This window comes from Sorangium sp. So ce406 (assembly GCF_051474675.1).
GTDB classification, from domain to species: Bacteria; Myxococcota_A; Polyangia; order Polyangiales; family Polyangiaceae; genus Sorangium; species Sorangium cellulosum_G.
Genome location: NZ_CP150340.1, coordinates 3532844 through 3648186, shown reverse-complemented (window position 1 = coordinate 3648186; position 115343 = coordinate 3532844). Strand labels below are relative to the sequence as shown.

Below are 115343 nucleotides of genomic sequence, written 5' to 3'. Positions count from 1 at the left end.
TCGTGAAGAGGACGAACTGGTGCCAGGCCTCGTCGACGCGCAGCGAGAACATCGGATAGGCGCGGGTCCGGTCGGACTCGACGAGCCATAGATAGCGCGCGAGCTCCCGGAACAGCGTCTCTGCCTCGCGCTCGGTGGCCACGGTCTTGTTCATGAGCAGCTTGCTGATGACGAAGGGCGCTCGGTAGGCGAAGAGATCGGGCCGTCGGCGAGTGCTCGACGCGCTCGGCGCGCTCGACGTGGACGATTCCGTCTGCGTGGGTTCCATGGTCAGTTCTCCTGGGCTTCGAGGGGCTGAAACGTCCCCCAGTCGACGAGCGCGCGGGCGAGCGCGAGCTGCTCCGCCTCGGCGAGACCGGGGATGTCGCGGGGGCGGAGCTCGACGGCGGACGCGAGGGCGCGGAGCGCGGGCGCGGCCCACGCCTCGACGCGGAGCAGGGGCTGCGCGCGCTGGCCGCAGCGCGCGACGAGCTCGGCGCGGCCCGCGCTCGACGCCGCGTCGAGGTCGACGCCCGGCCACCGCCGCGCGAGGACGGTGCGCGCGTCGAGGTCCTCGGCCCGGCCGAGCGCGCGGGCGGCGCGCCGCCGGGTCCCGGCGTCGCCGCGGGCGTGGAGGCGCGCGAGGAGCGCGGCGGCCGGCGCGCCCCGCCGCGCGAGGGCGTCGATCTGCGCCCGGCGCACGCACTCCCGCTCGTGCGAGGCGAGCGCCGCCGACAGCGCGTCTTCATCCGCCTGCGGCGCTGGCTCGGCGGCCCGCGGCGCCGGCGGGCTCAGCCCCTCGACGGGGCCCACCTGCTCCTCGATCACGGGGCCGTCGTGCGGCCCGAACAGGTGCAGCGAGATGGACCAGCGCGGGGTCGGATTCCGCGGGTCGTGGATGCACGGCCCGTGGATGTGGCCGACCCGCCCGGCCTCCGCGGAGAACAGGCGCTTTGGCACGAGGCGCCGCGCGCGCGCGGTCGCGTCCCAGTCGAAGGTCGCGACGTCGAGCGCGTTGTGGAACACCGCGGTGACCGTCCAGTCGGAGTGCTCGTGCGCGCCGGCCGCGCGCCCGGGGCGCCAGTACGCGAACGCGACGCGGACGCCGAGATCGGGAATCACGTGGAACGGCGCGAGGTCCGGCGCGCCGTCGCGCCGCTCGATCTCGAGCGCGAGGAGCTCGAGCGGGAGCTCGTCGTCCGAGAGCCCGGCCCGGACCGCGCCCTCGACCGCGCGGACGTGATCGCGCGGCGGCCGCTCGCGGTCCTCGGCCCGCGGGAAGCCGAGCTGCCCGAACAGGGCGGTGAGCTCGTCGAGCCTCACGGCGCGATCCGGAGCACGTCGCCCTTCACGAGCGGACGGCAGAGCGCCACGCGATCGCGGTCCTCGAGGCCGGGGAGCTCGCGGACATAGAAGTGATCGCAGTCGACGATGAACTGCATCGCGTCCTTCGCCCACGCGTCGATCCGCAGCAGGATGCGCGGCGGCTCCAGCGACCACACGAGCTCTGCCCTACCCTCCTCGACGCGCACGAAGATCGGGCGGCCGAACTTGACGCGGATGAGGCGCGTGTCGGGCGTCACGGCGAGCTCGTCGCGCCACGCGTCCGAGATGGGCCCGAAGAGCGCCTCGTACTCGGCGCGGTACCGGTCGAAGGACATCTCGGGGCGCGCCCCGAGCTCGCCGCGAGGCGCGGTGTTGGCGGTGTGGTGAACGAACTCGCCGAAGAAGCGGTGGCCGAAGGCCGCGTACTCCTCGGTGAAGAGGACGAACTGGTGCCAGACCTCGTCGACCCTCCTGGAGAACATGGGCACCTGTCGCGTCCTGTCCGCCCGGCAGACGAAGATGTACTTCTTCACCTCGTCAAAGAGCCGCGCCGCCTCCTCGCGGGATGAGGCCATCCGGTCCTTGACGAGCTTCTCTTCGAGCCACGGGGCACGAAAGGCGAGCAGCTCGGGGATCATCGACGTTTCCATCGCCGCATCATGTTGCGAAGTCCGTGCCGCCAGCGTGAACGCCGCCCGCGACCCCGGCGCGCGAACACGGGCGGTCCGGGCGGGAAGGCCGATTCCCGAGCCGCTTCTCCAACTGGGAAAGGAGTTGCCCAACGGAGGCCGCCGCAGCGCAGCGGAGTCGCCCAACGGAGGCCGTATCCACGCAAAAACCGCGGTGGCACGACGGCTGCAATACCCATCATCGCGCGACGTCGAGTGCGCAACTGGAAATAACCAACCGATCCACGGAGCAATCACCATGAGCGAGCAGATCAAGATCGAGGGCGAGGGCGAGATCGAGCAGAAGCAGGAGACGGTCGAGGAGCGCCCTGCGCGCCTGACGGTGGAGGTCCCCACCGACCTGCAGGCCGGCGCGAACGTCGTCTGTACCTGTCCGCCCGGCTGCTGCTGCTGACAAGCCCGCGAGGGGCCGAGTGCCGTAGCCTGCGGCGCTCGGCTCCTCGAAGCTGACGACACGACCGCGAAGGCCCGCGCTGCCAAGAGCAGCGACGGGCCTTTCGCGTTTTGTACCGCGAGCACCGCCCCAGCTCGCCCCGGCTTCGGCAGAGGATACCCTGGTCTCTGCGCCGAGTTCGGCGGGGCCCCCACCTCGCGCGACGAACACCCTCTCCGGGGGCCGGGCAGCTCGGCAACACCCCCGCTCAGGGATGCGCGATCACGACGAGCGCAGGCGCCCGCTCGAGCACGGCGCCCACGCACTCGCGGGCCGTGAGCGGATCCAGCGCCCCGAAGCTCTCATCCAGGAGGACAACGTCCGACCGCTGGAGCAGCGCGCGCGCCAGGAACAGCCGGCTCCGCTCGCCATGCGAGAGCTGCCACCCCGTCTCCCCCACGACCTGATCGAGCCCCGAGGGCATCCGATCGAGCAGCGGCCCGAGGCCGAGCTTGCGGCAGACGAGCTCCGCCTCCCGCCGGTCCTCGGGCGACGCGGGCCACGCGCGCCCCATGAGCAGGTTGAACGCCAGCGTCCCCGACAGCACGTGGTTGTCGTGGAACTGCGGCGCGCTCGCGACGCGGCTGCGCCACGCCGCGCCGCCCAGCGTCCGCCGATCGAGGCCGCGGAGGAGCACGAGGCCCGACGCCGGCGCGTGGAGGCCGCTGAGCACGGCCGCGAGCGTCGACTTGCCGCCGCCCGAGCGCCCCTCGAGCAGCAGACAGTCGCCCTTCGACAGGACCAGGCCGCAGTCGCGCAGGACCGGCTCGCCGCGCTCCCCGGAATACCGGAACGTGACGCCCCGCGCCTCCAGGATCACGTCCGACGTCGCCGGGCGCCCGAGCACCGCCTGCGGGATCCCCGGGGGCTCGCGGTCCGCGGCCGCCGCGAAGAGCCGCGCGATCGACCGCCACGAGACGGCGGCGGAGAGGAGCGCGCCGAGGCTCGTCGCCAGCGCCGCGAACGCCGCCTGCGCCTGGAGGATGCCGCCCGTCGCGACCACCAGCGGGCCGACGCTCACCCCGCCGAGGACCGCGGGGACGAGGCCGAGCAGCCCGAGCGCGAGCCACCCGCGCGCCGGCAGCGACGAGAGGAGATCGCCCACCCGGTCCATCGCGCGCGAGGCGGCGTGATAGCGCTCGAGCACCGCGTCCTCCTCCACGTGGTGCAGGTGCGGGGCCTCCTGCGCGACGCGCGTCCGGTGCCCGACGACGTTCTCCACGAAGCCGCTCGTGATCGCGAACCGCTCGCCCGTCCACGCCGCCCGCCGCCGCGCGAAGCGGCGGGCGAGCAGCGCCACCGCAAGCGCCCACCCGACGAGCAGCGCGACGTGGAGGCCGCCGCCGGCGCCGGCGTACAGCACCGCCGCCGCGCTCGCGAGCTGCACGAGCCCGACGACCGCCCCGAGCGCGCCGCCGAGCCCCGCCGTCTCGACGGCCTCGGACTCGGAGACCATCGCGAGGAGCTCGCCCGAGCCGCGCGTCCGGATCGCGGCCGGATCCAGGCGGAGCGCGCCGCAGAGCAGGCGCTGCTTGAGGAGCGCGGCCACGTCGATCGTCAGCAGCCCCCCCGCCCAGGAGGCGAACAGCTGCACGAAGATCGCCGACAGCGACAGCAGCACCCACGCGAAGAGCCACCCCGGCTCCACCGCGCCGTCGAGCGCGCCCGCGCCGATCAGCCACCAGGCGAGCACGCCGAGCGCGATCTGCGCCGTGGCCGCGGCGAGGAAGACCGCGCCCCGGCGCAGCACGCCGCGGAGCGCGAGGAGGCGCCGGAAGCTCGACCCGGGGTCGGGGCGGAGCAGCCACATGCCGCTGATCGGGCGATCCGCGACGAGCTGCGCGAGGAGCTCGGCGCGCGCCCGCGCCGCGCGCCGCGGGGCGATGCGCGCGGCCGCGAGCCACTTGTCCACGTGCGACGCCGGGCGGTCCTCGAGGTGGGCGGAGAGCGCCCGGCGCACGGTCTCCAGCGGGATCCGCGCCGGCGTGAGCGCCGGCGTCAGGACCGAGAGGCCCCGCCGGCCCGCGGACATCACCGCGAGGTAGCCCTGCGCGACGCGGACGATCGACGGGCCGAGCGACGCGATCGCGCGGGGCAGATCGGCGAAGCTGCTCTCGACCGCCTCCGCCTCGACGCCCATGCAGCCCGCGTACGCCTCGATCCACGCGGTGGGGTCGCCGTCCGGCGGCGCGCCGGGGGACGGCGCCGCGCCGCTCGCGAGCCCGCACGCGGCCGTGAGCGCGCTCATCGCGTGCCCGAGCGCCGAGGGCTCCCACGCGACAGCGGCCAGCGCCGCCGCGCGCTCGGTGTCGTCCGCCTTCGACCCGGCGTCTTCCGCCTTCATACAGCCTCCACGATGAGCCGGCCGCCCTCCATCGTCGCGCTCCTGAAGCGCCCCTTCGACCAGACCTCATCCCGCGCGCGCGCGTCCGCGTCCGCGAGCGCGCGGTAGCGGCTCCGCGCGTCGTCGAGGAGCTCGCGCGGCGCGCCGTCCTCCACCACCTTGCCGCCCTCGATCACGAGCACGCGATCGAAGCCGATCGTGTCCGTCACGTCGTGGCTCACGAAGACAAGCGTCGCGCCCCGCCAGTGCTCGCGCGCGCGGGCGAGGAGCGCCCGGCGCCGCTCGCGCTCCAGCCCCCGGAACGGCTCGTCGAGGAGCACGAGGCGCGCGTCGGCCTTCATCAGCGCCCGCGCGAGGCGCACGCGCTGCCCCTGGCCCCCGGACAGCCTCGCGCCGCCCTCGCCGATCGCCGCCTGCAGCCCGTCGGGCAGGCCCTCGAGCACGTCGGTGAGCTCGGCCTGATTCATCGAGCGCGGCACGCGCGCGAGCGCGTCGCCGGCGTGGCCGAAGGTGATGTTCTCGAGGAGCGTGCGGTTCCAGAGCTGGATGGCCGGGTCGACCCACGCCGTCCCGCGGCGGAGGCGCGCGAGCGCCGCGCCGTCGAAGGGCCGCCCGTCGACGAGGACCTCGCCCCGCGACGCCCGGAGCCACCCGAGGAGCAGCGACAGCAGCGACGACTTCCCCGCCCCGGAGCTGCCCACGATCGCGACGTGCGCCCCGGCCGGGAGGCTCAGCGAGACATCGGACAGGAGCGTGTGCCCCCCGGCCTGTACGCTGACGCCCCGCAGGTCGATCGACGCGCCGCACGCGCCGCCCCCGCCGCATTCGCCGCCCGCGCCGCCCGGCGCGGCGTCCTCGACGGGGGCGCGCGGGAGGTCCATCTCCGGCGCCGCGAGCGGCGCGAAGAGGCGCACCGACGCGTTGCGCACGTTCTTCCAGCCGAGCAGCGCGGCGACGAGCTCCTGCGCCACCACGGGCAGGCGCAGCGACCAGAACACGAGCAGGAGCAGCGCCGCCGGCGGGCCGCCCGCGGCGACGTAGCCCCCGACGATCGCGACCGCGACCGCGGTGCTCGCGAGCCCCTGGACGGCCTGCATGGCGGTGGACTGCGCGTGCACGAGCCGGCCGGTCCGCGCCCACTCCACGAGGAGCGCCTCGTGCTCGCGCCGCACCGCCCGCTCCGCGCCGTGGACGCGGATCGGCACCACGCCGAGCAGCGCGTCCAGGTAGAACCGCTCGAGCGACGCGGCGTGCGTCCGCAGGCGCATGAGGCTCTCGACGAGCGGCCGCCGCGCCAGGTATGGCGCCGCGAGCGCGACAGCCGCCGCGACGATCGAGAGCCACGCCCCGCCCGGGTAGAGCCAGAGCACCCCGAGGAGCGTCGCCGCGAACGACAGCGCCGCGCGCGCGATGCGCGAGAAGAGCGCCGGCGCCTCGCGCATCAGGTGCATCGCGTGGCCGCGCGCGGTCATGTCCGAGGTGGGCCGGCTGCGCAGGTAGCGGTCCTCGAGCCGCGGCAGCTTCTCCAGGAAGGCCGCGCGGAAGCGCACCTCGAGGGCGCGCCCGAGGCGCGAGACGGCGTGGGCCACGAAGAGCTCGAGCAGCAGGCCCCCCGCGGCGAAGGCGACCAGCGCGAGCAGCCCGAGCGCGCGCTGGTACTCGACCGTGATGTGCTTCACCGCGTCGAACAGCCCGCGCAGGACGACCACGTCGATCGCGGCGATCGCCGCGCTGGCCGCGAGCGCCACGCCGACGAGCGCGAGCGCGCGGCCCGCGTCGGCGCGCAGCATCCAGAAGAAGAGGCGGGACGGCGACGGCGACGGCAGCTCGAGCTCCCGGCGGACGGGGGCCGGGAGCACCGCCGTCGCGACCGCGCGCGGGGCCTGCTCCGCCGGCGCGACGGAGGGCGTGGCGCTGTCGCGGTAGCTCGGCGGGGGCGGCGTCGCCGGGCGCTCCAGCGACGCGGCAGCGCTGGCAGCGCGCGCGCTGGCCTCGCCGCGCGCGGCGAAGTGGACGATGACGGCGCCGTGCACGAGGAGCTTGCCCGGCGCCTTGCCCTCGGTCGCCCAGAAGAACCCCTTCGGGATGGCGCCCGCCTCCCCCGCGAGCGCGCGGTCGACGACGCCCTCGAGCACGCGCTGCGCCTCGCCGCCGCGCGAGATCGCGCCGCCGCGCACCAGGCGCGCCGCCATCCGCACGGCCGCGTCGAGCGCCGCGAACGACCGCCACCCCGGGTCGGCGTCCGCCCGGCCGATGAGCGCCTCCCCCTGCGCGCCCAGCGCGCGCAGCTTCGCGCGGAGCGGCCCGAGCGAGTCCTCGGACGACACCCACCGCCGCCACCTGTCGATCGAGATCGGGATCGGGAAGTGCGGCATGTCCTCCATGAACCGCTCGCAGCGCACCCAGCGCCGCCCGCTGCCGGGGTCGAGGATCTGCACGAACGGCCCGAGCCTGCGCCAGACGACGACGAAGTGGAGCGAGTCGCCCGCGCCGCGCTTGACCACGATCGCGGGCAGGCAGTCGGCCTCGGGCAGGAGGAAGCTGTCGTGGGGGACCACCATCTCGGCGGTCGCGAGCCCGAGCTCCTGCCCGAGCGCGGCGAGCGCGTCGATCGACGTCCCGTCGACGTCCGTCTGGCAGCGGTCGCGGAGCCACTCGTAGTGGACGTCGATCCCGAACCCCTGGAGCACGGCCTTGAGCGCGGCCGGCCCGCAGTCCATGAGCGACGTCTGCAGCACCTCGGGGACGAGGAACGCGCGCTTCATCGCGGGCCTCCCGGCGCCACGGCGCGCAGCAGCAGCGTCCAGGGGGACACGCGCTCCACCTCGACCTCGGTCGTCCCCGGCATGCCGTGCTGCACCGGGATCGACGCCGCGCTGTCCGGCCGCACGGCGAGCTCGACGCGGATCGCGCCGTCGAACGGCTCGCTCGCCACGTGGGAGACCTCCCCCTCGAGCATGCCGAACTGCGTCCACGCGAACCCGTCGAGGCGCATGCGCGCCCTCTGGCCGGGGACGACGCGCCCGACCGCGTCGGACGGCGCGAAGAGCGCGACGGCGTGCACGTCCTCCCCCGGGACGACGGTCGCCACGACGTCGCCCGCCTGGAGGACGTCGCCCACCTGGAGCGCGGCGATGTTCCCGAGCTTGCCCGCGATGGGCGCGCGGATCTTGCGCCGCTCGATCTGCGCGAGCGCCGTGTGCACCGCCGCCTCGGCCGCCCGCTGCTCGGCCACCAGGTCGCCCAGCGACCGCTCGAGCTCGGCGAGGTGCGCCGCCGTCTGCCGCTCGTCGTGGCGGCGCGCCACCGAGAGCCGGTGGAGATCGGCGCGCGCCCCCTCGGCCTTGAGCAGCTCGTCGGCGGCGCGGGTCTTCGCCTGGAGGTGATCGGCCGTCGAGGCGAGCTGCTCGCGGTGCAGCTTCTCGGAGATGGCGCGGAGCTCCTCGCCCTGCGCGGCCGAGAGGTCGCGCTGGCGCAGGTCGATCCTGGCGCGGGCGATCGACGCCTCGGAGAGCTTCTCCTGCCACGCGCGCACCTCGTCCTCGACCGCGATCTGGCGCCGCAGCGCCTCGAGCTTCGGCGCGAGCACGGCCACCTTGGTGCGCTCCTCCTCCAGGCGCTTCTCCTCGACCGCGGCGTCCAGCTCGACGAGCACCTCGCCCTGCTCGACGTGGCGCCCGAGCTCCACCCGCACGACCGACACGCGCCCGGGCTCCGCGGCGGCCACGCGGTGGGCCATCCGGCTGACCTCCAGGCGCGCCTTCGCGGTCGTCGCGTACACGGACACGCGCGCCGCGTGCATCCAGGCCGCCCAGGCGCCGAGCACGGCGAGGATCACCGCGAGGCGGATCCAGGTCCTCGGCCCGCGCTCGATCTCGAGCGACCGCATGGTGCGGAGGAACGGCGAGGCCACGTCAGCACTCCTCCAGCGCGACCTTCTTGCGGGGTCGCGCGATGCCGTACGCGTTGAGCTTGTTGGTGAGGGTGCGCCGCGACACGCCGAGCAGCTCCGCGGCGCGCGTCTGGTTGTGGCTGGTCCTGTCGAGCGCGGCGAGGATGCGGTCGCGCTCGAACGAGCGCACGTCGCCCCGGATCCCGGCGTCGGCCTGCGCGCGCGGCGCGACGAGCATCAGGTGGTCCGCCTGGATCGGCCCCCCCTTGGCCATGACCACGGCGCGCTCGATCACGTGGCGCAGCTCCCGGATGTTCCCCGGCCAGGGGTGCGCGAGGAGCGCGGAGGTCGCCGCGGGCGTGAGCCGCGGCGCCGGGCGCTCCAGCCTGCGCGACAGGCGCGCCGCGAACAGCTCCGCGAGCGGGAGGATCTCGCACGTGCGGGCCCGGAGCGGCGGGATCCGCAGCGTGACCGCGTTGAGGCGGAAGTAGAGGTCCTGTCGGAACTCTCCCTCGGCGACCATCTGCTCGAGATCGCGGTGGGTCGCCGCGATCACGCGCACGTCCACGCGCCGCGGGCGCGTGCTCCCCACGCGGACGATCTCGCCGTACTCCAGCGTGCGGAGCAGCTTCGCCTGCGTCCGCGGGGACAGCTCCCCGACCTCGTCGAGGAACAGGGTGCCCTCGTGGGCCGCCTCGAACAGCCCTTCGCGCGGCGCCACCGCCCCGGTGAACGCGCCGCGCTCGTGCCCGAAGAGCTCGCTCTCGACGAGCGTCTCCGAGAGGCTCGCGCAGTTGACCTTCACGAAGCGGTCGCGCGCGTGCCGCGACATGCCGGCGATCCACTCCGCCACGACCTCTTTCCCGGTCCCCGTCTCGCCGAGGATCAGGACCGGCAGCGGCGTCGGGGCCACGGTCTCGAGCGCCTCGCGGAGGCGACGCATCTCCGGATCGAGCGCGAGAAACCCGCTATGACAGTCATCCATCATGAACGCTCTCCATCACGACGAAGGCGCGTGATTCAGGTCATGTTCCGTCGTGGCCAGCGCCGCACGACCGCGCCTCTCCAGGGCACGACGGAACTCTCAGGTATCGCTCTCTCTTCTCATTCGCTGACAGACACACATGGATTCGACGGGTGGCGCCGGCCCCGACGGATCGCGCGCAGTCGACCGCCGTCCGGGCGACTCCGCACGTGCCCCCGCGCGCGCTGCCGGCCCTCGTCCGTTGCTGCGAAGTGCCTTGTGCGCCGTCGCGCGTGGTGCGCGCGGCGTTCGAGCCTCGCGGCCGTGGCCGAGGGCAGGAGCGATCAACGATCGGTTATCTCAAGCAAGTCGGTGGCCAACGCATCGGCCCGCCGGCGCGCGCTGGGCGCCGGGGGGCCCGTGGGCGCGTCGGGTCGGGGCCGTACGACGGATCATGCAGGACCTGCGCAACCTGTGGCAAAGCCGCGCGACCCGCGCTGCTCCGGAGAACGTCGCTCCGGGGCGCGGACGGGCGGCGGTCGCGCCGGCGCTCCGACGCCGTGGGGTGGCGCGGCGCGGCGCCGCCGAGGTGAGCGTGGCTCGCGTGGGATGTCCCCGGCGGCGGCCGCGCGTCGCGCGGTCATCGAGGGGCCTGGAGGCTCGAGCCTCCACCTGATGGCGGCGGCCACCACCTGACGGCGGCGGCCGCCACCGGCCGAGGCCGCGGGACGCCTCGGGCCAGGGGCTGCGGCGCGCGTCGCCCGGGATCAGGGGCTGCGGCGCGCGTCGCGTTTCGCGCTCATCGCATGACGCCGAGGGCGGCCTCGATCTGATGGCGGAAGATGACGCCGTGGTCGTCGACCGAGTAATCGTCTGCTTCGAGCCGGAACGTGCGCGTCGCCGTGACGTCCGCGCGGCCGCTGAAGCGGTACGGGATGACCTGAGAGGAGAACGACTCGCGCAGGAGCTGGAAACCCAGGTCGACGGGGATGCTGACCGGGACGCGGACCTGGGTCGTGCGGTCGGAGGGGAGCCAGACGCCCTCGCCGTCGGCGCGGAAGTCGACGGGCATCGTGTAGCGGCCGGCGAGCATGACCTGACCGCGGACGGCGCGCACCGCGACGTCGTACGAGTTCGGGTTGTGGACGTTGACGACCACGGTCATGAGGACGCCGAGGCTCGGCGGGAAGCCGATGCGGATCCCGGTGATCTCGGCGTGGTCGAGCTGCATCGTCGGCTTGGTGACGCAGGCGGCGCCGGCGATCGCGGTCAGCGCGACGAGCGCGATCGCGGGCAGGCGGCGCAGGGGGGTGGTCTTCCGGGGGCTCGGCACGGCGAGAGCTTACCCGCGCCCGGCCGCCCCGTCACCTCGCAGCGCCGCGGGCGGCGGGCGGGGCGCTCCCAGACACCGGCCGCGCTGGTGGGGTCCTCGTTGCGCTGGAGGGTCGTTACGAAGGGCCATCGGACCGCGCGTCGGGCTATGGCCGGTCGGACGTGGCGTAACAGGGCTGGCACGCGATGCGGACGAGACCAACAAAGATGGACGCTCCGGCCGCACGGCGGACGCCGGAAGGAGCGCTTACGCGCGCTCAAGTCGATGCGTTTGGAATTCGCTGCATTGCCGCCGCCGAGCGCCGGAGCGCGCCATGGCCAGACGTCTGGCCACGCGCAGCCAGACGTCTGGCCACGCGCGGCAACGCGGCGCGGGCAGCGCCGAGCGAGCGCGGGTCAGTCGATGATCAGGACGAGCGCCCGGCGGCGATGGCGGCGTGCACGTCCTCGCGCGTCCCGGTGCCGGCGAGCAGGCGCCACGCTCGGAGCGTCGGCAGGTCGCGCATGGCTTCCACGGCGGAGCGTAACGCTGGCGGCATCGGGCCGAACCGAGCCTCGTACAGCTCGATCGTCACCTGCGCCGCCTCCTGCGTGCGTCCTTGCTCGATGAACTGCTCGACGAGCTCCTGCGTGGTCATCACGATCTCCTCTTCCTCCGGCGTCGACGGCCCGACCTCGGCGAGCGCCGCCCGGAAGCGTAGCAGAGGACCCAGCCCGATGGCGCGCTCCGGCGCATCCAGCGGCAGCCGACGGAAATCCTCGATCGCCTCGCGCAACACGCGCCCTCCCCCCATCAGCCGGATCAGCAGGGTCGAGCGCTCGCGCGGCAGCTCGCTCAGCACGACCAGCGCCGTCCGCAGCAGGCCGGGCCCCTCGTACACGCCCGCGGGCCAGCCGGCCATCCGCGCGGTGCACAGGCCGTCGAGCACGGCCGCCGGACGGCCGGTCGACAGCATCCACAGGAACGGGGCTTCCGCCGCGCGGTCCCTCGCTGCGCGGCCTCGCCACACCGCAAGGTGCTTCTCCACGCACGCCCGCGCCTCCTCGGCGCTCGGCGTGTCGCTGTACGCCTCGATGGTGCACGCCGTCTCCGCGAGGCGGCCGAGCAGCCCGAGACGCTCCCGCTCCGACGCGCGCGCCGGGTCCGGCTCGTACCACACGTCCGCGAGCTGCGTCTCCCCGGCGACCTCCGCGTTGGTCACGACCTTGCCCGTCGTCGTGAGCCCCTCTTGCGCGACGTCCTTTGCCAGCCGATCGAACCGGTTTCGCATCGCGGGCGCAGACTGGCACGCAGCGCAGATGAGATGAAGAAAATAGCACGCTGCGACCACGCGACGGACACCGCATCATCCCTTACGCGCGCTCGGCCTGATCCGTTTGGAGTTCGACACATCGCCGGCCGCCATTGCCTGTCGCGCCGTGGCCAGACGTCTGGCCATGCACAGCCAGACGTCTGGCCATGCGCGGCAACGCGGCGTCAACGGGCCGAGCGAGCACGGGTATACGATGGATCTCCGGCGGCGGGGTGTCGCCGGTTCACGAGATCACGATAGCCTTCGTCGACATGTGTGTGGGAGCTCGGCGCCTGGTGGGAGCTCGGCGACTGGAGGAGGGGCCCCCGACAGGTTGGCGCCGCGCACGGTGGCCGAGCAGGCAGCGGACGGCGTATGCGCCATGCACGGCACGCTCGCCGGCGCCCCCGGCGACGTCAGTCGATGATCAGGACGAGCGCCCGGCGGCCGTACCGGCGGCGACGGCGTCGTGCACCTCCTCGCGTGTCCCGGTGCCGGCCAGGAGGTGCCATTTCTCGAGCGTCGGCAGGTCGCGAATGCCCTCGACGGCGGAGCGCAACGCCGGCGGCATCGGGCCGAACCGAGCCTCGTACAGCGTGATGGTGGCCCGGGCCATCCCCTGCGCCATCCCCTGCGTGCGTCCTTGCTCGATGAACTGCTCGACGAGCTCCTGCGTGGTCATCACGATCTCCTCTTCCTCCGGCGTCGACGGCCCGACCTCGGCGAGCGCCGCCCGGAAGCGTAGCAGAGGACCCAGCCCGATGGCGCGCTCCGGCGCATCCAGCGGCAGCCGCCGGAAATCCTCGATCGCCTCGCGCAACACGCGCCCTCCGCCCATCAGCCGGATCAGCAGGGTCGAGCGCTCGCGCGGCAGCTCGCTCAGCACGACCAGCGCCGTCCGCAGCAGGCCGGGCCCCTCGTACACGCCCGCGGGCCAGCCGGCCATCCGCGCGGTGCACAGGCCGTCGAGCACGGCCCCCGGGCGGCCGGTCGACAGCATCCACAGGAACGGCGCTTCCGCCGCGCGGTCCCTCGCTGCGCGCCCTCGCCACACCGCCAGGTGCTTCTCCACGCACGCCCGCGCCTCCTCGGCGCTCGGCGTGTCGCTGTACGCCTCGATGGTGCACGCCGTCTCCGCGAGGCGGCCGAGCAGCCCGAGACGCTCCCGCTCCGACGCGCGCGCCGGGTCGGGCTCATACCACACGTCCGCGAGCTGCGTCTCCCCGGCGACCTCCGCGTTGGTCACGACCTTGCCCGTCGTCGTGAGCCCCTCTTGCGCGACGTCCTTTGCCAGCCGATCGAACCGGTTTCGCATCGCGGGCGCAGACTGGCACGCAGCGCAGATGAGATGAAGAAAATAGCACGCTTCTACCACGCGACGGACACCGCATCATCCCTTACGCGCGCTCGGCTCGCTCCGTTCGGAATTCGACACTTCGCCTGCCGCCGGTTGCCTGTTGCGCCAATGGCCAGACGTCTGGCCACGCACAGCCAGACGTCACAGCCAGACGTCTGGCCACGCACAGCCACTCCGAGCGCGGGAGGAGCGCACTGCGGGGTCGGGACCGGCGCCTGGTCGATGCGCGGTCGCCTCGAGCGCAGGACGAGCCCTGCGCGCGGAGGTGCGGAGCACCGTGCCACCTCGCCAGGCGACGGCGGAGCTCGCCCGGCACGCGACGCGGAGCTGAGCCGTCGCGACGGGGACCGGCCATCTTAGAAGTTACCGCGATGTCCGCGCACCTCCGCGTCGTCCGAAAGCCCCGCTCGCCAGATCCCCCTGTCGGCGCGCAGCCCACCTCAGCCGAGGTCCTGCGCGGCCTGCACGCCCGGAATCCCGCGGCGGAGCGCCGCCTGCTCGACGCTTACGCGGGCCTCGTCGAGCGGATGCTGTTTCGCCTCCTGGGCGACATCCGGACCCTGGAGGATCTCGTGCAGGACGTGTTCGCCCGGGTGTTCTCCCGCATCGACGACGTGCGCGAGCCCGCGGCGCTGAAGCCGTTCATCACCAGCGTCACCGTGTTCGTCGCGCGCGAGGCGATCCGCAAGAAGCGGCGGCACCGGTGGCTCGCGTTCTTCGCGAGCGACGAGCTGCCGGAGATCTCGGCCAGCGTCGACCCGGAGGCCCGGCAGGGCGTGCGGGCCTTCTACCGCGCCCTGGAGACGCTCGACCCCGACGAGCGGCTGGCCTTCACGCTGCGGATCGTCGAGGGCCAGGAGCTCGCCGAGGTCGCCGCCGCGTGCAACGTGTCGGTGGCGACCATCAAGCGCCGGCTCCACCGCGCGGAGATCGCGTTCGTCGAGCGCTGCAAGAAGGATGAAGTGCTTGCCTCCTGGCTCGCGGAGGGCGACCGATGGACGTGAGGACCAAGGACATCGCGGCCCTGGGGCGCCGGGTCGCCGCGCACCAGGACGCCGCGCTCGAGCGGCTGGCGCGGCCCTCGGCGGCGGATCGGCTCCAGGCGATCTACCGCAAGGAGGCCGCGCTCTCGCTGCGCGCCAGGGCGGCTCCCTCCCCGCGGCGGCTCGGCTTCGCGCTCGCGGCGGCGAGCGTCGCCGCTTCCGCCCTCCTCGCGCTCTTCGCGCTGCTCCGGCCGGGCGATCCGTTGACGTACCGGGTCGACGGGTCGCCGGGCGCCGTGGGCCGGTGGGTGGCGGCGGACACATCGCAGGTCGGCCTCGACTTCTCGGACGGGTCGCGCGTGGACCTCGCGCCGGGGACGCGCGCCCGCGTGACCGAGGTCGGCCCGCTCGGCGCGGGGGTCCTCCTGGAGCGCGGATCGCTGCATGTGCGCGTCGTGCATCGCGACGACGCCCGGTGGGTGGTGGCGGGAGGGCCGTTCGAGGTGCACGTGATCGGCACCGAGTTCGACGTCACGTGGGACACGGAGGCCGAGGAGCTCGCGGTCTCCATGAGCGCCGGCCGGGTGCGCGTCCTGGGCCCCTGCGTCGAGCCGCCCGGGCGCGCCGTCGCCGCCCCCGAGTCGATACGGCTGACCTGCGTGGCCCCCCGCCCCGCCGCGCCGCAGGCGCCGCCTCCAGCCGTCGCTCCGACGGCAAGCTCGCGCGCTCAGCCTCCCCCCCTCGTCCCGAGCGCGAGCGCCGGCGCGCTCGCGCCCGCTGCCCCGCCCTCGCCGCCGGTCCGCGCGGAGGCGCCCCCGGCCGCGGCGGCCCCGTCCGAGAGCTGGCGCTCGCTCCTCGCCGCAGGCAAGCTCGGCGAGGCGCTCGCGGACGTGGAGCTCCTGGGCGTCGACACGGTGCTCGAGCGCGCCGGCGGCGCGGAGCTGGTCGAGCTCGGATCCGCGGCTCGGCTCTCGCGCAAGCCGAGCGTCGCGGCCCGGTTCTACGAGACGGCGCGCCATCGGTTTGCCGGGAGCGACGCCGCAGCCGTGGCGGCGTACCACCTCGGCCGCATGGCGTTCGACGGGCGCGGCGCCTGGGCGGAGGCCGAGCGCTGGTTCGCCGTGTACCTCGCGGAGAGGCCGCGCGGCGCGCTCGCGCCGGAGGCGCTCGGCCGATCCATCGAGTGCGCGAGGAACCTGAAGCTCCACGCGCGCGCCCGCGAGCTCGCCGCGCGCTACCTCGCGGCCTATCCGAACGGCGCCCACGCCGGGCTCGCGACGGCGCTCGCCGGCGGGGCCGATTGAGCCTGCGCCCGCGGAGGACACGGGGGTCGGGCCGGCGCCGACGGAGCTCGCCGGCAGCGCGCGCCGTGGCGCGCTCGGCGTGCGGCGCGCTCGTCGCGTCCCTGGCGTTCCTGGCGCTCGTGGTGCCGTGCTCCGCCGATGAGCGGTCGCCGGTCACCGTCGTCGCCGGCGCGCGCGGGGCGCTGGCGCACCGGCTCTCGCAGGAGCTCGAAGCGGCGGGCTTGCGGGTGCAGGTCGAGGCGAGCCCGACGGAGGTCGCCCCCGGCGGGCTGCTCATCGTCGTGCCCGAGGGCGACGAGGGGGCCATCGAGATCTGGTCGGCGTCGGGCGGGCGGGCGGACCTCGTCGCGAGCGTGGCGCCGGACGGCCCGGTCGATACCCGGGTGCTCCGCGCGGCGGAGCTGGTGCGGGCGCTCCGGTCGCCTGCCCGCGCCCCGAGCGATGCGCCGCCGGCGGCCGTCGCGCCGGCGTCGCTCCCGCCCGCACCCGTCGCGCCTCCGGCCGTGGCCGTGGGGCCCGGTGAGGCGTGGCGGAGCCTGCCGCTCGGAGCGTGGGCGCCCCCCGCGCCCCCGTTCCCGGTGCTCGCTACGCCCAGGCCCGCGCTCGTCGATGTGGGCGTCGCGCTGGCCGTGGGATGGCAGACGCCTGGCGCGTCGCTGGCGCTCGATGCCTCGCTCCGGATCTGGCCTTCGGCCCGGGTCGGCATCGGGCTCCTGGCGGACCTGCCGATCGTCAGCCCGACGATCGAGGCACCGGAAGGCGAGGTCGGCTTTCGCTCCACGCTCCTCGGCGTCGAGCTCGTCGTCGCGCCCGTCGCGAGGACGGGCCGCTTCGCCCTCGTCCTCTCCCCTGGCCTTGGCCTCGCTCACGTGAGCGCGTCGGGCGAGGCGAGGCCGCCCCACCTCGACAGCGACGAGTCCACGTTCACTGCCCTCGTTTACGGGCGAGGCGAGGTGCGTCTCCGGCTCATCGACTCCCTCGTTCTCACGGCGGGCGCGCTCGGCGGCGCGGCGATCCCGCCGGTCGACATCCGGTTCGTGGGACGGGTGACCTCGACCTTCAGCCCGCTCGCGTCGTTCTCGCTCGGCATCGTCGTGGAGCGGTGAGCCGCCGGCGCGGCAGGCGGCCATTCCTGGAGCAGGCCATGCGCACTTCGTCGACCGAGATCCGAGAGGGCTCCTTGAAACACCTCATCGTACCTGGATGCATCGCGCTCAACGTGCTTACCGCGGCGTGCGACAGAATTCCCCTCGATCCCATTCGCGGCGACGTCGCCGGCGGTGCGATGGGAGAAGGAGGAGACGGCAGCGGCAGTGCCGGCAGTACCGGCAGTGCCGGCAGCGGTAGCGGCGGCAGCGACAGCGGCAGTGCCGGCAGCGAAAGCGCCGGCAGCGGCAGCGGTGGCAGCGCCGGCAGCGGCAGCGGCGGCGGCGCGCCCAGCACCGGCGATTCTCTCTGGAGCCGGCACTTCGGCGCGAATGCAGGCGAATCCGGGCTCTCGGAAGGCCGCATCGCGGTGGACGGGGCGGGCCACGTCGTCCTCGCCACGGCGGTCGCCAATGGCGTCGACTTCGGCGACGGTCCGCTCTCGATCGGGGGCAGAGCGGTGTTCGCGCTCGCGAAATTCGACGGCGAAGGAGATCTCCTCTGGGACAAGCGATTCCCCGGTTCCACCTCCGTGTACTACATCGCGGTCAACCCCGCGGGGCTCATCGCCGCGACGGGATCGGTTCATGCAGATCATGCAGACAGCGTCGACTTCGGCGGCGGTCCGCTCGTGGGGCAGGAGGACGGGACGGACGCCTTCGTGGCCGTCTTCACGGCAGACGGAGATCACGTCTGGTCGACCCGGATCGGCGCTGATTCGGAGCAATTCGCGCACCACATCGCCGTGGACGCAGCCGGAAACGTCATCGTGGCAGGGTTCTTCGTGGACCAGATCAGCCTCTGCGGGGCTTCGCTGACCAGCGCCGAGCAGATCGACTCCTACATCGCGAAGTTCGACCCTGCTGGGAATTGCCTCTGGAGCAAGCAATTCGGCTACACGGAGATCCACAACGTCGCTGTCGATGCGTCGGGCAGCGTCGTTCTCGCCGGCAGCTTCGGCGACTACTTCACCGAGACGATCGACCTCGGCGGCGGTCCGCTGGCCACCGCGGGCCGCGAGGACATCTTCGTGGCGAAGCTCGACGCCGACGGAGAGCACCTCTGGAGCAAGCGGTTCGGCGACGCCGCTCTCCAGAGGGCGTACGGCGTCGCGGTCGACGGCTCTGGAGATATCGTCCTCAGCGGGACGTTTCAAGGGAGCGTGGACTTCGGTGGAGGTCCTCTGGTGAGCTCGGGAGGGTTCGAACCGAATAGCCCCGACTCTGTCACGTGGGGCGGCAACGCCTTCGTGACCAAGCTGAACCCCGAAGGTGAGCTCCTCTGGGCCAAGCGCCTCGGGCAGGACGGGCCACAGACGGCGCTGGACGTCGCGACGACCGTGGGCGGTGAGATCGCCATCACCGGCTTGATGTACGGCGACGTCGATTTCGGCACGGGCCTGATGGATTGCACCTATGGCGACGCCTTCGTCGCGAAGCTCGACGCGACGGGCACCGTGCGCTGGGTGAAGCACACCGGCGACAGGGGGCGCCAGTTCGGCCATTCCACGGCCATGGACGGGGCGGGCAACGTGTTCGCCGCCGGGCCGTTCGTCGGGAGGATCGACTTTGGCGCGGGGCCGCTCGTGAACCCCCGGTCCGCCAGCGATCTTTTCCTCGTGAAGTTCGGCCCCTGAGGCCGCGGGCGGCGGTCCGCGCGATGCCCCTCACCGCACGCAGGGGCCGAGCCATCGCGCGGCGTTCTGTCCGAGGACGGGCCCCAGGAGCTCGGGGGGCAGGTGAAGGCCTTGATAGGTGCCGAGGGCGCGAGCCGACTGGTCGGCGGTTTGACGGAAGAAACGAAAGTGATCCTCTTTCAAGAGACCCATGTTCGACTCCACCTGCAGGTCCCACATCTCCGTCGACGTCGGGTTCAGCCCGCTCGTCACGAGATCGGTCCCGAACAGGAACCTCTCGGGCCAGCGGGAGAACAGCTTGAGGAGCTGGGCGCGCTCGCGCTCGAGGTGCGCGAACCCCTCGGCCGCCGGGCCGCCGGAGCCATGGCTCGTATCGACGAGGAGGCGCGGAAACGCCTGCATCAGGGACTCCACGCGGGCGAGGTCGGTGCGGCTGCCGCAGAGGTGGGCGCACACCACCCGCAGGTCGGGGAAGCCGCGCAGGACCGCCTCGAGCTCGCTCCGGTAGCGGACGGTATTGGCGTGAAGGAGAACCGGAAGCGCCTGATCGGCGAGCGCCTTCCATATCGCCTGGTGCGAGGGATCGTCGAGGGGACGCTCGTGGAAGAGGTTGTGCCCCTGGTAAAGCTTCACGCCGCAGGCGCCTCGGCGGCGGAGCTCGGCGAGGTACGCGGGGTCGTCGTGGCCCAGGTCCAGGGTGACGAACGGGATGAGCTTTCCGGGGTGGGCCGCGGCGGCGTCGAGGACGATGTCGTTGCCCGTGCGGTAGCCGGAGAACCCGGATCCACCGCGGCCGCTGGTCAGGTCCGGGCTGGCCAGGATGACGGCGCGGTCGATGTGATGTCTTGTCATGTGCGCGAGCAATGGTGCCACTGCGTCGGGCTGCGTCAGGTGCACATGGATGTCGATGACCTCCTGACGTGCCGGCGGAGCCGACGACGAACGACATCCCAGGAGGGCGGCGAACACAGCTCCCCACGCGACGCCGCCGAGGCGAGCGCCGCGATCGGGGTGAGGGACCATCGAACGAGGGCGATGCGGACCGCGGCAACGACGAGAGCGGCGAGAGCACATTGATCGATGCGTATCCATCGCCGGCAAGGATACGTCGCAGCCGCGCTGGCGCCATGAAAAAGGAGGGATTCGCGACAAATAACACGTTCTGATCTGGCAATTTCCATCATGGTTCGTGCGATACTCGACACGCATGCTTCGAGGGCGAGGTCTTGCCCTGAAGCCGCTATTCACCCATGCCCAGTGGAGTTCTGTATGTCGCTCATCCGTAGCTCGATTCGTCTCGCGGGTTTCGCTGCGCTGTGCACCTCGTTGCTTGGAACGACGTCTTGCTTGCGAGTGTCGGACGACGGCGGGGGCCTCGGTGGTGGAGGCGCCGGCAGCAGCAGCAGCAACAGCAGCAGCAACAGCGGCAGCAGCGGCAGCGGCACCGGGGGGGCCGGCGGCGGCGACACCGGCAGCGGCACCGGTGGGGCCGGTGGCGTCGACACCGGCAGCGGCACCGGTGGGGCCGGTGGCGGCAGCGGCGACACCGGCAGCGGCACCGGTGGGGCCGGTGGCGGCAGCGGCGGAGCTTCGAATTGTGAAGACGACGTCTACGAGTGGAATGACGTGCCCACCTCGGCGGCGCCGCTCGCGTATACAGCAGGTGGCAGCGGCTCTCTCGACGCGTGGTTCTCGAGAATGGATTTCATGCTCTGTCAAGGCGATGAGGACTGGTACCTGCTCGATACCTCTCTCGGGTACGAAGAGTTTTACTGGAGGCTTCGCGTCCTGGCCGCCGGGGCAGAGCTGTGCGGCGCAAGTTGTGAGCAGTACACCCCGCCATCCCGTCCAGACAACACGGTGATCGTGGAGGTCTACAGCGCAGCGACGATGGACCTCATCGGAGCTGGGCAGAGCGATCATGGGCGGGTGTGGCTCGACGGCGGGGGGCTGGACTCCGCGAACGACCTTCTCCTCCGTATCTATGGGCCGCCCGAGGCGACCTACCCGTACGACATCACGTTCATCGCCAAGTCCTATGATGGGGAGGACGAGTGCGAGTGCTGAGCGCCGCCTGGCGAGCGCCCGTGCTCCGTCGGCGCGCCTGTTGCGGAAGGATCGTCGCCGAGGAAATCACCCCCCGCCGCCTGGCTGGCGGGGGGCGCGCCGTACGATGATGTGGGAGCGAGGGCGGGGAGCTCGGCCTGATCGCCGGCCGGAAGCGTAGCAGCGGACCCAGCCCGACGGCGCGCTCCGGCGTATCCAGCAGCAGCCGCCGAATCGTCGATCGCTTCGACCGCGCTACGGACACCGAACCATCGCTTACGTGCGCTCGGACTGATCCATTTGGAATTCGACACATCTCCTGCCGCCGTTGCCTGTCGCGCGTGGCCAGACGTCTGGCCATGCGCGGCAACGCGCCGCCAACGGGCCGAGCGAGCATGGGTACGCGATGGATCTCCGGTGGCGGGGCGTCGCCGGTTCACGAGATCATGATGGAGTTCAGCGACAGGCGTGTGGGAGCTCGGTGCCTGGAGGAGTGGCCCCCTGACAGGTTGGCGCCGCGCACGGTGGCCGAGCACGCAGCGGACGGCGTATGCGCCATGCGCGGCACGCTCGCCGGCGCCCCCGGCGACGTCAGGCGGAGATCAGGACGAGCGCCCGGCGGCCGTGCCGGCGGCGACGGCGTCGTGCACCTCCTCGCGCGTCCCGGTGCCGGCGAGCAGGAGCCACGCTCGGAGCGTCGGCAGGTCGCGCATGGCTTCCACGGCGGAGCGCAGCACCGGCGGCATGGGGCCGAACCGAGCCTCGTACAGCGCGATCGTCGCCTGCGCCATCCCTTGCGTGCGTCCCTGCTCGATGAACTGCTCGACGAGCTCCTGCGTGGTCATCACGATCTCCTCTTCCTCCGGCGTCGCCGGCCCGACCTCGGCGAGCGCCGCCCGGAAGCGTAGCAGAGGACCCAGCCCGATGGCGCGCTCCGGCGCATCCAGCGGCAGCCGACGGAAATCCTCGATCGCCTCGCGCAACACGCGCCCTCCCCCCATCAGCCGGATCAGCAGGGTCGAGCGCTCGCGCGGCAGCTCGCTCAGCACGACCAGCGCCGTGCGCAGCAGGCCGGGCCCCTCGTACACGCCCGCGGGCCAGCCGGCCATCCGCGCGGTGCACAGGCCGTCGAGCACGGCCGCCGGGCGGCCGGTCGACAGCATCCACAGGAACGGGGCTTCCGCCTCGCGGTCCCTCGCTGCGCGGCCTCGCCACACCGCCAGGTGCTTCTCCACGCACGCGCGCGCCTCCTCGGCGCTCGGCGTGTCGCTGTACGCCTCGATGGTGCACGCCGTTTCCGCGAGGCGGCCGAGCAGCCCGAGACGCTCCCGCTCCGACGCGCGCGCCGGGTCCGGCTCGTACCACACGTCCGCGAGCTGCGTCTCCCCGGCGACCTCCGCGTTGGTCACGACCTTGCCCGTCGTCGTGAGCCCCTCTTGCGCAACGTCCTTTGCCAGCCGATCGAACCGGTTTCGCATGGCAGGCGCAACCTGACACGCGGCGCTGAAGAGATGAAGAAAATAGCACGCTTCTACCACGCGACGGACACCGACGATCGCTTACGCGCGCGCTGTCCGATCCGTTTGCAATTCGACATATCACCTGCCGCCGTCGCCTGTCGCGCCGTGGCCAGACGTCTGGCCACGCACAGCCAGACGTCTGACCACAGCGTCGCTCTTCCAGGAGGGGGATCACGCGGCGGTCACAGTTCGCTCCAACAAGCGATCATACCACTGGAAATAGTCGCGCAGCGCCTCGCGCAACCTCGCGCGGTTCTGCTGAATCGACGCGCTGCTATCCCTGATCTGCCGCCGCGCCCTCGCATCCAGCTTGCCCACCGTGATCGCAGAGAACGCGCGCCGCGCGTTCTGGAACTCCCCCTCGATCGCCCGCACAAGCCCCAGGATCTCATCAAAGCGGCCAGACGCCTCGAGCCATGCATCTCGCAGCGCGCGAGGGGCATGCGCCGGGAAGATCTCCCTGTGGCCCATACAGTACGTCCTGCCGCCGACCAGGTAACCCACGAAGAAGCGATCGTTCACCGTGAGGCTCCGGCTGGCCGCCGTCGCATAACCATGGACCGTCACGAGCAAGTCCACCAGCGATCCTACCTGGAGCTCAACTCCGATCTCGACGTCTCTCACGAGCGCGCGGGACAAGAATTTCGCGCCGCTGCCAACAGCACCAAACGCGCCACGCTGGCCAAATCGTCGAAACACGGAAGGCAGGTACTGACTGACCATCATGTGCCCGGGATTTGGGGTAACGACCAGGAGCTCCATGCGTCGCGCCACGTCCGGCTGGACCTCGGCCTCCAGGTAGCTCCGGATCGCCGATTCTACATTGGACGAGCTCAGATACACCCCCGCCTCCGACACGAGGAGGCTCAGGCGGTCGAACATCTCGCTGGCAATGACGGCAAGACCGGCAACCCCGACGAGAAAGTCCGGTCCGCAGAATTGCTTCTCGAACCCAGAAAACTCTTCGTCCTCGCTCACGGTCGATGCCTGACTATCAGAGAACATGATTCCGCCGGCTGCGGAGGACATCGCGACATGAACTGTCATGGTCAGCTCCTGGCTCGGGCGCCTTGGCGCCCTGGTCGTCCAACGGCCTGAAGTCATGCATCCACCTGGCCACGTTCTCTGCTTAAAACTGGAAGGAGAGGTGCCACTTCACCCTCTTTGCCTTCCTGAGAAGCGCTGGCCTGTTCTTGTGGACGCTCTCCAGGAAGCCGCTGAAGAACGCCGAAATCAGGAGACCTGGGGACGGGCCGCTCGCGTCTATCTCGAGATGAAACGGACCCTGCGCAGACCGTCCTGGGAGATCTGCTCCACGACGACCTCGTCGCCGGACGCGACCCATTGCACGACGCCCCCGTCGTCCGAGAGCGCGACCGCGCCCACCGGATCGCCGTCGTCCCATCGCTCGTACGGGGCGCCGGCGGGGATCTCGGGCGCCGGCTCGCTGCTGCGCTCCTCGCCGTGCGACCCGGCGACACGCACGCTCAGGCCGACGTCGGGGAACCCCTTGCGCAGCGCCGCGACGAGCGCGCGGACGCTCGCGATCTCGCTCGCCACCGCGGTGCACGGCGCCACGCTCATCTCGGCGAACGCAGGCGGCGACCAGATCGCGAGATCGCCTTTCTGGAACACCGCCTGATATGCGTCGCTCAGCTCGTCCACGCGCTCGGCGCCGACCGCCGCGGCGAGCTCGGCCGCGACATCGAGCGTCATCTCCACGGCCATCCGGCCAGGCCAGTCGAAGGCGCACACCGGGTACTCCTGCCCGATCGCGAACCGCTCGAAGAGGCGCCGCGCATCCTCGGCCAGGACGAAAGGATCGACCACCCCGTCGTCGACGACGACCTGACCGCGCGCGTCCATCCAGTACGTCCCGTGCGGGAAGTCGCCCATCGGCGCGCGACCCTTCCGCGGGCGCACGCCTCGCTCGAGCTCCAGCCCGATCCCGAACCAGAGCGCCTCTCCCTCCGCCGACGGCACGCAGAGGCCGCCGAAGACCTCCTCGAACCGCAGCAGCGCTCCCACGTCCGTCAGCCCCAGCCGCGCGAGCTGCTCGCGGAGGGCCTCCGGCGGCGTCGCGCGGCCGGGATCCCGCGCAGCGCCCCGCTGCCCGAGCCACGCCGTCGCCCGCGGCGACAGGACGCCCGCCAGCGACCCCGCCGCCCCGCCGCCTTCCTTTCCGCTGCTCACACCCGTCCTCCTTCGCTCGACCCGCCGTCAGAGAGCCCCTGGAGCGCCGGATCGGCCGCGTCCATCGCGCGACGGTCCACGTCGAGGAGCCCCGCGTCCACCGGCCCGCCCCGCCGCCCTGCCGCATCGTCCGCCGCGCGTCACCGGCGCGACCCCCTCGGGCGCCAGTTCGGCGGCGGCCGGACGGCCATGTTGCCGGGCGCGTTCGGGTTCTGCATCGCCTCCACGGCGGTGCGCTGCGGGTTGCCGGCCGCCACGCCGTCCCGGTAGCGCTGGCTGGGCTCGTCGATCCCGGGGGTGACGCGGTTGACGAGATCGACCGGCGGCTCGCCCTCGGGGCGACCCTGGTTCGCCTGGTTCTGGAGGTTGCGCATCAGCACCCCGCAGTTGGGGCACGCATTGCGCGCCCCTCCATCGTCCTGGGTCGACTCTATCGAATCGATCCCCCGGAGCGCGGCCCGCAGGTGGTTGTTGTTCGGATCGTTCGCCGACCCGCACGTGCCCCTCGGGAGCTCATTTCGATCCTCGTAGTCGAACAGGTGCTGGCTGAGCGCGGCGGGCTCGGAGCAGTTGGCCGGATGGCGCGTCGCCTGCGGGAACTCCCAGTTGGTCGTCCCGTTCGGCGACTGCACCTGGACCTGGTTGGCCATGTTGTTCCAGACGGTCGGGTGCACCTCGGCGGGGTTGTTCCGATCGCGCCCCGCCGCGCTCCGGCCCGTGGCGCCGGAAGGCCGGATGGTCGTCGTCATCGGCTGGAGCCCGTCCAGATCGACGACGTTCGGCGGCGAGTTCTCCGCATACCCGTACAGCCGCGGGCTGCGCGAGATCTCGATGGGATCAGCGCTGATGTACGCGCCGATCTCGGGATCGTAATAGCGAAAGCGGTTGTAGTAGAGCCCCGTCTCGCCGTCCGCGTACTGCCCCGGGAAGCGCAGCGGCGTCGCGCCCGCGCCGCCACCCTCGATCGCACCGAACGCGCGATGCTGCTGCGCGGCCTCGATCGCGCCCGAACCGGAGATCACGAGCTCGGGAAAGCCGTTCGGCGCGTGGACGTAGAACCGCCGCCTGCCCGACGCGTCGATCTCGCCGAGGGGCACCGGGCTGCCGTCGAGGAAGCAGTACGTGCGCACCTCCGCGCCGGGCGCTTCCCCCGCCGGCGCCCCGCGCGTCAGCTCATGGAGCATCTGCTCGCCGTCCCACACGAACTGCACCCGACGTTCGCTCCCGTCGCCGGCGCGCACGCGCTTCTCGACGCGCCTGTACAGCGCGTCGTAGTCGAGCTCGGTGACCTGACCGGCGGGATCGCGCACCGATCGCAGCAGACCACGGGCGTCGTAGGCATACGTCCACCGCCCGCCTCCAGGCACGTCCTTCGCGACGAGCCGGCCGCCCTTGTCGTGGTGATACGCCTGGGCTCCGAGCCGGACCGTCCTCCCGCCGGGGCCGTGCTCGTGCTCCTCGCTGTCCAGCGTGAGATTCCCCGCAGCGTCGTAGCCGAACAGCTCGCCGGCGGCCTCCGCAGGCAGCCGCGCCACGAGCTGGCCCACCGGGTCGTACTGATACCGCGTGACGCCGAGCAGGGCATCGGTCTCCTGCTCGAGCAGCCCCACGGGCGACCAGGCATACGACACATCGGACACGACGCCTCGCGGCAGGCGGCCCACCCACTGCGGCTCTCCCTGCGGCACGACGGCCGCGACGGCCGCGTCGGCCTCCGTCACCGTGCGGCGCGCGAGGCGGCCCAGCCCGTCGTACGCGTAGGCGACGCGCCCGCCGCCCGGGAGCACGACCTGCTGCTCGCGGCGCAGCGCGTCCCGGAAGATGTCGAGCGCCTCGTTGCCCCAGTCGACGCGCACGACGTCGCTCATCGCGTCCCGGGTCAGCCGCTCGATATACCCGAGCGACGTCGACCGCTCGACGCGCTTGCCCATCACGTCGTGCTTGCTCCTGATCTCGTACGTCTCGCCGCCGATCGCGAGGACCTCGTGGACCAGGCAGCCCCGCGCGTCGTAGGTGCGCCGGCACTCGCTGCTCGCGTTGCGCGCCACGGCCAGCCTGCCCGCGAGGTCATATTCGAACTCGTCGGCGGTGTCGTCGGCATACACGCGGCGCACGAGCTGGCCCGCGGCGTCGTATTCGTACTCCACGCTGTCGCCGCTCGAGCTCCGCCAGGAGATCAACCGGCCGCAGAGATCCCGCCGCAGCGCGTGGACGCGGCCGTCGAGCGTCTCCTCCTCGACGACATGGCCTGCGCCGTTCCGCCGGTATCGGTGGACACGCCCCTGCTCGTTGATGAGCTCGAGGAAGCGTCCATCCCTGTCGTACCGGTAGCCGATCCGCGTCCCGTCGGGCCGCTCCACCTCGCAGAGCGCGTTGATGCCGCCCCAGGTGAGCTTCCCCGTGCGTCCCGCCGCGTCCGTGATCCTGACGAGCCGCTTTCGGCCGTCGTGATCGTAGCTGGTCCTGGCGCCGGTGGGGTCCTCCAGGAAGCGGAGCAATCCGCGCGCGTCGTACGCATACCGCGTCATCCCGCCGGCCGCGTTGGTCATGGCGACGGGGCGGCCCAGGTCGTCGTAGGCGATGCGCTTCGTGGCCCCGCTCGGCTCGGTGACGGCGGTGCAGTTGCCGTGCGCGTCGTACTCGAACGCCGTGGCGCCGCCGTTCGGGAGGAGGGCGCGCCGGACGAGGCCGCGTTCATCGTATTCATAGCCGACCACGAGCCCGAGACGATCGGAGATGAAGGTCACGTTGCCCCGCGCGTCGCGCTCGAACCTGATCTCCTGGCCGTCGGGCCGGACCATCGCTGTCACGGCGCCCAGCGCGTCGTAGGCGTACTCGGTGCGCCGGTTGAGCGGATCGATGACGGCCTTCGCCCTGCCGGCCTCGTCGCGCTCGACGCGCGTGACAGCGCCGACGGGATCCGTGTAGGAGACCCAGTTTCCGAGCTCGTCGTACTCGTGGGACAGCACGCCTGGTCCCCACGCCACCTTCTCGGCCTGTCCGTTGGCATTGCCGATGACGCGCTTGAGCTGGGACGCGTCGGTGACCTCGGTATACCCGTCGTCCAGGTACGCGAGCCGGGTGTGAAAGAGGCCTTTCGCCTCGGTCTTCCCGTCCGCCAGCACCTCGGGGAGGCCGTCGGCGAGGCTCGGGTCGCGCCCCTCGGCGCGCGCTCCCCACGTCTCGACGCAGCGCCCCTGTCGGTCGTAACGGTAGTGGACGACAAGCCCGTCGGGCAGGCGCTGCTCGACGAGCAGGTGCTCGCTGTAGACGAACCGCGTCGCCTGGCCCTCGGCGTCGACGACGGCCACGAGATCGCCGGCAGCGTCGTACTCGTATCGGTGGAAAGCGTGCCAGCCGTTCGGCGCCGTGGAGGTCCTGACCTCGAATCGCGCGATACGCCTCGACGCATCGCGCACGCAGCGGACCGCGCGGCCGGCGGAGTCCGTGACGGTGAGGAGCTCCGGGCCGTCGTACGCGAGTCGGATCTCGTTGCCGTTGCGGTCGACCATCGAGCTCAGCCGGTACACGTCGTCGAGGGCGTCCTGCTCGTGGAAGAGCAGGGTCACGCCGCTCTCGAGGGACAGCGCGAACCCCGAGCGCGCGGCGCGCAGCGACACGCCGCCGAAGAGCCGGCGCGACTCGCCGACGGCCGGGAGGGGCGCCTCGAGGACGGTGCCGTCGTCCTGGACGATATCGACGCGCCGGCGGGATGGAATGATCATCCATGCGAGGGAGTGCGACCAGCCGAAGCCGAGCCCCACGTCGCGCTCGCGGGCGGTCGAGGAGTACTGGCGTTGCAGCACGAGGGGCAGCGGGCCTGGCAGCCCGAGATCGATGGCGGGCACCGTGAAGACGCGCCCCGTCACGACGTCGACGGGGTCACCGGCGGACGTGCCGCCGTTGCCGCCGTGGCGTGGATTCGTGCAGGCGGCGGCGCCCGTGCCCTGCCCGCACGCATTGCCGCCCTTCCCTCCCCCGTCGGCGTTCTGGCCGCCGTTGTTGCCCCCGGCGCCCTGCCCGTCGCCGTTCCCGTTGCCCCCGCGCCCGCCTTTGCCTCCGCCGGCGCCGCCGCCTCCCATCACGAAGACGCCCGGGTTCATGCCGGGAATGGCGGGGATGTTCGGCACGGGTGCTGTTCGAGCCATGGCGGGGATCTTTCCCGCGCGCTGGGCGCGAAGCAAGGGGCGGATGTGTGGGTGGATCTTTGAAGTCGCGCGTCCAGAAGGGCGGGCCGCGGCGCGGGCGTGTTGCGTCCGCCGGCGTGGCCAGACGTCTGGCTGCGCGTGGCCAGACGTCTGGCTGCGCGTGGCCAGACGTCTGGCCACGACGGCGCGGCGCTCCGCTTTCGCTTCCACGGTCCGCGATCGCGCGATAGCCTCGCTGCTTCGACGCGCAGACAAGGGGGCACCGGATGGCGGGGAAGACGGGGAAAACCTCGGCTGTAGACGGCAAACGCAGGCCTGCGAGCGGCAGGGCGGCGAGCGCGGGCGGCAGGGCGGCCGCGGGCGGCAGGGCGGCCGCGGGCGACAAGGCGGCAGCGGCGGGCGACAAGGCCGGAGGCGCGGGCGCCGCGCTCGCGCGGGTCCGGGCCCAGGCGGTGAAGGGCGGCGGCGCGGCCGAGAGGCGGGCGCAGGCGCTGCTGGAGCTCATCGAGCGCCGCAAGGCCCGGATCGCGGAGGACTTCTACGAGATCGGCGAGGCGCTGCGGGAGCTCCAGCGGAAGAAGCTGTATCTCGCGCTGGGGCACGCCACGTTCGGGGAGATGCTCAAGGCGCGCGGCATCATGGGGCTGAGCCAGGCCAAGAAGCTCATCGGGGTCGTCGCCGCGCTGCCGCGCGACAAGGCCCTGACGCTCGGGCCGGAGAAGGCCTATGCGCTCACGCGGTACACGGCCGCGACGCCCGAGGTCGATACGCCGGCGTGGCTCCTCGATCAGGGGGCCACAATTGCGGGGAAGCGCGTCGAGGAGATCTCCGTCCGCGAGCTGACCGCCGAGGCCGGCAAGGTGCGCGAGAAGGCCGCGGGGCCGAAGCGGCGCGACCCCGAGGAGCAGCGCGCCAGGGCGGCGGCCCGGACGGCCCAGGCGGCGCTGCGCAAGCGCGGGGCCAGGGGGGCGACCGTGGAGGCGCGCCGCGAGAAGGGCGTCTACTGGCTGCGCGTCGAGGTGCCCCTGGAGGCGGCCGCGGCGCTGCTGGGCGAGTAGCGGGCGGCGGCGGACTGCGGGAAGCAGCGAGCGAGAGCGAGCGAATGCAGAAGGCAGAAGGGGGGTCCACGTACACGCGGGTTGCCGTCGTGCAGATCGCGGTTCACCCGGCGATCGTCGTGGATCGGAGATCGCCGCTCGAGGATCCGCTGTTCGACCCGAGGGGGGCGTCGGACTCGCTGCTGCCGTCTCGGGGCGAGGTGCCGGAGGTCATCAAGCCGAAGCTGGACGCGCTCCGGCGGCGCATCCGGGAGACGTACGATGCGCAATTGCTCGCGAAGATCCGGGCAGTGCTCGCGGCGTGCCGGGAGTACGGGGCGAGGATCGCCGTGTTTCCGGAGTACAGCATTCCGTGGGAGATCCTCGAGGGCATCGCCGAGGCCGCGGGGGACATGGTCGTCGTGGCAGGGACGCACACCGTCGATCGCGCAGCGCGGCGGTCCGGGGTGTACGAGCGGCTCGGCACGGCCGCGCTCCCGGCGCTCGGAGAGTCGGTATGCCCGGTGCTCCATGGCGGCAGGCTGCTCGGCTTGCAACCGAAGCTGAACCCGGCGATCCCGGAGCGGAGCTCGATGCGGCCGGGAGACGCATGGGCGCCTGTCGAGATGCCGGAGGGGATCCCGGGGCCCATGGGCGTGCTGGTCTGTCTCGATTTCCTGTTCCGGGAGAGCGAGCCACACCGAGCGCTGGTTGCGGAGAGGCTCGGGGCGTGCCGCTTCCTCGCCGTGCCGAGTTTGACGCCGCACCACACGCTGCCGGAGTTCGCGGGCAAGGCCTGGGAGGAGGCGCGCCGGTACGGGCGGCCGGTGCTCTACTGCGACGGCGCGGAGGGCGGCGGGACGTCGGTATACGTCGACGAGGAACAGGCGAGTGACCTGCAGCGGTTTCCGGATCGCGCGGGGTACCTGGAGGCGGGCGATGAGGGGGTGATCGTCGCGGACGTGGACCTCGGGCACGAGCGATCCGGGAAGTCGACGCAGTACGCGACGCCGCGACCCGTGCTGCCGGTGGCGGAGGCGACGCTCCTGTACCGGGGGCATCCGGCCGGCGAGGCGTATGCGCGGTGGCTCGATGCGGCGCGTGAGCTGCTGGAGCGCGACGACGACGAGGCGCTGGAGGCGCTGGCGACACGGCTCGAGGGCGCGCGCGGCGTGCTGCTGAACGCGGGCGCCCTGTCCGGGGCCGCGACGCGCGGGAGGCGGCTCAGGCGGCTCTACGGCGAGCTCGACAGGATGACGAGCGTGGAAGAGGTACGGCAGTTCACGCGGGAGGTCGTGGTTCCGGCGGACGTGCTGCCGCTCGACGAGCTGCGGGCGGTGATGGCGGGAGCGGCCGCGGACGTGGTGTTCGCGTGGATGACGGAGCGGGAGGCACGGGGAGCGGGATTCGCCGAGGTGGAGGCGCGGCTCCGGAAGGCGGCGGATGCGCGGCGGGGGCCGGGCGAGTGGACGAGCGACGGCGCAGCGGCGCTCGGGGCCCTGGCGCAGGCGGTGCGCGGCGCGCCGGAGGCCACGGAGAGCGCGCGGGAAGAAGCGCTGCCACAGCTTCAGGTCGTGCTGCCGGTAGGGCTGGACCCGGCGGGGCTCGGGACGTCGAGGGTTCGAGGGTGGGTTCTCTCGTTCGGCCGTTCCCCCTCCGATCTGAGCTCTGCCATGAAGGACTCCGTCCGGCGCGCTCCCGGAGCTGCCGGAACGCGCCGACTCGGCGAGATGCCGGACGAGGGTCATCGCGTCGCGACGATCTCGGACGATCAGCTCCGCGCGGCCGAGACGCTGTTTCTTCTCGCGACCGCGGAGGGAAGGAAGCGCGTCGCAACCGTGAGCATCTCGTCAGATGCTCACGATACGATGTCCGCGATCCTGGTCGCATCCTCCCGAGGCGAAGGATGGACCGTGTGGACCGCAGACGGTGACGGGTGGGTTGAGGGCTGCTCGGACGCCGTGGTCGCCGCCTTGGCCGAGGCCGGACTGAAGGATGCCGTCCATGAAGTGATCCCGCCGGACGCCATGATGGCCCGGATCGCGGACCTCGTGGCCCGCTTCGGCGGGGCGCGCGCGGTGATCACAGCGCTCCGCGATCAGCGATTGCATGAGGTCGACGGCAGGTTCGTGGAGCCTGACGCGCGGGTCGACGGGGGCGAGGCGACGCCCATGCTAGGCGCCCTCGACGCGTGGCTGTCGTCGGGCGAACAGACGGCCCTCATGCTGGGCGAGTTCGGCCTCGGCAAGTCGACCGCGCTCGCCGCGTGGGCTTGCGGGCGCTGGGAGTCAGGACAGAGGCCGCTGCCTGTCGTCGTGAATCTCGCCGGCGCGTCCCCATCTGCGAGCGCAGAGCAGCTCCTGCTGCAGGCCGCCCGGCTCGATGACAATCCCGAGAACCGCGCCGCCTTGCGGCTCCTCACCCAGCACCGACTGATCGTCCCCTGCTTCGACGGCTTCGACGAGATGGCGACCCGCCTGGAGGCGGCGGAGCTCGCCGGCCGGCTCTCCGGGCTACTCGAGGTCGCAGAGGGCGGCGGGAAGGTGATGGTCTCCTCGCGCGACAACTACTTTCCCAGCGAGGCGCACCTCACCACGACGACGGAGAGCGCTCTGGCGCAGGCGCTCGGCGCATCAGCGGGGATCCGGCGCTTCATCATCCAGCCGTTCACCGACGAGCAGGTGCGCGACCTCGTGCGACAGATCCGTGGAGAGGGCGGCGCCGGCGCGGCGCTCGAGCGCATCGCCGGGATCTACGACCTCAAGGACCTGGTACAGCGGCCGCTGCTGCTCGGGATGGTGCTGGCCACGCTGGACGATCTCGCTCCCGGGGCGCAGGTCGGCCGGGCGGATCTGTACGAGGCGTACCTGAAGCGGTGGCTCGACAACACGCGCAAGGAGGACCCGGAGTGCTTCACGGACGAGCAAAAGAAGGAGTTCGCCGAGGCGCTCGCCGAGCAGCTCTGGCGCTCAGGAAAGCCGACCTGTACGTGGCAGGAGCTCCAGAGCTCGGTCCGCGCTCGCCTCTTCCCCCTCCTGCCCGAAGGCATGCCGCCGGGCGCGGCGTTCCTGGAGATCCAGGGAGGCGCGTTCTTCGTGCGCGATGGCCATGAGGGGTATCGCTTCGCACACAAGTCGTTCCTCGAGTACTTCCTGGCCCGCGCGCTGGTGGCGACTCTGCCTGAGCGGCCGGAGGAGGCGCTCCGGACGAGGCCGATCACGCAGGAGGTCGCCGCTTTTGTCGGCGAGATCCTGAGGAACGCGGGCGAGCCCAAGCACGCGGGCGCGGTCCGCGCGGTCCAATCGTTCCTGGCTACGGATCGCCAGCCGGCACCTCGGCCCGGGGAGGCAGCCGAGAACGCCCTGCGGCTGCTCCTCGGCCTCTCTCGATGGGCAGAGGATGCGACTGGCTGGCTCCCGGACGGCGCGGATCTTCGCGGGGCGCAGCTCGCCAGCGAGGACTTGCGGGGGGCGCGCCTCGCCGGCGCCAGGCTCGAGGATGCGATCCTCGCCGGCGCCGATCTCTCCGGAGCGGACCTGACGGGCGCCGTGATGAGCGGAGCCACGGTGTCGGGCGCAAAGCTCGACAAGGCGATCCTCCGGCGGGTGACAGCGCACCGAACGGACTTCACCCAAGTCGAGGCCCACGGCGCCGTCATGGACGAGGCGGCCTTCGCCGGCGCGGTGCTCCGGCAGTCCACGTGGACTGGCTGCGATTGGAACCGTGTGCTCGCCGACGGCGCGGACGTCACCGCCCTCGTGGCGCTGGGGAGGAGCACGCCTCCGGAGCGCAGGTACGCACCGGCCATGGCGTCTTCTCAGGCGCCTGCGGAGCTGGTGTCTGGACATACTGGCTCAATCACTGCGCTTGCGTGGGCCCCGGACGGCAAGCGCCTGGCGAGCGCTGGAGACGATGCGACGCTGCGCCTCTGGGACGCGACGACCCGCAAGGAGCTCGCTCGCCTGGTAGGCCACTCGCATCGGGTGCTGGCCGTGGCCTGGAGCCCGGACGGCAGGCGCCTGGCGAGCGCCGGAGACGACAGGACGCTGCGCCTCTGGGACGCCGCGACCGGACGAGAGCTCTCTCGCTTTGTGGACCACTCGGACGTGGTCAGGACCGTGGCCTGGAGCCCGGATGGCAAGCGCCTGGCGAGCGCCGGGGACGACAGGACGCTGCGCCTCTGGGACGCCGCGACCGGGAGCGTGCTCGCTCGGATCTTGCACGAGCAACGGGCCACCACGGCCGTCGCCTGGCACCCGGACGGAAGGCGCCTCGCGAGCGCCGGAGAAGGAGCAGCGGTGCACCTCCGGGACTCCGATACCGGACAGGAGCTGGCTCGCCTCACCGGTCATTCCCACAGAGTTCTGGCCGTGGCCTGGAGCCCGAGCGGCCGGCTCCTCGCGAGCGGCGGTTATGATAAGACGATACGCATCTGGGACCCGAGCACCGGCGAAGAGAAGGCGCTACTCGAGGGGCACTCCAACTGGGTCGTCGCGATCACCTGGGCTCCTGACGGCGAGCGCCTGGCGAGCGGGGGCCATGACAAGACCGTGCGCATATGGGATGCAAGCACCGGCGAGGAGCTCACCCGGATCGAGGGTCACGTGGGCGGTATCAGATCGCTGGATTGGCACCCGTCAGGACGGCGCCTCGCGAGCGCAGGATTCGACAGGACGGTACGGCTCTGGGACGCCGGCGCCGGCAAGGAGCTTGCCCGGTTCGAGGGTCAGTCGAGGTCGGTCCGAGCTGTGGCCTGGCATGCGAGCGGCGAGCGCCTGGCGAGCGCAGGAGACGACAGGACCGTGCGCATATGGGACGTGAGCACCGGCAGAGAGAGCGCGCGCCTCGAGGGGCATTCCAGAGGGGTGATGGCCGTGGCCTGGCATCCGGATGGCGAGCGCCTGGCGAGCGCAGGAGACGACAGGACCGTGCGCGTATGGGACGTCTCCGCCTGCAAGGAGCTCCTTCGCCTCGAGGGCCATTCGGACCGGGTGCTCACCGTGGCCTGGCATCCGGACGGCGAGCACCTGGCGAGCGCAGGAGACGACAGGACCGTGCGCATATGGGACGTGGTCTCCCGCAAGGAGCTCCTTCGCCTCGAGGGCCATTCGCACAGGATCGCAATCCTGGTCTGGCAGCGTGGCGGCGATTATCTGGTCAGCGCGGGAGACGATCATACGGTGCGTGTATGGGATATCAGCACGGGCAAAGAGCTAGCTCGCCTGAAGCGCGACTCGAGATCGAGCGTGACTCCTGACCGGGACGCAGCCGGCAAGCGTCTGGCGCGCGCTCAACGGGCGCGCCCCCGAGGTGCCACGCCGAGCCACGTCGGAGATGCGGACGCCGACAAGTGGCTCGCTCGGCTCGTGGATCATCCGCTGGGCGCCATGGCCGTGGCCTGGCACGCGGACGGCGAACGTGTCGCGGGGGCTTCCGAAGACAGGTCAGTGCGCGTGTGGAGCGCGGAGACCGGCGAAGAGCTAGCTTGCCTTGAGGGCCATTCAAGCCCGATCACGGATCTCGATTGGCATCCGGATGGCGATCGTCTGGCCAGCGCGGATTTCGATGGCTCCGTGCGGATCTGGAGCGTGGCACAGCGCAAGCTCCTCGGCTCTTTTGAGTCTGCTGGCCGATCCACGCTCACTCACACCGCTGGAGGATTTTGCCTGTTCGGCGATGCTGAGACAGATCACTTCCGCCTCGCCCTTCGCCGTCCCGACTCGATGACCACGCTTTACTTGCCGCTTGCCGGCTTCTGCGACGTCCTCCACCGCCCCGACAAGGTGAAGGCGGCCCTCGCCGGCGATCTCAGCGGCGACAACCTCGAGGAGGAGCTCGCCAAGCATGGCTATGGGGGCGGCGTCCCCTGGGATGGCGAGGAGCACTTCATCCCGGCCACAGCAGACGCTCCCCTGCCTCCCCGTGTTCCCACGGCTCCCCCTCCCCCGCCCGCTCCCCGCGGCGCGCTCGCCCCGGAGCCGCCCTCGCCCTCCGCCGCCGCCCCCCTCCCCAACCCCTTCCGCCCCGGCCCCGCCCTCACCGACGCCTCCGCTCTCCCGGGCCGCGCCCCCGTCCTCGCCGAGCTCCTCGCCCTCATCGAGAGCCGCAGCCCCGCGGTCCTCCGCGGCCCGCGCCGCTCGGGCAAGACCTCGATCCTCCACCACCTCGCCGCGCGCCTCTCCCCCACCCGCGCCGTCCACCACCGCACCCTGGAAGGCCGCGCCTCGCCCCTCCGCACCGCCGACGAGCTCGCCGTCTTCCTCGACCCCTCGCTCCAGTCCGACGCCACCCCCGCGCTCACGCTGCGCGACCGCCTCTCCGCCGCCGGCAACGCCGTTCTCCTCCTCGACGAGGTCGCCAACCTCCACCAGGCCGACGCCACCGTCTTTGCCTGGCTCCGCGCCGTCGGCCAGGAGCAGACAAGCGTCGTCCTCGTCGGCTCGCACTGGGACTGGGTCACCGTCGTCGAGCACGCCTTCGCCGCGGCCCCGGGCTCGTCGTTCGGCAACGACGTCACCCCGGTCAACCTCGGTCCCCTCGCCGAGGCGGACGCGATTCGCTTCCTCGTCGACACCGCGCCTCCCGACGTCCCGCTGGAGGCCGAGCGCACCGCGCGCTGGATCGTCGAGCTCTGCGGGCCGTGGCCGTTCTATCTGCAAGTCATGGGCTATGCCCTCGTCCAGGCCGTGCGCGCCGGCCAGCGCCGCGCCCTCGTCGAGCGCGCGGGCGTGCGCGACCTCTACGAGCAACGCCTGCTCCTCGACCGCGACGCCGCCTTCTTCAGGGCGCGCTGGGCCGAGCTCCCGGCGCGCGCGCGGGGCGTCCTCGGCGCGCTCCGCGGCGCGCCGGACGCCGCGCTGCCCGAGGTGCGCCGGCTGCCCTCCGAGGACGTCGCCGTCCTCTGCGACGCGGGGCTCTGCGACGCGCTCGGGACATGGCTCGCCGATCCGCCGTTCTTCGACTGGATCAGACGGGTGGCCAGGGAGCCAGGGAGAACATCGTGATGCGCGCGTTCGACGTGAGGAGACCCTACTCGCCGGAGCGCGACGTCCGCGACCACGGGCAGCTCCTCGATCTCCTGCTGTCCCTGCCCGCGAACGGCGTCGTCTGGCCGCTCGTCGGCGCGCGCAGGGCGGGAAAGACGTGGACGCTCAAGGCGCTCGAGCACCACCTCGGCAGCGCCGGCGGGATGAACGTGCGCTACATGGACCTCCGCAAGGCCGGCCCGACGCTGCCCGTCGTGCCGCCGGGGACGACGCTCCTCCTCGACGAGCCGCAGCTCGCCGGCAAGGGCGGCACCCCGCGCGACGCGACCGCCTTCCTGAGGTGGTGCGGCGACCTCTACGGCAGCAGCACGCGTGTGCTCCTCGCCATGAGCCCCGCCGAGTGGATCGCGCTCGAGCGCGCCGCAGACGGGGACACCGGTCTCCTGTCCTCGCGCGACATGCGCTTCCTCGATCCCCTCACGCCCGACGAGGCGCAGAGGCTCGCCCGCACCGAGGCGTCGCGCGCGCTCCTCCCGGATCTGCCCGCCATCTGGCGCCGCAATCCCTTCCTGCTCGAGTTCGTGTTCGAGATCGCGGAGCAGTCGCCCGATCTGGTGAAGGAGCCGTGGACGCTGCTCTGGACGGCGCGAGTACGCAGCGAGCTCCGGGAGTTCGCCTACCACCGGGCCGTTTTCGACGACGGGCTGACCGACGCGCAGCGGGGCGCGCTCCGCGACATCGCGCGCGGCGCGGCGCCCCGCGACGAGAACGTCGATCTGCTCGAGCGATGCGGCCTCGTGCAGCGGCGCGGCGGGCGCTCCGTGCTCGCCGATCCGATCCTCGAGGCGAACCTGTGCCCGCTGCGGATCCACCACGTCTCCGACATCCATTTCGGCCCGAAGGCCGCCGAGCGCGTCGACGTGAAGGAGAAAGGCAAGCACAGCGACACCATGGCTCCGGGGCTGGGCGCCCCGCGCGTGTGCGATCACTACGTCGACCACGTCGCCGAGCTCGCCGCCGCCGGCCGCGCGCCCCACCTGCTCGTCATCTCGGGCGACGTCGCCGAGTGGGCCGACGACGCCCAGTACGCCGAGGCGCGGGTGTGGCTCGAGAGGATCTGCAGGCACCTCGCGGATCACCCGCGCTTGCCGCCCGACGAGCCCAACGTGCTCCTCGTCGGCGGCAACCACGACGTCGACTGGCGGCAGGCCGCGGGGCCGGCCCAGGCCGCGACGCAGGCGCGCCACGTCCCTTTCGCGAGGGCGTTCGACGACCACCCGCGCTGCGCGCGGCCGCGGCTCGACGAGCCGCCCGAGACACGGGCGCTCGCGGTGGCGCGGTACGCGGACCTCGGCGTCGAGTTCGCGCTGCTCGGATCGGCGGAGTTCGGCGGGCAGCAGGAGGCGGACCCGGTGCGGGATGAGCTCCTGTCGCTGATCGGCCGCCTGCGCCAGGGCGCCATGGACGAGCCGGACGCCGAGCGGGCCGCGGTCCTGCGCGACCACGTGGCGCGCATCGATCCCGGCCTGGTCCACGACGCGGACCTCCAGCGGGTGCGCCGGTCGCAATGGCACGCGCCGATCAAGATCGCGGTGCTGCACCACCCGGTGTCGCCGCTCCCGGCCACCGAGCTCGCCCGCTTCGGCGGCCTGATCAACGCCGGCGAGGTGAAGGACGCGCTCGTCCACAAGGAGTTCTGCCTGGTGCTCCACGGCCACTGCCACACAGGCTGGTTCGGCAAGGAGCAATGGCCCGAGCGGCACGAGGACTGGACCATCCGGATCGCCGCGGCGCCGTCGCTGTCCAGCCGCGAGGTGCAAGAGCACAACGGCTACAACGAGATCGAGATCGCACGCGACGGCGTCGGCGGCGACGTGAGCTATCGAGTCCACGTCCACCGCGTCGTGCGCGAGGGCGGGACGTGGGCCCGGAGGGTATCGATGGGACCGTTCGCGCCGGGGAAGTAGCGGGCGGCCAGACGTCTGGCTCTCCGTGGCCAGACGTCTGGCTCTCCGTGGCCAGACGTCTCACTCGTAGCGCTGTCGTGCGGCTCATTGTGGCACAACCTGGTCTGATGGGTCGGCTGCACATGGCACGTTCGAGGGCGCGACGACGTGATTTCCGCGGGGAGCTGCGCTGGCACGCCGCCTGCTGATACCCAGCGTCATGCGAACGGCGACTTGGTTGACGGCCATGGGATTGTCAGCCCTGGTTGGGTGCAGCTCGGGCCAGGGCGGGAACGCGGGAGGGGGCGGCCAGGGCGGGGGCGGCTCGGTCGAGGCCCCCGTCGAGTGCTTCGAGGTGAAGCCCGGCTGCGTTGTGCCCTCGGACGTGACGCGGATCGAGAATCCGGACGTCTCGGCCGAGGATCGGGCGTCGCTCGCGCGCAACAACGCGAGCTTCGCGCTCGACATCGGCCGCGCGCTCCACAGCGCGACAGAGAACGTCGTCTACGCGCCTCTCAGCATCTCGACGGCGCTCGCGATGACCTACGCGGGCGCGCGGACAACGACGGAGCAGGCGATGGCCGCGGCGATGCGCTTCGAGCTCCCCCAGGAGCGGCTGCATCCGGCGTTCAACGACGTGGAGCTCCAGATCCAGAAACACGCCCAGGACGGCGGCTTCCGGCTCCGCACGGCCAACACGATCTGGGCGCAGATCGATATGCCGATCGAGAAGCCGTTCCTGAACGTGCTCGGCGAGCACTATGGCGCGCACGTGCGGCTCGCGGATTTCCTCACCGCCACGAAAGAGGCCGAGGGGCTCATCAACGCGTGGGTGAGCGACCGGACAGAGGGCAAGATCCCGAAGCTCCTCGATGACGACGTGACGCCGGAGACGGTGGCCGTGCTCGTCAACGCCGTCTACTTCAACGCCGCGTGGAAGACGGCGTTCGAGAAGGACGCGACGCAGCCGGGGGCGTTCCAGCGCGGCGACGATTCGAGCGTCACCGCCCAGATGATGCGCGGCATGCATCAGGGGAGCTACGGCGCCGGCGACGGCTGGGAAGCGGTGGGGATCCCGTATGCGGGGTCCGCCGTCTCGATGTTCGTCGTGCTGCCCGCCAAGGGGACCGCGGACGCGTTCGAGGAGTCGCTCGACGGCGCGGCGCTCGAGGCGATCATCGACTCGACCTACGAGCAGCCGGTCGATATCACGATGCCGAAGTTCTCGTTCGGCACGTCCGCCCCTCTCAACGAAACGCTCAAGGCGCTTGGCATGGGGGTCGCCTTCGGCAGCAAGGCCGACTTCACGGGCATCGTCGTGACCCCCCCCATCTGGATCCACAAGGTCATCCACGCGGCGAGGATCGACGTGAACGAGGCCGGGACCGAGGCATCAGGGTCGACCGCGGTCATCCTCAATTCCACGGGCTCGAATCTCCCGGCTCCGCCCGCGGCGATCGTCCTGGACCGCCCGTTCTTCTTCTTCATCCGCGACGTGTCGACGCAGGCGATCCTCTTCGCGGGACGCGTCAACGACCCGACGGCGCGCTGAGGATCGGGCCCCGCCCGGCGCGGGGGCGGGCCGGCGCCTGCCAGACGGGGGCGCCTGAAATAGGTGAGGCCCGGGACTCTGGCCTGATCCCGGGCCTCGGTTTGCCGCCCTCTGCGCACACCCACACGTTTAAGGTCAGAGGTCAGTCCTTACACCGCCGTGTTCTGCCATTGAACTACCGGCCATCGTGTTCCGCGCGCCGGGGCGGGAGCGCCCCGGCGCCGCGCTGCGGTAAGGCAACGCCTTACCGCAGCGCGGGCTGGCCAGGCTGGAATTGAACCAGCATCCGACGATTCAAGCCTCCTCCCGTTCGATTGGGTGATCGGCGGCGAATGCTCGAGCCTGGAGTGAGAGCTTGAGACCGTTGAACGGGCCAGCGCTGCCTCTGCCGAGTTGGGCTACCCCGCCGTGAAGACGACGATGAAGTGGCGGGGGCAGGACTCGAACCTGCACTGGGGCGCCGTGCCCATCAAGCTGAGCTTGAGCTTCAACTTGCACTCCGCCGCCACGATATCCCCCCGGCTGCCGCGGCGCAAGCGCCGCCGGGGCACGCGAGCAACCGCGCGGTCAGGCGCGCGGTCACGTACCGAAGATGAACCCGAGGACGGCGGCCCCGACCTTCTGCTCCTCGGCCGTCTGGTTGTTCGCCTCCTCGCGCGCGAACTTGACCGCCTTCTGCAGCTTCTCCACCCGATCGAGCAGCTCGTTGATGCGCCGCGCCGGCAGCGCGCCCGAGAACTTCACCGTCTTCCAGTAACCGACCACGACATCCTCGTGATAGACCTCCACCTGCGCGGGGTGCTTGTCCGTCGCCTCGGCCTTGACGTGGTTGCGCGGGATCTTCTTGGTCCGCGCGCTCTGCACCGGCTCGGTCGCCCAGGAGTCCGCGGAGGGATCGAACGTCCAGCTCTCGGACGCGTCGAGCACCGGCAGCTTCTTGATGAAGGTCTGCAGGTCGACGAGCTGCTTCTCGAGGAAGAGCAGGTAGGTGACCGGCACCCCCGTGAGCAGCACCTTGCCGTCGACCACCACGTCCGCGCGCGCCTTGCAGTTGGTGTAGTCCTTGGTTGCCGTGACGTCGAAGAGCTCGCCCAGGATATCGACCGTGCTCCGGATGATGTCCTCGGCCTTCACCTGCACCCGCGTCGCCTCGGGCGGGAGCTGCTCCCCCTCCTCGTCCTTCGCCCGGTAGGTGCGCGAGATCCCGGAGAGCAGCGCCGGCTTCTGCAGCGCGTGGTGCGCCTCGGTGAGGCGCTGGTGGGAGCGGGCCTTGACGCCCTTCTCGATGGCGATGATCTGGTTCAAGCGAGGCATGGCGGTCTCCTGGAGGGGGTTACCGTATCAGAGGCGCAGAGCGCCTGTCAGCGCCGTCGCGCCTGGTTCCTCGCGCCAACCTGTCCGGCAGCGCGGCGCGGAGCGGTCCCGTCGCGCCGCGCGCGCCCTGCTACAGTGCGGCCATCGTGCACGCCACCACAACGAAGCTGATGCTCATCCGGCACGGGGAGACCGACGACAACCGCGCGCAGGTCTTCCAGGGACAGGCGGGGCGCGGGCTCAACGCGCGCGGGCGCGAGCAGGCCGAGCGGCTCGCGGGGCGGTTCGCCGGCGCGCGGATCCGGCTCTCGGCGATCTACTGCTCCGACCTCGAGCGCGCCGCGGAGACGGCGGAGCGCGTGGCCTCGGCGCTGAACCTCGAGGCCGTCGCGGACGCTGCGCTGCGGGAGGTGAGCCTCGGCGCCTGGCAGGGGCTCAGCCGCGCCGAGGTGCAGGCGCGCTTCCCCGAGGAGTGGGCCGCGTGGCGGCGCGGCGTCGATGTCCGGCGCGGCGGCGGCGAGACGTACGCGGAGCTCGGCGATCGCATGATGCGCGCGCTCGACCGGATCGCGGAGCGGCACGCGGGCGAGGCGGTCGGGGTGGTGTCCCACGGCGCGGCCATCAAGACCGCTGTTGGGCGGATGCTCCAGATGGACGCCGGCGGGCTGACGGCGCTGCAGGTGCCGGCCAACACGGGAGTCTGTTTGATCGAGCACGACCCGGGCAGCGGCTACCGCGTCGTCGTCTGGAACGACGCCGCTCACCTCGGCGACGCGCTGGCCGAGGCGCTCTCCGCGCCGCCGGCGTGAGGCGCGACGCCGTGGCCAGACGTCTGGCCACGGACAGCCAGACGTCTGGCCACGGACAGCCAGACGTCTGGCCACGGACAGCCAGATCGGGGCGGCTCTGTCCTCGTGATATCGTGAAGGCGCGCTCCCCTTGCCGCGCCCGGGCCGCTCCAGGGACGGGAGCGGGCCCTCGCGCCGCGGTCTCAGTCGTAGATGCCCACGTGCGCGAGATCGCGGTTCGCGTGGTGCACCTCGGCGATCGCGGCGAGCGCCTCGCGCCCCAGCATGCGGTAGCCCCGCGTCATCAGCGCCAGCGCGTCGGCGCGGAACTCGTCGGGATCGGCCCAGTGCAGATCCCGCCCGAGCGCCAGCGCGTAGAGCGGCTCGCCGCGGTCCAGCACCGCCGTCGCGTCGGCGATCAGCGCCCGCGTCCGCTCCGGCTCATCGCGGAACTCACGCCCGCTGAAATGCGCGCCGGAGGCGAGGTAGGGCGGCGTGAAGCCCTCGCCGTCGCGGCCGACGACGCCGACGCCGCACACGATCTCCGGCAGCTCCTTGCGGTCCTCGTAGGCGAGCAGCAGGTCCGGCGCGTCCTCGGCCAGCGCCGCCTCCTCGGCCTGCGCGAACGCATCGATCGCTTCGCGGACGACGCGTACCCGACAGGCCGCCTGCGCGACATCCTCGTGATACTCCGAGGTCAGGTACTCCCCCTCGATCTCGTCGAGGTGCCTGGAGACCACGGCGAGCAGCGTCGGCCCGGCCCACCAGTTCTCGGCCGAGTCCCGCGCGTAGTTCTCGACCACGCCGCTCGGCAGGTGCGCCGGGTCGTCGTACCAGAGCCCGAAATGCTGCCCGTCACTGGAGCCGCCCAGCATGCTCAGGAACTCCGGCGCGTCGCAGCGGAAGCGCGCGTCGAGCCGCTCGTCCAGCCCGTCGCGCGGCGCGCGCCCGAGCCCACCCTCCTCGAACCACTCGAGCACGCCGAAAGGCCGATAGAGGTCGAGCCCTTGATACGCCTCCAGCTCTGCATCGGAGAGGCTCGAATAGAAGCCCCAGAAGACACCGACGTGGCGCGGGAGCCGCACGCCGTGAACCGCGCGCAGCTTCGCCTCCACCTGCCCGAGGCGCTTCATAGCCGCGTCGAGCGCGGAGGCGCGGCGGGCGGCGAGCTCCTCGTCGGACTCGGGCCGCGCCGTCTGGAGGAACGCCTCCCAGGTCGCCTCATCGAGCTCGTACGGCCCCTCCCCCGCGATCTCCGCCCTCCACGCGCGCATCGGCCCGTCCTCGCGCAGGATGAGCGCGGCGAACCCGTCCACGTCCTCCACGCCCTGCTCGCGCAGCGCCGGAGGACAGATGATGTCGATCGGCATGAACGCCGGGTCCACCCGGCTCGCCTGCTCGACGAGCGCTGGCAGCGCCTTGACCCACCCTTCGAGGTAGGCGACGAGCCGCGGCGCCGTGGGCTCCCCCGCGCCCTGGACGATCGGCAGCTCCTGCGTCTTCACGTCGACGACAGCTCCCTCCTCGTCGCGCGTCCATACGCCGATCTCTGCTATCACGTCGCCGTCGCGCTCCGTCACCGCATCGTCGGGATCGGAGCTCCCCAGCGTGATCTGCCAGGCCCCCTGCGTTATCGGGAGCAGTCGCATCAGCGTGTCACGAACGATCGCGGCGCGGTTCATTGGCGCGCATCGTACCCCCGCCGCGCAGCGCGCTCCAGCGCCGCCGCACACGCGGCAGTCGCCTCATCTCAACCTCGCGACGTGCGGCGCGTCCTGTGGGCTTCGGATCAACAGACAGTATGCCAGGCTCTCTCAGCGGGGCGCGTCGCGCTGGGCTCCCCGGCCACGAGAGGCCATCTCCGCGAGGCGGGGAGCCTCGCCGGTCCGCTGGAGCGCATGGCCGATGCCGCGCTGAAGCGTGGAGTGGATCACGAGCCCTCCCAGATCGATATCGAGGCTCACCAGGGCGCGAGACACCTGCGGGCGAACCCCGGTGATCACCACCTCGGCGCCGAGCAACCGCAGCGCGGCCGCGGTCCGCAACAGGGTCGCCGCGACGGCGCTGTCCACGACGCTCACGCCGGTGATGTCCAGGATGACCACCTGCGCCCCGGTGTCCGACACGCCGCGCAGCGCCGTCTCGAGCGCCTGATTCGCGCGCTCCGTGTCGATGCTCCCGATCAGCGGCATGGCCATGATGCGGTCGGTGATCGGGATGAGCGGACACGCCATCTCCGCGAGCCGGTCGCGCTGGATACGGATGAGATCGTCCTGGAGCTCGGCCCGCGCCCGCTCGACGCGCGCCCGCTCGGCGAGCTCCTCCTCCAGCCGCGCCTTCGCCGCGGAGAGCTCGGCGGTGCGCTCGGCGACGGCCGCCTCGAGCGCGTCCTTGTCGCGGCGGATGACGTCGCTCGTCGCCTGGACGCGGCCGTAGAGCAGCGCGTTCTCGAGCGCGACGGCGGCCTGCGAGGCGATGAGCTCGAACAGATCGAGCCGGGCGGGAGAGAAGATGTCGGGCGCAGCGTTGTTCTCGAGATAGAGGATCCCCGTCAGGCGCCCCTGGCTCACCATCGGAAGGCCGAGCACGGACCGCGGCCTCCGCGACGCGACATAACCGTCGCCGTCGAGCCGCGCGTCCTGCGCGGCGTCCCCCACGAGGACCGAGCTCCTCGTCCCCGTGACGATGTCGATCACACGGGGGGCGACAGCGCCGCTCTCGCGGACGAGCGCCGGCGGGCCCACGCGCACCTCGGCGCCGTCCTCGGCGACGGCCTCGACGCGCAGCCCCTCGCCGCGCTCCAGGATCAGCGCGCCCCGCTGCGCGCCGGAGCTCTCGACGGCGAGGCGCAGGAGCCGCACCACGACGCGCTCGAGGTCGACCTCGCGGGCGATCGCCTGCGCCGACCGGATGACCGCGGCCGCGTCGAGCAGCGCCGTGCGCCGCGCGCCCGTGATCGTGCTCGAGGCCACCGAGGTCAGATCCGAGAGCGCGCCCCCCGCCGCCTGCGGACGCCGCGCGGTCGCGCGGCTGAGCAGCCGGGGGTGGGCCTCCTGCATCTGCCGCACCTTGGCCACCGCGCCCCAGCGCGCGTACGCGTCGTGCGCCTCGACAAGGAACGGCTGCGCGAGCCGCTCCCCGCCGCGCCCGGCCAGGAACCGGCCGCAGAGCTCGTAGGCGAGCGCCGTGTAACGCACGTACCCCGCGCGCTGCGCGGCGTCGATCGCCTGATCGTACGCCGCGAGGACGCGATCGGTCGCCTCGCCGGCGAGGCGCGCCCGCTCCGCCGCGACGAGCAGGTCCATGTGGCGAAACTCCGGGCAGTCCCGCGCGATCGCGACGAGCTTGTCGTGGCTCGAGGCGAGCATCGCGGCGAGCCTGTCGCTCTCCTCCAGGCTCGATCGGGGGCCGAGCGCCGTGATGGTGAGGCAGGTGTAGAGCGGCAGATCGGCGATCGCGAAGTACTGACCGACCCCGCCCGCGAGCCGCTCGTGCGCGCGGAGCGCCATCTGGAGCGCGCCCTCGTGATCCCCGTAAAGGAACACGAGCGCGAGCCTCGCCGTGTAGTACCAGCAGGCAGGGGTCGCGAGCCCCGGCGCGTCCAGCGTCGGGGCGAACGCCGCCTCGTCGAAGCAGGCGTCGCTCAGCGAGGCGCGGTCGAAGGTGCGCCCCGCGAGGTTCTCGATGACCTGCCGCGCGACGGTCTGCATCGCCGTGCACACCGGATCCCTGGTGCGGCGGGCGAAGCGCAGGAACCGCTCGACCTCCTCCCGCACGCCGAGGACGTCGCCGGCCAGGCTGAGCTTGATGACGGCGATGTGGTTGGAGGCGAACCTCCCGAACAGGAAGTCGCCCGTCTCCATCGCGGCGTCGAGGGCCCGCTGGTAAGCGTCGAGGGCCTCGCGGTGCGGCCTGGAGAGCATCATCGTGGCCGCGAAGAGGAACCAGGTCTTCGCCTTCAGCTCGGCCATGCTGTGACGGTCGTCGAGGGCGACGCCCGCCCGCGCGATCTCGTAGCCCTCGCGCACGCGGCCCAGGAACGCCGCCACCATGAAGCCGTACGTGACGTAGACCCAGCCCGACAGCGCCGAGTTGCCGTGCCGGAGCGACAGGCTCGCCATCCTGGCGACGACGAGCTGGTAGAGGCGCGGATCCATCAGGTAGGCCGGCGTCTCCAGGCACGCGAGCAGCTTGAGCACCGCGAGCCTCTCCGGGTCGGCGAGCTCCGGGCCCGCGCCGATGGCGTCGACCCCGCGGTCGCCGAGGCACCGCGCGATCTCGGCGAGCTCCGCCTGGACGGCCGCGTCGAGCGCGGCGGCGTCGCCGGGCAGGTCGACGTCGAACAGGCGCAGGCCGCGGCGCCCCTCGGCGACCGCCTCGGGGAAGCGGCCCTGCGCCACGTGGAGGGTCGCGCGCAGGCCGTGCACGCGCGCGCGCTCCAGGTCCGAGGCGGCGCCCTCGAGGACGGCGGCGAGGAGCGCCTCGGCGTCCTCGTGGCGGCCGCTCAGGTACGCGCCCTCGGCGCGCTCGGCGAGGACGTCGAAGGCCAGGTCGCGCTCGCCGCCAGAGAGCTCCGGATCGAGCGCGAAGGCCGCGGCGCTCAGGTAGCCGAAGGCGGCGTCGAACGCCGTCGCGGCCCTGGCGCGACGGCCCGCCGCGAGGTTCCACCGGACGAAGTCGCGGCGCTCCGCCGCGTCCTCGATGAGCGCCGCGCCGGCGTTGAGGTGGCTCACGATCCGGAACAGGTCCTCGTCGCTGATCGCCGGATCCGCGCCGGCCGCGGCCGCGCCGTCCGGGCCGGCGGCGCGCGCGGACAGGAGCCGGCCGATGCGGCGGTGCAGCCGCTCGCGCTCCGCCCCGTCGAGGAGCGCGTAGGCGGCCTGCTGGATGCGGTCGTGCAGGAAGCGGTACGAGACGCGCAAGGACGGCGCGTCGAGGAGCTCGCCGGCGACCGCCGCGTCGCCGGAGTGGACGAAGCGGTAGTCGGCGGAGAGGGGCACGAGGAGGCCGTCCCGCAGCGCGTCCCAGAGCGCCGCGGCCACCTCGGCCGGGGGCCTGTCGCCCACGAGCGCGAGCGTCTGGATGTCGAACTCGTGGCCCACGCAGGCGGCGAGCTGCAGCGTCCGCTGCGCGTCGGGCGCGAGCCGCCGGATCTTCGCGGCCATCAGCTCGATGACGCTCTCGCCGACCGCGCGCCGGGCCCGATCGATGTCCCAGGTCCAGGCGCCCGCGGCCGGATCGAAGCGCGCGATCCCCTCGTCGGCGAGCGCGCGGAGGTACTGCGTGATGAAGAACGGGTTGCCCGCGGTCTTCTGCAGGACGAGCCGCGCGAAGGGCTCCGCCCGGTCGAGGCCGCAGTGGAAGGTCTCGGCGACGAGCCGGCGGACGTCGACGAGCCCGAGCGGCCGGAGCCTGAGCTCGCGGACGGGCGCGTTCGCCGCGCGCAGCTCGTTGAGGAGCTTCGTGACCGGGTGGTCGTCGTCGACCTCGTCGTCGCGGTAGGCACCGATCACGAGCAGTCCCCCGCCCTCCGGCTCGGTGAGCAGGAGCTCGAGGAGCTTGAGCGAGGCAGGATCGGCCCACTGCAGGTCGTCGATGAAGACGACGAGGAGCTGCTCGTCCGTGACCGCGCGGACGAAGCTCTGAAACGCGAGGTTGAAGCGGTTCTGCGACTCGCCCGGCCCGAGCGGCTGGAGCGGGGGCTGCGGGCCGAGGATGCGCGCGAGCTCGGGGACGACGTTGACGACGACCTGCCCGTTGGATCCGAGCGCGGCCGCGATGCGGGCCCTCCACGCCGACAGGCGCTCTTCTCGCTCGGACAGGATGTGGTTGCAGAGCTCGCCGAACGCCTGGGCGATGGCCGCGTACGGGGCGCGCTGCGCGAGCTGGCCGAACTTCCCGGAGACGAAGTCGCCGCGCCGGTGCGCGAGGGCCTTGTAGACCTCGTGGACGAGGGCTGATTTGCCGACGCCGGCGTGCCCGGCGACGAGGAGCAGCTCGGTGGCGCCGGCCGCCGCGCGCCCGCACGCGGCCACGAGCGCCTCCGTCTCGGCCTCGCGGCCATAGAGCTTCTCCGGGATGCTGAGCGCCCCGCCCGCGTCGCGCGCGGCGAGCGGGAAGGGATCGATACGGCCGTCGGCCTCGTACCGCCGGAGGCACTCCTCGAGATCGGCCTGGAGCGCCTCCGCATGCTGATAGCGATCCTCCGCGGCCTTGGAGAGGAGCTTCATGACGATATCGGAGACCACGCTCGGGACGTGCGGTGACACGGAGAGCGGCGGCGCGGGCGACCTGGCGAGGTGGCAGTGCACGAGCTCCATGGCGGAGGACGCGTCGAACGGGAGGGAGCCCGTGATCATCTGGTAGAGCGTGACGCCGAGCGAGTAGAGGTCGGTCCGGCAGTCGAGGCTGCGGTTCATCCAGCCCGTCTGCTCGGGGGACATGTACGCGAGGGTCCCCTCGGCGACGTCCGGGTTCTCGGCCCTGGGGACCTCGTGGGAGAGGCGCGTGGCGATTCCGAAGTCGGTGAGCTTGACCTCGAGCGGATCGAGGCGGACGAGGACGTTGTGCGGCTTGATGTCCTTGTGGATGACGCCGGCGCGGTGCAGCGCGGCGAGGGTGCCCGCGACGCGGCAGCCGATGCGCAACGTCGTCGGCAGGTCGAGCGCGTCGTCCCGGAGGACGGCGTCGAGCGACCTGGCGCCGAAGTCCTCCAGGACGAGGACGGGCGCCCCTGCGCGCTCCTCGACGCCGAGGACGCGAACGACGCCCGGGTGACTGAGCTCCTTCGCGATCGCCTGCTCGTGGCGGAGCCGCGCGACCTCGCGGGGCGTCGCGCGCTCCGGCCTCAGCGCCTTCAGGACGACCGGCAGCCCGTCGCCGGCGCGGCGCGCCCGGCAGACGACGACGTGAGGCCCCTGATGCAGAATGTCGTCGGCGTGGTACCCGGAGAGCGGCGCCTCGGGTGAGCCGCCAGCAGCGTTATCCATCCCCATGCGGCGGAGCATACAGGCAGGACCTGGGTCGGCGGCTAGCACCAAACGCCTTGTCGCCGCAGACTGACACTCACGCACAGGCTCCCCGCGAGGGGGCCACTGCAGAGGTCGGCAAGTGCAGAGTTCGCTCGCTCCGCCCTGCCTTCGGTGCGTACAGCAGGGCTCGCTCCGATCAGGGTAAAGAGGGTACGCGTGGGGCGCCCCTCATGCCGCCTTCGGGGCTCTGGGCTGCGAGATACGTATTGCTTCGCAACTTCACGCTTGCGCTCGGCCACTCATGAATGAGGCGTGGAGTTCTCCGGTGAGGAACGCGGTGTTCGATGAACGTGACCGGCCACCGGCTTTCACCGCGCTCGTCGAAGCAGGCATACGTCCTCGCGGTCCAGCATCGCACAACCGGGGCGAAACGTGAGCGAAAGTTGCCACCCAGCCCCTGTCTATCCTGGTCGGCAGACGCCTCCCTGCCTTCGTCCATCCTGATCCGCAACGTACCTCGGACGAGAACGGACGGATCCGCGTGTCCGAGGCGAAGAAGCGCCGCGAGCCTTTCCAGTTGACTCGCACCCATGGCAACAACGCACGGCAGCCGTCGCACACTTCTGCACACATGAGGCTTGGCGCAGCGCTCGCAGATATCCCCCGATGATTCGCCGCATGGGCGCAGGGATAGCTGTCTGAAGCGATGCTCTTGCAGCGCTTCATGGGGCGCCCACCTCAAGGTTCCGGGACCGCGTTCGACGCGACAGCGATCGCGTGACGCGAAGAGGAGCTTCGCTCGCCCTGCCCCAGATCCCCATCCAGACTCAGCTCATTTCAATTCAAACGGAGGCCGATCATGAGCAGAAGCAAGAATGGCTCACTGGCTGTACAGTTCGCATCTCTGATCCTGACCCTCTCCGGAAACGCACTCGCGAAGCAGGATTTTGGCATCAAGGACATCCACGAGGACGCGAGCATGAAGCTCGAGCGGGGCACTCTGCTGAGCTGGATGCTGATGCGCGAAACTCAGAATGAAGCCTCGAGCGATCTGGGATTTGCATCGCTCTTCGAAGCGGCGCCCGTCAAATCGGCGCAGCTAGCCTACCCGCCGTCGCACGACCTGTCGGTATACTTGCCGCTCGATCCGCGTGAGCGCGATCAGGGCAGGTGCCAGAACTGCTACGCCTGGGCGGGGACTGGCGCGATGGAAATCGCTCTGACGCTCCAGCGAGGATTCAGCTCCAGCACCCGGCTCTCCGTTCAGTACTACAATTCATGCCGGTGCGAAGGCGGAACCAACTGCATCAGCTGTCACCCATTGAACCTTCAGCACTTCGTGAACTGGTACAAGACGAGCGGGAAGGCGATCCCCTGGTCGAACTACAAGGCATCATTCAACGACAAGAACATAAGCGAGTGGGACGAATCCACGCTGGACTGCAGGGAAATAGACGAATGGACGAGAGACTTCCCGATCGTGTCCATCGACGCGCAGAAGATCGACACGGTCCTGGAAGGAGTGAGCGATCCGTGGATAGCTCAAAGGGTGGCGATCTCCAGGATCAAAGACGTACTTCTCACCGACAGACCCGTCGTGTTCAGCATGCACTTGCGGAGCCAATCAGACTTCAAGCACTTCTTGAACTGGTGGAGGGACGGTCGCGAGTCGGATGTGCTGGATGTCGATCAGTACTGCGTCACGGCCTCCGAAGGAGGCGGCGCGAGCACGAGCGAGAAGAACGCCGGGCACACCATGCTGATTGTCGGATACAACGACGATCCTCAGGAACCCTACTGGATCGTACTGAATAGCCTCGGCACCCCTGACGGTCGGCAGAATCAAATGTTCCGGATGAAGATGAACATGGACTACAGATGCCATGTATACGACGCGGGCCAGGTCGTGCCCGCACGGTGGTTCGACACGCTGAACATTCGATACGGCCTTGGATCTTCCAGTTGAGATCCTCTGGCGCCGCTCCCCGGCGACCGTCTCGACAGCCACAAGCACCGGCATCGAAGAGCACCGGCGAGCGCGACCGATTGTGTTCACATGGAGGGCGGGGCGCAGGCGGACTCGACAAGTTTGTTATACAAGCTCGGGTTGGCCCGATCGGTAGCACAGCTCGTGCGGACATGCTCCATGAACGCATTCCTGCACGCCTGCGCGGCGATCAGATCGCATAGCGGCGGGGGCGGGGGCGGCTCTGGCGCTCCTCCCCTGATCATCTCGCAATAGGCGGCGGCGGAGATCAGTCCGATCTCCTTGCCGTTCTTCGCGCACTCCCCCGTCGACAGAGGCGCCTCTGTCTCCGACTCCGACTCCGAGAAGGGCGGCTGCTCGACCTCGGATGTGGAGCCGGTACACCTGGAGAAGAGATTGTTGATGGTGCTGGTGGCCGCATCGCGCATTCCTGCCACCACGCAAGGATCCGAGGCCGTTATGCCCGCCGTCAGCTCGTCCACCTTCTTCGCGAATTTTTCAAAGCCACGACATCCGAACGATGTCTCGAAGAGCTGCTCGAGGAACCGCTCGCGCATCTTCTTCGCGGCCTCATAGGTTTGTTTCGCAGCCGGGGTGGTGCATTCCGCAGGCTGAGCGGCCGCAGCGCTCGTCGCCAGCGCCAGCGCTGCGCCCAGGCTCATCGTGGCGATCTTGGCATGATTCACGAAATTCCCCTCCTGTGCTGAAGAAGGGCGCGGCTCGCTGCCGTCCCTCCTTCACCACGCCGCACGCATAGGACGTACGCGAGTACATCGCCAGCCTGGGGATGCAGGTCGGGCGGATTCTCCGAGTGGTCGAGGTGGCACGCTCCACCGCGATGGTGGCCGGCGCCAGCCATGCCGTCGATGGCTCCGGGCACCGGACGGGAGGGCAAGCTACCAGCGCGATGGAGTGGTGGTCTGGGACGTTCATCTCGCTGGCTCGGCAACAACGGTCTCGTCAGTCCGGCAGCAGGCCATGGGCCGTCGGGGGACCTCATCGCGCACCAGGCGCTCTCGGCGCCGACACACCAGCCTTCGAGGACGTCGCATCACGGACAGCCAGACGTCTGGCCACGGACAGCCAGACGTCTGGCCACGGACAGCCAGTGCTCAATTCCAGCAACGGGACCTCAAGATGCAGGCGATCCCAGAGGCGCACCTGGCCTTCGTCGAGTCATGTCGCTCATGGGGCGTGATCTTGGCCACCACGATACGACATCGTGCCGGGCGCTAACGCCCCGCGGGGCCGAACCGGCGCCCGTCGGCCGGCGTCTCCGGGGGCGGCGCCTCCGGGACGAGCGCGCCGCCGTGGGTCAGCACGTGCCACCGCTCGTCGCGCGGCCCGGACAGCGAGAGCCAGCGCTTGCCCAGGAGCTCCGGCGCGGGCTTCGGGAGCACGCGGAACCGCACGCGACCGCCCTGCACCTCGACCTTCGTCAGGTTCTGGGACACCTCGACCCCGCGCGCGAGGGCGAGCGCCGGGTGACCCGGGCGATCCAGCGACACGTCGAGCCGCCCGCCCGCCGAGTCCGCGGGCGAGCTCACGAGGAGCGCGGCGCCGCCAGGGGCCGGCAGCGCCGCGACCCCGTCCGGCACCACGACGCGCCGCCACGCCTGCGGCGCGCCGAGCGGCAGCGGGCTGCGCACGAGCAGCTGCAGCGGCTCGCGCCGCGCGGCGCTCGCGGGCGGCGTCGGACCGACCAGGAGCAGCGTGCCGTCCGGCGCCGCGGCGAGGTGCTCCACGGCGTCGGCCGGGATCGCGTGAGACCCCTCGGCGCGCCACGGGCCCTGCGCGCCGCGCACGAACAGCGCCGCGACCCCGCCTCCGCCGCGGCAGACGAGCAGGCCGACGCCGGCCGCGTTGCGCAGCGCGACCGGCTGCGCGCACCCCTCCGGCGCCGCGACGGGCGCCACGGCGCCCGCGCGCTGGTCGACGACCGCGAACGTGGGCGGCCGCGCGAGGTGCGCGGCGCAGGCGGCGCCGGGCGGCACGCGCGCCGGATCGCAGAGGCCGTCGCCGAACGCCGCGAGCCAGGTGCGCGTCGGCGGCGGCCGCGGCGGGAGGACCGCGAGCAGGCACAGCGCCCCCTCGCAGGAGACGCCGTAGCCGCCCATGAGGCCGCCGATGACGCCGCCCGCGCCCGCGTCGTCCTTGCACGGCGGCTCCCGTCCGACCGCCGCAGCGCCGCGCGGCGGCGGCTCGGGCGCAGGCGGGACGAGGGCCGAGCGGAGGGCGCCGGCCTCGCGGGCCCGGATCGCGTCGGAGAGGTGCAGCGCGGCGCCGAAGGTCGGCAGGCCGTGCAGCAGGTCGGCGCGGGCGGCCCGGGTCCACGCCCGGCCGTCGCGGCTCAGCACGGCGGGGCAGACAGGGTCGCCGTTCCAGATCCAGGAGCCCGCGCGCTCGACCGCGCGCGGCTGGAACGTGGAGCGCGACCAGGTCTGGCCGCGATCCGACGAGATGAACGTGTCCGGCGCGGCGGGGGGCGCCGGGCGCGCCGGGCGCGCCGGAGACGCCGGAGACGCCGGAGACGCCGGGCGGCCGCGCGCGGGCGCCGCGGCGGCGGCGACGAGCGCCACGAGCGCGCCGTCGGGGCGCACGAGCACCGCGCGCACCGTCTTGCCCGGCGCGACGACGGCCGAGGTGAAGGTGCGGCCCTCGTCCGCGGAGACGCTGACGCGCTCCCCCGCCGCGGCGGCGATGAGGCCGCCGGCGGCGTCCCAGGCCGTCGCGCCGGCGACGCTGCCGCGCCGCTCGAAGCCGTCGGGCCGGAGCGCGGCGCGGACGTCGGCGGCGCGGTGGAGCGCGCCGTCGGGCGTCGCGACGTGGAGGGCGTCGTCCCGCTGGCCGGTGAGGCCGACCCAGGTGAAGCCCGCGGGCAGCCTCAAGGGGCCGACGACGCCGAGGTCCTCGTGGACGGCGAAGGCGCCGACAGCGGCTGCGCCGGGGGCGCCGACTGCGCCCGGGGCGCCGGCTCCGCCTGCGGCGCCGGCTCCGCCCGGGGCGCCGGCGCCGTCTCCAGGCGCGGCGAAGACCGCGACACGCGCGCCGAGGGCGATCTCGCGGTGCTCGCTGAACGGGTTCCGCTCGGCCCGCGCGCGCTCCTGCTCCCCGAGGGGCGGCTCGACCCAGGGCGCAGGCGGCATCGCGGCGGCCGGCAACGCCAGCGGGGCCGACGGGTCGACGGAAGGGCCGGCGGGCTCGGCGCGCACCGGCGCCTCCGGCGGGGCCGGTGGGATGGCGATCGAAGCCGGCGCGAGCGCCGCGGAGGCCGGTCCGCCGGCGGGACCACACGAGATCGCGAGGAGCGCCAACGGGAAGGGCGAGAGCCGCCGAGGGTTCTTCAGGGAGAGCCTCCTGCTCCACCTCTACCAGGCCTCCCCGACCGGATCACCAGGCCGCGCCGCGCCCTCGCGGCGTCGATGTCGGCGCGCCCGGCGGCTCACCCGGGCTGGAGCTTGCTGCGCACGTAGCGAGTTTCCTGCGTGAGCCCGCCGTAGCCATACGCGTCTGCGCGGACGTCGTGCACGTGGATGTAGCTCTCGTCGTGCAGCTCGCCGAGCAGCCGCGCGAACGCCTCGAAGGCCGCGGCGACGTAGGCCGCCTTCTCGTCCTTCGTGTTGGTGCCGTCGACGATCTTGATATCGAAGTAGAAGCTCCGCTTGCCCTGCTCGGCGAGGGTCCTGCCGCCCACCACCCAGTGCTCGGGGCGCACGAAGTCGAAGGTGATGGCGGTCAATTCACGCTTCTTGTGCAGGATGCGCGTGGTGAGGTCGAGCAAGGTCTCGGTCACCTGACGGACGAGCTCCGGGCTGGGCTGGGCGCTGATCTTGACGTTGAGGATGGGCATGGTGGTTCTCCGTTCCTTGTCGTTGTCCGGTCGCAATCGATTAGCAAGCTAACTATCAGGACGAGCCGGCGGGGCCCGGGCGCGCGGCGGCTATCCGATGGCGGCGCGGATGCCGCGTAGCTGCCCGACGGCCTGCTCGAACACCTGCTTTCCGAGCACCTGCTTGAGCTTCCTCGTGACCTCGCCGCTGGCCGCGTCGAGCGCGTCCGCGATCTGCTCGGCGGCGCGGGTCGGGTGGATGTGCTGCTCGCGCGCGTCGGCCTCGCCGGTCCGACGCTCGACCAGCCCGCGGCCGACCAGCCCGTCCAGGATGCGCGTGGCGGTCGGCCGCGAGATCGTCATGATCTCGGCGAGCTCGCGCTGCGACAGCCCCGGGCGCCTGAGCACGACGCGCAGCAGGAAGCCCTGCGGCGGCGTGAGCTCGAACGGCGCGAACGCCGCGCTCCACGCGCGCTCGAGCAGCCGGGCGAGCGACGTCGTGTTGAAGTACAGGCAGTGGTCGAACACCCGGCAACCCTGACCCGAAACGATTAGGTATGCAACCAATTTTCGCGGGCGCGCCCTGCAGCCGGGTCGCGGCGGGCCGAGCGCGCGCGCCCGACAGCCCGGGTCGCGGCAGGCCGAGCGCGCGCGCCCGACAGCCCGGAAGGCGGCATGTCGGGGAGACGTGGGCAGTCGCCGTGGCCGCCGCGCGTCCGGTCCACATGCATCGACCACGTCACCCGCCCCGCGCCCGCCGCCCTCCAGCGTGTGATAGGCTCGCGCCGTGCGAGGCCACACGCCCGTGAATGCACTCACACGAGACAGGGCAGCGCTCGCCTCGACCGCGTCGCGGCGGGGAGCCGGTGAGCCGGTGTCAGAGGAGCCATCATGGTCCTATCGTTCTACGTTCCCAGGGACGAGTACGGCTGCTTCTCGAACTTCTCTCTCCACGGCTTCGCGGTGGATGGCCGTTACTGGCCCACCGTCGAGCACTACTTCCAGGCCCAGAGGTTCGCCGGCACCGAGCACGAGGAGCGCGTACGCCTCGCCGCGACGCCCAGGCTCGCGAAGGAGATGGGCCGGGATCGGCGGCTCCCGCTCCGCACGGACTGGGAGAGCGTCAAGGATGACGTGATGAGGCGCGCGGTCCTGCGCAAATTCGAGACCCACGCCGACATCCGGGAGATCTTGCTGGCGACGGGCGACGAGGAGATCGTCGAGAGCTCCCCCTCGGACTACTACTGGGGATGTGGCGCCGAGGGCGTCGGCAGGAACATGCTCGGGAAGATCTTGATGGAGACGCGCGCGCTCCTGCGGAGCCGCGGATAGAGCTGCCGGGGAGGGCCGCCCGCGGCGAGCGTCGAATGACCCGCCTGCGATCCGTCAGGAGCGCGGCCGAGGTATCCCGAGCCGCTGTCGACGCTCCCACAGGGTCTTGCGGCTGATCCCGAGTCGGCGGGCGATCTCGGTCTCCGTCAGCGCGGCCTGGTGCTCCAGGACGAAGCGGCGGAAATAGCCCTCGAGCGAGTCGGAAGGGGACTCTGCCTCGAGGGCGCCCACGTACGGAGCGGGCGGCGGCGGGGCGGCGTCGAGCCCGAGGTGGACCAGCTCGATCTCGTTGCGCCCGGCGAGGACCATGGCGCGGTGAACGGCGTCCTCGAGCTCGCGGACGTTGCCGGGCCAGGGGGCGGTCGCGAGGGCGGCGCGCGCCTCCCGCGACAGCGCGAGCGGCGTCTGCGCCGTCGTCCACGCGCGCCGCCTGAGCAGCGACTCGGCGATGCGCACCGCGTCCCCCGGCCGCTCGCGCAGCGGCGGCAGGCGGAGCTCGAGGACGCGCAGCCGGAAGTAGAGATCGCTCAGGAACGACCCGTCGCGCACCATCTGCACGAGATCCCGCTGCGTCGTGGCGATGAGGCGCACGTCGACGCGACGGGCGCGGCTCGCGCCCTCGCGCCGCACCTCGCCGGTCTGGAGGAAGCGCAGGAGCCGCGCCTGGACCCTCGTGGACAGCTCGGCGATGTCGTCGAGCAGGAGCGTCCCGCCCTCCGCGGCCTCGCAGAGCCCCGCGCGCGCGGCGTGCGCGCCGGGGAAGGCGCCGCGCTCGTGGCCGAACAGCTCGCCTTCCATCATCGCCTCGGGGATGGCCGCGCAGTAGACCGGAACGAACGGGAGCTGCCGCCGCGGGCTGAGCCGGTGGACGGCGCGGGCGAGCGTCTCCTTGCCGGTGCCGCCCTCGCCGAGGATGAGCAGCGTCGCCTCGCTCGGCGCGACCTTGCGCGCCAGCGCGAACACCTCCCGCATGGCCGCCGAGCCGCCGACAAGCCCCTCGAGCTCGTCGTCGGCCGGGGCCGGCGGCGTGGAAGGTGCGGGCGGCGCTGAAGGCGCGGCGCCCGGCGCGACCTCGACGGGCGCAGCGCCCTGACCGGACCGCGCGACGGCGAGGTGGTGATCGACCCAGGAGACGAGCTCGTCGTGATCGAACGGCTTCGAGAGGTAATCCGCGGCGCCGCGCTTCACGGCCTCGACCGCCGCCTTCACCGTGGCGTAGCTCGTCATGAGCAAGACCGGCGCGGCGCCGCACCGGCCGACGAGCTCCGTCCCCGGCTCGCCGGGCAGGCGCACGTCGGCCAGCACCAGATCGAACGCGCGCAGATCGCAGCCCGCCGCAGCCTCGGCGATCGACCCCGCCTCGACCACCTCGTGGCCGTGGCGGGCGAGCAGCCGCCGGAGCTCCGTCCGGATGACGACCTCGTCCTCCACCAGCAGGATCCGGCTCATGCCTCCGCCTCCAGCCAGGGCGACTCAGGACCGCAACGGCTGACGACGTGCGGACGCACAACGCAAAGCGTGAACATGCAGCAGATCGGGCGTTTACGTGTTCGATTATCGATCGAGGCGGCGGGCACCGGTTGTCACCGGGCGCAGCGCCGCGCGACGGTCGGGGTCACCACCCGCTCTTAACCGGGGGAGCGGGTGGTCTTCGCCGGGCGCGCACGAGCTCGAGACGCCCGGCCGTGCTCCCCGGAGCTACCTCGACGTCACTTGGTGAACAGCGAGAGGTCGACGGCCTTCGCCATCGTCTCGAGACCCGTCGGGTTCAAGTGCAGCCAATCGTCGAAGTCGAGGCTATCTTGCAGCTTCGAAGGATCGTTGGGGTCGCGGACCGCCGCGTCCAGATCGATGACCGCGTCGTACTCGCCGCTCGTGCGGATCCACTCGTTGACCTCCTGACGGGCGGCCTCGCGCTCGGCGGTGTAGTAGTCGTGGCCGTTGAACGGAAGGATGGGCACGCCGTAAACGAGCATCCCCTTGTCGTGGGCCTTGTCGATGAACTCGCCGAAGGCCGAGATCAAGCCGTCCGCGACGGTCGGGCCGGAGCCGGCGGCGGAGGTCCCGATGTCGTTCACGCCCTCGAAGATGACCAGCCAGCGCGCGCCGCGCTGCTCCAGGACGTCGCGCTGGAAGCGGGCCTTGGCTGTCGGCCCGAGCCCGCCGGACAGCACGTTGTTCCCGCCGATACCGAGGTTCAGCACGGCCACGTCCTCGGTCCCCATGTTGGTCCGCAGCCGTCGCGACAGGAAGTCCGGCCAGCGGTTGTTCCCGTTCGTGGTCGATCCGCGGCCGTCCGTGATCGAGTCGCCCAGGATGACGATCGCCGCCGCCGAGGGGTCGGCCATCACGTCGAGCCCGGTGATGTAGTACCAGTGATCGGTCTTCACCGGAGAGGCCAGCGTCGCCGACGAGACCCCATCGCCGGTCTGGATATACGAGGTGGTCCGCGAGCCCGGGTGCCCGGTGATCCCGGCCGGGACGTTGCCGAACCGGATGGTCACCGCGAGCTTGCTGACGGGCTTGAGGTTGTAATCGATGGGATCGGAGAAGACGGCCTGGCCCACCGGGATGGTCACCGACGCGGCGCCCGAGAAGGTCAGGGCCTGATCGGTGCTCGCGTCGATGCCGTCGTCGGTCGTCGAGTCCGCGATGTGCACGGACTGCATGGTCACCGGCCCGTCGCCGAACTCGTTCGAGAGCAGCAGCCGCACGTTGCTGCCGCCGATCGAGGTATACACGACCTGGCGCAGGGTGTTGTTGGCGAGGCCCGGCTCCGGCGGGTTGTTGTGGGTCTCGGTGAGCTGCGGGCCGGTCGTCCAGGTGCCGACCCAGCGCCGGTCACCGGGGGTGCCGCCGCCGCCGCCCTCGCCCGGCGCTCCGCCGGTGCCTGTCGCGCCGCCGGCGCCGCCGGTGCCGGAGACGCCGCCTTCCCCGCCGCCGCCGTGCCCGGTGCTGCCCGGGCCGGTGGTGCCGCTGGAGGTCGTCGGCGCGCCGGTGGAGCCGGACGCGGCCGTCGAACCGGAGGTGCTGGTCGAAGCCGAGGATCCGGAGGTGTCATCGCCGCAGGCGGCGACCGATAGAAACAGAAGGGCCCAGAAAATTTTCCGCATGGTCATCAACCCTCGAAAGGTTGCTCCGTTCGTGATCGCCCGAGTTCCCCCGCGGCGCAGCGCCCCAGCCCTCTGCCCCTTCAGCCCATCCGGCGCAAGATCGGCAGATCCAGACGGAGCCCCGCCCTGCATGATGCGGCAACCGGGCCGGTCAAAGAGTTCAATCAGATGGCAGCGTTGCCCGCCGTCGGTGTCGGGCGGCGCGCGCGAGAGCGCGAGTCGATGCCATTGCTCCTCACACGCGCGCTCTGCTGTACCACACGAGAATTGGAGGGCCTACACGTTTCACCGGCGGGGGATGCGCGAGTGGGCTCGTTCGGTGATGCCGTGTTACGATCGGTAACACCTCGGCGGGACCGCGGTGCGGGCGGCGACATCCGGCCCTTCGAGAGGCCCGAACCGATGCCGCTCTATCGAGGTGGACCCGTTCACTGCCGACCGGGGGTCAGATCGTCGATGTGCGCACGAGCGCCGCATCGCATCAGGTCGAGAGTGTGACGGGTGCCTTGCGCCGCTGCGCCACGGCGAGACGCGAGCCGTGCTTGGGGTTCAGGGGTCCAGACCAGCGTTGCGACGCAGCTCGCGGATCATCGCCGCCTCGGGTACCCGAAGATGCTCGGCGTCGCGACCGGCAGAACGGAGGAGTTCGGCGGCGGCTTCGCGGTCGCCGGGGGCGCCACGCTCGAGGTGAACGATGGCCATGTTGGTCTGGCAGACAAGCTTGCCTCGGACATCGCCGAGGCGCTCGAATGCAGGCAGCACTTCGTGCTCAAGGAGGTGGAGGGCCTCATCCAGTTTGCCTCGAGCCAGGAGCACGCCAGCGATCTTGCTCAGCGTGACGGCGCGGGAGCGGGCATCGCCAAGGCGCTCATAGACTGGTAGCGCCTCCTGACGAATGCGAAGCGATTCATCGAGCTGGCCTCGATATTCAAGGGTATCTGCGATATCACCGAGTGCAATGGCGCGTCCACGGGCGTCGCCCAGCTTCTCGTACAGGCCGATGGCCTCGCGCAGGAGCCCTTCGGCCTCTTCCGGTCGGCCCAGAAACGCCACAGCCCGCCCGAGCCTCCACAGGTCTACCGCGGTCCAGACGGGTTCACCGGCCTCACGATGGAGCGTGAGAGCCCGTCGCAGGGCCTGCTCCCATGCCTCCGCAGGCCCTGTCTGCTCGAGCACCTGCGCCTCGAGCGCCAGCGCGTCGCCGACACCGCTCGTGTAACCGACGCCCTCGGCGAGCCGCCGCGCCTCTTCAGCGGCCGCCCTGGCTTCGCCCAGCTCGGCCGCGTCGAAGAACGCATGGCCGAGCCGGATCCAGGCATCGGCGAGCGAGCCGGCCGGGATCTGGTCGTCGGCGAACGCCCGCAACCGGGCTGCCTCGGCCTGGAGCTCTGCCTGTGACCGCGCCTGCGGCCTGTCTCGCGTCTCCGCGGAATTCAGCGCGAACGTCGGAGCAGGATCGCCGGGCACCGATGCGATCTCCAGCGTCGCTGCCCGCACATCGAACAGGTCCGGCGCCATCCCCGACAGCTCCGCCGCGCGGTCCGCCGCGATCACCAGCACGAGCGGCCCGCGAATGAGCTTGCCCAGGACGTCGCGCGCCATGTTGAGCGACGCGACCACGGCGCCGCCGTCGGTCTCCACCAAGGCAACGCCATCCGGGATCACCGCACCTGCGAGTGGATGGGTCCGGTCCGCGACAGCTAGGAATCGCGCGACCTCCTCCGCCCCCTCCGCCCCCTCCGCGAAGAAGCGCAGCGCCGGCACACCCCCCGAACCACTCCACGCGCGGAGGCGACGCAGCACCTCGGCCCGCGCAGCGTCCGCGGCCAGGATAACGTAGAAAGCGAAGCTCGCCGCCCGGCGCAGCCCGCGCCGGAGCACGTCGAGGTTGTGCTCCGAATCTGCGGTGAGGAGCGCAAGCGGCCCCTGCGCCCCCTGGCTCACGCGCTCTCGCGGTACTTGCGGCACCGCTCCACGAGCGGGTGGACCGCCCACCAGGGATCCGGCTCGCCGTTCTGGTACTCGAGGACGTAGAGGTGCCGGAGCAGCTCTCGCTTGACCTGGTCGTCGCAACCGTCGGGGAAACGGTTGTCCCGCGCCACCTGCCGGAGGATGGGCACATAGGCCTCGGGGAGCGCCCGCTCGAAGTCGGCCTGGATGCCACCGGCCGCGCGCTCGATCGAGGCCGCCGTGACCCTGGGCAGGTCGTGCTCGTTCACGGCGTCGAGCACGAGGCGCAGCGCGTGGCGGATGCAACCGCCGCTGTACCGCGCAATCCGCTCTGCCGCAGCCCGCCCCTCCTCGAAGAGCTCCTCGAACGCGACCCGCCTCTCCAGCAGATGGGCCAGGGCGTCGAGACCACCCTGATTGTCCCCGTCGCCGTCTGCCGCCCGCTTCCGCACCTCGATCATCGGCAGGACCACGACATTTCCCCCGTACAGGCCGATGAGGCTGGCGCCCGCCGCCACGTAGCAAAGGTAGAGCGGGACCGTGATCACGAGGTGCGCATCGAGGCGCTTCAGCGCAACCATCCGGTCCAGGTAAAGCCGCTCGACGCTGGCGCGCTGCCCCTCGCTGAGCTTCTCCAGGTTGTCGATCAGCACCACGAGGGGGCCGGTAGGGTCGTTGGGCGGCGTCCTCCGGATCTCTTCGAAGGCGAGGTTCAGCCCCTCGATGAGCGCGGTGGTCACGGAGCCGAGGGCCGTCCTCACCGTCTTCTTCTGGTCGACCCCCGCGAGGCGGACGTCGCCGAGCAGCTTGTTCACCGCGTCGGGCACCTTGTCCGGCAGGTTCGCGATCACCTTGCGGACGATGTCGGCAATCTGGGTCTTCCAGATGGCGCCGAGGGTCTTCGCGGCGGCGACTGGCTCCTTCTCGTAAACCAGCCCCCAGAGCGCGACGAGGATGTCCTCGAGATCGACGTCGGTCCGGTCGAGGACCGCATCCGCATCGAGGAAGAGCGTCGTGACCGGAGCCGCCCCGCCCTCGGCAGACTCGAGCCGCTTCTTCATCAGGAGGAGCTCCGTCGTCTTGCCGCCCCCGATGTGGCCGCTCAAGAGGTGCAGCGTGGGCGTCCCGCCCGCGCGACGGATGCTCCGCGCGATCCTGGCGAGTCGGTCGCCGCCGCGGATCCGGCTCAGGTCCTCGTGCAGGGGCGCGTCCTCGCGTGGGTCCAGCGGGCTGAACGGGTCGCAGAGGCGGACCGCATCCTCGAGCGAACGCGCTGGTACGGAGAACGCTCGCTTCGACACGGCGAGCTCCCGGACGGCCCTGGTTTCCATGGTGCTCATGGCGACGGCGTGCAGGCTACCACACTCCCCGCCCTCAGCCTCCGCCGGCCTCCCCTCCCCGCGCCCCCCGCGCCGCCCAGATCCACAGCAGCGCCAGCGCCGTCGCCGACATGCCCCCGCCCGCCGCGCAGACCCCGGCCCACCCCCAGCGCGTCCAGGCCGCGGTGCCGAACCACGCGCCGGCCGCGCCGCCCACGAAGTACGTGGTCATGTAGATCGTGTTCATCCGGCTGCGCGCCTCGGGACGCAGCGAGTACACGCGCGCCTGATTCGATATCTGATTGGCCTGCGCCCCCAGATCGAGCAGCACCACGCCGAGCGCGATGCCCCACAAGGACCCTCCCAGAAACCACAGCACCCCGAAGGACGCGAGCAGCACCGCGATCGCGAGCGCGTTGATCCGCCGGTCGCCGCGCAGGTCCGCATAGCGGCCCACGAGCGGCGCCGCGGCGGCGCCGGCCACGCCGACGAGGCCGAAGAGGCCGGCCGTCTGCGGGCCGTGACGCCCGGGCAGGCTCTGGAGGTACAGCGCGAGCGTCGCCCAGAACGCGCTGAACGCGCCGAACGTGAGCGCGCCGAGCGCGGAGTGCAGCCGGAGCACGGGCTCGTCGCGGGCGAGGCGGCCCAGCGAGCGCAGGAGCTCGGTATAGGACATCGGCGCGACAGGCGGCTGCGACGGCAAGGCCAGGCGCAGCACCGGGCCGAGCGCGAGCATCAGCCCCGCGGCGAGCCAGAACACCGCCCGCCAGCCGAGCTGCGTGCCGACGAAGCCGGCCACCGTGCGCGACAGGAGTATGCCGATGAGCAGGCCGCTCATCACCATCCCGACCACGCGCCCGCGCTGCGCGTCCGGCGCGAGCTGCGCCGCGAACGGCAAGAGGAGCTGAGGCACCACGCTCGTGATGCCGACCGCGAAGCTCGCCACGACCAGCCACGACAACCCCGGGGCGAGCGCCGCGCCGAGCAGGGCGACGCTCGCCAGCGCCGCCATCACCACGATGAGCAGCCGCCGCTCGTGGCTGTCGCCGAGCGGCACCAGCAGCAGCATCCCCGCCGCATACCCCACCTGCGTCATCGTGGGCACCAGCCCGAGCAGGCCGCCCGAACCGCCGAGATCACGGGCGATGTCCCCGAGCAACGGCTGGTTGTAATAGAGGTTGGCCACCGTGGCGCCCGAGGCCGCCGCCATCAGCCAGACCAGCCCGAGGCGCAGCGACCCAGGCGAGGACGCGCCGGACGACGGCGCGGCAGACGAGGATGTGCCAGGCGACGAAGCGCCCGGCGAGGACGCGGAGGAGGTCTGCAGGGGAGACATGAGAAAGGAGGGCAGCGCAGGCATACGCCGCGTGCCCTCCCGCATCAATCGCACATGCGCGTGCGGCTTCTCCTGATCAGGAGGAATCAGGGAGAAGGAGCGAGCGGCGGGAGCCGCCGAGTCGACGTCACGAGGGGCGCGACCCGGCCGGCTCCCGCGGCGCTACCTCACCGGCGGCACTCGCCGCGCGAGACCACCGAGACGCCCGCCGCGTTCGCGGCGCACGCGTTGCCGTACGTCCTGTCGTCGCAGCCGCACACCGGGTTGTACTCCTCCGTGCAGGCCTCGGGGATGGGGTCGCAGACGCCCGTCATGTCGCCCGCGCCGCACATCGCCTCGAGGCTGTAGTTGCAGAAGAGCCCGGCGTCGCACTCGAGGCCCAGCAGGCCGCCGCAGATCTTCTGCGGGGGAGCAGCGCACTCGCCGCTCGACGCCACGGAGACGCCCGCCGCGTTCGCGGCGCACGCGTTGCCGTACGTCTTGCCGTCACAGCCGCAGACCGGGTCGTACTGGAACGTGCACGCCTCCGGGATCGGCGCGCAGGCGCCCGGCAGGTCGAACGTGCCGCACTCGGCCCGGGGCGGGAAGTCGCAGAAGAGCCCGGGGGCGCACTCGGCGGCGCCGCGCGTGCCGCACGCGTCGCCCACACCGCCGCCCGGCGCAGGCGCGCACTCGCCGCTCGACGCCACCGACACGCCCGCCGCGTTCGCCATGCACGCGTTGCCGTAGGTGTTGCCGTCACAGCCGCAGACCGGGGCGAACTCCTTCGTGCACCCCTCCGGCGTGGGCACGCAGACGCCCATCTGATCGGCCGCGCCGCACATCGCGTCGGGCGCGAAGTCGCAGAACGACCCCTCGTCGCACGCGAGGCCCAGCAGGCCGCCGCACTCCTGCCGCGGCGGCGGCTCGCACTCGCCGCGCGCCGAGATCGAGACGCCCGCCGCGTTCGCCTCGCACTCGTTGCCGTACGTCTTGCCGTCACAGCCGCAGACCGGGTTGTACTCCCGCGTGCACACCTCGGGGATGCGCTCGCAGGTGCCCGTCTGGTCGAACGCGCCGCACATGGCCTCGACCTCGTAGTCGCAGAAGAACCCAGACCGACAGCTGAGCCCCCGGAGGCCGCCGCATGCGCGACCGTGCCCGCCGCCGCCCCTCACCTCCTCCGCGTCGGAGTCGATGGTGCTGCCGTCGCTCACGTCCACCTGACAGCCCACGGTGAACGGGGCCATCGAGAGCGCGAGCCAGAGAATGGAACCGAGACGGCTATTCTTGAGACGATTCTGGACGTTCATGATGTTCCTCCAACAAGGGCCCGCCGCGGACGGCGAGGCGAAAGACATGAGAGAGCCCCTCCCCTCCCGAGGAGGGGCCCAGGACGCCGCGCGCAGGCGCGGCGCGTGATCCGGTGTCGTCTTCCCGAACGCTCCCCGACCGCTCAGTCGGAGAGCGTGAGCGTCAGCGCGCGTCGCCCAGGCTCGGGCGACGTGACGTCGAGGAAGAGCACGTCCTCGCGCTCCACCCCGCCGCCGTCCGCGCGCACGGTGACAAGGCCCGTCTCGCCCGCCGGCACCACGAAGGCCGCCGCCGGGCTGACGCTGAACGGCGCGGCGCCCCGCCGCAGGCGCGGCGCCTCGATGGCGACGTCCTCGGCGCACGTGTTGCGGACGACCACGTCGCGGGCGCCGGCGCCGCCCTCGAACGAGACCCACGTGTCGATCTCGAGGCAAGGCAGGTGATCGAGCGCCCGGTGCGTGCCGCTGATGGGCGACCCCGCGAGCACGACGTCCACCGGCGCCGATCGGCGCTCGCCCTGCTTCGCCTGGAGCCGCAGGACCTGCTCCTCGGAGGCCGTCAGGGTGACCAGGAAGCTCCCGTCGTCGGCCACCTCCGCGAGCACCGGGGCGTCGAGGCTGTCGAGGTTCGTCACGAGGACGACGCCCTCGGCCGGCTCGACCGCCCCCGGCTGGCCCTGGATCGAGATCTGGTCCTGCTGCACGAAGCTCTCGGGCACCCCGACGAGCCCCCCGTCCAGGAACGGCTCGTGGACCGGCGGGCTCGGTTGCGGGCTCACGACGCAGCCGCCAAGGAGCACCGCGAGCAGGGCCACGACCGCGCCCCGCCGGTCTCCGTGTCTGGCTGTCGTCCGCATCGCCATGCCGAGCCTTGGAGCAAGGGCAATGCCGAACGAAAAGGGACAGAAATCAGCGCGAAAACCAAGGCACAAGTGTCTCATAAGATGTCTCACTGTCTCATCTGGCACAGCGATGATACACTGTGCGCGTGATCCCGGCCGAAGGAACGCTCGTCGCCCGCCGTTACCGCCTGATCCGGCCCCTGGGGCGCGGGGGGCTCGCCACGGCGTGGCTCGCGCGGGACGAGGCGCTCGGCCGCGATATCTGTCTGAAGCTGCTCGGGCGCGCGCGCACGGCGGAGCGGGCGGCCTTCCGCGGCGAGTTCAGGATGCTGGCGGGCCTCTTCCACCCCCACCTCGTCCGGGTGCACGACTTCGGCATGCTCCGGGAAACCGGAGCTGGCGAGCCGCGGTTCTACTTCACGTCGGAGGCGGTGCTCGGCGCGCCCCTCGACGAGTACGTGACAGGCCGGCGCTTCGAGGAGGTGCGGGCCGCGTTCGTGGACGTGCTCGACGCGCTGCGCTTCCTCCACCGCGCGCGCATCCGGCACGGCGACGTGAAGCCGGCCAACATCCTCGTCGGCGCGTCGGGGCGCGCGGTGCTGATCGATCTGTCGTGCGCGGCGCGGCTCGGCGCGAGGCCCGACGGCGGCGTCTCCGGGACCCAGGGCTACCTCGCGCCGGAGGTGATCCGGGGCGAGCCGGCCGACGGCCGCGCGGACCTCTTCTCGCTCGGCCGCACCCTCGCCGCCATCGCCCCGCTCCTCGCGGAGCCGCCGCCGGAGGCGGTGGGCGCGCTGGTCGAGCGGCTCGTGCGGCCCGAGCCGCGCGACCGGCCGGCCGACGCGGGTGAGGTGCTCGACTGGGTGGGCGCGTCGCCGCGCGCGCTGGCCCCGCCGCCGCCGGAGCCGCCCCACCTCCTCGGCCGCGACGAGGAGATGCGCGCCATCGCCGAGGCGCTCGCGGCGCTCCAGCGCGGGGAGCGCGGGCCGCGCCTGTGCGTGATCGCCGGCGAGCCGGGGTGCGGGAAGAGCCGCGTGCTGCGCGAGGCGAAGTGGAACGCCGAGCTCGGGATGGAGGCCGTGGAGGGGTTCGCGCGGACCGCGGCGCCGGTCGCCTCGATGCTCCGCCGCGCGACCGGCGAGGAGGCGCTCCCCGCCGGCGCGCTCGGCGCCCTGCGCGCGCACGAGCGCCTGACGCGGGGGCGGTCGGGGGCGGAGGCCGACCCGCTGGTGCTCGTGCTCGACGACGCCGACGAGGTGACCGGGGCGGACCGGGAGATGCTCGAGGCGCTGGTCCGGCTGCTCGGGCCCGAGGATCCGGTCCTGCTCCTCGCGGCCGAGCGCGTGCCGCACGGGGACGGCCGGGCGCCGCTCGCCGCCGTGGCCGCGGAGGCGGGGCGGAGCGCGCGCGAGGTGGCGCTGCCGCCGCTCGGGGGCGAGGCGGTGCAGCGCTGGATGGACGACATCGGCCTGGGCGACGCGGCCGAGGTGGTGCGGCGCGCGAGCGCGGGGTGGCCCGCGGACCTCGTGGTGACCGCGGGGCGGCTCGGGGAGAGCGGGGACATCGCCGGGCTCGACGCGACGACGCCGGGGGCGAGCGCGCGCTACGCGCTGCGGCTGCGGGGGCTGCGGGGGTCGCTGCGCGACGCGGTGGCGACGCTGGCCGTGCAGGGCGGCGCGGTCGCGGACGAGGAGCTGCCGGCGCTCGGGCTGCCGGTCGCGCACCTGGCCGAGCTGGCGGCGCGGGGCGTGGCGGCGCGGGCGGCGGGGGGGTGGACGCTGACGCGCGCCGGGCCGATCGCCGCGCTGCTGGAGGCGCTCGGGGGCGAGGCGGTCCGGGCGGCGCACGCGCGCGTGGCGGGGGCGTACCCGGCGCGGGTGGAGCAGCAGGTGCTGCACCTCGCGCTGTCGGGCGACGCGGCGGCCGCCGAGCGGCTGTTCCTGGCGCGGCGGGCCGAGCGCGAGGCGGACCCGCGGGCGTGGGCGGCGGCGGCGGAGGCGCTGCTCGAGGCGGCGACGGGGGCGGTGACGCGGCTCGAGATCGCGTCGACCCTCCAGTGCGGCGGGCGCGCGGGGCGGGCGCGCGAGGTGCTGGAGCAGCTCCTGGAGGGGGACGGGGCGGCGGGGCTGGGGGCGCGGCGGGGGCAGGCGCTGGCGCGGCTCGGGGCGTGCTTGCTCGAGCTGGGGGACCCGACGGCGGCGCTGGCGCGGCTGGAGGAGGCCGAGCGGGCCGGCGGGGAGGCGGGCGCGCTCACGCCGCGCGAGCGCGCGGGGCTCGCGGACCTCGCGAGCCGGGCGCTCTTGCGGCTCGGATCGCACGCAGAGGCGCGGGCGCGCGCGGAGCCGGCGCTCGGCTGGTGCGACGACCCGGAGGTGCTCGCGAGCCTGCACGAGGACGTGGGCGTGGCGGCGAGCTACCTCGGCGAGCGGCGGCTGGCGGGGCTGCACCTGGGGCTGGCGGCCGGGCTGCACCGCGACCGGCGCGCGCCGCGGGCGCTGGTGCGGGCGCTGTCGTACCAGGCGATCGACGCGTTCCGCGCGGGGGAGCTGGAGGCGGCGCTCGCAGGCTACCGGCAGGCGCTCGCGACGGCGGAGGAGCACGGGCTGGGCGACCTCGTGGCGCGGTGCAGCCTCAACGTGGGGACGGCGTGCCACCAGTCCGGCGAGCTGGGGGAGGCGCTGGCCGCGTACGAGCGGGGGGCGCGGCTGGCGTCGGCCCTGGGGCAGGCGGACCTGGTGCTGGTCCTCGACTTCGACCTGGCGAAGCTGTGGGCGGACGTCGGGGCGTTCGAGCGCGCCGGGCGCGTGGCGTCGCGCGTGGAGGCGGAGGCGGCGCGGCGGGGGGCGCCGTTCTTCGCGGCGGCGGCGGCGTCGGTCCTCGGGGACTGCGCGCTCGCGGCCGGCGACGCCGAGGAGGCGGCGCGCTGCTTCGAGCGGTCGCGGGGCGGCTTCGAGGCGCAGGGGGCGCAGCGCGAGGTGGTCGAGGAGGAGCTCGAGCTATGCCGGGCGCACCTGGCGCGCGGGGCGCTGGACGAGGCCCGGGCGGCGCTCGGCAGGGCGCGCGGGCACGGGGCCGTGCGGGAGGCGCCCGACCTGGGGGCGCGCGCCGCGCTGCTCGAGGGGCGGCTCGCGCTGCTGGAGGGAGACGGCGACCGCAACCACGTTGAGGCCAGCCTCAACCTCGGTCAGCCCGGCGACCGCAACCACGTTGAGGCCAACCTCAACCTCGGTCAGCCCAACCTCAACCCCGGTCAGCCCAACCCCGGTCAGCCCAACCTCAACCCCGGTCAGCCCAACCCCGGTCAGCCCAACCTCGGTCAGCCCAACCCCGCCGCCGCCCGGGAGCTCCTCGAGCGCGCCCTCGCCCTCGCCGAGCGCGCCGCGCAGCCCGACCTGGTCGCCGACGTCCGCCTCGCCCTCGCCGACGCCGCGGAGCTCGCCGGCGAGCCCGAGGCCGCCGCGGCGCAGCGGGGGCGCGCGGCCGCCGCCTGGACCGCCATGGCGCGCTCGCTCCCGGAAGCCCTCCAGCACGCCTTCTGGATGCACCCCCGCCGCCGCGCCGCCCGGCCCGCGCCGCCGGCCGAGGCAGCCGCGCCGCCCGGCGCCGCCGAGGCGCCGCCCGCGCCGGGGCGCGCGGCCAAGCTCGAGCGGCTCCTCGAGGTGTTCCGCAAGCTCAACTCCTCCGTCGAGACCGCCGACATCCTCGCCATGGCCATGGACGCCGCGATCGACCTCACCGCCGCCGAGCGCGGGTTCCTGCTCCTCGAGCAGCCGGGCGGCGAGCTCCGCGTGGCCGTCGCCCGCAACGTCGACCGGGAGAAGGTCGGCAGGAGCCACCTCAAGTTCAGCTACAGCATCGCCGAGCGCGCCATCGCCACGCAGGAGCCCGTGGTCACCGTCGACGCCCAGGAAGACGAGCGCTTCCGCGAGCACGCGTCGGTCCACGCCATGCGCCTCCGGTCCGTCATCGCCGTGCCGATCCGCTCGCCGGACGGCGTGCTCGGCGCCCTCTACCTCGACAACCGCTTCCGGCGCGCGCGCTTCGCCCCCGAGGACGTCGACCTGCTCCTCGCCTTCGCCGACCAGGTCGCGCTCGCCCTGCGCAACGCGCGCCTCGTCGAGGACCTGCGCCGCCGCACCACGGAGCTCGAGGCCGAGCGGCGCCGCGTCGAGGAGCTGCTGCGCGGCCAGGCCGCCGAGATCGACCGCCTCCAGGAAGAGGTGCTCGTCCGCCAGCAGGCCCTCGAGCACCGCTACGACTACGGCGCCATCGTGGGCCGCGGCCCCGCCCTCCGCGCGGTGTTCGCCACGCTCGACCGCGTGGTCGACGCGCCGGTCAGCGTGCTCGTGACCGGCGAGAGCGGCACCGGCAAGGAGCTCGTCGCGCGCGCCATCCACTTCGCCGGCCCCCGGAAGAGCGGCCCGTTCATGGGGATCAACTGCGCCGCGCTCCCCGCCGCCCTGCTCGAGTCCGAGCTCTTCGGCCACGTGCGCGGCGCGTTCACCGGGGCCGACCGGGACCGCACCGGCCTCGTGGTCGCGGCGCGCGGCGGGACGCTGTTCCTCGACGAGCTCGGCGAGATGCCGCTCGAGGTGCAGGCGAAGCTGCTCCGCGTGCTCCAGGAGCGCGAGGTGCGCCCCGTGGGCAGCGCCGAGGCCGTGCGCGTCGACTTCCGCCTCGTCTGCGCCACGAACCGCGACCTGCTCGCCGAGACCGCGCGCGGGCGCTTCCGCGAGGACCTGTACTACCGCGTCGCCGTGGTGCAGATCCGCCTGCCGCCGCTGCGCGACCGGCTCGAGGACCTGCCCGAGCTCGCGCTCCACTTCGTGCGCCGCGCCGCCGAGCAGCTCGGCCGCCCGGCCCCGCAGCTCTCGCGCGAGGCGCTGCGGCGGCTCGGCCAGCACGGCTGGCCCGGCAACGTGCGCGAGCTGGAGAACGTGATCACGAAGGCGGTCGTCCTCTGCGACGGCCGCAAGATCGGCCCCGACGACGTCGACCTGCCCCGGCCGCGGGACGGCGGCCGCGGGGCGCCGAGGTCCCTGCGCGACGAGCGCGCCGCGCTGCTTGCCGCGCTCGAGCGCACCGGCTGGAACGCGCTCCAGGCCGCGCGCGAGGCGGGCATGTCCAGGGCGACGTTCTACCGGAAGCTGCGGCGGCTCGGGATCGAGCGTCCGACGAGCGCCCGCGAGGACTGACGTCGCGACTCCGTCACAGGCGCACACCGGCTCGGTGCATTTTCGTCCGGGATAACAGATTCTCCCGGTTCTGCTGGCGGCTGCACGGGGCACTTCGCCTCACCTGGGGCGCTCCGCCATGAAGCTCGGACCTGAGCGCGGTTACCGCCCTGCGTCGCGGCGGGACGCGCGGCTGAGTCCTCCGCGATGCAGCGCGAAAAAGCCATCTCATCACGCGAGGTGAGCACAACCAGGTTCCGCCCAGGTCACAGCAGCATGCCGACAGGCGCTCTCTTCGCGCGATGGCCCGCGGCTTGCGAGGGCGCCGGGGCATGAACACAGCGAAACTCTTCCTCATGATGTCTCTCTCGATCGCGGCCGCGGCCTGCGATCGAGCGGAAGGCACGCCTCGCTCGGACAACAACACCGCGACCGTGCCGGGTGAGGTCGCCCAGCGGGCGAACAACCCCACGCCGACGGCGGCCGACAACACGGACAAGAACGATCGCGACCGCGATCCCGCCGCGCTGACCCCCGGGGATCAGGGCGAGAACGAGGCCGATCGCACGATCACGCAGAAGATCCGGCAGGCGGTGGTGGCGAACGATACGCTGTCGATGAACGCCAAGAACGTCAAGATCATCACCAACGGGCAGGTCGTCACGCTGCGCGGCCCGGTGAAGAGCGACAAGGAGAAGGCTGACATCGCCGCGATCGCACAAGGGATCCCGGGCGTGCAGCGCGTCGACAACCAGCTCGAAGTGGACGTGGACTGAAACAGTCCCAACTGAACCAGTCCGAAAGGGATGACACCATGGCAACGAAGAAAGCGGTCCTTGGCCTCGTGAGCACGCTCGCTCAGGCAGACATCATCGTCGGTGAGCTACAGCGCGCCGGCTTCCTGACCAGCGACATCTCGGCGCTCTTCCCGGACAAGCACGGGACGCGGGACTTCGCGCACGAGAAGAACACGAAGGCGCCCGAGGGCGCGACGGCCGGCGCGAGCGCCGGCGGCGCGATCGGCGGGACCATCGGCCTGCTCGCCGGCATCGGCGCGCTCGCCATCCCGGGGCTCGGGCCGTTCATCGCGGCCGGCCCGATCATGGCCGCGCTGAGCGGCGCGGCGGCCGGCGCCGCGGTCGGCGGCGTGACCGGCGCGCTCATCGGGCTCGGCATCCCCGAGGTGGAGGCCAAGCAGTACGAGGGCAAGATCAAGGGCGGCAACATCCTGATCTCGGTCCACGTCGAGAACAGCAACGAGCGCTCGCTGGCCAAGCAGGTCCTCGAGCGCGGCGGCGCGACCGACATCGCGGTCCTCAGCGAAGAGGGCATCTCGACGAAGGACAGGGCGCTCGCCTGAGCGCGCCCCGCACCCCTTGACCAAGAGCGGCTGCCCGCCTGGCCCCCGGCCCCCCTGCTGGCGTCAGGCGGGCAGGCGCTCGAGGTCGATCTCGTCGGACGGCCGGATATCGGCCTTGAGGAAGCGCTGCATCTGGCGCAGCGCATACGCGTTGTCCTCCTCGCCCTCCGAAGCCACGCAGTCCGAGGGGACGATCAGCCGGTAATCCCGCATGTAGGCGTCGTTCGCGGTGAACAGGACGCAGATGTTCCCCGCCATGCCGGTGAGGACGAGCGTCTGCACGCCGAGAGACTCGAGCAGGATCTCGAGCGTGGTGCCGTAGAAGCCCGAGTGCTTGGGCTTCAAGACGAAATAATCCTCCTCCGCAGGCCGCAGCAGCGCCGCGACCTCCCGGCCGCGGACGCCGTCCGCCAGGCAGTGCTCGATCTGCCGGTGGAAGTTCGACTGCCAGCGACCGAAGTTGTCGTTCACGTAGACCGCGGGGATGCCGGCGTCGCGACACCGCTGCTTCAGCGCCCGGATGCGGTGCGCCATCGGGAGGGCGTGGGCGAGCAGCCGGTCGCCTTCCGGGAAGTCCAGGTCGTTGATGACGTCGATGAGGAGCAGCGCCGTCCGGCTGTCGTCCGGCGCAGCTCCGTGCAGGTCGTGGGTACGCCGCGGCATGTTGCCTGTTCGTATACAACGAACCCGGTCGAGCGGGGCAGCAATCGTCACGCCGCCCAGCCCGCTGTGGCGAAACGCGACGTCGCCCGAGGACGCACGGCGGAAACGGCTGGATCGGGCCGTCGGCCGCCGGCTTGCATTGCTCTCCGGCGACACACCTCGAACGGACCTCTGGGTGGGACCAGGGTGGAAGGAGAGCGCATGCCGCGCAGCATCTGGAAAGGGAGTATCAGCTTCGGGCTCGTGCAGATCCCGGTGGCCCTCTACCCCGCAGAGGAGCCCAACGAGCTCCACTTCACGCAGCTCGACAAGCGGAACATGACCCCGATCCGCTACGAACGCGTGAACCGGGAGACGGGCGAGCCGGTGAGCTGGGACGATATCGTCCGTGGCTATCCGTACGAGAAGGGCGAGTATGTCGTGATGTCCGACGAGGACCTGCGCCGCGCGAACGTCGAGGCGACGCAGACCGTGGACATCCTCGATTTCGTGGACGAGGCCGACATCGACCCGATGTACTACGACAAGCCGTATTACCTCGCCCCGGCGTCACAGAACAGCAAGAAGAAATCCCCCGTGACGGCGTACGTGCTCCTGCGCGAGGCGCTGCGGAAGACGGGGAAGGTCGGGATCGCCAAGGTCGTGATCCGGACGCGCGAGCACCTCGCCGCGGTGAGGCCGCGCGGCCGCGCGCTCGTGCTGAACCTGCTCCGGTTCGCGCACGAGCTCCGCACCGACGAGGAGCTCGATCTGCCCGAGATGGACGCCGAGGGGAAGGGCCTCGGCAAGCGGGAGCTCGAGATGGCGGAGCGGCTCGTGGCCGAGATGTCCACCGGGTGGAAGCCGGAGAAATACAAGGATGAGTACCGCGACGACGTGATGAAGCTCATCGAGAAGAAGGTGAAATCGGGCCAGACCACGACCCCCGCGGAGGCCTCCGAGGAAGAGGACCGCCCCCGCGACACCGGCACGGTCGACCTCATCGCGCTGCTCAAGAAGAGCCTCGGCGAGAAGGGCGGAAAGGCCGCGAACGACGACAAGAAGTCGAGCGACGCGAGCCCGAAGGTGCGCAAGACGGACACCCCGAAGAAAAAGAGCGGCTCGCGCCGGGCTGCGTAGCGCCGCGCGCCTCGCGGCTCCCCGGGTCGGCGCGGCGGCCGGCCGAGCTGACCCGGGTCGCTCAGGATGGTATATCGAGCTCATGCGCCCCAAGTATCCTGCGGATGTCACCGCTGCATTTCTGGAGCTGGAGGGGCAATCGCAGCTCGCGGGGCATCCGATCGTCTTGAGGCCCAGGGCCGCCGCCGGCGCGCCGAACCTCTCCGAGGCCGTCCTCACGCAGCTCATCGAGACGATGTTCTTCGCGTCCATGGCGACCGAGGAGGGGCGCCTGAACCCGGTCGGGCTCGTCTTCGCCGGGAGCCCGATCGAGTTCGAGTCCGAGGGGCCCGCGTGGGATCTCGTGCGGTTCGGGTCCACGGTGCCGTTCGACGTGGAGCACGTGGCCAACCTGGCCTCGGCGTGCGCGTGGCCGCGCTCCTTCCTCTCCGTGGTGCCGCAGGACGGGTCGCTCGTGATCGCCGGCATCGCGACGCCGCACAGCCGGCAGTCGTTCGACATCGACCAGCTCGTGCGCGTCGTCGTCCCGAAGCCCGGCGTCGTGGCCGTGTACCGCGGCGAATGGGAGGTCGTCCGCTACGAGCGCGGCGCCGTGCGCACGTGGATGCCCAAGCACCGCCCGCAGCTCGACTCGATCGAGAGGACCGTCTTCGGCGAGCACGCGAGGCCGATCGTCCGCCACGTGCGCAACTACCTGCTGCGCATGGTCGAGGCCATGGTCGAGCTCGGGCGCGGAGGGCTCCTCGCCATCCTGGGGCCGGGAGAGGGCCTGCCGCAGCTCTTCGGCGAGGAGGGGAATCCGTTCGACACCGAGGTCAAGCGGCTGGATCCCGCCCTATGCCTCGGGACCGCCATCCTGGAGATCGCCGACGTCCACCGGACCTATCCGCCGGACGAGCCGCGGAAGGCGCCCGCGGCGGGCGCCCCGGACCGGTCGTTGCCGGGCCCCGACCGCGTCCACCGCCTGCTCGACCTGATCGTCCGGCTGACGACCGTCGACGGAGCGGTGGTGATGAGCCACACGCTCGACGTGCTCGCGTTCGGCGCGAAGCTGCCCCCGTCGAAGGGGATCATCTCCGAGATCTTCGCCGCGACGCCCGACCAGCGGATGGACGCGAGCTGGTCGCTCGACGCGCGGGGCACCCGCCACCGCGCGGCCGCGGCGTTCGTGGCGGGGTACCCGGAGCGGATCGCCTTCATCGTCTCCCAGGACGGGCTCGCGGCCACGTTCCAGGAGATCGAGGGCAAGGTCGTTTACTGGCCCTTGTGACGGAGCTTCGGGGCCTCGCTGCGGCGCCGCGCAGATCAGAGGTGGCGCAGGATCAGCGCCGCCATCTCGTCGATGGGCGCCTCGGCCACGGCGAGCCCGGCCTCCTGGACGCGGCGGGGCATGCCATAGACGACACAGGACGACTCGGCCTCTGCGAGGACTCTCCCGCCCACCTTGTGGATCTCGCGGGAGCCCTCCAGGCCGTCGTCCCCCATGCCCGTCAGCACGACGGCGAGGACACCCGCGCCGAACCCGACCGCGGCGCTCGCGAAGAGCAGATCCACCGAGGGGCAATAAAGGGACGTCGTGGAGGCCCGCGCGAAGCGCACGCTGGCGCGCTCGAGCTGCCGCCGGATCTCGAGGTGCTGCCCCCCGCGCGCGATGACCGCGATCCCGGGCCGGAGCTGGAGATCGTCCGAGGCCTCGATGACGGAGATCGCGCTCGCCTCGTCCAGGCGGCGCGCCAGCGACTCGGTGTAGCCAGCGGGGATGTGCAGCGCGACGACGACGGGGACCGGGAGGTCGGCCGGAAGCGCCGTGAGGAGCCGCGTCAGCGCCTGAGGGCCGCCGGTCGACGCGCCGACGACGAGGATCCGCGTGCGCGCCGGCACGGAGGTCACGGAGGGCGGAGGGGGCGCCGGCTGCGGGCCAGGTCCCGCGGCGAGGCGCTTCGCCCCGGCCGCGGCGAGCACCTTGCGGACCAGCTCGTCCGAGAGCTCGAACAGGCGATCGGTCGCGAGCGACGTCGGCTTCTCGACGAGCTCGACCGCGCCCTGCTGGAGCGCCGTGACGCCGAGCTCGCTGTCCGCCTCGGCGTTGCTGACCACGACCACCCGCGGCGCGCCATCGCCCCGCAGGGACCCGAGCACGCCGATGCCGTCGAGGTTCGGCATCACCAGATCCAGGGTGATGACGTCCGGCTTGTAGCGCTCGATCTTCTCCAGCGCGTCCAGGCCATCCATGGCCGTGTCGACGACCTCGATCGAGGGGCTCGCGCCAAGGACCTGCCGCAGGACCTTGCGCACGAAGGCTGAGTCGTCGACCACGAGCACGCGGACAGGTGGGGTCTTCATCGCTCCGTCTTCCGGTACATGAACACGCCGCCCCGCTCCTCGCACGAGAGGGCGGTGCCGAGGCGCAGCAGCGACTCGGAGACCCCGACCAGGAGGACCCCGCCCGCGGCGAGCGCCCCCGAGAGGTTGCTGACCACCCACCGCGCCGTGTTGTCGTGGAAGTAGATGAGCACATTGCGGCAGGCGATCACGTCGAACTGCCCGAGCGACGCGACCTCGGCCGCGTCGAGCAGGTTGATCCGCCGCCAGTCGACCGCCCGCTGGAGCTCGGCGCTCACGGTGACGCGATCGGGCGCCACCTGGAGCCAGCGGGCGGCGAACGCGGGCGGCGGGGCGTTGCTCCGGAGCGAGCGTGGCCCGAACACGCCGGCCCGGGCCCGCGCCAGCGCCCGCGCGCTGACGTCGCTCGCGACGAGCTCGACCTTGTCGAGCAGGCCCCGCTCCGCCAGGAGCATCGCGATCGTGAGCGGCTCCTCCCCTGTCGCGCAGGCCGCCGACCAGATCCGCGGCCGCCCCCCCGCCGCCACCCGCGGCGCGACGAGCTCCGCGATCGCGACCTCGAGCTGCGCGAGCTCGCGGAAGAAATACGTCTCGCTGACGACGAGCGCGTCGATCAGCGCGTCGATCTCGGCCGCGCCCGCCGGGTCGTAGCGGAGGAAGTAGTAGTAATCGAGCAGCGAGTCGAACCCGGCCTCGATGGCGCGCACCGAGACCTTGTCGCCGAGCAGCTCGCGATCGCCGGCCTCGTAGTGGATCCCGATCTTCTCGGCGATGAGCGCGCTGAAGATCGCGAAGACCTGCGGGGAGATGGGGAGGCGGCTCGTCATGACCACGGCGTCATGCCCACTGGGAGAGGACGGAGGCGGACACGCGCCGCACCTCGGGATCCGGATCGGTCCGCGAGGCGAGCTCGACCGCCGCGAACGCCTCCCGCGTGGCCACGGCGGCGAGCGTCGTGGCCGCCGCCTTGCGCGCCGGGGCGCGCGGCAGCCTGAGCGCCTCGAGGAGCGCGGCGTGCGCCTCGGGCAGCCGCATCCGCGCGAGCGCCGCGGTCAGCACGGGCGAGAGCTCGTCGTCCGCCGTCGCCAGCGCCTCGAGGATCCCCTCGACGCGCCCGGGCACGGGCGCGGACAGCGCGGCGAGCAGCGGGGCCGGCGCCCGCGTCGCCACGATCAGCGCGATGAGGCTCCTCGTCGCCTCGAGCCCGGGCCGCCCCGCGATGAAGCTGGTCGCCGTCGCGCGCACGCTCTCGTCGACGTCGGCCGCGGCGCGCACGAGCGCGGGCAGGACCTCGGGCGACGAGAAGCCGGAGATGGCCGAGACGCCGACCAGCCGGGTCGCCACGTCGGGCGACGCGAGCGCGCCGAGCAGCGTCGGCAGCGACTCCTCCCGCCCGGCGATGCCGAGCCCGATCAGCGCCGAGCGCCGCATGTCCGTGTCGCTGTCGCGGGCGGCCTCCTCGAGCGCGGCGAGCGCCAGGTCGCCCTTGATGCCCGACAGCGCCTCGACCGCCGCCACGCGCACCTGGCCGCTCTCGTCCCGGAGCCGCTCGGCGATCGCGCCGGCCGCCGCCTCCCACCCGAGCTTCCCCAGCGACTGGCAGGCGTAGTAGCGGACCCAGGCGTCCTCGTCGCGGAGCCCGCGGAGGAGCGCCTCGATCACGCGCGCGTCGCGCCGCGACGACTGCCCGATCGCCCGCATCGCCACGGCGCGGACCCGCGCGGAGGGGTCGGCCGCCACGCCGACGAGCGCCTCGATCGCCGCGGGCTCCGCGAAGCAGGCGAGGCCGTGGATCGCCCGCTCGCGCAGCCGCATGTCGGGATCGCGGAGGCCCTCGACGAAGAGCGGCAGCGCCGACGGGGGCGCGAAGTAGGCGAGGATCCGGAGCGCCGCGCGCCGCATGGCGGGCGATCCGTCGCGCGCCGCCGAGAGCGCGAGCGCCTCGACCTCCGCGCCGCCGAGGCACTGGATCGCCGCCATCGCGGCGTGGGCCACGCGGGGGTTCGGGTCGTCGAGGAGCGGGAACAGCGCGGACGCCGCGCGCGGATCCGCGATGCGCCCGAGCGCGTCGCACGCCGCCGCGCGGACCTCCGGGTCCGGATCGGCGAGGCAGCGCGCGACGTCGTCCGCGGCCGCGGCGCCGCGCACGAGCGGCAGGAGCAGGAGCCTCCGCGCGCTGTCGCCGTCGCGCAGCGCGGCGAGCACCCGGGAGTCCGCGCTGCGGGAGAGCCGGTAGAGCGCGTCGGCCGCGGCGCTCGCCACGGGGGCCTCGGCGTCGAGCAGGCGGGTCAGATCGAGCAGGACGTCATCGCCCCCGATCGCGCCGAGCACGCCGCAGATCATCGCCTGCTCGCCCGCGTCCGCCCCGGCGAGGCTGTGCGAGAGCCGCCGCGCCGCGCCCGGCGCCGGGACCTCGCCCCGGAGCGCCTCGTCGATCGGCTCGACCGTCCCGTAGTGCTCGCGGTAGCGCTCGCGCAGCTCGGCGAGCGCCACCGCGGCGACGCGCGCGACCGCGTCGCTCGGGCGCGCGAGGAGACGCATCAGCGGCGACACCGCGCTCCGGCTGCCGGTGCGGCCGAGCGCCCGCGCCGCCTCGAGGACGTACCGCGGATCGTCGAGCAGGGCCGACAGCGGCTCGATCGCGCGCGGATCGCCGCTCCGGCCCAGCACGTCGATCGCCGGGAAGACACGGAAGAAATTTCCGCTGGTGACGGCGTCCACGAGCGAGTCGACCGCGGCCCTGCCGCCGACGCGGCCGAGCGCCTCGATCGCGGCGACGGCGACGTTGTCGTCCTCGTGCGACGTGAGCTCCGCGAGGCGGGAGACGGCGCCCGCGCTGGCGCGGCGGCCGAGGATCTGCGCCGCGTCGGCGACGATGGCCGGGCGGGGATCCCGGGTCAGCTCGAGCACGGGCCCGTCGACGTCGCCGAGCGACGCGACGAGCGCGTCGACGGCGGCGGCGATGCGCGCCTCGCTCTCGCGCCGCGCGCTCAGGCAGCCGCAGAGCGGCTGCACCGCCGCGTCGCCGAGCGCGGCGAGCGACGCGATGACGGCCCGCCGCACGGTCCAGCTCGGATCGGCCAGCATCTCGATGAGCGCGGGCACCCCCGCGCCCCCGGACGCGGCGAGGCGGTCGACCTGCTCGACGCGCTGCCGCTCCGGCTCCGAGATGGCGAGCGGGGACCTCCGCAGGCTCACGCGGTCTCCGGCGGCGGCGCGTGGGGCTGCTTCCCGTTCGCCCTGAGGTGCGCGATCGCGGCAGAGACGCCCGCGATCGCGTCGACGTGCTCGCTGTTCGCGTGCCGGATCTTGCCGACCTGCTCCAGGACGTAGCCGGCGTCGGTGGCGACCGCCCCGGAGTCCCTCGCGTGCTTGGCCACGGCGGCGAGCAGCTCGCGCATCGGGTCGCGCAGCCGGGCGATCGAGGCGGCGTGCTGCTCGCTCCGGGCCGCCTGCTCCGAGGCCGCCCTGGCGATGTCCCGCAGCGCCGACGCGTGGCGGCCCGCGCCCGAGCCGAGCGCGGCGACGGACTCCACCTGGTCGGTCACCGCCCGCGCTGTCTGCTTGGCGATGCGGCGCACCGCCTCCCCTTCCTTCACGAGCGCCGACGTCGCCTTGCTCTGGTCCGCCGCCGCGGCGGTCACCGACGCCGCGAGCCGCGCCACCTGGCGGGCCGAGGCCTCGAGCTGCTTCGCGGCCCGCGCCTGCTCGCCGATCCCCCGCGCGGACTGGGCCGACATCTTGCGGACGTCATCCATCGTGCGCGCCACCTCGGCCGCGCCGCCCGCCTGCTCCGCGAGGCCCGCGACCATCCGCTGCGCCGCGCCGGCGGCGTCCTGCGTCAGCGCCGTGATGCTCGCCAGCGCGCGCGTCTGCTCGGCCATGGCGCTGCTGGTCTGGCTGGTCAGCGCGCGCATCTGCGCCGCGACCTTCGCGAGCTGGGACGCCCCCGTCGCCTGCTCGTCCATCGCCCGCGACACCCGCTCGGCGCTCTGGGTGAGCTGCGCGTTGACCTTCACGGCGTCGCGCAGCGCGTGCGCCTGCTCGGCGGTCGCCTCCTTGGTCTGCCGGGCCATGCGGCGCATCTCGGCGCTGCCCTGCGCGAGCGCCTGGACCGCCCTGGTCTGCTCGGCGGCGGAGCGCGCGATCGCCTTGCCCTCGTCGCTCATGCGCGCCGCGGTCTGGGTCAGCGAGCCCACCGCCTGCACCTGCTCGGCGTTCGCGCGGTCGACGTCGCGGATCGAGCGGCCGAGCTCCTCGACGCCCTGCAGGATCGTCGCGAGCGCCCGCTCGGCGTCGCCCGCGAGCCGGGTGCCCTCGTCCGCGACCTTCACGCCGTCGGTCGACGCGGCGACCGCCTCCCGGGCGCTCGTCTGGAGCGCGCGGACGATCTTCGCGATCTCGGCGCTCGAGACGGCGGCCCGGTCCGCCAGGTTCCGGATCTCCTCGGCGACGACGGCGAAGCCGCGGCCGTGCTCCCCCGCGCGCGCGGCCTCGATGCTGGCGTTGAGCGACAGGAGGTTCGTGCGATCGGCGATCAGGTTGATGGTCTGGACGATGTCGCCGATCTCCTCGGCGCGCTTGCCCATCTCCTTCATGACGGCCGCGGAGTCGACCATCGCCTGCCGGATGCTGCCGAGGCCGGCGATGGACCGGCCCACCGTCGACGCGCCCTGGCGGGCGGTCGCGACGCCCTGCTCGGCGGTCGCGCGCGCGGTCTCGACGATGGAGACGATCCGCCGCGTGGCGGTCTCGACCTGCGCCGAGGCCGCGGCGTTGCTGGAGGCGAGGCCGTTGATCTGCTCCGCGCTCTGCGCGACCTGCTGCGCGGTCCGCGCGAGCTCCTCGGCGGCGACCGCGTTCGCCTCGATCGTCGCCGCGTTCTTCTCGGCCGTGGCCGCGACCTCCTCGACCGAGCTCGCGATCTCCGTGATCGTGCTCGCGGTCGTCGACGCGCTCGATTCGAGGGCCCGCGCGCTCTCCGCCACCCCGCGGATCGACCGCGCCATCTGCTCGGCGGTCGCGGCGGTCTCCTCGACCGCGCTCGCCATCTCGGTGGTGTCCTTCGCGACGCGGTTGAGGGAGCCCGTCACGCCCGTGGCGGCGCCGGCGATCGTCGTGACCTGCCCGCCCACGTCCCTGGCGTCGGTCGAGAGGCGGCTGATGCCCTTCGACATCTGCTCGATCGTGGCCGCGATCTCCTCGAGCGACGCGGCGCTGCTCGCGCCGCGGGTCGCCGCCTCCTCGGCGGCCCCGCTCGTGACCGAGACCGAGGCGAGGAGCTCCTCGCTGGAGGACGCGAGCTCCTCCGCGGTGGCGCTCACCGCCTTCACCGAGCGGGCGATCTCCTCGAGCGCCGCCGCGGTGGTCTCCGTGGACTCGGCGAGCGCGTCGGCGTCGCCCTTCACGGCGGAGAGCGCGGGCGAGAGCGCGCCGAGCCCGCTCGTCGTCGCCTCGACGCCCTGCGCGACCTCCGCGACGGCGCCGCTGATCCGCTGCCCCGATCGGGCGAGCGCCTGCGCCGCCGCCGCCTCCTCCTCGAGCTCGCCCGCGAGCGCCCCGACCGCGGCCCCCCGCTCCTTGCCGGTGGCGGCGTGCTCGGCGCCCAGGGCGGCGATCCGCGCGGCCGCCTGCTCGACGCCGGCCGCGGTCGTCGCCGCCTGGCGCAGCGAGCGCTCGGCCTGCTCCGCCTGCGCGAGCGCCCCGTCGATGTCCGCGATTGCCTCACCTGCCATGATCTTGCTCCTCACCGATGACCTTGCCGACGTCGACGAGCATGACGAGCCGCTTGCCGAGCTTCGCAACCGCCCTGACGAAGCCGGCGCTCTCCTCCGTCATCACCTCGGGCGGCGGGCGGAGCTCGTCGGCGGCGATGTTGACGACCTCGCGGGCGCTGTCGACCAGCAGGCCCACGGTGCGGCCTCCGCTCTGGACGACGATGACGCGCGAGTCCAGCGTGGGCTCGATCGTCGGCAGCCCGAAGCGCGCGCGCAGATCGACGACGGGCACGACGCGGCCGCGGATCTGGATGAGGCCGCCGACGTAGGGGCGCGTCCCCGGCACGCGCGTCGCCCCGGTGAACGACTCCATGTGGAGCACGTCCGCCGCGGAGATGGCGTACTCGGTGTCCGCCACCTTGAGGACCACGTGCAGGCCGCTCATGAGGCCACCCGCGCGAGGGCCGCCTGGCCGCCGTGGCCGCCGTGGCTCGAAGAGAGGCGACCGCTGAGCGTCACCAGGTCGAGGACGAGCGTGGGGCGGCCGTCGCCGAGATCCGTCGAGCCGCTCACGCCCGGCACCTTGACGAGCGGGTCCTCCAGCGGCCGCACGACGACCTCCTGCTGGCCGAGCACGCGGGTCACGCCGAACGCGAACGGCGCGCCGCTGCGCCGCACGACGAGCGCCCTGGTCGCGCCGAGGGGCCCGAGGCCGAAGAGGACGCCGAGGTCGACGAGCGGCACGACCTCGCCGCGGCGCTCGATCAATTCAGTACCGCCCCGGGCGCGGCCCGGGGCTGGCAGCTCTGCAACGCCCCGGGCGCGGCCCGGGGCCGGGCCGCGGAAGAGCCGGGCAGGGTCGATCTCCATGACCTCCTCGACGGCCGCGACCGGCGTCACGAACGGCTGGTCACCGCACAGGAACGAGAAGGCGTCGATGATGGTGAGCGTGAGCGGGATCCTCAGGGTGAAGGTGGTGCCGGCGCTGCGCGCCGTGCTCACCGTGAGCTCGCCGCCGAGCTGCTCCACGGCGATTCGCCGGACGATGTCCATCCCGAGCCCGCGGCCGCTGGTCTTTGTCGCCTGGTCGAGCGTCGACAGCCCGGGCAGCGTGATGAGATCGAGCAGCGCCGCGTCGGTCTCGGGCGCGGGGCGGCCGGCGCGCCGCGCCACCAGCGCGCGGTCGATGCCGCGGCCGTCATCAGCGACGCTGAGCTCGAGCTGGTTGTTCGAGCGCTCGAAGCAGGAGACCCGGATCACGCCCTCCTCGGGCTTGCCGAGCCGCCGCCGCTCGGCCGGCGGCTCGATCGCGTGATCGACCGCGTTGCGGAGCAGGTGCACGATCGCCGGGAAGATGCGCTCCGCCACGGCCTTGTCGAGCTCCGCCTTGCCGGCGTCGATCTCGATCCGGACCTCCTTGCCCGTGGCGCGCCCGAGGCCGCGCACGACCAGCGGCACGCGCTCGAGGAGCTCGGTCACCGAGATCATGCGCGCGCGCATGATGGCGCCGCGCAGGTCGCGGAGCTGGCGGTCGTGCTCGCGGAGGATCTCCGCGAGATCGCGGACGTCCACCCCGCGGGCGCGCAGATCCGAGGCCGCGCGGGCGAGCCGGAACCGCGTGACGACGAGCGCCGACAGCTTGTCGAGGGCGTCGTCGAGGCGCGCCACCTCGACGCGCACGACGCCGCGGAGCTGGGGCTCCCGCTCCGCCGGCTCGTCGAGGTCCTGCTCGATCGGGTCGGCGACGGCCAGCGGGGCCGGCGCCGCCACGGTGAGCGGGCGGACGACGTCGGCGGCCGCCGCCCGCGCGACATCCTCGTCCGGGGCGCTCGTGAGCACGAGCAGCGCGAACGCGATGCCGCCCGGCGCGCTGTCGCTCGCCGGGACCGAGAGCGGGATGACCTTGACGATCTCGGCGATCTTGCCGACGCGCTCGCGGACGCTCGTGATGTTGAGCCCCTCGGCGGTGCGCGCCGGCGACGGGACGAAGTCGACCCGCAGCGCGCGCCGCCCGCCCGCCACGCCCTGCGCGAGCTGCATCCGCTCGCTCGGCCCGAGCTTCGCCAGGATCTCGGGCTCAGCGCTGATCGTCGGCGGGGGCGGCGGCGGCGCGGCGGCGACGTCGAGCGAGGAGAGCGCGTCGAGGAGCGCGGGCGCGGCCGGCGGCACCGGCTGCTTGTTGGCGAGCGCCCGGGTCCGCTCCTCGATGGCCCGGAGCCCGCGGACCAGCACCTCGATCGCCGGGGCGGAGAGCCGCCCCGCGGCCCGGTCCGCCGCCCGGAGCACGGTCTCCATGCCGTGGGCGATGTCGACGATCGGCTCCACGCCGACCATGGCGGAGAGGCCCTTGATCGTGTGAAGAGAGCGGAACAGCTCCCGGATCGCCTTCGGGTTCGACTCGCCGGTCCGGACGGCGGCCTCGGCGGCGAGGAGGTTCGCGGTCGACGCGGAGAGGTGCTCTTCCACCTCGACGAGGTAGCCGGCCACGAACTCGTTGACGTCGAGCGCGTCGCTCATCCTGCGTTCGGGGCGCCATTCTCCAGCAGCGACCGCACGCTCGCCAGGATGGCGTCGGGCGTGAACGGCTTCGTCATGAACTCGGAGGCCCCCGCGCCGAGCGCCCGGGCGCGGGACTCCTCATCGCCCCGGGTGGTCACCACCAGAATGGGCAGGCCCCGCAGCTTGTCCTGGCCCCGGATGAACTCGATGACCTCGATTCCCCCGATGTCGGGCATATTCAGATCGAGGACCACGAGATCGAACGGACGCAGCGAGAGCGTCTCTATCGCCTCGAGCCCGCTCGCCGCGTGCGCGAACGTGTACTGATCGGCCCGCAGGCAGGCCACCACCATCTCGCGCATCACTCTGCTGTCGTCGACGACGAGGATCTCTGCCACAGCGGTGCTCGACCGAGGGAATAACCGGCCTGCACGCGAGGTGTCAATTGAGCGCCGGAGCGTCGTTCAAAGAATCAGGGATCTCCCGTCGGACGCGTCCCGAAAACCAGGTTCGGTGCTCGCGCGGCGATGCCCGGCGCGGTGCGCGCTACGCGCTGCGCCGCGTTGCGCGGTGCACGCTGATCACGGACGCTCGCGTCGATCGACGCATTCGGCGGGCGTCGCGCTTGCGTCGCCGCGGCATGTCGATCAGATGAGACTGGGCGTTAACGACTCGCGAGGACCTAACGCCGCTACGCGCCTCGGTCCATCCTGGAGAGCGGCCCCTCCGGGGGGCGGAGTCTCACGTCCCCTGCTGCTCCTGGAGAACCATGAACCGGCCAACGACGATGGATTTCCTGATCGCGGACGCGCTGCGAGACGCGAACGCCGCGCGGCGCCCCACGGCGGCGGGGCCAGGAGCCGCGCAAGGGGTCTCGGAGCCTCCGCCGAGCGAGCGCGCGGCGCGCGCGATCGTCTGGATCGTCGACGATTCGCCGCTGGAGGCGGAGATGGCGGCGCGCGCCCTCGCCGCGCGGTACGAGGTCCAGGTCTTCACGGACGGCGCGGTGATGCTCGAGCGCATGTGGGGCAGCGATATCCCGGATGTCCTCGTGCTCGACCAGGTGATGCCGGGGATGTCCGGCACCGAGATCTGCACGCTCCTCCGGTCGTGCGCGGCCACGATCGGGCTCCCGATCCTCATCCTGACCGTGGCCGGGCAGGAGCAGGACCTCGTCGAGGGCCTCACCGCAGGCGCCGACGATTACGTGGTGAAGCCGTGCCCCTCGGCCGCCCTCTCGGCGCGCGTCGGGGCGCTCGTCCGCTCGAAGCGGCTCCGCGAACGGGCAGAGCGGGCCGAGCAGGTCGCGGCGGTGGAGCGCGATCTGCTGCGCGCGCTCATCGAGCAGAGCGGCGACGGCATCATGGCGATGGACGAGCGCGGGGTGATCCGCATCTGCAACCAGGAGGCCCAGCGGCAGCACGGCGTGGCCGAGCGCGACGCCGTCGTCGGAGCGGTCTCGATCAACGCGTACGAGCTGCTGGCGCTGGACGGGCGGCCGCTGCCCCTCGACGAGCGCCCGCTGCGCCGCGCGCTCCGGGGCGAGAAGGTCGAGAACGCGCGCTGGCTGGTGGCGCGCCGGGATGGCTCGATCCGCGCGCTCGCCGGGACGGCGTCGCCGCTGCGGGGCCCCGACGGCTCGGCGGCGGGCGCCGTGCTGATCACGCGCGACGAGACCGACGCGCTCGAGTCGGAGCGGGCGCTCCGGGCCAGCGAGGAGCGCTACCGCGGGATCATCAGCGCGCTCGAGGAGGGCATCACGGTCCAGGACGAGCGCGGGATCATCCGCACCGCGAACGCGAGCGCCGAGCGGATCCTCGGGCGATCCGCGGCGCAGATCGTCGGGTCGAGGACGCTGGGCGGCTCGAGCGGGGCCGTCCGCGAGGACGGCACGCCGATCCTCCCCGAGATGTATCCGTCGGAGATCGCGCTCCGGACCGGCGAGCCCCAGTCGGGCGTCGTGCTCGGCGTCGAGCGGCCTCGCGGCCCGGTGCTGTGGCTCTCGGTGAACGCGCAGCCGCTCCGCGGCCCGGACGGGTCGATCGCCGGCGTCGTCTCGTCGTTCTTCGACATCACCGCGCAGAAGCGGGCCGAAGAGGAGCGGAGGGCCCTGCTCGCCGCGGCGCAGGCGGCCCGCCGAGAGGCCGAGACCGCGAGCCACCTGAAGGACGAGTTCCTGGCGACGATGAGCCACGAGCTCCGCACGCCGCTGACGGCCGTCCTCGGCTGGGTCCGGATGCTGCGCACGGGCAAGCTCGCCGAGGATCGGCGCGAGAGGGCGCTGGAGACGGTGGAGCGCAACGCGCAGGCGCAGGCGCAGCTCGTCGACGATCTGCTCGACATCTCGCGCATCATGGCGGGCAAGCTCCGGCTCGACGTGCAGCCGGTCGAGCTCGTGGCCGTGATCGACGCCGCGCTCGAGGTGGTGCGGCCGGCCGCCGACGCGAAGGGGGTGAGGCTGGAGCCGCTCCTCGACCCCGGCGTGGGCCCGGTGGCGGGCGACGCGGGGCGGCTGCAGCAGGTCGTCTGGAACCTCCTCAGCAACGCGGTGAAGTTCACGTCGCGGGGCGGGGTCGTGCGCGTCCGGCTCGAGCGCGCCGAAGGGTCGGCGGAGATACTGGTGTCCGACACCGGTCAGGGCATCGATCCCTCGTTCTTGCCTTACGTGTTCGAGCAGTTCCGGCAGGCCGAGAGCGGCACGACCCGCAAGCACGGGGGGCTCGGCCTCGGGCTGACGATCGTGAAGAGCCTGGTGGAGATGCACGGCGGCACGGCGCAGGCGCTGAGCGACGGGGAGGGCCGGGGCGCGACGTTCATCGTGCGGTTGCCGCTCGCGGCCCAGCCGGATCGCGCGGGCGACCGCCGGAGGCCGGGGCTCAGCGGGCTGTCGGGCGAGAGCGACCGTCCGCCGGAGCTCAGGGACCTCAACGTGCTCGTGGTGGACGACGAGGACGACACGCGCGAGCTGCTCGTCACGATGCTCGAGCAGTGCGGCGCGCGCGTGACGGCCGTATCGTCCACGGCCGAGGCGCTGCTCGCGCTGAGGGCGCTGCAGCCTGACGTGCTCGTGTCCGACATCGCGATGCCCGGGGAGGACGGCTATGCGCTCATTCGCAAGATCCGCGCGCTCCCGGCGAAGAGCGGCGGGCGGACGCCGGCGGTCGCGCTCACGGCGTACGCGCGCACGGAGGACCGCACGCGGGCGTTGCGGGCCGGGTTCAACACGCATGTGCCCAAGCCCATCGAGCAGGCAGAGCTGCTCGCGGTGCTCGCGAGCTTCGCCGGGGCGAGAGAAGAGACGTAGGTGGTGCCGGGGAGCCCGGCCCGAGGAGAGGGTGTTCGTGGCGCGGGGTGGGGCCCCGCCGAACTCGCCTGGGCGATGTCTCCTCCGGCAGAGCCGGAGGAGACATCGCCCAGGCTCAGACATCGGCCCATCCCCACCCCGCGCCACGAACACCCTCTCCTCGGGCCTACCGTCGTCACGATATCAGAGCAGACATCGGTCCATTCCCTCTAGCCCCTCGCATTTGCTGGATTTTCTCATGCGGGCAAGATCACAGGGAAGACCAGGTCCACTCGACCCGGTCCTGAGGTCGGAACATCGGAATTTCCTTGACGCTTACAGATGCTTCAGGATTCCTACCCGCCGAGACGCCGTCAGGTGCAGGTTCGTGAAAGCCGGTTCGCTTCATGGAGGCTGATATGGCCATCGATCCCAGTTTTCCGATCAAGATCACCGCGTTCGAATGGGTGCCCGAATTCGCGCAAGGTCAGGTGCGGGACCTTCGCGTGCGCTGGGCGCTCGAGGAGGTCGGCCAACGCTACGAAGTGCAGTACCTCGCGCTCGGCGAGCACAAGCAGCCGCCGCATCGCGCGCGTCACCCGTTCGGCCAGGTGCCGACCTATCAGGACAACGAGGTCACGCTGTTCGAATCGGGCTCGATCGTGCTGCATATCGCGGAGCGGTTCGGAGGACTGTTGCCCGACGACCGCGCGGCGCGGGCGCGCGCGATCCAGTGGATGTTCGCAGCGCTCAACACGATCGAGCCGCCGCTCATGGACTATTCCATCGTCACCCTCTTCGAGGCCGGCAAGCCGTGGTCGGAGCCGCGCCGCCCCGCGGTCGAGGCGCGGATTCACGAGCGGCTCGGCGAACTGTCACAACGGCTCGGCGACCGGCAATGGCTCGACGGCGACGGCTTCACGGCGGGCGATCTGCTGATGGTCACGGTGCTGCGGATCGTCGAGGGCAAGGGGCTGGTCGAGCGATACGACAACCTCGCCGCTTACATGGCGCGCGGCATCGCGCGCCCGGGCTTCAAGAAGGCTCTGGCCGACCAGCTGTCGGGGTTTGCCCAGACACCGCCGCCCGAAGCGTCGGCGTGGATGGAGAAGCAGCAACAAGGAGAGTAACGATGAACAAGAACACGATCTGTCTGTGGTACGACCGCGACGCGGAGGAGGCCGCGCGCTTTTACGCCCGGACCTTTCCCGATAGCACGGTCGGCGCGGTGCACCGGGCGCCGTCCGACTTTCCAGGCGGCAAGGTGGGCGACGTCCTGACGGTCGAGTTCACGGTGTGCGGCGTGCCGTGCCTTGGCCTCAACGGCGGGGACACGTTCAAGCAAAGCGAGGCGTTCTCCTTTCAGATCGCCACCGAAGACCAGGCGGAGACCGACCGTTACTGGAACGCGATCGTCGGTAACGGCGGCGCGGAGAGCGCGTGCGGCTGGTGCAAGGACAGATGGGGCCTGTCGTGGCAGATCACGCCGCGCGTCCTGACCGAGGCGATGGCCAGGGGCGGCGATGTAGCGAAGCGCGCGTTCGAGGCGATGATGGAGATGCGAAAGATCGACGTCGCCAAGATCGAGGCGGCGGTGCGCGGCGAGGCCCCGCAGTCTCCGGGCTGACGGCGCGTCGACGACGACTCACCCCCTCCGGCAGCTCCGCTCGATGATGTCCATCAGCTTGAGAAGGTCGAACGGCTTGCTGATGATCGCGTCGGCGTCGATGGCGGCGCGATCCGTGCCGCCGCGCGCGGTCATGACCACGATGGGCATGGAGGCGAGCGCCGGGTCGCGCTTCTGCTCGGCCCGGAACTGGAATCCATCCATCACCGGCATCATCAGGTCGAGCAGGACCAGCGCGATCGACGAGGGATCGCCGCGAAGGTAAGCGAGGGCCTCGAGCCCGTTCGCCGCGGACGCGACCGAGTAGCCTTCCTCCTCCAGGAGCTCGCTCAACGTCCGGCGAATCGCCGCGTCGTCATCGACGATCAAGATGCGCTTGCAAGGGGGGCTCATCGTCATGCGGAGTCGCTCCGTTCGGAGACGGCAGGGGCGGGGCGGCGCCGGGCGGGATCCCGCAGAGCACACCGCGCCCGGGCGCCTCAGGCCGACAGGCCGCGCCGTCTCGAGGCGCCTGGGCCGGCGAGCGGAAGGGTGACCTTGAAGGTCGAGCCCTCGCCGGGGACAGAGCTCGCCTCGATCAAGCCGTCCAGCGCCTCGACGACCTGCCTGGAAATGTAGAGCCCCATGCCGAGACCACCATAGTTCCGCGCGGATACCGCGCGCTCGAAGCGGCCGAAGATCCGGCCGATGTGCTCCGGCGCGATCCCGATACCGTGGTCCGCGATCGTCAGCGTGGCCGTCGAGGACGTCGAGGTCACCGCGATGTCGATGGGCTTTCCCTGGCCATACTTGAGCGCGTTCGAGACGAGGTTGTCGACGACCTGCTCGAGCCGCGACCGATCCCACTGCCCGGCGGCGTCGTCGTCCGCGCTCACCGCGATCCGGGAGCCCGACTCGGCGAGCTCGCCGCCCTCGTGGCAGCGAGAGACCACCTGCCGGACGATGTCCGACAGCCGGACCGGCTCCAGATCGAGGGCGAGGCGACCCGCGGAGATGCGGGAGACGTCGAGGAGGTTGTCGACGAGCCGGCGCAGGCGCTCGCTCTGCCGGCGAACGAGCCCGAGCCGGCTCGTGAGCCACGAGAGGTGCTCCCGGTCGCAGCAGAGCTCCGGCGCGCGGCGCATCAGGATCTGGATCTGCAGCGACAGCGGGGTGAGCGGCGTCTTCAGCTCGTGAGAGGCGATCGACAGGAACTCGTCCCGGAGGGCGATCGCGCGCTGGGCGTCGTTGTAGAGTCGCGCGTTGTCGACGGCGAGCGCGCAGCGGCGCGCCAGCTCCTCCGCGGCCGCGAGCTCCGTCGGGCCGTACCGGCGCCCGGGCCGCGAGGTGATGAAGGTGAGCGTCCCGAAGGCCCGCTCCCGCGTCGCGAGCGGGACGCACATGAACGAGCGAGCCCCGACCTCCCGGATCACCCGGAGGTGATCCTCGTCCTGCGCGATAGCGCGCATGTGCGCGTCGGTGAACGGATCGATGAGCACCGACCTCCGCTCCAGGAGCACCCTGGACTGCGCGCTGTCGCGCGAGCCGTCGAGCACGGGCGCGAACCGCTTCGCCTCCTCGGCCAAGGCCGCCTGCGCGGGGTCCGCGCAGCCAACGCCCACCCGCCGAAAACCGCCGCCCTCCTCGTCGTCCTGCTTCAGGTCGACGAGGCAGAAGTCGGCGAGGACGGACACCGCGAGCTGCGCCACCCGCGCGAGCGTCGTGGGATAATCCAGGGAATCGGTGAGCATCACGCTCGCCGCGTCCAGCAGGCGAGGCAGCTCCTGCGCGCGCTCCCGCTCCGCGGCCTCGGCCGCCGCCCGCCGCATCCGCGCCATCTCGAGCTGCGTCCGGACGCGGGCCAGGAGCTCGCGCGCGGAGAACGGCTTCATCACGTAATCGTCCGCCCGCGCCTCGATCGCCTCGACGACCGCGTCCTCCCCGGTGCGCGCGGACACGAGCACCACGGGGATCATGCTCGTCCTCGGGTCCGCCCGGAGCTCCCGGAGGAGCGAGACGCCGTCGAGGCCGGGCATCATCACGTCGCTCACCACGAGGTCCGGCGGGCGCGCGAGCGCCGACGCGAGCGCCGAGCGCCCGTCGGCGGCCGCCTCCACGCTCCACCGCCGCGCCAGGAGGTGGACGAGGTACTCGCGCATGTCCGCGTTGTCGTCGGCGACGAGGATCCGGAGCTCGCCCTCCCGCGGGCACGCCTCCGGCGCCTCCCCGGCCTTCGCCCCCGGCTCGCCCGCGGCCCGCGCGGGCAGGCCGCCCTCCTCCTGCGCCCCGTCGCCGCGCGCGCGCGCCGGCCACCGGGACGGCTCGATCGCGTGCAGGCGCGCGCTCGACGCCGCCGTCGCCGTCGCGCAGCTCCCCGTCGCGGCGACGCGCTCCGGCGGCAGGTGCGCGCGGCCCCACGGGACCGACACGGTGAACGTGCTCCCCTGCCCCGGCTCGCTCGAGGCCCGCAGGGAGCCCCCGTGCACCTTGACGAGCTCCTGCACCAGCGAGAGCCCGATGCCGGTGCCCTCGATGCTCCGGCAACGCAGGCCGTGCACGCGGTGGAACCGCTCGAAGATGCGCGGCAGCTCGTCCGCCGGGATCCCGGCGCCCGTGTCGCGCACGGACAGCTCGACGCCGTCCCGGTGCGGGCGCAGCGAGACCGCGATCTGCCCCTCGAGCGTGAACTTGAAGGCGTTCGACAGCAGGTTCGAGACGATCTTCTCCCACTGCGCCCTGTCGACATAGACGGGCTCCGGCAGCGGCGGGCAGTCCACGACGAGCGTCAGGCCCGCGGCCTCGACCAGCGCGCGGAACGAGCTCGCGAGCTCCTCGGTGAGCTGCGCGAGGTCGGTCGGCTCGAACGAGGTATCGAGGCGCCCCGCCTCGATGCGGGAGAAGTCGAGCAGCGTGTTCACGAGCCGGAGGAGCCGCAGGGCGTTCCGCCGCGCCGCCGCGAGGCCCTCGCCGGCGAGCGCCCTCGCCGGGCGGGACAGCGCGTCCTCGATGTGCCCGAGGATGAGGGTGAGCGGGGTGCGGAACTCGTGGCTCACGTTGGCCACGAACTCCGTCTTGAGCCGGTCGAGCGTCGCGAGCTCGTCCCGGTGCCGCGCGACCTCCCGCTCGAGCCGCCGCTGCTCGGTGACGTCCCGCCCCTCGGCGATCATGAAGACGACGTTGCCCTGCCGGTCCTTGACGGGGTTGATGTTGAAATCGATCGTGATGCGCTCCTTGCCCTCTTTGCCCCCGATGATCTCCGCGTCATACCGGACGAACTCGCCGCGCGCCGCGCGCCGCACGGCGTCCTTCAGCCGCTCCTGGCCCTCCGGCGAGCCCCGCCACCAGGGGCAATCCCAGAATGGCACTCCGTGCACGTCTCTCCGCGACACGCCCGCGCCGTGGACCGACGGATAGTTCGACTCCCAGTTTGTCCCGTGAGCGTCGAGCAGGCCCCAGAACTGAAAGGCGCTGTTCATCGCGACCCGCGCCGCGAGGAGCCGCATCAGCCCCGACTCGCGGCCAGGGCTCGCGCGCGCGATCTCCTGCTTCAGGAGCTCCGTGTCGCGGAGGAGGTGGTCCTCGGAGTCGTCCACCGGTCCAACACAGGCGAGATCTTCCAGACCCTGGACGAATTCGCGCCCTTCTGACCGTTCCTCGCTCGACCGCTGTTCCATCCGTCCGCTCATCACGCCTTGCGGCCCCGCTCGACGCGGGAGACAGCTCATCCCGAGCGCTTAGTGAAGATCGTTGATCGCGCAAGGTCTGATCGGCCCGCCGCGGGGCGCGCGAGCCCTTGTGGACGGGCGCGGCAGCGGCGCTGGGGCGGGCAAGCGGGGCAGCGGCGCTGACGCGGGCAGGCGGGGCGAGGGCGAGGGGCGGCCGCGGCCGCTCGGCGATCGGCTATCGTCGCGCCCATGCCCCGTCGCCCCAGCCTCTCCGCCGGCGCGGCGCTCGCCGCCGCGCTCCTCGCCCCGCCCTGCCTGCTCTCGTGCGCCGCGCCCCGGACTCTGGCGCCTCCGCCGCTCCCGGCGGCGCGCCCTGCGCCGCCCGCGAGCCCGGCGGCGGCGCCCGCCAGCGGCGCGCGCCGCCGCGCCCGGGAGCTCGGCATCGCGATCGGCCGGCTCCCCCCGGGAAAGCTGAACGCCATCACCGATGTCCCCGGCGTGCGGGTCGGGCACGTCACCCACCATCGCGGCGCTGGCCGGCTCGTCCCGGGCGAGGGGCCGGTGCGCACGGGCGTGACCGTCATCCTGCCGACGTCGGACGACTTCTGGCACAGCAAGGTCCCCGCCGCGAGCTTCACCCTGAACGGCAACGGGGAGATGACTGGCCTGCACTACGTCAACGAGTTCGGTGTCCTCGAGACACCGATCGTCTTCACCAACACGCTCGCCGTGGGGCGCGCGCTCGACGGGGCGACCCGGTACATGCTGCGGCGCTTTCCGGCCATCGGCGTGGACGAGCCCACGGTCGCGCCCATCGTCGGCGAGTGCGACGACAGCACGCTGAACGACATCCGCGGCCTGCACGTGTCGGCCGAGGACGTGCTCACGGCCGCGGCGCGGGCGGCGGACGGGCCTGTCCAGGAAGGGGCGGTCGGCGGGGGAACCGGGATGATCTGCTACGATTTCAAGTGCGGTATCGGCACGGCCTCGCGCGCGCTGCCGGAGGGCGCGGGCGGGTTCATCGTGGGCGCCATCGTGCAGGCCAATTTCGGGGCGCGGGGCGAGCTGCGGGTCGACGGGGTGCCGGTCGGCGAGGAGATCCGCGATCTCTTGCCCGTACCGGACTACCACGGCGAGGGCTCGCTGCTCGTCGTGGTCGCGACCGACGCGCCGCTGTCCGCGCGGCAGCTCGGCAGGGTGGCGCGGCGGATCTCGCTCGCGGTGGGGCGGACAGGCACGGTATCGCGCGACGGGAGCGGGGACCTCTTCCTGGCCTTCGCGACGGGGAACCGGATCCCGGCCGAGGCCAGGGAGCTGATCCGGACGCTCCGCGAGGTGGACGACGGGCGGCTGAACCCCCTGTTCCAGGCGGCCGAGGAGGCGGTCGAGGAGGCCATCCTCAACGCGATGACGACGGCGACGACGACGTTCGGGTACGACGATCACGTCGCCCACGCCATCCCCCTCGACCGGCTGCGCGAGGTGATGCGGCGGTACGGGAGGCTCAGGGAACCGGCGCGAGCGGCGCGCTGAGCGGGACGTGATCGTCGCGCGCCGCTCCGCGGCCGCCCTGCGCGCTCCCGCACCTCCCCGCCGGTCTAGCGCTTGCCGGCAGCAGCAGCAGACGCCGCGGGCTGCGCAGGCGGCGCGATGACGCGGAACTTTCCGCTCAGGTGCAGCAGGGACATCGTGTACAGCATGCCGTCATAATATCGCCACTTGCCGGTAGGCGCCTCGCGTTGATACACGTCCTCGACGAAGCGCCAGGCCCGCGGATGGGTGGCGGCCAGCGCCGCGACGCCGTTCATCGACACGAGCCCGAGCGAGTCGTGCTCGACGATCGGCTTGCCTTCGAGGGTGAAGTTCGCCTTGTACTTGGGGCCCTGCGACTCGAAGAACGCGAGGAGCCGATCGCTCAGCTCGGTCTCCCGCGGATCCTTCGCCCACCACGCCGCGTCCACCGACCAGTTCATCGCGGTGCGGAACGCGTCGTAACGGAAGTTGGCGGTCCCTGCGTCCCAGGAAGCGGCCTTCGGGGTACCATCGAAGTTGGCGTAGTCCGGAGCGAGCCCGGTCTTCGGATGGGTCGTCTTGACGAAGAAATCGCGGCTCACCTTGGCCGCCTCGGCCCAGAACGCGCGATCCGCCTCGGGTCCCCAGAGGGCCCAGAGCTCATAAAACGCAGGCAGGTGATACGATGGATCGGTGTGATCGCCGTTCTTCGAGAAGTTGTTCGTGTCAGGCGTGAACCGCACCATCTTGTTCTCGGGATTGAAGAGCGAGACCAGCGTGGCTTTGCGCTTGTCTGCGTTGACCGCTCCCGCGATGGACTTGCGGTTCTTCATCACGTCGAGCAGGTTCAGGGCCTCCTTCCGGTAGTCGTAGATGCCTTTTCCGTTCCCCCAGCGATGGGACGCGAACAGCAACGCCGTCGCGAAGTACTCCTCCGCGTCGGGGGCAGGGTTCTCATCGATGGCCGTGCCATCCGGGCGCATCTGCCAGGAGAAATAGCCGAAGCCGGGGTGACGCGGCTCCGCGTGATACATGTGAGACTTCGCCCAGTTCCACAGAGCGTCGAAGTCATCTTTCCGATCGACCTGCACGGAGATCATCATGCCATAGGACATCCCCTCGGAGCGGACGTCACCATTGCCGATGTCCATGATGTATGCCTTGGGACCGTTCGCGTTCTTGCCCGCCGCGAACATGACGGCTTCTTCCTTGGGATCGCCGTGGAACAGCTGCGTGTAGGCCTTGGCGATCTTGGCGTCGATCTCGGCAGGCTTGTGTCCCAGCTCGGCAAACAGGTTGCGATACTCGCCCGTGAAGTACGCTCCTTTGGCCGCAGGCCGGAGCGGCGGCCCCAGGGGCGCAGGCTCCGCCGCCGGGGACGCCTGAGCCGTCGCCGGGGCCCCCTGCGCCGTACCGCCCTGATTCGAGCTGCCGCCCGGAGCCGCGCTGCTGGTTTGATCGGTTGCGCTCACCTGATTGGGAGATCCAACCTGGCTGCCCTGGTTGCTGGGCGCGCAGGCGATCACCGTGAGCGCGAACCATGACGATGCGACCGGAAACTTTATCATTCGCAAGTTCATCGCTGTCCTCATTGCCGAGCTCGGCATCCTATAGGAAACGTGCTCGGTGTCAACATCGCTGACGGGACCACATGTGTCATGCTCGCGAGTCGCGCCCTGCGGACCACCCCCGCGAGCGCCTCCGCGGAAGCTGCCAAGGTGTCTCGACACGGCATCTACCCGATCTGTATTTTTCAAGAAGACGTCCTCCGTCTTCACGTACGCTCCGGTGGCCGCCCGGTAGATCTCGACCCCACCGGGCCGACTTCTGTTATCAGACGGATGGTGGCACGGTCTGGCCAGAGGACGTCGAGCATGAACGAGCACCGACGGCGGCGGGCTCAGGCTGTCGCGCCCTCCCTCCGCCGCCCGCGCCTCGGCTGCTCGGCTGCGCTCCTCGCCGCCGCGAGCGCGCTGCTCGCCGCGTGCGCGCCGCTGCCCGCGCCGCGCCGATTCGCGGGGAGCCTCGATGAGCCGCTGCGGCCCACGAGCGGCCGCATCGCCGTCATCGCCGATCTGCAGCGCACCTCGGCCCTGGAGTTCTGGCGCGAGTCGAACGATCCCGAGCGCGCCGCGCTGGTGCGGGCGCTCGCCGCCGCTCGCCCCGACGCCGTGTTCGTGGTCGGCGACCTGGTGTTCGACGGCGGCTCGGCGCGGCACTGGGCCGATCTCGACGCCCTGATGGCGCCGGTGCGCGACGCCGGCATCCCGGTGTTCGCGGCGTTCGGCAACCACGAGTACTGGTGCGGCGGAGGCGGTGAGCGCCACCTCTTCGCGCGCTTCCCGCACCTCGGCGGGCGGCGCTGGTACGAGGTCGCCCATGGCTCCCTCCGCTTCGTGGTCCTCGACAGCAACATCGACGAGCTCACCCCCGCGGCGTGGGACGCCCAGCTCCGCTGGTACGAGGGCGCGCTCCGCCGCCTCGACGCCGATCCTTCAGCGCGCGCGGTGCTGGTGCTCGCGCACCACCCGCCCTACACGAACAGCACGGTGACGGGCGATGAGCCCCACGTCCAGCGCCACATCGTCCCGCCCCTCCTCCGCTCCCGGAAGGCGCTGGCGCTGATCAGCGGCCACGTGCACAACCACGAGCGCTTCCAGCGCGGCGGAAAGCTCTTCATCGTGGCCGGCGGCGGCGGCGGCCCCCGGGCAGCGCTGGCCCAGGGCGCCGCCCGCCGCCACCCCGACGATCTTGCCCGCGGCGCGGCGCTCCGCCCCTTTCATTTTCTGCTGATCTCGCCCGCCCCCGAGGGCCTCGCCGTCGAGGTCCGGGGGCTCCCCAAGGGCGGCAGCGAGGCCGCCGCCCTCGACCACTTCACGATCCCCTGGCCGGCGCCCTGAGGAGCGTCAGCGCCCGCCCGAGCGGCGCCCGCCCGAGCAGCGCCCGCCCGAGCGGCTGCTGATCGCGGCGGGCTCTCAGCTCCAGTGCGCGGTCAGCTCGAGGCGATCGTCGGAGTCGCCGCCGCCGGCGATGACGCGCTGGCGGACGTGGTGGGCCCCGCCGATCTCGAGGAGCTGCTCGCAGGATCCGATGACCTCGGTCCACATGTTCTCGTCGAAGCCGTGGCAGCCGCTCCAGCGAGCGTGGGTGAACCCGCGGCGCGATTCGATGACCTGGACGCGGCCGACAGAGTAGTAGCTGGCGAAGACGCGCTGCGCGAGGGAGAAGAGGGTGGAAGGTGCGATGAGGGCCGCGATGACCTTGTAGATGCCGCTCATATCGTCGCGGGTGCACTGGCGGCCGATCTGGTGGATGAGGTCTTTGCCTTCACCGCTCGTGCGCCGGATGGCCTGGAAGAGGTCCTTGTACCACGCGATCGGGTACCACCCGGTGGAGACGATGCTGCCATAGCGGATACCGTCGCGCAGCGGCTCGCACATCTCGTCCAGGCTGAGCTTCTGGAGGCGCTCTCCGCGCAGCTTGCCGAAGCTCACGTACACGGAGCGAAACGCGACTCCCTTGACCCTGGGTTCGTCGCTCATCCAGCCGCGCCAACGCCCTCGGCAAGGAGGGTACCGCGCACCTCGGGAGCAGACCAGAGAGGAGCCGCCGGCCCACGTGCGGCCAGACCCCCGGCGCGAAACGTCGCGACCCGCTGCGGCGTCACGTCGGCAGCCTACCACGACCGTCACAGGCGATCGACCCGGCGCCGCCTCGTGGCGGCCTCGCCGGCTTCACGCTGGCGGTCTCCGGAGGCGGGCGTGGTTCGAGGGGGAGCATGGATGGGTTTTCTGGCCCCGGAGCATGTCTCCGGATGTCCCTGGAAAGGCGATGCCCCCTCGGGGATCCGGAGGGGAGCGATGGCCAACAGAGGTCCTGATAGAAGAAGGGGCCGGCTGCTCGCCAAAGAACATGAGCGCTCCGACGTCGTCGGGGGCGTCCAAAGGAGCAGCTGTCGCGCCCGAGGGCGACCGTCCGCCGCGCTGGTTCGCGGCTCCGACGCCGGCGGCGGACGCGCGGGTGACCGGGAGGGGACAAGTGGCGCTGTAATCGTTCAGGGTGATAGGCGTAATTTCTCGCCACCAATGCCACGGGAATTGCCAGCGGCGCCAGGGTCGCATATGCGTGGCGCATGCTCTTGATGCGAAATACCCAGATCCGTATGCTCACGACGACCGCCGCGCTGCTCCTCGGTCTCGCGGCGTGCGGCGACGACGACTCAAACTCGAGCTCGGCGAACACGAGCACCAGCACCAGCACCAGCACCAGCACGAGCGGCACGGGCACGGGCGGCGGTGACGGCGGCGCCGGCGGCGACGGCGGCAGTGACGGTGGCGCGGGCGGCACGGTCGGCGGTGACGGCGGCGCGGGCGGCGGCGACGGCGGCGCGGGCGGCACGGTCGGCGGTGACGGCGGCGCGGGCGGCGCGGGCGGCGCTGGCGGCGCGCCCGCGGACGCCGCGGCGTGGGCCGACGTGCAGCCCATCCTCACGGCGCGCTGCGCGCCCTGCCACACCGCAGGTGCGATGCCTGCCGGCGATTTCAAGATCGACTACGAGTCCTCGCAGCTCGACGCAGACTTCAGGGCATGCAAGGCAGAGGGCCTCTCCAAGGGCGCGTGCTCTCTCAAGCGCGTGCTCGACGGCTCCATGCCGGGCGGCATGGCCGGGTGCACCGGCGACCCGGCGCGGGACGCCGGCAACGCCAAGTGCCTGACCGCCGCCGAGCACGAGACGCTCACCAGCTGGGTCGAGGGCGGCGAGCTCCCTTGACCAAACCGAGGCGCGCCCTCGCCGCGCCACCCGGGGGCTCCGAGGTGACCGATCGTCACGGCCGAGCCGCGCCCGCCATCACGACACCATAGATGCCTCCGCCACCCGCCGCGAGCGCAACGCCCGATTACGTCACGACTGTAACATTTCAGACCCATCGGTTTGAGGTGCAGGATCCGCTCGGCGCGTGAGGTAACGAAAGCGCACGCGTTCACGACACGCGCCGACACACGCCCGTCGTTGCCGGCCGGCGAGGACAGGCGAATGCGCGATGCCAGCGCGGCCAGGGGCCGCGCCTTCATCGACCGCGCGGCCCCTGGCCGCGCCTCATCGACCGCGCGGCCATGGGGCCGCGCGGTCATCGCGCATTCGCAGGACGTGCTTTTCCTGCGCGAGCGTCTCTGATACGAAGTCATCATGAGACACTTGCGACAATTCTTCGTGTGCTCGATGCTGGCGGCTCTCACGATCCCGGTCGGCTGTGGAGCGGAGGCGCCGGACAGCGCCGAGCAGGCGTCCGATGTCGGCTCGATCAGCCTCGCCCTCGTCGGGACCAGCGCCACGGGCGCGACGTACCGCCTGTCCAACCCGTGGTTTGATCTCTACGGTCCGACGCACCGGGTCCTCCGTGGAGACGGCGACACCACGGTGCTCACGGAGGTGCTGCCGGTCGGTCGCTATAACGTGTATCTGGAGCCCGGCTGGTTCCTCGAGCGGTGGACCGGCTCCGGTTACCAGGTCGTTCCGGCGGCCCTGACGTCGGCGAATCCGACGCCGGTCTTCATCAACGACGGCGCGACGTCGACGGTCGCGTTCCAGTTCCGGGCGGACGACGATGACGTCTCCCTCGGTTATGGGACGCTCGACATCGTCATCGGGGTCGACGACACGACGCCTCTGCGCGAGGACACCGACGTGGCCTGCAGCAACGGCTACGACGACGATGGCGACGGCCTCACCGATTGCAGCGACCCCGATTGCCAGTGGCAGCCCTTCTGCGCGCCGCGCGAGGACACCGACGTGGCCTGCAGCAACGGCTACGACGACGATGGCGACGGCTACGCCGATTGCAGCGACCCCGATTGCTCGTGGCAGCCCTACTGCGAACAGTGGCGCGAGGACACCGACGCGGCCTGCAGCAACGGCTACGACGACGACGGCGACGGCCTCGCCGATTGCAGCGACCCCGAATGCCAGTGGCGGCCCTACTGCACATGGTGGCCGGAGGACACCGACCTGGCCTGCAGCAACGGCTACGACGACGACGGCGACGGCCTCACCGATTGCAGCGACCCCGAATGCTCGTGGCAGCCCTTCTGCGCGCCGTATCGCGAGGACACCGACGTGGCCTGCAGCAACGGCTACGACGACGACGGCGACGGCTACGCGGATTGCAGCGATCCGGAATGCCAGTGGCAGCCCTACTGCATACCAGTGCGCGAGGACACCGACGCGGCCTGCAGCAACGGCTACGACGACGACGGCGACGGCTACGCGGATTGCAGCGATCCGGAATGCGCGTGGCAGCCCTCCTGCACGTGGTCGCCGGAGGACACCGACGTGGCCTGCAGCAACGGCTACGACGACGACGCGGACGGCGCCGCCGATTGCAGCGATCCGGACTGCCAGTGGCAGCCCTTCTGCGCGATGTAGGGCTCCGCTGACGGCGATTCCTCCGCCTGCCCGCCGTACGCCCGCAGCTCCCCGCCGTTGACCGGCGCGGAACGGCGCGCCCCGCGGCGGCGTCACGTCGGCAGCCGACCACGACCGGCACGGACGATCGGAGCGGCGCGGCCTCGCGCGGCGCCGAGCCTGTCCTGCGCGCGCCGCAGCAGCCGATCACCACCCGGCTGCTGCTGAGGCAGCAACGGAGCCACCCACCGCGCGTCCACGCTGACAACCCCCCTGGCCCGATTGGTGCTTGGGCCCGCCGCGGCGGATCCCCGATGAGCACCCCTGCAACGCTGTCTCCTCCCCTCGCCTCCCGGACCGACGACCTCGCCGACGTGCTGGTGATCGGCGGCGGCCCCGCCGGCGCGTGGGCCGCGCTCGGGGCCGTCGCGAGCGGCGCGCGCAGCGTCGTGCTGGTCGACAAGGGGTATTGCGGCACCTCGGGCGCCACGGCCCCCGCGAACACCGGCGCCTGGTACGTGGCGCCCGACGGCGCCGCGCGCGAGCGCGCGATCGAGGCGAGGTTCGCGCGGAGCGGCGGGCTCGCCCACCGCGAGTGGATGGCGCGCGTCCTCGACGCGACCTGGGAGCAGATCAACCAGCTCGCCGCGTGGGGCTATCCCTTCCCGCTGGACGACAGCGGCCTTCAATACCGCGCCAACCTGCGCGGCCCCGATTACATGTACTTCCTGCGCCGGCAGCTCCGGCGCGCCGGCGTCCGCATCCTCGACCACTCCCCTGCCCTCGAGCTGCTCGTGAGCGACGGGGTGGTCGCCGGCGCGCAGGGCTACTCCCGCCAGCAGGACGCCGCCTGGAGCGTCCGCGCCGGCGCCGTGGTGCTGGCCAGCGGCGGCTGCGCGTTCCTGAGCAAGGCGCTCGGCTGCGACGTCAACACGGGAGACGGCTACCTGATGGCCACCGAGGTGGGCGCCGAGCTCTCCGGCATGGAGTTCTCCGCGCAGTACGGGATCAGCCCGGCGTACGCCTCGGTCACCAAGGGACTCCCCTATTTCTGGGCGACCTTCACCGCCGAGTCGGGCGAGGTGATCGACACCCGCGGCAATCGCATGCTCGCGGTGGCCAGGGCGCTGCGCCGCGGGCCTGTCTATGCGGTGCTCGATCGCGCCGGCCCCGAGATCCAGCGCTGGCTGCGCGACGGGCAGCCGAACTGCTTTCTGCCGCACGACCGGCTCGGCATCAATCCGTTCAAGCAGCGATTCCCGATCACGCTGCGCTCGGAGGGCACCGTGCGCGGCAGCGGCGGGATCCGCGTCGTCGACGACGGGTGCGCCACGAGCGTCCCGGGGCTCTACGCCGCGGGCGACGCGGCCTCGCGCGAGCTCATCGTCGGGGCCTCCAGCGGAGGCGGCAGCCCCAACGCGGCCTGGGCGATCTCGAGCGGCACCTGGGCGGGCCGCGCCGCGGCGCGCTTCGCGGAGCGCCTCGGCGACCGCGCCGAGACGAGGCCCGCGCGCCCCGCCGGGACCGTCGGCCTCCGGCCGGCCGGGACAGCGGGCGGGCTCGGCGCCAGGGAGGTCATCGACCTCGTCCAGGAGGAGGCGCTGCCGCTCGACAAGAACCTCTTCCGCCGCGGCGACCGGCTGGCGGCGTCGGTCGAGCGGCTCGAGGGCGCGTGGCGCGACGCGCGCGCGCACCTCCACGCCGCCGGCGTCGCGCAGATCCGGGCGCGCGAGGCGGCCGCGCTGCTCGCCACCGCGCGGTTCTGCTACCGCAGCGCGCTCGCGCGCGCCGAGTCGCGCGGCCTGCACCAGCGCACCGACCTGCCGGACACCGATCCCGGCCAGGCGCATTGCCTCATCACCGGCGGACTCTCGTCCATATGGGTCGAGCCTCGCCGGCCCCCTCACCCGCCGCACCCTGGAGGAGATCTCGCATGATCGAGCTCTTGAGCGACGCCCGCTGCATCGACTGCAACCTCTGCGTCAAGGTCTGCCCCACCAACGTCTTCGAGGCGAGGCCCGGCGAGGCGCCCTTCATCGCGCGCCAGGACGACTGCCAGACCTGCTTCATGTGCGAGCTCTACTGCCCGACCGACGCGCTCTACGTGAGCCCTCTGGCCGAGCTCCACGAGCCCGTCGCGGAGGAGCGGCTCGAGCGGGACGGCCGCCTGGGGAGCTACGCGCACCACCTCGGGTGGCGCGCCGCGAGGCCGGGCGGCACGGACCGCGACCCCACGTTCCGGTTCCGCGCCGTGACGGCCGGGCAATGATCATCGCGTGACGCTCCCGCGCCGGCGCCCTCCCCTGCGCGGGGCGAAGACCGCTGGAGGGCAACGACCCGTCGGCTCATGAGGGCGCGCTCGGCGCCCAGGAAATACGGTGGAAATCAAGACCTCGCTCCAACGCGCCCCGGGCGCGCCGTCGCTCCCGGACACGCCGCTCCGCTTCATCGTCCACTTCGTCGGTCGTTACCGCGCGTGGTATCTGGCGATGTTCGTCTTCGAGTCGGCCCACGCGTCGTTCGGGATCATGATCCCGTACGCCGTCGGGCAGGTCATCAAGGGGGTGACGCAGGAGTCGAGCGCCGGCCGGGCCGCGCTGACGGGCGAGCTCCGCGGCGCCCTGACGCTGTTCGTCGCCCTCATCGTGGGCGAGTTCCTGTTCAGCCGCATCGCCGGGCTCTGCCAGATCCTGGTCGGGCCGTGGCAGCGCCAGAACGTGACCCGCAATCTCTACGCGTACCTCCAGCACCACTCCCACCGGTACCTCAGCAACAACTTCGCCGGCGCGCTCGCCCACCGGATCAGCGAGACGTCGATGGGCGTCTCGCAGACGCTGTGGGCCGTCCTGTTCGACTTCTGGCCGATCGCCATCGTCTTCTCGGTCTCGATCGGCCTGCTCTACCGCGCGCACCCGGAGCTCGCGGCGTTCGTGTCGATCTGGGCGGTCCTGTTCGTCGGCGTCTCGTACTGGCTCGCGACCCGCTGCCAGCCGCACGCGGTGCGCGCCGCGGCCGCGCGGAGCGAGACCACGGGCAAGCTCGTCGACTCGGTCACGAACCTCACGAGCGCGCGGCTCTTCGCCCGGTTCGGCTTCGAGCGCGAGTACCTGGACGAGCAGCTCGCCCGGGAGCTCCGGGCCGTGCGCCGGTCGAACTGGTACTCCGAGCGCGTGCGGTGGTTCCAGTTCGCGTCGGCCGCGCTGCTCAAGGTGGGCACGCTCTACCAGGCGCTCCGGCTCTGGCAGCGCGGCGACATCGGCGTCGCCGAGTTCGTCATGGCGACGAGCCTGTCGCTCCTCATCATCAACGAGGCGCGCAACCTCAGCCGTCGCTTCCTCGAGTTCTTCGAGTTCGTCGGCAACGTCGCGAACGGGGTGAACACCATCGTCCGCTCCCACGAGCTCGTCGACCGCCCCGACGCGGTCGCGCCGCAGATCGAGCGCGGCCGCATCGAGCTCCGCGGCGTGTCTTTCGGCTACACCCCCGATCAGCCGATCTTCGAGCGGCTCGACGTCACGATCCCGCGCGGCCAGCGCGTCGGGCTGGTCGGCTTCTCGGGCTCGGGCAAATCCACCTTCGTCAGCCTCCTGCTCCGCCTCTACGAGATCGACGCCGGCCAGATCGCGATCGACGGCGTGGACATCCGCGACATGACGCAGGACGCGCTCCACGCGCAGATCAGCCTGATCCCGCAGGATCCGAGCCTGTTCCACCGGACGCTCCTCGAGAACATCCGCTACGGCCGCCTCGACGCGACCGACGAGGAGGTCGTCGAGGCCGCGCGCAAGGCGCACGCGCACGAGTTCATCGCGCAGATGAAGGAGGGGTATCGCTCGATGGTCGGCGAGCGCGGCGTCAAGCTCTCCGGCGGCCAGCGCCAGCGCATCGCCATCGCGCGGGTCATCCTGAAGGACGCGCCGATCCTCCTGCTCGACGAGGCGACGTCGAGCCTCGACTCGATCACCGAGAAGGCCATTCAGGACACGCTGGATGGGGTCATGAAGGGCAAGACGGTGCTCGTCGTGGCCCACCGCCTCTCGACGGTCGTCCACCTCGACCGCATCCTTGTGTTCGACAACGGCCGGATCATCGAGGACGGCACCCACGCCGAGCTGCTCGCCCGCGGCGGCGCGTACAAGCGGCTCTGGAGCAAGCAGTCGGACGGCTTCCTGCCGGAGAGCGCCGCCGACGAGCCGGCCCCGGTCGACGCGCCGCCGGTCCGCCTTCATGAAGCGCCCCGACCGCAGCCGGCGGCCGAGGGCGCGGATGGGCGCGCGGACGGGCGCGCCGACGGCCGGCCGCTGGCCGCGCCGCTGAAGGCGTGGGAGGCCCCGCTCGCCTGAGGCGCCTGGCAGCGTCGGCCCGCGTGCTCGCGGAGCCAGGCCTCAGGCTCGGCGCCGCGAGCTCAGCGCTCCCGGCGCGTGGCGCGCGGGGGCAGAGCGCGCCGGCACCGGACCGGGCGCGCTACTTGAAGCTCCACGGCTGCGGCTGGCCCATGCGCTCGCGGACGCCTTCCTCCCAGCGGACGAGCCGCGGCGTGAGCCACGCGACGCCCGTGGCCAGCGCGACGCCGGCCACCACGTCCACCGCGTAGTGCCAGCGGAGGAGCATGGTGGAGATGATGATGTTGAACGAGAAGAACGCCGCCACGACGGCCAGCCAGAACAGGCGCCGGTCGCTGCGGGCGCGGAGGAACGCGTACAGGGCGAACCAGAGCGGCCCCGCCGTGTGCAGCGAGGGGAAGACGTCCTTCATCGCGCCGCCGGCCTGAACGACGCTGCTCACGGCGCCCCAGAAGAAGCCGCCGTCGACCGGCCCCTGATAGAGGTGCTGCAGCGCCTTGATGGGACCATAGGCGGGGACCGCCATGTAGACGAGCTGTCCAATGCAGTAGACGAGCGAGGTGCCGACCGCGTACTCGCTCGTTCCGCGGCCGGGCCGGGCGATCCAGACCGCCAGCAGCATCGAGAGGAAACAGATGAAGAAGTAGCTGAAGTAGAAGAACGAGAACCACTCCACGATGGGGCGCGTGTTGAAGCGCTCCATCCAGAGCGCCGGCTCCATGCGGAAGAGCAGGTAGTCGAGCTGGAGCAGCTCCGCGTCGAGATTGTCGCTCCGCACCGTCGGCAGGATGGTCCGGAGCGACAGGTAGTTGAGGAGGAAGGCGCCGACGAGCGAGAGCCGGTAAACGATGCTCCGGAGGAGGGGGGCCACGAAGGTCGCGCGCCGCGCGAACACGCAGAGGGACACCATGCCGGCGATGCCGGCCAGATTGCGGTGAACGCACTGGGCTTGCACCTCGCTCGGCGGCGCGAAGAGCAGGCAGATCGTCGTCGCGACGAGATAGCCGATGAGGATCAGGTCGTGGAGGGAGAACACGCCGACCAGGCCGCGCGCCGCGTCCCTCCAGAGCGCGCCCGCGCGCTCCACGTCGACCAGGCCGCGGGAGCCGGCGACCTTACCACAGTCCGTTGTAAGCCTCTCGTGCATGGGGGAATGTTCCAGGGATGGCGTGGTGCGCGCGTTGGCAGCTCGAGCCCCGCCGCTCTGTACCACGTGTGGCGTTCCCTTGACATCACAGCAACTCGGGGGCCACGCGCACGTCGAGTTTTTGACGGGCTTCTGCGCGCAATGTGACAGCCGCGGGACGCGCCCGCGATCGGGATCGGCCCCCTCGCGAGACGGCGCCCCCCGGGCATGCCGAGCGCGGGCGCGAGGCGAGGCCCCTCTGCGCGACCCCGCGCGCCTGCGAACCCGGCGACGCAGCGGCGCAGACGCTACGCGTCCCCTGCGCTTCCGCGTTCCGACGCCGTGCCCGCGCGACGCGCGGACGCGCAGAATCTGCGCGCTCGCTGGGCCGCATCCCTGGGTGCCTCTGCCGTACCTGCCCACCGCGCAAGACCGCGGTCAACGGGTGGAGAGCGCGACGGCGTGTCGTCAAGCGTGCTGACACGGGAGCTGGGGTATTCGCTCTCGACGGGTCGACGCCGGGGTCCCGCGAGCGGCTCCTCGAGGGCGCCCCGCTGACGATGACGTCCCGCCGACCGGCCGCCCCGTCGCGGCGCCCTCGAGAGCGCAGGCCGGGGACGCGGCGGAGCGTGCATGGTCCAGCCCGTCAAGGGGCTTGACACGACGTCGCGCGAGCGGCCCGCCGGCACGTCAACAACATCGAGACCGTTGGAGGTCAGACGAATGAGCGCTCATGTCCTGAGCCGGATCGCGTCCGCTCTCCGCGGATCAAGGCTGCTCCCGCGGGGCGACGGGGCGCGATGGTGCGTGCGCTCATCCGTGGTGGGGCAGTCTGCCGCGCGGCAGATCCAGACCTGGAAAATCGGTATCGGCCAGGCTGAGCAGCGCACGCCTGCGGAGCCGCCGCCCCCTCCCCTGCGCCGGAGCGCGGCCGCGCGCGCCGGGAGTTCTTGCGGATCGACGCGCCGTTTGCGCGTCCCGGACGACCGCGAGCTCCCGGCGGAAATCCAGGGTCGTCGCGCCGGATCCGAGGAGAAGAGGCCTCAGTTCATGGCTACTTCTCCATGGCATCCACGTTGCAGTTACCCGGGTTGCCGACATCGTTCAGCGGAGATCGCGGGGTGCTGCGCCTGGGTTGCCCTGGGAGCGTGCTGAACGATGCGCCCAGACACCAAGGAGACAAGTCATGGCACAGCAACAGAACCAGAGCAGCAGTCGTGGGTTCGCGGCGATGGACCAGAAGCAGCAGCGCGCCATCGCGAGCATGGGCGGCAAAGCCGCGCACCAGAAGGGCACGGCCCACGAGTTCAGCTCCGAGGAGGCCCGCGCGGCCGGCCGCAAGGGCGGCGCCGCCGTGAGCCAGAACCGCGAGCACATGGCCGCCATCGGCCGCAAGGGCGGCGCCGCCGTGAGCCAGAACCGCAGCCACATGGCCCAGATCGGCCGCAAGGGCGGCGAGGCCCGGGGCGACGGCGCGAACAACCCGCAGAACGAGCCGGAGCGCGAGGACGAGCAACGTGAGCGCGGCGGCAGCCACGAGCAGCACGCCAACGCGGGCCAGCAGAGCCACTGAGCCGCCGAGGCCGCGCTGATGTCAGCGCCCCTCACCCGAGGCGCCGGAGACGCAGGGGAATCGACCCCTGCGGTCTCCTGGCGCCCTTGGCGTTCTGGGGGTGGGGTCATCCGGGTGGCCCTCCCGGGCGCGGCCGCGCGCCGCGCTGGCCGGGGGGCTACGGGGACACGGTGACGACGAAGAGGTCGCCGTTGTCGCGATCCCGCGCGGGCGCGCTGTGCTCGATGGCGGGGAGGCCGCCGCCGAGCTCGATCCGCTCGCCGTAGAAGAGGCCGGCAGCGACGGTGTTGCCGCTGGCCGTGACGGCCTGGGCCGTGATGAACGAGTAGAACTGATCCCGGTAGACGTCGACCCACAGCGGCTCGGCGAAGTCCGGGGTGAGCTTGGCGACGAACGCGTCGCCCGACGCCGGCGCCCCGACCGCGATCGGCTCCCCGCCGAGCGTCAGCGACCGGGTGAAGTAGCCGCTCAGCACGTGGTTGCCCCAGGGATCCTGCGAGAGGCCCCACACGAACTCGTCGCCCGTGGACGGGAACCCGCGCGCGGCGAGCGGCGCGCCCGCCTCGGCGTCGAGCCGGGCGAGGTAGAGGTCGTACTCCCCCGGCGCGGAGAGCTCGATGTCCGTGGCCCCGACCCGGAACGCCGCCCCGTAGTTGCCGACCACGACGGGGTTGCCGTCGACCCCGAGGCTCACGAGCTTCGCGAACTGCTCGCCGGCGCCGCCCAGCGGGCTGGCCCAGACGAGGCCGCCCGAGGCGAGATCGAGCCGGAGGACCAGGCCGTCGATGCTGTAAATCGGCTCACCGCCCCCGCCGCCGCCGGAGCCGCCCGCGCCGGAGGTCTCGCCGTCGATGGAGCTCTCCACGACGGCGCCGTCGATCTCGAGGATGCCGCCGAAGGCGCCTGTCGCGTAGATGGCCGAGTCGCTCACAGCGATGCTGCGGAACCGCTGCCAGCTGTCGATCGAGCCGAAGCGCTTGCTCCAGAGGTGACCGCCGTCGGCGTCGAGCTTGGCGACGACGGCGTTGGAGTCGCCGGTGCCCGTGAGCGCGTCCCCGGCGTCCTCGCTGAAGTTGATGCTGCCGTTCGCGACGCCGAGGACCACGATCTCGTCGTCCCCCGTGACGGCGACGGCGGTGGCGGACTGGTCGCGCGCGTCGCCGAAGCGCTTGCTGAAGAGGTGATTGCCCTCGGCGTCGAGCTTGGCGACGAAGAGATCCCGCCCGCCGGCGCTCACGAGCGCGGTGCTCGGGTCGTCGCCGAAGTTGAGGGTCCCCTGGAACTCGCCGGCAACAACGATGTTGCCGCTCGAGTCGGTCGCCACCGCGAACGGGTACTGATCGGATCCATCGCCGAAACGCCTGCTCCAGAGGTGGCCGCCCGCCGCGTCGAGCTTCACGACGAAGACATCGTGGCGGCCCTCGCTCACCAGCCCATCGCCCTCTCCACCGAAGTTGACCGCCTTCTCGAAGCCGCCGACGAGAACGATGTTCTCGTCCTGATCCGACGCGATCGCCTCGACGCGGTCGTTCTCCTGGTCGCCGGCGCCGATCCCCCAGAGGGCCTCTCCGAGGAACGCGGGCGGCTCGCCGCCGCCGCTGCCGCCCGTGCCGCCAGCCCCGCCTTCGCCGCTGCCCCCGGCGCCCCCGACGCCAGCTTGCCCGCCGGTGCCTGCGAATCCGCCTTGTCCACCAGCCCCGCCTTCGCCGCTGCCCCCGGCGCCTCCGGCTCCGCCCTGCCCACCGGCGCCTCCGGCTCCGCCTTGCCCGCCAGCGCCGCCTTCGCCGCTGCCGCCGGTACCTCCGGCTCCGCCTTGCCCGCCGGCGCCTCCGGCTCCGCCTTGCCCGCCGGCGCCTCCGGCTCCACCTTGCCCGCCGGCACCTCCGGCCCCGCCTTGCCCGCCGGCGCCGCCTTCGCCGCCCTCCCCGCCGGCACCTCCGGCGCTGCTCGAGGACGCCGTGGTGCCGCCCCCAGGGTCCGAGTCGCAGCCGTCGCAGCCCAGGGGCAGCCCCATGCTCGTCAGGAGAGCGAGCTGGGCCACTTTCGTCACGAAGTGCTCTTTCATTCTTCCTCCATGCATCGACGAGGAGCCCCCGCCGCCGGGGGTTCGGTGGAGCCAGGGTTCGCTGCCCGCCGCTGTGGGCTTTCGAACCTCCTCATCCGCCGTGCCGCAAAGGCTGGAGTACGCGTGTGCGCGGATCGAATCAAGCTGGTGCCTGGCCAATTTTGAGCGACATCCTGCTACCTTTCGCGTCCGCCCCGAGCGCGCGGCGCGACAGCGGCGATCGCCCTCACCCCGCTGCGCGCTCCGACCTCGCGCGAGCGTCGCGCCTTCGCGCAGCTCCGCTGGCTCGCAGCCGTGCGTCGACTCGCACGCCCACGCGCGGTGCAGGCCTGCCCCATCGTGGCGGAATGCCTCACCCCGATTGTCGCTGCCGCGCGGCGACTTCTCGCCGATTACGCCCCGCCTCGCTCCAAATGAAGCGAGGTACGCGACCTGCATAGTCCAGCAGCCTGATGCGGAAGGCCTTGCTTCGGAGCGCAACGCTCCTCTGCGCGCTCGCGCTCCTCGCCTGCGGCGGCGACAAGGGCCGCGCGCGGGAGAGCGCCGGCGCGCCGGAGGGCGGCGCCCCGCCGCAGGCCGCGGCGCCGCAGCCCGCGGCGCCGGAGGGCGCGGCGCGCGAGGGCGCCGGGCCGGAGCCAGCGACGCCATTTCGCGTGGCCACCTACAACGGCGGGCTCGCGATGGGCGTGCTGAAGTACGTGGACGAGCGCGCGGAGCCGCTGATCCGCGCGCTCGCCGGGCAGCCCGTCGACCTGCTCTGCGTGCAGGAGTTCTGGCTCGAGGAGCACTGGCAGAAGCTCGTCGCCGCGACGTCCAGCACCCTGCCCGGCACGTTCCGGCTGCCCCCGGGCCACGAGGACGGAGGGTGCTCGAGGCAGGAGACCGATCCGCTCGTGGCGTGCGCGGCGCAGCGCTGCGCCGGCCTGACCCAGCACGCGTTGCTGCCGTGCCTCCTCCAGAGCTGCTCGGCGAGGCTCACCAGCCTGTCGCCCGATTGCTTCAACTGCCTCGCCGCGAACCCGCGGAAGGGGCCTGACGAGCTTGCGCAAGCGTGCGTTCGCACGCAACCGAAGAGCGCCGCCGGCGTGCGTCCCCCCGCGCGCGCCGGCGGCGCGACGGCCCCGGAGGCCTACTCCGGGGCCTCGGGCACGGCCGTCCTGACGAACGCCGAGATCCTCGAGCGCGACTCGCTCGTGCTCCCGTCCGCGATCGACCGCCGCGCCGTGCTCTACACCCGGCTCTCGCCCCCGTCGATCGGCGAGCTCCACGTCTTCTGCACCCACCTCACGGCGAGCCTGGAGGGCGTGCCGCACCCCCGCAACACGTCATGGCAGAAGGACCAGTCGGCGCAGATCGACGCGCTCCTCGCCTACGTGGACCGGAAGACGGGCGGCCGCGGCGCGACGCTCCTCCTCGGCGATCTCAACACCGGCCCCGCCATCGCGCCCTCGATCTCGGCGCGCCTGCCCGCCCATTACGACCGGCTCCTCGCGCGCGGGTTCGTGAACCATTACGCGTCCCAGGATGACGCGAAGTGCACGTATTGCTTCGACAATCCCCTCGACGGCGGCAAGGGCACCCGCGGGCTCCTCATCGATCACGTCCTCCTGCGCGGCTTCGAGGGGCAGGTGTCCGGGACCCAGATCATGCGCTCGAGCCTCACCATCGAGGCCGGCAAGAAGAAGGTGAAGAGCGGCTTCTCCGACCATTACGGGCTGCTGGTCACCCTGTCGAGGCGCGACTCGTGACGCGCGGGGCTGTCTCTCCTTCACGACGCCTCTCCGGAGGCGATTGACACGATCGCGACGACCGACACCACGACCGACGGACACGACGGATACGATCGATCACCGATGAACCGGCGCCGGGGTGCAGCCCCGGGCGTCCACCCGTGGAGACATTATGACGGATCGAGCTTACGACAAGAACACCGTCTGGACCCACGCTGTCATCTCTCCGATGGCCCCCCTCGCGGCCGATCACACGGCGGACGTGTGCGTGGTGGGCGCCGGGATCGCCGGGCTGACGACGGCGTATCTCCTCGCGAAGGCGGGCAAGCGCGTCGTCGTCCTGGACAACGGGGCGGTCGGCGGCGGCGAGTCGGGGTTCACCACCGCGCACATCACCCACGCGCTCGACAGGCGCTGGGCGTCGCTCGCGAAGCTCCACAGCGCGGGCCACCTGCGCCGCGCGGCGCGGGGCCACACGGCGGCGATCGACACCATCGAGCGGATCGTCAAGGAGGAGGAGATCGACTGCGATTTCCGGCGCGTGCACGGCTATCTCTACACGGCCCCGGGGTCGCCCCCGAGCGCGCTCCGCGACGAGATCGAGGCAGCGCACCGCGCCGGGCTCGGCTCGGTCCATTACGTCGACCGGGCGCCGCTGCTCGATTTCGACACCGGGCCCGCGGTCTGCTTCCCCGATCAGGCGCAGTTCCATATCCGCCGGTACCTCGCGGGGCTCGCGCGGGCGATCGAGCGCGACGGCGGCAAGCTCTACACCCTGGCGCACGTGACCGACGTCGACGAGGACGCGGAGCCTCACAAGGTCGTCGTCAAGACGGCCCGCGGGCGGCAGATCGTCGCGAGCGAGGCCGTGCTCGCCACGAACTCGCCGTTCATCCCCCGCATCAGCGTGCACATGAAGCAGGCCGGCTACCGGACGTACGTCATCGGCCTGCGCATGCCCCGAGGCGCCGTCCCGCCGGGCCTCTACTGGGACACGGCCGATCCGTTCCATTACGTGCGCCTGGCCAACGTCGACGGCGCCGACGGCCCCGACGAGGTGCTCATCGTGGGCGGCGAGGACCACAAGACGGGCCAGGCGAGCGACGCGGACCAGCGCCACGCGCGCCTCGAGGCGTGGGCGCGGGAGCGCTTCACGCAGGCCGGCGAGGTGCTGCACCGCTGGTCCGGCGAGGTGATGGAGACGGTCGACGGGCTCGCCTACATCGGCCGGGTCAAGAGCGGCTCGCGCATCCTGATCTCGACGGGCGACTGCGGCAACGGGATGACCCACGGGACGATCGCCGGGCTCGTGATCTCGGATCTCGTGCAGGGCCGCGACAACCCGCTGGCGTCGGTCTTCGATCCCACGCGCGTGAACCTGAGCCTGGCCGCGGTCTCCGAGTACGTGAAGGAGAACCTCAACGTCGCGTGCCAGTACGCCTCGTGGCTCGGCAAGGGCGATGTCGACGACGCGGCGCACATCGCGCCGGGCTCCGGCGCGGTCGTGCGCAGGGGCCTGAAGAAGCTCGCCGTCTACCGCGATCCGCAGGGGCAGCTCCACGCGATGTCGGCCATGTGCTCCCACCTCGGCGGCGTCGTGTCGTGGAATCCCGCGGAGCGGAGCTGGGACTGCCGCTGTCACGGCGCGCGCTTCGACGCGATGGGCCGGGTGCTCCGCGGCCCCGCGACGGCCGATCTCGCGCCGGCCGCGTCGCTCGAGGCGCCCGCCGGCGCTGGAGATTCCGTGACGCCGCCGCGGGCGCCGGAGGTCGTCCCCGTCCCTGTATCGGCCGTGTCCGTGCCTCAGAATCGCCCGGCCACCTGATTGACCCTAGCGCGAGCGGCGTGCGAGCATGACCGGGTGGTCCGGGGTGGTCCCGGCAGCTTGGTGATGACATGAGTTTGCTGCGCCCTCGCGCCTCCCGCGCCGCAGGCATAGCCCTGGCTGTCCTCTCGGTGACCGGGGCGCTCCCGGCGCGGGCCGAGCCCACGGCGGCCGATCGTCAGACAGCGCGGACGCTCCTCATCGAGGGGCGCAAGAAGCGCGACGCCGGGGACGTCGCCGGCGCCCGCGCGGACTTCCAGGCGGCCCACGCGCTCGTGCGCGTCCCCACGACGGGGCTCGACCTGGCGCGCGCCGACGAGGCGCTCGGCCGGCTGATCGAGGCCCGGGAGACGGCGTACGAGGTCGTCCACCTGCCCCTCGGCAAGGAGGAGCCCCCCGCGTTCACGCAGGCGCGGGCGGCGGCCGCGGCGCTCGTCGAGCAGCTCGAGGCGCGCATCCCGTCGCTCGTGCTGCGCGTCGAGGGCGCGTCGCTCGACCGGATCGAGGCGCGGGTCGACGGCCAGCCGATCCCGCGCGCGGCGCTGCCCTATCCGCGCAAGCTCAACCCGGGTCGCCACGAGGTGGTGGTGACGGCGCCCGGCTTCCGGACCGAGCGGCAGGAGGTGACGCTGAAGGAGGCGGAGCGCGCGCCGGTGGAGGTCCGCATCGCCCTCGTCCCGGGGAGCGCGACGGAGCCGGCGCCCGTCGGCGTGGAGCCCCCGCCCGCGGGCGCGCCGGCGGAGCCCCGCGCGCCGGTGCCGCTCTGGGCGTGGGCGGCGGGCGGCGTGGGGCTCGCGGCGCTCGGGGGCAGCGTGGCGTTCGCGATCGACCACGCGGCCGCGCGCGACCGGGTCGAGAAGGACTGCCCCGGCTCCGTGTGCGACCGGCGCGTCCACGACTTCGAGAGCATGGAGGCGCTCCGGGCGCGCTGGAACCGGAGCCTCGGCCTGTCGCTGACCCTCGGCGCCGTGGGGCTCGCCGGCGTGGGCGCGGCGGTGGGCGGCATCCTCCTGCGGCCCGGGGCGGGCGCCGCGGGCGCCGATCGGGCCGCGTCGCTCGTGCCGCTCGTCACCCCCACCGCGCGCGGCGTGGTCTGGCAGGGAGTTTTCTGATGTGGACACAAATATCTCGCCTGACTGCAGCCGGCGCGGCGTTCGGC

The 115343-nt window shown here is 72.3% G+C and carries 77 protein-coding genes and 1 tRNA gene (2 of these 78 running past the window's edge); 34 read left to right on the top strand and 44 right to left on the bottom strand.

The window, feature by feature from the left end:
- The 3 genes in view from WME96_RS13605 to WME96_RS13595 are tightly spaced (at most 2 nt apart) and all read right to left on the bottom strand, a layout consistent with a single transcriptional unit that may run on beyond the window.
- Window positions 1-268 carry the 5' end (the start) of a glycine-rich domain-containing protein gene (locus WME96_RS13605; RefSeq protein ID WP_437290555.1) on the bottom strand. Its footprint begins 416 nt before the window's first position, so 268 of the gene's 684 nt are visible here — the first part of the coding sequence; the start codon lies at window positions 266-268; the stop codon falls past the left edge of the window.
- 2 nt (window positions 269-270) lie between these two features.
- Entirely contained in the window at window positions 271-1302 is a 1032-nt protein-coding gene (locus tag WME96_RS13600) for a hypothetical protein (protein ID WP_437290554.1), read from the bottom strand.
- Window positions 1299-1955 (bottom strand): hypothetical protein, encoded by a 657-nt coding sequence (locus WME96_RS13595; protein ID WP_437290553.1) that lies wholly within the window; start codon window positions 1953-1955, stop codon window positions 1299-1301. Before WME96_RS13595 ends, WME96_RS13600 begins: the two co-directional genes overlap by 4 nt.
- A gap of 277 nt (window positions 1956-2232) precedes the next feature.
- Here WME96_RS13595 and WME96_RS13590 point away from each other — a divergent pair, with 277 nt between their 5' ends.
- Window positions 2233-2388 (top strand): hypothetical protein, encoded by a 156-nt coding sequence (locus WME96_RS13590; RefSeq protein WP_433935874.1) that lies wholly within the window; start codon window positions 2233-2235, stop codon window positions 2386-2388.
- Window positions 2389-2635: 247 nt separating this feature from the next.
- On the opposite strand, the gene WME96_RS13585 is transcribed toward WME96_RS13590, so the two are convergent.
- From WME96_RS13585 to WME96_RS13555, 7 genes are all read right to left on the bottom strand, one after another.
- Entirely contained in the window at window positions 2636-4771 is a 2136-nt protein-coding gene (locus WME96_RS13585) for an ATP-binding cassette domain-containing protein (RefSeq protein ID WP_437290552.1), read from the bottom strand.
- Window positions 4768-7536 carry an ATP-binding cassette domain-containing protein gene (locus tag WME96_RS13580; protein ID WP_437290551.1) on the bottom strand — a complete coding sequence of 923 codons (2769 nt, stop codon included), beginning with the start codon at window positions 7534-7536 and terminating at the stop codon, window positions 4768-4770. The genes WME96_RS13585 and WME96_RS13580 overlap by 4 nt, the downstream gene beginning before the upstream one ends.
- The gene (locus WME96_RS13575) at window positions 7533-8684 is read right to left on the bottom strand and encodes an HlyD family secretion protein (protein WP_433935871.1); all 1152 of its coding nucleotides are present in this window, start codon (window positions 8682-8684) and stop codon (window positions 7533-7535) included. The genes WME96_RS13580 and WME96_RS13575 overlap by 4 nt, the downstream gene beginning before the upstream one ends.
- Before the next feature lies 1 nt (window position 8685).
- Window positions 8686-9651, bottom strand: a complete 966-nt coding sequence (locus WME96_RS13570) for a sigma-54 interaction domain-containing protein (protein ID WP_437290550.1) — start codon at window positions 9649-9651, stop codon at window positions 8686-8688.
- Between the two features lie 775 nt (window positions 9652-10426).
- Window positions 10427-10960, bottom strand: coding sequence for an LEA type 2 family protein (locus WME96_RS13565; protein WP_433935869.1), 534 nt, complete (start codon window positions 10958-10960; stop codon window positions 10427-10429).
- A gap of 406 nt (window positions 10961-11366) precedes the next feature.
- Window positions 11367-12230, bottom strand: coding sequence for a hypothetical protein (locus tag WME96_RS13560; protein WP_437290549.1), 864 nt, complete (start codon window positions 12228-12230; stop codon window positions 11367-11369).
- Window positions 12231-12678: 448 nt separating this feature from the next.
- On the bottom strand, window positions 12679-13566 hold the full coding sequence (locus WME96_RS13555) for a hypothetical protein (RefSeq protein ID WP_437290548.1): 888 nt from the start codon (window positions 13564-13566) through the stop codon (window positions 12679-12681).
- A gap of 413 nt (window positions 13567-13979) precedes the next feature.
- Here WME96_RS13555 and WME96_RS13550 point away from each other — a divergent pair, with 413 nt between their 5' ends.
- The 4 genes from WME96_RS13550 to WME96_RS13535 all read left to right on the top strand — a co-directional run bounded on the left by WME96_RS13550 (window position 13980) and on the right by WME96_RS13535 (window position 18677).
- Window positions 13980-14612, top strand: a complete 633-nt coding sequence (locus WME96_RS13550; protein ID WP_437290547.1) for an RNA polymerase sigma factor — start codon at window positions 13980-13982, stop codon at window positions 14610-14612.
- Window positions 14603-15895 carry a FecR domain-containing protein gene (locus WME96_RS13545; RefSeq protein ID WP_437290546.1) on the top strand — a complete coding sequence of 431 codons (1293 nt, stop codon included), beginning with the start codon at window positions 14603-14605 and terminating at the stop codon, window positions 15893-15895. The genes WME96_RS13550 and WME96_RS13545 overlap by 10 nt, the downstream gene beginning before the upstream one ends.
- A gap of 65 nt (window positions 15896-15960) precedes the next feature.
- Entirely contained in the window at window positions 15961-17001 is a 1041-nt protein-coding gene (locus WME96_RS13540) for a hypothetical protein (RefSeq protein WP_437290545.1), read from the top strand.
- 74 nt (window positions 17002-17075) lie between these two features.
- Window positions 17076-18677 carry a hypothetical protein gene (locus tag WME96_RS13535; protein ID WP_437290544.1) on the top strand — a complete coding sequence of 534 codons (1602 nt, stop codon included), beginning with the start codon at window positions 17076-17078 and terminating at the stop codon, window positions 18675-18677.
- Between the two features lie 30 nt (window positions 18678-18707).
- Here the strand turns inward: WME96_RS13535 and WME96_RS13530 are convergent, their stop codons facing one another.
- Entirely contained in the window at window positions 18708-19700 is a 993-nt protein-coding gene (locus WME96_RS13530) for an amidohydrolase family protein (protein ID WP_437290543.1), read from the bottom strand.
- Window positions 19701-19946: 246 nt separating this feature from the next.
- On the opposite strand from WME96_RS13530, the gene WME96_RS13525 reads away from it, so the two are divergent.
- Window positions 19947-20744 (top strand): hypothetical protein, encoded by a 798-nt coding sequence (locus WME96_RS13525; RefSeq protein WP_437290542.1) that lies wholly within the window; start codon window positions 19947-19949, stop codon window positions 20742-20744.
- Window positions 20745-21325: 581 nt separating this feature from the next.
- Here the strand turns inward: WME96_RS13525 and WME96_RS13520 are convergent.
- The 4 genes from WME96_RS13520 to WME96_RS13505 all read right to left on the bottom strand — a co-directional run bounded on the left by WME96_RS13520 (window position 21326) and on the right by WME96_RS13505 (window position 28584).
- The gene (locus WME96_RS13520) at window positions 21326-22201 is read right to left on the bottom strand and encodes a hypothetical protein (protein WP_437290541.1); all 876 of its coding nucleotides are present in this window, start codon (window positions 22199-22201) and stop codon (window positions 21326-21328) included.
- A 213-nt stretch (window positions 22202-22414) separates the two neighbouring features.
- Window positions 22415-23290: a hypothetical protein gene (locus tag WME96_RS13515; protein ID WP_437290540.1), complete on the bottom strand. Its 876-nt coding sequence runs from the start codon at window positions 23288-23290 to the stop codon at window positions 22415-22417.
- Window positions 23291-23506: 216 nt separating this feature from the next.
- Window positions 23507-24436 carry a hypothetical protein gene (locus WME96_RS13510; RefSeq protein WP_437290539.1) on the bottom strand — a complete coding sequence of 310 codons (930 nt, stop codon included), beginning with the start codon at window positions 24434-24436 and terminating at the stop codon, window positions 23507-23509.
- Window positions 24437-24576: 140 nt separating this feature from the next.
- Complete coding sequence (locus WME96_RS13505; RefSeq protein WP_437290538.1) at window positions 24577-28584, bottom strand: RHS repeat-associated core domain-containing protein; 4008 nt, start codon at window positions 28582-28584, stop codon at window positions 24577-24579.
- Between the two features lie 266 nt (window positions 28585-28850).
- On the opposite strand from WME96_RS13505, the gene WME96_RS13500 reads away from it, so the two are divergent.
- The 4 genes from WME96_RS13500 (at window position 28851) to WME96_RS13485 (ending at window position 40105) form a co-directional block, all read left to right on the top strand.
- Entirely contained in the window at window positions 28851-29642 is a 792-nt protein-coding gene (locus tag WME96_RS13500) for a hypothetical protein (protein ID WP_437290537.1), read from the top strand.
- 44 nt (window positions 29643-29686) lie between these two features.
- Window positions 29687-36625, top strand: a complete 6939-nt coding sequence (locus WME96_RS13495) for a pentapeptide repeat-containing protein (RefSeq protein ID WP_437290536.1) — start codon at window positions 29687-29689, stop codon at window positions 36623-36625.
- Window positions 36625-38574, top strand: a complete 1950-nt coding sequence (locus tag WME96_RS13490) for a metallophosphoesterase family protein (protein WP_437292314.1) — start codon at window positions 36625-36627, stop codon at window positions 38572-38574. The genes WME96_RS13495 and WME96_RS13490 overlap by 1 nt, the downstream gene beginning before the upstream one ends.
- 226 nt (window positions 38575-38800) lie before the next feature.
- Window positions 38801-40105 (top strand): serpin family protein, encoded by a 1305-nt coding sequence (locus WME96_RS13485; RefSeq protein ID WP_437290535.1) that lies wholly within the window; start codon window positions 38801-38803, stop codon window positions 40103-40105.
- 259 nt (window positions 40106-40364) lie between these two features.
- Here WME96_RS13485 and WME96_RS13480 read toward each other — a convergent pair.
- A tRNA-OTHER gene (locus WME96_RS13480) sits at window positions 40365-40511 on the bottom strand.
- A gap of 173 nt (window positions 40512-40684) precedes the next feature.
- Window positions 40685-41419, bottom strand: coding sequence for a DUF7873 family protein (locus WME96_RS13475; RefSeq protein WP_437290534.1), 735 nt, complete (start codon window positions 41417-41419; stop codon window positions 40685-40687).
- Between the two features lie 146 nt (window positions 41420-41565).
- On the opposite strand from WME96_RS13475, the gene WME96_RS13470 reads away from it, so the two are divergent.
- Complete coding sequence (locus tag WME96_RS13470) at window positions 41566-42228, top strand: histidine phosphatase family protein (protein ID WP_437290533.1); 663 nt, start codon at window positions 41566-41568, stop codon at window positions 42226-42228.
- Between the two features lie 182 nt (window positions 42229-42410).
- Here WME96_RS13470 and WME96_RS13465 read toward each other — a convergent pair whose 3' ends face one another.
- Window positions 42411-43856: an ADP-ribosylation family protein gene (locus tag WME96_RS13465; RefSeq protein WP_437290532.1), complete on the bottom strand. Its 1446-nt coding sequence runs from the start codon at window positions 43854-43856 to the stop codon at window positions 42411-42413.
- 165 nt (window positions 43857-44021) lie between these two features.
- Window positions 44022-49196, bottom strand: coding sequence for an AAA family ATPase (locus tag WME96_RS13460; RefSeq protein WP_437290531.1), 5175 nt, complete (start codon window positions 49194-49196; stop codon window positions 44022-44024).
- A gap of 841 nt (window positions 49197-50037) precedes the next feature.
- On the opposite strand from WME96_RS13460, the gene WME96_RS13455 reads away from it, so the two are divergent.
- Window positions 50038-51144, top strand: a complete 1107-nt coding sequence (locus WME96_RS13455; RefSeq protein ID WP_437290530.1) for a C1 family peptidase — start codon at window positions 50038-50040, stop codon at window positions 51142-51144.
- An 86-nt stretch (window positions 51145-51230) separates the two neighbouring features.
- On the opposite strand, the gene WME96_RS13450 is transcribed toward WME96_RS13455, so the two are convergent.
- From WME96_RS13450 to WME96_RS13435, 4 genes are all read right to left on the bottom strand, one after another.
- Window positions 51231-51851, bottom strand: a complete 621-nt coding sequence (locus WME96_RS13450; protein ID WP_437290529.1) for a hypothetical protein — start codon at window positions 51849-51851, stop codon at window positions 51231-51233.
- Between the two features lie 546 nt (window positions 51852-52397).
- The gene (locus tag WME96_RS13445) at window positions 52398-54377 is read right to left on the bottom strand and encodes a hypothetical protein (RefSeq protein ID WP_437290528.1); all 1980 of its coding nucleotides are present in this window, start codon (window positions 54375-54377) and stop codon (window positions 52398-52400) included.
- A 230-nt stretch (window positions 54378-54607) separates the two neighbouring features.
- Window positions 54608-55015: a tautomerase family protein gene (locus WME96_RS13440; protein ID WP_433935853.1), complete on the bottom strand. Its 408-nt coding sequence runs from the start codon at window positions 55013-55015 to the stop codon at window positions 54608-54610.
- Window positions 55016-55105: 90 nt separating this feature from the next.
- Window positions 55106-55522, bottom strand: coding sequence for a MarR family winged helix-turn-helix transcriptional regulator (locus WME96_RS13435; RefSeq protein WP_433935852.1), 417 nt, complete (start codon window positions 55520-55522; stop codon window positions 55106-55108).
- Window positions 55523-55885: 363 nt separating this feature from the next.
- On the opposite strand from WME96_RS13435, the gene WME96_RS13430 reads away from it, so the two are divergent.
- Window positions 55886-56326, top strand: a complete 441-nt coding sequence (locus tag WME96_RS13430) for an NADAR family protein (RefSeq protein ID WP_437290527.1) — start codon at window positions 55886-55888, stop codon at window positions 56324-56326.
- 54 nt (window positions 56327-56380) lie between these two features.
- Here WME96_RS13430 and WME96_RS13425 read toward each other — a convergent pair whose 3' ends face one another.
- The 7 genes from WME96_RS13425 to WME96_RS13395 form a co-directional block, all read right to left on the bottom strand.
- The gene (locus WME96_RS13425; RefSeq protein ID WP_437290526.1) at window positions 56381-57775 is read right to left on the bottom strand and encodes a sigma-54-dependent transcriptional regulator; all 1395 of its coding nucleotides are present in this window, start codon (window positions 57773-57775) and stop codon (window positions 56381-56383) included.
- Between the two features lie 260 nt (window positions 57776-58035).
- Entirely contained in the window at window positions 58036-59439 is a 1404-nt protein-coding gene (locus tag WME96_RS13420) for an SGNH/GDSL hydrolase family protein (protein WP_437290525.1), read from the bottom strand.
- A gap of 549 nt (window positions 59440-59988) precedes the next feature.
- The gene (locus tag WME96_RS13415; RefSeq protein ID WP_437290524.1) at window positions 59989-61383 is read right to left on the bottom strand and encodes a tetratricopeptide repeat protein; all 1395 of its coding nucleotides are present in this window, start codon (window positions 61381-61383) and stop codon (window positions 59989-59991) included.
- Window positions 61380-62729 carry a hypothetical protein gene (locus tag WME96_RS13410; protein WP_437290523.1) on the bottom strand — a complete coding sequence of 450 codons (1350 nt, stop codon included), beginning with the start codon at window positions 62727-62729 and terminating at the stop codon, window positions 61380-61382. The genes WME96_RS13415 and WME96_RS13410 overlap by 4 nt, the downstream gene beginning before the upstream one ends.
- 34 nt (window positions 62730-62763) lie before the next feature.
- A complete protein-coding gene (locus WME96_RS13405; RefSeq protein ID WP_437292313.1) occupies window positions 62764-63918 on the bottom strand; it encodes an MFS transporter in 1155 nt (384 codons plus the stop codon).
- Between the two features lie 293 nt (window positions 63919-64211).
- Entirely contained in the window at window positions 64212-65336 is a 1125-nt protein-coding gene (locus WME96_RS13400) for a Kazal-type serine protease inhibitor family protein (RefSeq protein WP_437290522.1), read from the bottom strand.
- Between the two features lie 143 nt (window positions 65337-65479).
- Entirely contained in the window at window positions 65480-66193 is a 714-nt protein-coding gene (locus tag WME96_RS13395; RefSeq protein WP_437290521.1) for a hypothetical protein, read from the bottom strand.
- Between the two features lie 131 nt (window positions 66194-66324).
- On the opposite strand from WME96_RS13395, the gene WME96_RS13390 reads away from it, so the two are divergent.
- From WME96_RS13390 to WME96_RS13380, 3 genes are all read left to right on the top strand, one after another.
- Window positions 66325-71373: a sigma 54-interacting transcriptional regulator gene (locus WME96_RS13390; RefSeq protein WP_437290520.1), complete on the top strand. Its 5049-nt coding sequence runs from the start codon at window positions 66325-66327 to the stop codon at window positions 71371-71373.
- A 311-nt stretch (window positions 71374-71684) separates the two neighbouring features.
- On the top strand, window positions 71685-72128 hold the full coding sequence (locus tag WME96_RS13385) for a BON domain-containing protein (protein ID WP_437290519.1): 444 nt from the start codon (window positions 71685-71687) through the stop codon (window positions 72126-72128).
- A gap of 38 nt (window positions 72129-72166) precedes the next feature.
- Entirely contained in the window at window positions 72167-72712 is a 546-nt protein-coding gene (locus WME96_RS13380; RefSeq protein WP_061619887.1) for a hypothetical protein, read from the top strand.
- Window positions 72713-72775: 63 nt separating this feature from the next.
- On the opposite strand, the gene WME96_RS13375 is transcribed toward WME96_RS13380, so the two are convergent.
- On the bottom strand, window positions 72776-73375 hold the full coding sequence (locus WME96_RS13375) for a cysteine hydrolase family protein (RefSeq protein ID WP_437290518.1): 600 nt from the start codon (window positions 73373-73375) through the stop codon (window positions 72776-72778).
- Between the two features lie 201 nt (window positions 73376-73576).
- Here WME96_RS13375 and WME96_RS13370 point away from each other — a divergent pair, with 201 nt between their 5' ends.
- Together WME96_RS13370 and WME96_RS13365 are read left to right on the top strand one after the other, a co-directional pair.
- A complete protein-coding gene (locus WME96_RS13370) occupies window positions 73577-74494 on the top strand; it encodes a Ku protein (protein ID WP_437290517.1) in 918 nt (305 codons plus the stop codon).
- Between the two features lie 82 nt (window positions 74495-74576).
- Window positions 74577-75764, top strand: a complete 1188-nt coding sequence (locus WME96_RS13365; protein WP_437290516.1) for a putative sensor domain DACNV-containing protein — start codon at window positions 74577-74579, stop codon at window positions 75762-75764.
- Window positions 75765-75799: 35 nt separating this feature from the next.
- Here the strand turns inward: WME96_RS13365 and cheB are convergent, their stop codons facing one another.
- The 7 genes from cheB to WME96_RS13330 are packed head-to-tail and all read right to left on the bottom strand — an operon-like array spanning window position 75800 to window position 85451.
- Window positions 75800-76837 carry a chemotaxis-specific protein-glutamate methyltransferase CheB gene (cheB, locus tag WME96_RS13360; RefSeq protein ID WP_437290515.1) on the bottom strand — a complete coding sequence of 346 codons (1038 nt, stop codon included), beginning with the start codon at window positions 76835-76837 and terminating at the stop codon, window positions 75800-75802.
- Window positions 76834-77664: a CheR family methyltransferase gene (locus WME96_RS13355; protein WP_437290514.1), complete on the bottom strand. Its 831-nt coding sequence runs from the start codon at window positions 77662-77664 to the stop codon at window positions 76834-76836. Before WME96_RS13355 ends, cheB begins: the two co-directional genes overlap by 4 nt.
- 10 nt (window positions 77665-77674) lie before the next feature.
- The gene (locus tag WME96_RS13350) at window positions 77675-80035 is read right to left on the bottom strand and encodes a HEAT repeat domain-containing protein (protein WP_437290513.1); all 2361 of its coding nucleotides are present in this window, start codon (window positions 80033-80035) and stop codon (window positions 77675-77677) included.
- Window positions 80032-82572: a methyl-accepting chemotaxis protein gene (locus WME96_RS13345; RefSeq protein WP_437290512.1), complete on the bottom strand. Its 2541-nt coding sequence runs from the start codon at window positions 82570-82572 to the stop codon at window positions 80032-80034. Before WME96_RS13345 ends, WME96_RS13350 begins: the two co-directional genes overlap by 4 nt.
- Entirely contained in the window at window positions 82562-82999 is a 438-nt protein-coding gene (locus tag WME96_RS13340) for a chemotaxis protein CheW (RefSeq protein WP_433935837.1), read from the bottom strand. Before WME96_RS13340 ends, WME96_RS13345 begins: the two co-directional genes overlap by 11 nt.
- On the bottom strand, window positions 82996-85071 hold the full coding sequence (locus WME96_RS13335) for a chemotaxis protein CheA (protein WP_437290511.1): 2076 nt from the start codon (window positions 85069-85071) through the stop codon (window positions 82996-82998). The genes WME96_RS13340 and WME96_RS13335 overlap by 4 nt, the downstream gene beginning before the upstream one ends.
- Entirely contained in the window at window positions 85068-85451 is a 384-nt protein-coding gene (locus WME96_RS13330) for a response regulator (RefSeq protein ID WP_437290510.1), read from the bottom strand. Before WME96_RS13330 ends, WME96_RS13335 begins: the two co-directional genes overlap by 4 nt.
- Window positions 85452-85822: 371 nt before the next feature.
- Here WME96_RS13330 and WME96_RS13325 point away from each other — a divergent pair, with 371 nt between their 5' ends.
- From WME96_RS13325 to WME96_RS13315, 3 genes are all read left to right on the top strand, one after another.
- Window positions 85823-88357 (top strand): hybrid sensor histidine kinase/response regulator, encoded by a 2535-nt coding sequence (locus tag WME96_RS13325; RefSeq protein ID WP_437290509.1) that lies wholly within the window; start codon window positions 85823-85825, stop codon window positions 88355-88357.
- A 398-nt stretch (window positions 88358-88755) separates the two neighbouring features.
- Entirely contained in the window at window positions 88756-89466 is a 711-nt protein-coding gene (locus WME96_RS13320; protein ID WP_437290508.1) for a glutathione S-transferase family protein, read from the top strand.
- A 2-nt stretch (window positions 89467-89468) separates the two neighbouring features.
- Window positions 89469-89963, top strand: a complete 495-nt coding sequence (locus tag WME96_RS13315; protein WP_437290507.1) for a VOC family protein — start codon at window positions 89469-89471, stop codon at window positions 89961-89963.
- 18 nt (window positions 89964-89981) lie between these two features.
- On the opposite strand, the gene WME96_RS13310 is transcribed toward WME96_RS13315, so the two are convergent.
- Together WME96_RS13310 and WME96_RS13305 are read right to left on the bottom strand one after the other, a co-directional pair.
- A complete protein-coding gene (locus WME96_RS13310; protein ID WP_437290506.1) occupies window positions 89982-90362 on the bottom strand; it encodes a response regulator in 381 nt (126 codons plus the stop codon).
- A gap of 80 nt (window positions 90363-90442) precedes the next feature.
- Complete coding sequence (locus WME96_RS13305; RefSeq protein ID WP_437290505.1) at window positions 90443-93535, bottom strand: ATP-binding protein; 3093 nt, start codon at window positions 93533-93535, stop codon at window positions 90443-90445.
- Window positions 93536-93856: 321 nt separating this feature from the next.
- On the opposite strand from WME96_RS13305, the gene WME96_RS13300 reads away from it, so the two are divergent.
- Window positions 93857-95140 carry a P1 family peptidase gene (locus WME96_RS13300; protein ID WP_437290504.1) on the top strand — a complete coding sequence of 428 codons (1284 nt, stop codon included), beginning with the start codon at window positions 93857-93859 and terminating at the stop codon, window positions 95138-95140.
- Window positions 95141-95205: 65 nt separating this feature from the next.
- Here the strand turns inward: WME96_RS13300 and WME96_RS13295 are convergent, their stop codons facing one another.
- The gene (locus tag WME96_RS13295) at window positions 95206-96699 is read right to left on the bottom strand and encodes a glycosyl hydrolase family 8 (protein WP_437290503.1); all 1494 of its coding nucleotides are present in this window, start codon (window positions 96697-96699) and stop codon (window positions 95206-95208) included.
- Between the two features lie 294 nt (window positions 96700-96993).
- On the opposite strand from WME96_RS13295, the gene WME96_RS13290 reads away from it, so the two are divergent.
- Complete coding sequence (locus tag WME96_RS13290; protein WP_437290502.1) at window positions 96994-98019, top strand: metallophosphoesterase family protein; 1026 nt, start codon at window positions 96994-96996, stop codon at window positions 98017-98019.
- A 75-nt stretch (window positions 98020-98094) separates the two neighbouring features.
- On the opposite strand, the gene WME96_RS13285 is transcribed toward WME96_RS13290, so the two are convergent.
- Window positions 98095-98661 carry a hypothetical protein gene (locus WME96_RS13285; protein WP_437290501.1) on the bottom strand — a complete coding sequence of 189 codons (567 nt, stop codon included), beginning with the start codon at window positions 98659-98661 and terminating at the stop codon, window positions 98095-98097.
- Between the two features lie 590 nt (window positions 98662-99251).
- Here WME96_RS13285 and WME96_RS13280 point away from each other — a divergent pair.
- From WME96_RS13280 to WME96_RS13255, 6 genes are all read left to right on the top strand, one after another.
- The gene (locus WME96_RS13280) at window positions 99252-99890 is read left to right on the top strand and encodes a PE-PGRS family protein (RefSeq protein WP_437290500.1); all 639 of its coding nucleotides are present in this window, start codon (window positions 99252-99254) and stop codon (window positions 99888-99890) included.
- Between the two features lie 264 nt (window positions 99891-100154).
- Window positions 100155-100295, top strand: coding sequence for a hypothetical protein (locus tag WME96_RS13275; protein WP_437290499.1), 141 nt, complete (start codon window positions 100155-100157; stop codon window positions 100293-100295).
- A 12-nt stretch (window positions 100296-100307) separates the two neighbouring features.
- Window positions 100308-101543 (top strand): hypothetical protein, encoded by a 1236-nt coding sequence (locus WME96_RS13270; RefSeq protein ID WP_437290498.1) that lies wholly within the window; start codon window positions 100308-100310, stop codon window positions 101541-101543.
- A gap of 293 nt (window positions 101544-101836) precedes the next feature.
- Window positions 101837-103459 carry an FAD-binding protein gene (locus WME96_RS13265; protein ID WP_437290497.1) on the top strand — a complete coding sequence of 541 codons (1623 nt, stop codon included), beginning with the start codon at window positions 101837-101839 and terminating at the stop codon, window positions 103457-103459.
- Complete coding sequence (locus WME96_RS13260; protein WP_437290496.1) at window positions 103456-103791, top strand: 4Fe-4S binding protein; 336 nt, start codon at window positions 103456-103458, stop codon at window positions 103789-103791. The genes WME96_RS13265 and WME96_RS13260 overlap by 4 nt, the downstream gene beginning before the upstream one ends.
- A 220-nt stretch (window positions 103792-104011) precedes the next feature.
- Window positions 104012-105865, top strand: coding sequence for an ABC transporter ATP-binding protein (locus WME96_RS13255; protein WP_437292312.1), 1854 nt, complete (start codon window positions 104012-104014; stop codon window positions 105863-105865).
- Between the two features lie 121 nt (window positions 105866-105986).
- Here the strand turns inward: WME96_RS13255 and WME96_RS13250 are convergent, their stop codons facing one another.
- Complete coding sequence (locus tag WME96_RS13250; RefSeq protein WP_437290495.1) at window positions 105987-107012, bottom strand: phosphatase PAP2 family protein; 1026 nt, start codon at window positions 107010-107012, stop codon at window positions 105987-105989.
- Between the two features lie 1165 nt (window positions 107013-108177).
- On the opposite strand from WME96_RS13250, the gene WME96_RS13245 reads away from it, so the two are divergent.
- Window positions 108178-108564 carry a KGG domain-containing protein gene (locus tag WME96_RS13245; RefSeq protein WP_437290494.1) on the top strand — a complete coding sequence of 129 codons (387 nt, stop codon included), beginning with the start codon at window positions 108178-108180 and terminating at the stop codon, window positions 108562-108564.
- Window positions 108565-108721: 157 nt separating this feature from the next.
- On the opposite strand, the gene WME96_RS13240 is transcribed toward WME96_RS13245, so the two are convergent.
- Window positions 108722-110614 carry a PE-PGRS family protein gene (locus WME96_RS13240; protein ID WP_437290493.1) on the bottom strand — a complete coding sequence of 631 codons (1893 nt, stop codon included), beginning with the start codon at window positions 110612-110614 and terminating at the stop codon, window positions 108722-108724.
- Window positions 110615-111093: 479 nt separating this feature from the next.
- On the opposite strand from WME96_RS13240, the gene WME96_RS13235 reads away from it, so the two are divergent.
- The 4 genes from WME96_RS13235 to WME96_RS13220 all read left to right on the top strand — a co-directional run.
- On the top strand, window positions 111094-112377 hold the full coding sequence (locus WME96_RS13235) for an endonuclease/exonuclease/phosphatase family protein (RefSeq protein ID WP_437290492.1): 1284 nt from the start codon (window positions 111094-111096) through the stop codon (window positions 112375-112377).
- A 154-nt stretch (window positions 112378-112531) separates the two neighbouring features.
- Entirely contained in the window at window positions 112532-114184 is a 1653-nt protein-coding gene (locus tag WME96_RS13230) for an FAD-dependent oxidoreductase (protein WP_437290491.1), read from the top strand.
- Window positions 114185-114255: 71 nt separating this feature from the next.
- Window positions 114256-115296, top strand: a complete 1041-nt coding sequence (locus tag WME96_RS13225; RefSeq protein ID WP_437290490.1) for a hypothetical protein — start codon at window positions 114256-114258, stop codon at window positions 115294-115296.
- Window positions 115296-115343, top strand: the beginning of a protein-coding gene (locus WME96_RS13220) for a hypothetical protein (RefSeq protein WP_437290489.1). Its footprint extends 1374 nt past the window's final position; only the first 48 of its 1422 coding nucleotides appear in the window; it begins with the start codon at window positions 115296-115298; its stop codon lies beyond the right edge, outside the window. The genes WME96_RS13225 and WME96_RS13220 overlap by 1 nt, the downstream gene beginning before the upstream one ends.

Excerpts from the sequence above, each read along its gene's own strand:
- WME96_RS13250 (WP_437290495.1), bottom strand. The coding sequence starts at position 107,012 with ATGCACGAGAGGCTTACAACGGACTGTGGTAAGGTCGCCGGCTCCCGC.
- WME96_RS13225 (WP_437290490.1), top strand. The coding sequence starts at position 114,256 with ATGAGTTTGCTGCGCCCTCGCGCCTCCCGCGCCGCAGGCATAGCCCTG.
- WME96_RS13495 (WP_437290536.1), top strand. The coding sequence starts at position 29,687 with ATGCAGAAGGCAGAAGGGGGGTCCACGTACACGCGGGTTGCCGTCGTG.
- WME96_RS13370 (WP_437290517.1), top strand. The coding sequence starts at position 73,577 with ATGCCGCGCAGCATCTGGAAAGGGAGTATCAGCTTCGGGCTCGTGCAG.
- WME96_RS13320 (WP_437290508.1), top strand. The coding sequence starts at position 88,756 with ATGGCCATCGATCCCAGTTTTCCGATCAAGATCACCGCGTTCGAATGG.
- WME96_RS13430 (WP_437290527.1), top strand. The coding sequence starts at position 55,886 with ATGGTCCTATCGTTCTACGTTCCCAGGGACGAGTACGGCTGCTTCTCG.
- WME96_RS13410 (WP_437290523.1), bottom strand. The coding sequence starts at position 62,729 with ATGAGCACCATGGAAACCAGGGCCGTCCGGGAGCTCGCCGTGTCGAAG.
- WME96_RS13405 (WP_437292313.1), bottom strand. The coding sequence starts at position 63,918 with ATGGCGGCGGCCTCGGGCGCCACGGTGGCCAACCTCTATTACAACCAG.
- WME96_RS13355 (WP_437290514.1), bottom strand. The coding sequence starts at position 77,664 with ATGACGAGCCGCCTCCCCATCTCCCCGCAGGTCTTCGCGATCTTCAGC.
- WME96_RS13525 (WP_437290542.1), top strand. The coding sequence starts at position 19,947 with ATGTCGCTCATCCGTAGCTCGATTCGTCTCGCGGGTTTCGCTGCGCTG.
- WME96_RS13340 (WP_433935837.1), bottom strand. The coding sequence starts at position 82,999 with ATGAGCGGCCTGCACGTGGTCCTCAAGGTGGCGGACACCGAGTACGCC.
- WME96_RS13365 (WP_437290516.1), top strand. The coding sequence starts at position 74,577 with ATGCGCCCCAAGTATCCTGCGGATGTCACCGCTGCATTTCTGGAGCTG.
- WME96_RS13420 (WP_437290525.1), bottom strand. The coding sequence starts at position 59,439 with ATGCGGAAAATTTTCTGGGCCCTTCTGTTTCTATCGGTCGCCGCCTGC.
- cheB (WP_437290515.1), bottom strand. The coding sequence starts at position 76,837 with ATGAAGACCCCACCTGTCCGCGTGCTCGTGGTCGACGACTCAGCCTTC.
- WME96_RS13440 (WP_433935853.1), bottom strand. The coding sequence starts at position 55,015 with ATGCCCATCCTCAACGTCAAGATCAGCGCCCAGCCCAGCCCGGAGCTC.
- WME96_RS13465 (WP_437290532.1), bottom strand. The coding sequence starts at position 43,856 with ATGCGACTGCTCCCGATAACGCAGGGGGCCTGGCAGATCACGCTGGGG.
- WME96_RS13395 (WP_437290521.1), bottom strand. The coding sequence starts at position 66,193 with ATGCGGACGACAGCCAGACACGGAGACCGGCGGGGCGCGGTCGTGGCC.
- WME96_RS13290 (WP_437290502.1), top strand. The coding sequence starts at position 96,994 with ATGAACGAGCACCGACGGCGGCGGGCTCAGGCTGTCGCGCCCTCCCTC.
- WME96_RS13295 (WP_437290503.1), bottom strand. The coding sequence starts at position 96,699 with ATGAACTTGCGAATGATAAAGTTTCCGGTCGCATCGTCATGGTTCGCG.
- WME96_RS13490 (WP_437292314.1), top strand. The coding sequence starts at position 36,625 with ATGCGCGCGTTCGACGTGAGGAGACCCTACTCGCCGGAGCGCGACGTC.
- WME96_RS13380 (WP_061619887.1), top strand. The coding sequence starts at position 72,167 with ATGGCAACGAAGAAAGCGGTCCTTGGCCTCGTGAGCACGCTCGCTCAG.
- WME96_RS13595 (WP_437290553.1), bottom strand. The coding sequence starts at position 1,955 with ATGGAAACGTCGATGATCCCCGAGCTGCTCGCCTTTCGTGCCCCGTGG.
- WME96_RS13560 (WP_437290549.1), bottom strand. The coding sequence starts at position 12,230 with ATGCGAAACCGGTTCGATCGGCTGGCAAAGGACGTCGCGCAAGAGGGG.
- WME96_RS13530 (WP_437290543.1), bottom strand. The coding sequence starts at position 19,700 with ATGGTCCCTCACCCCGATCGCGGCGCTCGCCTCGGCGGCGTCGCGTGG.
- WME96_RS13345 (WP_437290512.1), bottom strand. The coding sequence starts at position 82,572 with ATGGCAGGTGAGGCAATCGCGGACATCGACGGGGCGCTCGCGCAGGCG.
- WME96_RS13245 (WP_437290494.1), top strand. The coding sequence starts at position 108,178 with ATGGCACAGCAACAGAACCAGAGCAGCAGTCGTGGGTTCGCGGCGATG.
- WME96_RS13230 (WP_437290491.1), top strand. The coding sequence starts at position 112,532 with ATGACGGATCGAGCTTACGACAAGAACACCGTCTGGACCCACGCTGTC.
- WME96_RS13590 (WP_433935874.1), top strand. The coding sequence starts at position 2,233 with ATGAGCGAGCAGATCAAGATCGAGGGCGAGGGCGAGATCGAGCAGAAG.
- WME96_RS13500 (WP_437290537.1), top strand. The coding sequence starts at position 28,851 with ATGGCGGGGAAGACGGGGAAAACCTCGGCTGTAGACGGCAAACGCAGG.
- WME96_RS13580 (WP_437290551.1), bottom strand. The coding sequence starts at position 7,536 with ATGAAGCGCGCGTTCCTCGTCCCCGAGGTGCTGCAGACGTCGCTCATG.
- WME96_RS13325 (WP_437290509.1), top strand. The coding sequence starts at position 85,823 with ATGAACCGGCCAACGACGATGGATTTCCTGATCGCGGACGCGCTGCGA.
- WME96_RS13550 (WP_437290547.1), top strand. The coding sequence starts at position 13,980 with ATGTCCGCGCACCTCCGCGTCGTCCGAAAGCCCCGCTCGCCAGATCCC.
- WME96_RS13400 (WP_437290522.1), bottom strand. The coding sequence starts at position 65,336 with ATGAACGTCCAGAATCGTCTCAAGAATAGCCGTCTCGGTTCCATTCTC.
- WME96_RS13300 (WP_437290504.1), top strand. The coding sequence starts at position 93,857 with ATGCCCCGTCGCCCCAGCCTCTCCGCCGGCGCGGCGCTCGCCGCCGCG.
- WME96_RS13515 (WP_437290540.1), bottom strand. The coding sequence starts at position 23,290 with ATGACAGTTCATGTCGCGATGTCCTCCGCAGCCGGCGGAATCATGTTC.
- WME96_RS13585 (WP_437290552.1), bottom strand. The coding sequence starts at position 4,771 with ATGAAGGCGGAAGACGCCGGGTCGAAGGCGGACGACACCGAGCGCGCG.
- WME96_RS13455 (WP_437290530.1), top strand. The coding sequence starts at position 50,038 with ATGAGCAGAAGCAAGAATGGCTCACTGGCTGTACAGTTCGCATCTCTG.
- WME96_RS13425 (WP_437290526.1), bottom strand. The coding sequence starts at position 57,775 with ATGAGCCGGATCCTGCTGGTGGAGGACGAGGTCGTCATCCGGACGGAG.
- WME96_RS13260 (WP_437290496.1), top strand. The coding sequence starts at position 103,456 with ATGATCGAGCTCTTGAGCGACGCCCGCTGCATCGACTGCAACCTCTGC.
- WME96_RS13315 (WP_437290507.1), top strand. The coding sequence starts at position 89,469 with ATGAACAAGAACACGATCTGTCTGTGGTACGACCGCGACGCGGAGGAG.
- WME96_RS13385 (WP_437290519.1), top strand. The coding sequence starts at position 71,685 with ATGAACACAGCGAAACTCTTCCTCATGATGTCTCTCTCGATCGCGGCC.
- WME96_RS13545 (WP_437290546.1), top strand. The coding sequence starts at position 14,603 with ATGGACGTGAGGACCAAGGACATCGCGGCCCTGGGGCGCCGGGTCGCC.
- WME96_RS13285 (WP_437290501.1), bottom strand. The coding sequence starts at position 98,661 with ATGAGCGACGAACCCAGGGTCAAGGGAGTCGCGTTTCGCTCCGTGTAC.
- WME96_RS13570 (WP_437290550.1), bottom strand. The coding sequence starts at position 9,651 with ATGATGGATGACTGTCATAGCGGGTTTCTCGCGCTCGATCCGGAGATG.
- WME96_RS13460 (WP_437290531.1), bottom strand. The coding sequence starts at position 49,196 with ATGGATAACGCTGCTGGCGGCTCACCCGAGGCGCCGCTCTCCGGGTAC.
- WME96_RS13555 (WP_437290548.1), bottom strand. The coding sequence starts at position 13,566 with ATGCGAAACCGGTTCGATCGGCTGGCAAAGGACGTCGCGCAAGAGGGG.
- WME96_RS13265 (WP_437290497.1), top strand. The coding sequence starts at position 101,837 with ATGAGCACCCCTGCAACGCTGTCTCCTCCCCTCGCCTCCCGGACCGAC.
- WME96_RS13270 (WP_437290498.1), top strand. The coding sequence starts at position 100,308 with ATGAGACACTTGCGACAATTCTTCGTGTGCTCGATGCTGGCGGCTCTC.
- WME96_RS13275 (WP_437290499.1), top strand. The coding sequence starts at position 100,155 with ATGCGCGATGCCAGCGCGGCCAGGGGCCGCGCCTTCATCGACCGCGCG.
- WME96_RS13375 (WP_437290518.1), bottom strand. The coding sequence starts at position 73,375 with ATGCCGCGGCGTACCCACGACCTGCACGGAGCTGCGCCGGACGACAGC.
- WME96_RS13280 (WP_437290500.1), top strand. The coding sequence starts at position 99,252 with ATGCTCTTGATGCGAAATACCCAGATCCGTATGCTCACGACGACCGCC.
- WME96_RS13255 (WP_437292312.1), top strand. The coding sequence starts at position 104,012 with ATGTTCGTCTTCGAGTCGGCCCACGCGTCGTTCGGGATCATGATCCCG.
- WME96_RS13475 (WP_437290534.1), bottom strand. The coding sequence starts at position 41,419 with ATGCCTCGCTTGAACCAGATCATCGCCATCGAGAAGGGCGTCAAGGCC.
- WME96_RS13520 (WP_437290541.1), bottom strand. The coding sequence starts at position 22,201 with ATGCGAAACCGGTTCGATCGGCTGGCAAAGGACGTTGCGCAAGAGGGG.
- WME96_RS13485 (WP_437290535.1), top strand. The coding sequence starts at position 38,801 with ATGGGATTGTCAGCCCTGGTTGGGTGCAGCTCGGGCCAGGGCGGGAAC.
- WME96_RS13310 (WP_437290506.1), bottom strand. The coding sequence starts at position 90,362 with ATGACGATGAGCCCCCCTTGCAAGCGCATCTTGATCGTCGATGACGAC.
- WME96_RS13505 (WP_437290538.1), bottom strand. The coding sequence starts at position 28,584 with ATGGCTCGAACAGCACCCGTGCCGAACATCCCCGCCATTCCCGGCATG.
- WME96_RS13335 (WP_437290511.1), bottom strand. The coding sequence starts at position 85,071 with ATGAGCGACGCGCTCGACGTCAACGAGTTCGTGGCCGGCTACCTCGTC.